This window comes from Flavobacterium sp., assembly GCF_017744675.1.
Classification (GTDB): domain Bacteria; phylum Bacteroidota; class Bacteroidia; order Flavobacteriales; family Flavobacteriaceae; genus Flavobacterium.
In genome coordinates this window covers 1,154,508-1,269,850 of sequence record NZ_JAGIAV010000001.1, presented here as the reverse complement: position 1 = coordinate 1,269,850, position 115,343 = coordinate 1,154,508, and the positions used below count along the sequence as shown (strand labels likewise).

The 115,343-nt window shown below is 34.7% G+C and carries 94 protein-coding genes, 2 tRNA genes and 1 riboswitch (2 of these 97 cut by a window edge); of the genes, 49 read left to right on the top strand and 47 right to left on the bottom strand.

The annotated features are described in order from the left end of the window. The 3 genes in view from nrfD to J7574_RS05465 are tightly spaced (at most 33 nt apart) and all read right to left on the bottom strand, a layout consistent with a single transcriptional unit that may run on beyond the window. Nucleotides 1-1,105, bottom strand: partial view of an NrfD/PsrC family molybdoenzyme membrane anchor subunit gene (gene nrfD / locus J7574_RS05475; RefSeq protein WP_035645274.1) — the 5' portion only. Its footprint begins 299 nt before the window's first position; the window shows 1,105 of its 1,404 coding nt (coding positions 1-1,105); it begins with the start codon at nucleotides 1,103-1,105; the stop codon falls past the left edge of the window. A gap of 33 nt (nucleotides 1,106-1,138) precedes the next feature. Then, complete coding sequence (locus J7574_RS05470; protein ID WP_290965364.1) at nucleotides 1,139-4,189, bottom strand: TAT-variant-translocated molybdopterin oxidoreductase; 3,051 nt, start codon at nucleotides 4,187-4,189, stop codon at nucleotides 1,139-1,141. A 32-nt stretch (nucleotides 4,190-4,221) separates the two neighbouring features. Next, entirely contained in the window at nucleotides 4,222-5,556 is a 1,335-nt protein-coding gene (locus J7574_RS05465; RefSeq protein WP_290965361.1) for a c-type cytochrome, read from the bottom strand. Between the two features lie 220 nt (nucleotides 5,557-5,776). Here J7574_RS05465 and J7574_RS05460 point away from each other — a divergent pair, with 220 nt between their 5' ends. Then, nucleotides 5,777-6,166 (top strand): SPOR domain-containing protein, encoded by a 390-nt coding sequence (locus J7574_RS05460; protein ID WP_111379241.1) that lies wholly within the window; start codon nucleotides 5,777-5,779, stop codon nucleotides 6,164-6,166. Nucleotides 6,167-6,276: 110 nt separating this feature from the next. Here the strand turns inward: J7574_RS05460 and J7574_RS05455 are convergent, their stop codons facing one another. The 4 genes from J7574_RS05455 to rimP all read right to left on the bottom strand — a co-directional run bounded on the left by J7574_RS05455 (nucleotide 6,277) and on the right by rimP (nucleotide 11,611). Next, a complete protein-coding gene (locus tag J7574_RS05455) occupies nucleotides 6,277-6,786 on the bottom strand; it encodes a DUF4920 domain-containing protein (protein ID WP_290965355.1) in 510 nt (169 codons plus the stop codon). A gap of 149 nt (nucleotides 6,787-6,935) precedes the next feature. Further along, nucleotides 6,936-9,812, bottom strand: coding sequence for a translation initiation factor IF-2 (infB, locus tag J7574_RS05450; RefSeq protein ID WP_290965352.1), 2,877 nt, complete (start codon nucleotides 9,810-9,812; stop codon nucleotides 6,936-6,938). Between the two features lie 61 nt (nucleotides 9,813-9,873). Then, entirely contained in the window at nucleotides 9,874-11,127 is a 1,254-nt protein-coding gene (gene nusA, locus J7574_RS05445) for a transcription termination factor NusA (RefSeq protein ID WP_125722262.1), read from the bottom strand. A gap of 19 nt (nucleotides 11,128-11,146) precedes the next feature. Further along, on the bottom strand, nucleotides 11,147-11,611 hold the full coding sequence (gene rimP / locus J7574_RS05440; protein ID WP_290965347.1) for a ribosome assembly cofactor RimP: 465 nt from the start codon (nucleotides 11,609-11,611) through the stop codon (nucleotides 11,147-11,149). A 174-nt stretch (nucleotides 11,612-11,785) separates the two neighbouring features. Between rimP and J7574_RS05435 the strand changes: the two genes are divergently transcribed. From J7574_RS05435 to J7574_RS05425, 3 genes are all read left to right on the top strand, one after another. Beyond that, complete coding sequence (locus J7574_RS05435) at nucleotides 11,786-12,610, top strand: universal stress protein (RefSeq protein WP_290965344.1); 825 nt, start codon at nucleotides 11,786-11,788, stop codon at nucleotides 12,608-12,610. Between the two features lie 168 nt (nucleotides 12,611-12,778). Next, nucleotides 12,779-14,200, top strand: coding sequence for an aldehyde dehydrogenase family protein (locus J7574_RS05430; RefSeq protein WP_290965341.1), 1,422 nt, complete (start codon nucleotides 12,779-12,781; stop codon nucleotides 14,198-14,200). A gap of 62 nt (nucleotides 14,201-14,262) precedes the next feature. Then, complete coding sequence (locus tag J7574_RS05425; protein ID WP_290965338.1) at nucleotides 14,263-15,069, top strand: AraC family transcriptional regulator; 807 nt, start codon at nucleotides 14,263-14,265, stop codon at nucleotides 15,067-15,069. Between the two features lie 59 nt (nucleotides 15,070-15,128). Here the strand turns inward: J7574_RS05425 and J7574_RS05420 are convergent. Next, nucleotides 15,129-15,199: transfer RNA gene (locus J7574_RS05420), tRNA-Gln, on the bottom strand. 108 nt (nucleotides 15,200-15,307) lie between these two features. Further along, nucleotides 15,308-15,378 (bottom strand) — tRNA-Gln (locus J7574_RS05415). Nucleotides 15,379-15,624: 246 nt separating this feature from the next. Here J7574_RS05415 and J7574_RS05410 point away from each other — a divergent pair. Both J7574_RS05410 and J7574_RS05405 read left to right on the top strand, forming a co-directional pair. Beyond that, nucleotides 15,625-18,903, top strand: coding sequence for a DUF2723 domain-containing protein (locus J7574_RS05410; protein WP_290965335.1), 3,279 nt, complete (start codon nucleotides 15,625-15,627; stop codon nucleotides 18,901-18,903). A gap of 100 nt (nucleotides 18,904-19,003) precedes the next feature. Continuing rightward, entirely contained in the window at nucleotides 19,004-19,645 is a 642-nt protein-coding gene (locus J7574_RS05405) for a polysaccharide deacetylase family protein (RefSeq protein ID WP_290965332.1), read from the top strand. A gap of 23 nt (nucleotides 19,646-19,668) precedes the next feature. Here the strand turns inward: J7574_RS05405 and J7574_RS05400 are convergent, their stop codons facing one another. The 6 genes from J7574_RS05400 to J7574_RS05375 form a co-directional block, all read right to left on the bottom strand. Continuing rightward, nucleotides 19,669-19,971 carry a co-chaperone YbbN gene (locus J7574_RS05400; protein WP_008466807.1) on the bottom strand — a complete coding sequence of 101 codons (303 nt, stop codon included), beginning with the start codon at nucleotides 19,969-19,971 and terminating at the stop codon, nucleotides 19,669-19,671. A gap of 73 nt (nucleotides 19,972-20,044) precedes the next feature. Continuing rightward, nucleotides 20,045-21,280, bottom strand: coding sequence for a metallophosphoesterase (locus J7574_RS05395; protein ID WP_290965330.1), 1,236 nt, complete (start codon nucleotides 21,278-21,280; stop codon nucleotides 20,045-20,047). 165 nt (nucleotides 21,281-21,445) lie between these two features. Next, complete coding sequence (locus J7574_RS05390) at nucleotides 21,446-21,631, bottom strand: hypothetical protein (RefSeq protein WP_290965327.1); 186 nt, start codon at nucleotides 21,629-21,631, stop codon at nucleotides 21,446-21,448. Between the two features lie 104 nt (nucleotides 21,632-21,735). Continuing rightward, nucleotides 21,736-23,064, bottom strand: coding sequence for a cell wall metabolism sensor histidine kinase WalK (locus J7574_RS05385; protein WP_290965324.1), 1,329 nt, complete (start codon nucleotides 23,062-23,064; stop codon nucleotides 21,736-21,738). Nucleotides 23,065-23,074: 10 nt separating this feature from the next. After that, nucleotides 23,075-23,749 carry a response regulator transcription factor gene (locus J7574_RS05380; RefSeq protein WP_290965321.1) on the bottom strand — a complete coding sequence of 225 codons (675 nt, stop codon included), beginning with the start codon at nucleotides 23,747-23,749 and terminating at the stop codon, nucleotides 23,075-23,077. Between the two features lie 188 nt (nucleotides 23,750-23,937). Beyond that, nucleotides 23,938-24,180: a hypothetical protein gene (locus J7574_RS05375; protein ID WP_290965318.1), complete on the bottom strand. Its 243-nt coding sequence runs from the start codon at nucleotides 24,178-24,180 to the stop codon at nucleotides 23,938-23,940. Between the two features lie 323 nt (nucleotides 24,181-24,503). Between J7574_RS05375 and polA the strand changes: the two genes are divergently transcribed. Further along, nucleotides 24,504-27,341, top strand: a complete 2,838-nt coding sequence (gene polA, locus J7574_RS05370; RefSeq protein WP_290965315.1) for a DNA polymerase I — start codon at nucleotides 24,504-24,506, stop codon at nucleotides 27,339-27,341. Between the two features lie 114 nt (nucleotides 27,342-27,455). On the opposite strand, the gene J7574_RS05365 is transcribed toward polA, so the two are convergent. Next, nucleotides 27,456-28,481 carry a LacI family DNA-binding transcriptional regulator gene (locus J7574_RS05365; RefSeq protein ID WP_290965312.1) on the bottom strand — a complete coding sequence of 342 codons (1,026 nt, stop codon included), beginning with the start codon at nucleotides 28,479-28,481 and terminating at the stop codon, nucleotides 27,456-27,458. 369 nt (nucleotides 28,482-28,850) lie between these two features. On the opposite strand from J7574_RS05365, the gene rplM reads away from it, so the two are divergent. The 4 genes from rplM (at nucleotide 28,851) to tsf (ending at nucleotide 31,742) form a co-directional block, all read left to right on the top strand. Continuing rightward, the gene (rplM, locus tag J7574_RS05360) at nucleotides 28,851-29,306 is read left to right on the top strand and encodes a 50S ribosomal protein L13 (protein WP_095927953.1); all 456 of its coding nucleotides are present in this window, start codon (nucleotides 28,851-28,853) and stop codon (nucleotides 29,304-29,306) included. Then, nucleotides 29,306-29,692 (top strand): 30S ribosomal protein S9, encoded by a 387-nt coding sequence (gene rpsI, locus J7574_RS05355; protein ID WP_025572268.1) that lies wholly within the window; start codon nucleotides 29,306-29,308, stop codon nucleotides 29,690-29,692. Before rplM ends, rpsI begins: the two co-directional genes overlap by 1 nt. Nucleotides 29,693-29,868: 176 nt before the next feature. Further along, nucleotides 29,869-30,639, top strand: a complete 771-nt coding sequence (gene rpsB / locus J7574_RS05350) for a 30S ribosomal protein S2 (RefSeq protein ID WP_008466790.1) — start codon at nucleotides 29,869-29,871, stop codon at nucleotides 30,637-30,639. 140 nt (nucleotides 30,640-30,779) lie between these two features. Next, complete coding sequence (gene tsf / locus J7574_RS05345; RefSeq protein ID WP_290965298.1) at nucleotides 30,780-31,742, top strand: translation elongation factor Ts; 963 nt, start codon at nucleotides 30,780-30,782, stop codon at nucleotides 31,740-31,742. A 61-nt stretch (nucleotides 31,743-31,803) separates the two neighbouring features. Here the strand turns inward: tsf and J7574_RS05340 are convergent, their stop codons facing one another. Further along, nucleotides 31,804-33,867 carry a M3 family metallopeptidase gene (locus tag J7574_RS05340; RefSeq protein ID WP_290965295.1) on the bottom strand — a complete coding sequence of 688 codons (2,064 nt, stop codon included), beginning with the start codon at nucleotides 33,865-33,867 and terminating at the stop codon, nucleotides 31,804-31,806. Between the two features lie 172 nt (nucleotides 33,868-34,039). Here J7574_RS05340 and J7574_RS05335 point away from each other — a divergent pair, with 172 nt between their 5' ends. From J7574_RS05335 to J7574_RS05280, 12 genes are all read left to right on the top strand, one after another. Next, complete coding sequence (locus tag J7574_RS05335; protein ID WP_290965292.1) at nucleotides 34,040-34,702, top strand: queuosine precursor transporter; 663 nt, start codon at nucleotides 34,040-34,042, stop codon at nucleotides 34,700-34,702. Between the two features lie 17 nt (nucleotides 34,703-34,719). Further along, nucleotides 34,720-35,400, top strand: coding sequence for a hypothetical protein (locus J7574_RS05330; protein ID WP_290965289.1), 681 nt, complete (start codon nucleotides 34,720-34,722; stop codon nucleotides 35,398-35,400). A gap of 57 nt (nucleotides 35,401-35,457) precedes the next feature. Next, nucleotides 35,458-36,018 (top strand): DNA-3-methyladenine glycosylase I, encoded by a 561-nt coding sequence (locus tag J7574_RS05325; protein ID WP_290965286.1) that lies wholly within the window; start codon nucleotides 35,458-35,460, stop codon nucleotides 36,016-36,018. A 109-nt stretch (nucleotides 36,019-36,127) separates the two neighbouring features. Next, a riboswitch (TPP riboswitch) is annotated at nucleotides 36,128-36,225 on the top strand. 66 nt (nucleotides 36,226-36,291) lie between these two features. After that, nucleotides 36,292-36,498 carry a sulfur carrier protein ThiS gene (gene thiS / locus J7574_RS05320; protein WP_207297812.1) on the top strand — a complete coding sequence of 69 codons (207 nt, stop codon included), beginning with the start codon at nucleotides 36,292-36,294 and terminating at the stop codon, nucleotides 36,496-36,498. A gap of 104 nt (nucleotides 36,499-36,602) precedes the next feature. Further along, complete coding sequence (gene thiC / locus J7574_RS05315; protein WP_290965280.1) at nucleotides 36,603-38,426, top strand: phosphomethylpyrimidine synthase ThiC; 1,824 nt, start codon at nucleotides 36,603-36,605, stop codon at nucleotides 38,424-38,426. 30 nt (nucleotides 38,427-38,456) lie between these two features. Continuing rightward, nucleotides 38,457-39,065, top strand: a complete 609-nt coding sequence (locus J7574_RS05310) for a thiamine phosphate synthase (RefSeq protein WP_290965277.1) — start codon at nucleotides 38,457-38,459, stop codon at nucleotides 39,063-39,065. Then, nucleotides 39,023-39,763 carry a hydroxymethylpyrimidine/phosphomethylpyrimidine kinase gene (locus J7574_RS05305; protein WP_290965274.1) on the top strand — a complete coding sequence of 247 codons (741 nt, stop codon included), beginning with the start codon at nucleotides 39,023-39,025 and terminating at the stop codon, nucleotides 39,761-39,763. The genes J7574_RS05310 and J7574_RS05305 overlap by 43 nt, the downstream gene beginning before the upstream one ends. Then, entirely contained in the window at nucleotides 39,756-40,394 is a 639-nt protein-coding gene (locus tag J7574_RS05300) for a thiamine phosphate synthase (protein WP_290965271.1), read from the top strand. Before J7574_RS05305 ends, J7574_RS05300 begins: the two co-directional genes overlap by 8 nt. Next, a complete protein-coding gene (locus J7574_RS05295; RefSeq protein ID WP_290965269.1) occupies nucleotides 40,375-41,151 on the top strand; it encodes a thiazole synthase in 777 nt (258 codons plus the stop codon). The genes J7574_RS05300 and J7574_RS05295 overlap by 20 nt, the downstream gene beginning before the upstream one ends. A gap of 135 nt (nucleotides 41,152-41,286) precedes the next feature. Continuing rightward, nucleotides 41,287-41,664 (top strand): GxxExxY protein, encoded by a 378-nt coding sequence (locus J7574_RS05290; RefSeq protein WP_290965266.1) that lies wholly within the window; start codon nucleotides 41,287-41,289, stop codon nucleotides 41,662-41,664. Between the two features lie 41 nt (nucleotides 41,665-41,705). Next, the gene (thiH, locus tag J7574_RS05285) at nucleotides 41,706-42,857 is read left to right on the top strand and encodes a 2-iminoacetate synthase ThiH (RefSeq protein WP_290965263.1); all 1,152 of its coding nucleotides are present in this window, start codon (nucleotides 41,706-41,708) and stop codon (nucleotides 42,855-42,857) included. 54 nt (nucleotides 42,858-42,911) lie between these two features. Continuing rightward, the gene (locus J7574_RS05280) at nucleotides 42,912-43,622 is read left to right on the top strand and encodes a HesA/MoeB/ThiF family protein (RefSeq protein ID WP_290965260.1); all 711 of its coding nucleotides are present in this window, start codon (nucleotides 42,912-42,914) and stop codon (nucleotides 43,620-43,622) included. On the opposite strand, the gene J7574_RS05275 is transcribed toward J7574_RS05280, so the two are convergent. Continuing rightward, nucleotides 43,619-44,413, bottom strand: a complete 795-nt coding sequence (locus tag J7574_RS05275; RefSeq protein WP_290965256.1) for an MOSC N-terminal beta barrel domain-containing protein — start codon at nucleotides 44,411-44,413, stop codon at nucleotides 43,619-43,621. The genes J7574_RS05280 and J7574_RS05275 overlap by 4 nt on opposite strands. 513 nt (nucleotides 44,414-44,926) lie before the next feature. On the opposite strand from J7574_RS05275, the gene J7574_RS05270 reads away from it, so the two are divergent. Continuing rightward, nucleotides 44,927-45,577: a phosphatase PAP2 family protein gene (locus J7574_RS05270; RefSeq protein WP_290965253.1), complete on the top strand. Its 651-nt coding sequence runs from the start codon at nucleotides 44,927-44,929 to the stop codon at nucleotides 45,575-45,577. 23 nt (nucleotides 45,578-45,600) lie between these two features. Here the strand turns inward: J7574_RS05270 and aat are convergent, their stop codons facing one another. The 3 genes from aat to J7574_RS05255 all read right to left on the bottom strand — a co-directional run bounded on the left by aat (nucleotide 45,601) and on the right by J7574_RS05255 (nucleotide 47,717). Further along, nucleotides 45,601-46,242, bottom strand: a complete 642-nt coding sequence (aat, locus tag J7574_RS05265; protein WP_290965246.1) for a leucyl/phenylalanyl-tRNA--protein transferase — start codon at nucleotides 46,240-46,242, stop codon at nucleotides 45,601-45,603. 194 nt (nucleotides 46,243-46,436) lie between these two features. After that, nucleotides 46,437-46,808 carry a DUF3127 domain-containing protein gene (locus J7574_RS05260; RefSeq protein WP_290965237.1) on the bottom strand — a complete coding sequence of 124 codons (372 nt, stop codon included), beginning with the start codon at nucleotides 46,806-46,808 and terminating at the stop codon, nucleotides 46,437-46,439. A 33-nt stretch (nucleotides 46,809-46,841) separates the two neighbouring features. Next, nucleotides 46,842-47,717, bottom strand: coding sequence for a flavin reductase family protein (locus tag J7574_RS05255; RefSeq protein ID WP_290965234.1), 876 nt, complete (start codon nucleotides 47,715-47,717; stop codon nucleotides 46,842-46,844). A 148-nt stretch (nucleotides 47,718-47,865) separates the two neighbouring features. Here J7574_RS05255 and J7574_RS05250 point away from each other — a divergent pair, with 148 nt between their 5' ends. Then, on the top strand, nucleotides 47,866-49,017 hold the full coding sequence (locus tag J7574_RS05250) for a PAS domain-containing sensor histidine kinase (RefSeq protein ID WP_290965230.1): 1,152 nt from the start codon (nucleotides 47,866-47,868) through the stop codon (nucleotides 49,015-49,017). Nucleotides 49,018-49,067: 50 nt separating this feature from the next. Here J7574_RS05250 and J7574_RS05245 read toward each other — a convergent pair whose 3' ends face one another. Together J7574_RS05245 and greA are read right to left on the bottom strand one after the other, a co-directional pair. Then, complete coding sequence (locus tag J7574_RS05245; RefSeq protein ID WP_290965226.1) at nucleotides 49,068-49,457, bottom strand: HIT family protein; 390 nt, start codon at nucleotides 49,455-49,457, stop codon at nucleotides 49,068-49,070. Nucleotides 49,458-49,521: 64 nt separating this feature from the next. Next, nucleotides 49,522-49,998 (bottom strand): transcription elongation factor GreA, encoded by a 477-nt coding sequence (gene greA / locus J7574_RS05240; RefSeq protein ID WP_111288069.1) that lies wholly within the window; start codon nucleotides 49,996-49,998, stop codon nucleotides 49,522-49,524. A 158-nt stretch (nucleotides 49,999-50,156) separates the two neighbouring features. Between greA and J7574_RS05235 the strand changes: the two genes are divergently transcribed. Further along, a complete protein-coding gene (locus J7574_RS05235) occupies nucleotides 50,157-50,573 on the top strand; it encodes a hypothetical protein (protein WP_290965218.1) in 417 nt (138 codons plus the stop codon). Between the two features lie 54 nt (nucleotides 50,574-50,627). On the opposite strand, the gene J7574_RS05230 is transcribed toward J7574_RS05235, so the two are convergent. The 5 genes from J7574_RS05230 to J7574_RS05210 form a co-directional block, all read right to left on the bottom strand. Then, nucleotides 50,628-52,796 (bottom strand): TonB-dependent receptor, encoded by a 2,169-nt coding sequence (locus J7574_RS05230; RefSeq protein ID WP_290965208.1) that lies wholly within the window; start codon nucleotides 52,794-52,796, stop codon nucleotides 50,628-50,630. A gap of 346 nt (nucleotides 52,797-53,142) precedes the next feature. Next, entirely contained in the window at nucleotides 53,143-53,547 is a 405-nt protein-coding gene (gene arfB, locus J7574_RS05225; protein ID WP_290965200.1) for an alternative ribosome rescue aminoacyl-tRNA hydrolase ArfB, read from the bottom strand. 1 nt (nucleotide 53,548) lies between these two features. Then, complete coding sequence (locus J7574_RS05220; RefSeq protein WP_290965195.1) at nucleotides 53,549-55,663, bottom strand: DUF4301 family protein; 2,115 nt, start codon at nucleotides 55,661-55,663, stop codon at nucleotides 53,549-53,551. Beyond that, a complete protein-coding gene (pnuC, locus tag J7574_RS05215; RefSeq protein WP_290965192.1) occupies nucleotides 55,624-56,247 on the bottom strand; it encodes a nicotinamide riboside transporter PnuC in 624 nt (207 codons plus the stop codon). The genes J7574_RS05220 and pnuC overlap by 40 nt, the downstream gene beginning before the upstream one ends. 21 nt (nucleotides 56,248-56,268) lie before the next feature. Beyond that, nucleotides 56,269-56,997: a geranylgeranylglyceryl/heptaprenylglyceryl phosphate synthase gene (locus J7574_RS05210; RefSeq protein ID WP_290965187.1), complete on the bottom strand. Its 729-nt coding sequence runs from the start codon at nucleotides 56,995-56,997 to the stop codon at nucleotides 56,269-56,271. A 94-nt stretch (nucleotides 56,998-57,091) separates the two neighbouring features. On the opposite strand from J7574_RS05210, the gene J7574_RS05205 reads away from it, so the two are divergent. The 3 genes from J7574_RS05205 to J7574_RS05195 all read left to right on the top strand — a co-directional run bounded on the left by J7574_RS05205 (nucleotide 57,092) and on the right by J7574_RS05195 (nucleotide 58,453). Further along, complete coding sequence (locus tag J7574_RS05205) at nucleotides 57,092-57,688, top strand: Crp/Fnr family transcriptional regulator (protein ID WP_290965183.1); 597 nt, start codon at nucleotides 57,092-57,094, stop codon at nucleotides 57,686-57,688. An 82-nt stretch (nucleotides 57,689-57,770) separates the two neighbouring features. After that, on the top strand, nucleotides 57,771-58,058 hold the full coding sequence (locus tag J7574_RS05200; RefSeq protein WP_290965171.1) for a hypothetical protein: 288 nt from the start codon (nucleotides 57,771-57,773) through the stop codon (nucleotides 58,056-58,058). Beyond that, entirely contained in the window at nucleotides 58,055-58,453 is a 399-nt protein-coding gene (locus tag J7574_RS05195; RefSeq protein WP_290965164.1) for a group III truncated hemoglobin, read from the top strand. Before J7574_RS05200 ends, J7574_RS05195 begins: the two co-directional genes overlap by 4 nt. Before the next feature lie 87 nt (nucleotides 58,454-58,540). On the opposite strand, the gene J7574_RS05190 is transcribed toward J7574_RS05195, so the two are convergent. Continuing rightward, a complete protein-coding gene (locus J7574_RS05190) occupies nucleotides 58,541-59,191 on the bottom strand; it encodes a 4'-phosphopantetheinyl transferase superfamily protein (protein WP_290965160.1) in 651 nt (216 codons plus the stop codon). Between the two features lie 310 nt (nucleotides 59,192-59,501). Between J7574_RS05190 and ahcY the strand changes: the two genes are divergently transcribed. The 9 genes from ahcY to J7574_RS05145 all read left to right on the top strand — a co-directional run bounded on the left by ahcY (nucleotide 59,502) and on the right by J7574_RS05145 (nucleotide 68,366). Further along, entirely contained in the window at nucleotides 59,502-60,818 is a 1,317-nt protein-coding gene (gene ahcY, locus J7574_RS05185; RefSeq protein WP_111426181.1) for an adenosylhomocysteinase, read from the top strand. Nucleotides 60,819-61,030: 212 nt separating this feature from the next. Further along, nucleotides 61,031-63,349, top strand: coding sequence for a patatin-like phospholipase family protein (locus J7574_RS05180; RefSeq protein WP_290965152.1), 2,319 nt, complete (start codon nucleotides 61,031-61,033; stop codon nucleotides 63,347-63,349). Nucleotides 63,350-63,648: 299 nt separating this feature from the next. Further along, nucleotides 63,649-63,933: a hypothetical protein gene (locus tag J7574_RS05175; protein WP_290965150.1), complete on the top strand. Its 285-nt coding sequence runs from the start codon at nucleotides 63,649-63,651 to the stop codon at nucleotides 63,931-63,933. A 10-nt stretch (nucleotides 63,934-63,943) separates the two neighbouring features. After that, nucleotides 63,944-65,023 (top strand): WG repeat-containing protein, encoded by a 1,080-nt coding sequence (locus J7574_RS05170; RefSeq protein WP_290965145.1) that lies wholly within the window; start codon nucleotides 63,944-63,946, stop codon nucleotides 65,021-65,023. Nucleotides 65,024-65,063: 40 nt separating this feature from the next. Then, nucleotides 65,064-65,396 (top strand): multidrug efflux SMR transporter, encoded by a 333-nt coding sequence (locus tag J7574_RS05165; RefSeq protein ID WP_290965135.1) that lies wholly within the window; start codon nucleotides 65,064-65,066, stop codon nucleotides 65,394-65,396. A gap of 202 nt (nucleotides 65,397-65,598) precedes the next feature. Beyond that, complete coding sequence (locus J7574_RS05160) at nucleotides 65,599-66,441, top strand: methylated-DNA--[protein]-cysteine S-methyltransferase (protein WP_290965131.1); 843 nt, start codon at nucleotides 65,599-65,601, stop codon at nucleotides 66,439-66,441. 163 nt (nucleotides 66,442-66,604) lie between these two features. Beyond that, nucleotides 66,605-67,318 carry a 2OG-Fe(II) oxygenase gene (locus tag J7574_RS05155; protein WP_290965126.1) on the top strand — a complete coding sequence of 238 codons (714 nt, stop codon included), beginning with the start codon at nucleotides 66,605-66,607 and terminating at the stop codon, nucleotides 67,316-67,318. 207 nt (nucleotides 67,319-67,525) lie between these two features. Beyond that, on the top strand, nucleotides 67,526-67,771 hold the full coding sequence (locus J7574_RS05150; protein WP_276378724.1) for an Ada metal-binding domain-containing protein: 246 nt from the start codon (nucleotides 67,526-67,528) through the stop codon (nucleotides 67,769-67,771). Further along, nucleotides 67,758-68,366, top strand: coding sequence for an alpha-ketoglutarate-dependent dioxygenase AlkB (locus tag J7574_RS05145; RefSeq protein WP_290965122.1), 609 nt, complete (start codon nucleotides 67,758-67,760; stop codon nucleotides 68,364-68,366). The genes J7574_RS05150 and J7574_RS05145 overlap by 14 nt, the downstream gene beginning before the upstream one ends. A 4-nt stretch (nucleotides 68,367-68,370) precedes the next feature. On the opposite strand, the gene J7574_RS05140 is transcribed toward J7574_RS05145, so the two are convergent. Together J7574_RS05140 and J7574_RS05135 are read right to left on the bottom strand one after the other, a co-directional pair. Then, complete coding sequence (locus J7574_RS05140) at nucleotides 68,371-68,691, bottom strand: MmcQ/YjbR family DNA-binding protein (protein WP_290965118.1); 321 nt, start codon at nucleotides 68,689-68,691, stop codon at nucleotides 68,371-68,373. A 30-nt stretch (nucleotides 68,692-68,721) separates the two neighbouring features. Continuing rightward, on the bottom strand, nucleotides 68,722-69,477 hold the full coding sequence (locus J7574_RS05135; RefSeq protein WP_290965116.1) for an NUDIX hydrolase: 756 nt from the start codon (nucleotides 69,475-69,477) through the stop codon (nucleotides 68,722-68,724). A gap of 263 nt (nucleotides 69,478-69,740) precedes the next feature. Here J7574_RS05135 and J7574_RS05130 point away from each other — a divergent pair, with 263 nt between their 5' ends. Next, entirely contained in the window at nucleotides 69,741-69,998 is a 258-nt protein-coding gene (locus J7574_RS05130; RefSeq protein WP_290965114.1) for a hypothetical protein, read from the top strand. A gap of 147 nt (nucleotides 69,999-70,145) precedes the next feature. Continuing rightward, entirely contained in the window at nucleotides 70,146-72,167 is a 2,022-nt protein-coding gene (locus J7574_RS05125; protein WP_290965109.1) for a hypothetical protein, read from the top strand. 215 nt (nucleotides 72,168-72,382) lie between these two features. Here the strand turns inward: J7574_RS05125 and J7574_RS05120 are convergent, their stop codons facing one another. The 13 genes from J7574_RS05120 to J7574_RS05060 all read right to left on the bottom strand — a co-directional run bounded on the left by J7574_RS05120 (nucleotide 72,383) and on the right by J7574_RS05060 (nucleotide 95,886). After that, nucleotides 72,383-74,611, bottom strand: a complete 2,229-nt coding sequence (locus J7574_RS05120) for a glycoside hydrolase family 3 N-terminal domain-containing protein (RefSeq protein WP_290965105.1) — start codon at nucleotides 74,609-74,611, stop codon at nucleotides 72,383-72,385. Nucleotides 74,612-74,622: 11 nt separating this feature from the next. Next, nucleotides 74,623-76,047 carry a glycoside hydrolase family 30 beta sandwich domain-containing protein gene (locus tag J7574_RS05115; RefSeq protein WP_290965101.1) on the bottom strand — a complete coding sequence of 475 codons (1,425 nt, stop codon included), beginning with the start codon at nucleotides 76,045-76,047 and terminating at the stop codon, nucleotides 74,623-74,625. 1 nt (nucleotide 76,048) lies between these two features. Continuing rightward, entirely contained in the window at nucleotides 76,049-76,888 is an 840-nt protein-coding gene (locus J7574_RS05110; RefSeq protein WP_290965096.1) for an endonuclease/exonuclease/phosphatase family protein, read from the bottom strand. 72 nt (nucleotides 76,889-76,960) lie between these two features. Next, nucleotides 76,961-78,034: a glycoside hydrolase family 16 protein gene (locus J7574_RS05105; RefSeq protein ID WP_290965091.1), complete on the bottom strand. Its 1,074-nt coding sequence runs from the start codon at nucleotides 78,032-78,034 to the stop codon at nucleotides 76,961-76,963. Nucleotides 78,035-78,093: 59 nt separating this feature from the next. Further along, nucleotides 78,094-79,839, bottom strand: coding sequence for a cellulase family glycosylhydrolase (locus J7574_RS05100; protein ID WP_290965090.1), 1,746 nt, complete (start codon nucleotides 79,837-79,839; stop codon nucleotides 78,094-78,096). An 18-nt stretch (nucleotides 79,840-79,857) separates the two neighbouring features. Further along, nucleotides 79,858-81,315: a glycoside hydrolase family 30 beta sandwich domain-containing protein gene (locus J7574_RS05095; protein ID WP_290965085.1), complete on the bottom strand. Its 1,458-nt coding sequence runs from the start codon at nucleotides 81,313-81,315 to the stop codon at nucleotides 79,858-79,860. 28 nt (nucleotides 81,316-81,343) lie between these two features. Next, complete coding sequence (locus J7574_RS05090; RefSeq protein ID WP_290965083.1) at nucleotides 81,344-82,786, bottom strand: glycoside hydrolase family 30 protein; 1,443 nt, start codon at nucleotides 82,784-82,786, stop codon at nucleotides 81,344-81,346. 91 nt (nucleotides 82,787-82,877) lie between these two features. Then, on the bottom strand, nucleotides 82,878-84,332 hold the full coding sequence (locus J7574_RS05085) for a glycoside hydrolase family 30 protein (protein WP_290965082.1): 1,455 nt from the start codon (nucleotides 84,330-84,332) through the stop codon (nucleotides 82,878-82,880). A 172-nt stretch (nucleotides 84,333-84,504) separates the two neighbouring features. Next, on the bottom strand, nucleotides 84,505-86,013 hold the full coding sequence (locus J7574_RS05080; RefSeq protein ID WP_290965081.1) for a RagB/SusD family nutrient uptake outer membrane protein: 1,509 nt from the start codon (nucleotides 86,011-86,013) through the stop codon (nucleotides 84,505-84,507). Nucleotides 86,014-86,027: 14 nt separating this feature from the next. Further along, entirely contained in the window at nucleotides 86,028-89,138 is a 3,111-nt protein-coding gene (locus J7574_RS05075; protein WP_290965079.1) for a TonB-dependent receptor, read from the bottom strand. 984 nt (nucleotides 89,139-90,122) lie between these two features. After that, the gene (locus tag J7574_RS05070; RefSeq protein ID WP_290965078.1) at nucleotides 90,123-90,911 is read right to left on the bottom strand and encodes a hypothetical protein; all 789 of its coding nucleotides are present in this window, start codon (nucleotides 90,909-90,911) and stop codon (nucleotides 90,123-90,125) included. Nucleotides 90,912-90,938: 27 nt separating this feature from the next. After that, on the bottom strand, nucleotides 90,939-92,645 hold the full coding sequence (locus tag J7574_RS05065; protein WP_290965075.1) for a RagB/SusD family nutrient uptake outer membrane protein: 1,707 nt from the start codon (nucleotides 92,643-92,645) through the stop codon (nucleotides 90,939-90,941). A gap of 16 nt (nucleotides 92,646-92,661) precedes the next feature. Beyond that, nucleotides 92,662-95,886 (bottom strand): TonB-dependent receptor, encoded by a 3,225-nt coding sequence (locus J7574_RS05060; protein WP_290965072.1) that lies wholly within the window; start codon nucleotides 95,884-95,886, stop codon nucleotides 92,662-92,664. A 344-nt stretch (nucleotides 95,887-96,230) separates the two neighbouring features. On the opposite strand from J7574_RS05060, the gene J7574_RS05055 reads away from it, so the two are divergent. Further along, nucleotides 96,231-99,110 (top strand): triple tyrosine motif-containing protein, encoded by a 2,880-nt coding sequence (locus J7574_RS05055; protein ID WP_290965070.1) that lies wholly within the window; start codon nucleotides 96,231-96,233, stop codon nucleotides 99,108-99,110. Nucleotides 99,111-99,155: 45 nt separating this feature from the next. On the opposite strand, the gene murF is transcribed toward J7574_RS05055, so the two are convergent. Both murF and gldJ read right to left on the bottom strand, forming a co-directional pair. Next, the gene (gene murF, locus J7574_RS05050) at nucleotides 99,156-100,442 is read right to left on the bottom strand and encodes a UDP-N-acetylmuramoyl-tripeptide--D-alanyl-D-alanine ligase (RefSeq protein ID WP_290965067.1); all 1,287 of its coding nucleotides are present in this window, start codon (nucleotides 100,440-100,442) and stop codon (nucleotides 99,156-99,158) included. A 118-nt stretch (nucleotides 100,443-100,560) separates the two neighbouring features. Then, a complete protein-coding gene (gene gldJ / locus J7574_RS05045; protein ID WP_290965420.1) occupies nucleotides 100,561-102,246 on the bottom strand; it encodes a gliding motility lipoprotein GldJ in 1,686 nt (561 codons plus the stop codon). Between the two features lie 212 nt (nucleotides 102,247-102,458). Here gldJ and porU point away from each other — a divergent pair, with 212 nt between their 5' ends. The 6 genes from porU to J7574_RS05015 all read left to right on the top strand — a co-directional run bounded on the left by porU (nucleotide 102,459) and on the right by J7574_RS05015 (nucleotide 112,862). Next, on the top strand, nucleotides 102,459-106,295 hold the full coding sequence (porU, locus tag J7574_RS05040) for a type IX secretion system sortase PorU (protein ID WP_290965064.1): 3,837 nt from the start codon (nucleotides 102,459-102,461) through the stop codon (nucleotides 106,293-106,295). A 40-nt stretch (nucleotides 106,296-106,335) separates the two neighbouring features. Beyond that, entirely contained in the window at nucleotides 106,336-107,541 is a 1,206-nt protein-coding gene (gene porV / locus J7574_RS05035; protein ID WP_290965061.1) for a type IX secretion system outer membrane channel protein PorV, read from the top strand. Nucleotides 107,542-107,621: 80 nt separating this feature from the next. Further along, nucleotides 107,622-108,104: a cytidine deaminase gene (gene cdd, locus J7574_RS05030; protein ID WP_091128148.1), complete on the top strand. Its 483-nt coding sequence runs from the start codon at nucleotides 107,622-107,624 to the stop codon at nucleotides 108,102-108,104. A gap of 158 nt (nucleotides 108,105-108,262) precedes the next feature. Continuing rightward, nucleotides 108,263-109,261 carry a pyruvate dehydrogenase (acetyl-transferring) E1 component subunit alpha gene (gene pdhA / locus J7574_RS05025; RefSeq protein WP_290965055.1) on the top strand — a complete coding sequence of 333 codons (999 nt, stop codon included), beginning with the start codon at nucleotides 108,263-108,265 and terminating at the stop codon, nucleotides 109,259-109,261. Nucleotides 109,262-109,266: 5 nt separating this feature from the next. After that, nucleotides 109,267-110,904 (top strand): pyruvate dehydrogenase complex dihydrolipoamide acetyltransferase, encoded by a 1,638-nt coding sequence (locus tag J7574_RS05020; protein WP_290965054.1) that lies wholly within the window; start codon nucleotides 109,267-109,269, stop codon nucleotides 110,902-110,904. A 110-nt stretch (nucleotides 110,905-111,014) separates the two neighbouring features. Further along, nucleotides 111,015-112,862 carry a hydrolase/aminopeptidase gene (locus tag J7574_RS05015; protein WP_290965052.1) on the top strand — a complete coding sequence of 616 codons (1,848 nt, stop codon included), beginning with the start codon at nucleotides 111,015-111,017 and terminating at the stop codon, nucleotides 112,860-112,862. A gap of 199 nt (nucleotides 112,863-113,061) precedes the next feature. Here J7574_RS05015 and J7574_RS05010 read toward each other — a convergent pair whose 3' ends face one another. Continuing rightward, nucleotides 113,062-114,303: a glycosyltransferase family 4 protein gene (locus tag J7574_RS05010; RefSeq protein ID WP_290965050.1), complete on the bottom strand. Its 1,242-nt coding sequence runs from the start codon at nucleotides 114,301-114,303 to the stop codon at nucleotides 113,062-113,064. A 114-nt stretch (nucleotides 114,304-114,417) separates the two neighbouring features. Between J7574_RS05010 and J7574_RS05005 the strand changes: the two genes are divergently transcribed. Together J7574_RS05005 and J7574_RS05000 are read left to right on the top strand one after the other, a co-directional pair. Then, nucleotides 114,418-114,999 (top strand): tRNA-(ms[2]io[6]A)-hydroxylase, encoded by a 582-nt coding sequence (locus J7574_RS05005; RefSeq protein ID WP_290965047.1) that lies wholly within the window; start codon nucleotides 114,418-114,420, stop codon nucleotides 114,997-114,999. Between the two features lie 52 nt (nucleotides 115,000-115,051). Continuing rightward, nucleotides 115,052-115,343: the 5' portion of an AsmA-like C-terminal region-containing protein gene (locus J7574_RS05000; protein ID WP_290965044.1), read on the top strand. 2,468 nt of this gene lie beyond the right edge of the window; 292 of the gene's 2,760 nt are visible here — the first part of the coding sequence; the start codon lies at nucleotides 115,052-115,054; the stop codon falls past the right edge of the window.

Genomic DNA, 115,343 nt, shown 5'->3' with positions numbered 1-115,343 from the left:
TACTTGTTCTTAGTTTTTTGAACCACATGAACTGAGGAGAGAACACGTTACATGTCATCATCGACCAATATGCCCACCAGTAAGGTCCAGTAGCTCTGTTTAAGAATGCATATTGCTCATACTCTACACCAGAATACCAAGCTACGAATAACTCAGTGATGTAAGCAACACCAACAATAGATCCAGTAATCATGATAATGATGTTCATTAACTCAATATGCTGTAATGTGATGTATGCTTCAAGATTAGATACTTTTCTCATAACGATCAACAATGTATTTACCATCGCGAATCCAGAGAAAACCGCTCCAGCAACGAAGTATGGAGGGAAAATTGTTGTATGCCATCCTGGAATTACAGAAGTAGCAAAGTCCATAGATACAATGGTGTGTACAGAAAGTACAAGTGGAGTAGCTAAACCAGCTAATACAAGAGATACCTCTTCAAAACGCTGCCAGTCTTTTGCTCTACCGCTCCATCCAAAACTTAAGATAGAATAAACTCTTTTATTAAATGGAGTAATAGCTCTATCACGAAGCATTGCGAAGTCAGGCAATAAACCAGTCCACCAGAATACTAATGATACTGAAAGATACGTTGAAATCGCGAATACGTCCCAAAGTAATGGTGAGTTAAAGTTTACCCATAAAGATCCAAATTGGTTTGGAATAGGTAATACCCAGTATGCTAACCATGGACGTCCCATGTGAATGATTGGGAATAAACCTGCTTGAACTACTGAGAAGATAGTCATTGCTTCAGCAGAACGGTTGATGGCCATTCTCCAACGTTGACGGAAAAGTAATAATACCGCAGAAATTAATGTTCCGGCGTGACCAATACCAACCCACCAAACGAAGTTAGTAATATCCCAAGCCCAGCCAACTGTTTTATTTAATCCCCATGTTCCGATACCGGTAGATACGGTGTAAATTATACAACCTAACCCCCAAAGGAAGGCTGTTAATGCGATTGAAAATACAATCCACCATTGCTTGTTTGCAGGCCCCTCAACAGGTGCAGCTACATCTACAGTTACATCGTGATAAGATTTATCACCTATAACTAAAGGTTTTCTAATGGGTGCTTCGTAGTGAGACGACATAATCCTTTATATTGTTTCTTAATTAATAATTTACTAAGTATTTCTAACTTTAACATGGTAAACCACATTAGGTTTTGTACCTACATGCTCTAATAAGTGGTATGATCTTTCATCAGCAGCCAATTTAGCTACTTTACTTTCTTTATCATTTACATCACCAAATATCATCGCTCCTGAAGAACAAGCACTAGAACAAGCTGTTTGGAATTCACCGTCTCTAACTGGACGACCTTCGTTTTTAGCTTTTAATTTAGTAGCTTGTGTCATTTGGATACACATAGAACATTTCTCCATAACACCACGAGAACGTACGTTAACATCAGGATTTAATACCATACGGCCTAAATCATCGTTCATGTGATAATCGAACTCGCTGTTTTTGTTGTATAAGAACCAGTTAAAACGACGTACTTTATATGGACAGTTGTTAGCACAGTAACGAGTACCAACACATCTGTTGTAAGCCATATGGTTTTGGCCTTCACGACCGTGAGAAGTTGCAGCAACTGGACAAACTGTTTCACAAGGTGCGTGGTTACAGTGTTGACACATTACAGGCTGGAATGCAACTTGAGGATTATCTCCAGGTTTTTCCATTTCATTAAATGTAGATAATGAACTAGATAAACCAGCAATTCCTTCTTTTCTTTCATTATCACCTTCAAAAGTGCTTTCAGAAGAATAGTATCTATCGATACGTAACCAGTGCATATCACGGCTTCTTCTTACCTCTGCTTTACCTACAACAGGAACGTTGTTTTCAGCGTGACAAGCGATAACGCAAGCTCCACATCCAGTACAAGCATTTAAATCAATTGAAAGGTTGAAGTGGTGACCAGTTGTACGATCAAATGATTCCCAAAGATCTACAGTAGTAGCCTCTACTTCTTGGTGATCTAAAGATACCATTGGTTTTTCATTCCAATGTTCAGCATCTTTAGTATTGAATATTTCTAAAGTAGTTTCTTTAATAATATCTCCTCTACCCATTAAAGTTTTCTGACCTTGAACACAAGCAAACTCATGTACTCCTCCAGCTTTAGCGATAGAAACAGATTGAACATTATTGAAACCTTTATATAAAGCGTAAGCATTTAAACCTACTTGCATTTCTTCTTTTAGAGCTGCTTTACGTCCGTATCCAAGAGCTAAACCTACAGTTCCAACTGCTTGTCCTGGCTGAACGATAACTGGAACATTTTCTAATTTAACTCCATCAACCGTGATAGTAGCATAACTACCATTTAAACCACCGTTTGCAACGATTTCATTTGTCAAACCTAGTTTTTTAGCATCAGCATTTGATACTGTAACGTAGTTATCCCAAGAAACTCTAGTAATTGGATCTGGAAACTCTTGCAACCAAGGGTTGTTAGCATGCTGTCCATCTCCTAATCCTGTTTTAGTATATAATACTAACTCAAAATCACCAGCAGCTTTAGAACTTGCAACAGCACTTGCAGCAGTAGCAGCGTCAATAGCGCCACCAGATAATGCTGAACCACCTACAACAGCTACACCATCGTGTAATACTTTATTCCAAGAAGCACCTGCAGTATAAGCTCCAGAATTTGCTTTTAAGTAGTCATAAAAAGTACCAGCTGTACCATTTACTGACAATAAAACATCTTGAAATTGTTTTGTATTAAAGATAGGACGGATTGTTGGCTGAGTTAAGCTATAAGTTCCGCTAGTAAGTTCAAGATCTCCCCAAGATTCTAAGTAGTGAGGAGCTGGTGCAGCAATTGAAACAATTGATGCCGTTTCGTCTTCTTTTAATGAAAAAGCAACAGACGTTTTAACTTTTTTCAATCCAGATACAAAAGAAGCTGAATCAGCTAAAGTGTAAACAGGATTAACTCCACTCATAATTAAAGTATGAACACTTCCTGCATTCAAGTCTTTAATTAACTGTGCAACTGCAGCATTAGAACCTTTTCTAATCTGTCTTGCTCCAGCAGTACTAAAAGCTTCGCTTGCCAATACTTGGTTAATAGCTAAAACTAATAATTGAGCATTTTTATCTTCAATTCCAGATACTAAAACTCCTTTTGAACCAGCAGCTTTAAGTTGTTGAGCAGCTTTAACTACTTCAGCTTTAACTTTCTCATCTAAAGCTACAGGAACAGAAGCACCTGCAATAATATTGTAAATTTGAACTAAAGCTTGCTTTTGAGCAGCTGTAGTTACTGGAACACGCTTATCAGCAGCAGCTCCAGATAATGTCATATTTGATTCGAATTGGAAGTGACGAGACATTTTTCCGTTTTGAGGAATACGTCCTTGTGCATATCCTGCATCATATCCTCCACCTTGCCAGTCTCCTAAGAAATCAGCACCAACAGATACGATTAAAGAAGCTTTTGAAAAATCGTAATCAACTAAAGCTCTTTGACCATAAACCGCTTCAAAAGCATCTAAAGCTTCAGATGATGAAACTGCATCATATACAACGTGCTTAGCAGTAGGATTTTTTGCAATAAACTCTGCAATTAATTTCTCTGTAGAAGGACTTGCTAAAGTATTAGTCAACAATACTACTTGCCCACCTTTTGCTTTAGCATCTGCTAAACTCGATTTGATTTTCAAATCAACAGCCGACCAAGAAGAATTTTTACCATCTACTTTTGGCTCTTTCAAACGAGTGCTATCATACAATCCTAAGATAGAAGCGTGAATTCTAGCATTCGCAGAAAATTTAGCTCCTGCAATTGTATTGTTTTCAATTTTAATTGGACGACCCTCACGAGTTTTCACCAAAAGATTAGCAAAATCAAATCCATCAAAAACTGTAGTTGCATAGTAATCTGCAACACCAGGAATGATTTGTTCTGGTTGTAATACATAAGGGATAGACTTGTGAACAGGACCTTCGCAAGCAGCTAATGTTACAGCCGCTGTACTAAACCCTACGTACTTTAAAAAGTCACGACGTGAAGTCCCTGATGTAGATAAAGCCTCAGCGTTACCTAAAAACTCATCAGTAGGAATTTCTTCAACAAACTCGTTATTTCTAAGCGCCTCAACAATAGAGCTATTTTCTAGCTCCTCAACACTTTTCCAGTATTTTTTGTTTGATGACATTGTATATATATATTAAAATCTTAATAAATCGATTAATAGTGGCATTTACCACACTCTAAACCTCCCATTTGCGCTGCAGTTAATTTCTCTACACCGTATTTTTTAGAAAGTTCAGCATGAATTTTGTCATAGTAAGCATTACCTTCCATCTTAACATCAGTTTTTCTATGGCAATCAATACACCATCCCATTGTTAATTTAGAGTATTGCTTCATGATTTCAAACTCTTGTACTGGTCCGTGACAAGTTTGACATTCAATACCTGCAACAGAAACGTGTTGAGAGTGGTTGAAGTAAACAAAGTCAGGTAAGTTATGAATACGAACCCATTTTACAGGCATTGTTTTTCCAGTATAAGCTTGTTTAGTCTTATCCCATCCAACAGCATCATATAATTTTTGGATTTGAGCATCGTAGAATGCTTTGCTGTACTCAGGAGTAGCAGTTGTTTCAGCAACCTCAGAGATGTTTTTATGACAGTTCATACAAACATTCAATGAAGGAATACCAGCTGTTTTACTTACACGAGCAGCAGAGTGGCAATATTTACAATTGATTTCGTTATCACCAGCGTGAATTTTGTGAGAGTAGTGAATTGGCTGAATTGGTTCATAATTCTGATCTACACCTACTTGCATTAAGTATCCGTAAACAAAATAACCACTAGCCAAAAGCAAGAAGATTGACGTTACCAAAACCAAGAATTGATTTTTAGCAAAAGCTTTCCAGATTGGTAGTCTTGCTTCTTTTGGAGCAACCTCAATACCGTTTTTGTTTGCAACTTTAGTTAAAACCTTGTTTACCATAAACAACATCACAACTAAAATAGCCATAACAAGAGCAAGAGCTCCTAATATAATGTTATTTGAAATAGCACCACTTTCTACGTTAGTCCCAGGAGGCGTAGCAGCATTTCCTGCTGCAGCAGCAGGCTCAGGCTTAGGCTCAGAAGTATAAGCTATAATATTATCAATATCTCCTTCAGACAATTGAGGAAACGAAGTCATAACAGCTTTGTTATTTTCCTCAAAAAGTTTAACAGCAACAGGATCACCTGACTTAATTACGTCAGAACTGTTATGCACCCACTTGTAAATCCAAGCCATATCATGCTTAGAAGCAACTCCCCTTAAAGCAGGACCAGTTGATTTAGCATCTAATTTGTGACATGCAGCGCAATTTGCATTAAAAAGTTCTTTCCCTTTTACTGGATCACCGCCTCCTGCAGCTGGAGCAGCCGCAGCAGCCTCAGGCGCCGCCGGAGCAGCAGCATCTTGAGCAAATGAAGTTAGGGAGAAAATTAACGTTAGCGATAAGCCAAGCAGTAATTTTCTTGAGATCGAATTATGGTTACCCACCTTTTTCATATAGTATAAATAATTGTCTACTAATTTTTGGTATGATTTTTTCTGTACTAAATACACTAAAAACCTATACCCTCTTTTAAAACTTGCACAAAAATACGACTTATGAGCTATTCTCAAAACCTTAAAATAGTCTTAATTATCAATTTATATCAATTCTAAATAATATTAAAATTTTACACTCAAACTTTAAATAGTATTTTTGCATAAAAACCATCACATTATGAGAATTTTAAGTCCTTCAAAAAGCCTTTTATTAACAATTACAACGATTGCTTTCGCACACAATATTAATGCTCAAGACCAAAATTTAACATTGAATCAAGATCCTAAATTCGAGCAGTTACTGAATGAGAAACGCAAAATTAACACGTCAATAAATACAAACGATACTTATAGAATCCAAATCTTTAGCGGTAAAAGCGACGAGGCAAAAAAAACGCTATCGGATTTTAAAAGAGAAAATTCAAACATTGACGGAACCATAATTTTCAGCACTCCGAATTACAAAGTAATTGTTGGAAATTTTAAAACCAGGATCGAAGCTGAAAGAAATTTGGCGGAAATTAAAAAGAGATACAAAAGTGTTTTTTTACTTAAACCTGGTAAATAATCCATTCAAAACAAAAAAGCGAGATTTCCATCTCGCTTTTTTGTTTATTTTAACAATTTTCACAAACAATAGACCATGATTTATCAGCATCTATTATTCCAATTTCTACTTTAGTCTACCACTTTAATTCCACTTGCTAAGAAACGTATTTCTTCTTTAGGAACTTTGATAGCATCTATTTCCGCTTTTGTTTTTTTAGCATCTTTTGCATAATGCTTCAACTCCTCAACAGACGTTATTTTTCGTTCTACACTCCCCTCCAAAACAACATTTTTACCCTTTAACGCAGTTGGAACAAAAAAAGCATAATCTTTCATTTTAACAAAGAAAGACGCCCCATCTTCAGTTTTAACACTAACCCAACAGCCTTTTTTCGGACAAACGTCTGTAACCTCACCTCTCACAGCAACTTCATCTATTTTATTAGCAGCTTTCAACTCTTTTTCTAATACTCCGACAGAAATCGCCTTACTTGCCACAACATTAGAAATATCATTTCCATAATAATCCCCAACCAAAGCATTTCCTGCTGGCGGAGCTGGTTTTTCTACTGCTTCTTGAGCAAAAGACAAAGCAGAAAAACACATAAATAAAATCATTGAGCAAAATCGTTTTTTCATATTTCATTATTTTTATTTCGACACACTAAAATTTGATTGAACTAAAATACACATTTGCGCTATAACTTTTCCCATTAATTTTAATTCATAATCACACCAATAAAAAAGTCCCAATTTGCATTGGGACTTTTAAATAATATAATCGAAAATTATTTCAATTTCTTTTTAATTGCTACTTCGTGGTAAGCCTCGATAACATCATTAATTTCGATATCATTAAATCCTTTTATCTGGATACCGCAATCGTAACCTTTAGTTACTTCTTTCACATCGTCTTTGAAACGTTTTAAAGCAACTAACTCACCTGTATGAACCACAACTCCATCTCTAATAACTCTAATTTTAGAAGTTCTTAAGATTTTACCATCAGTTACCATACATCCAGCAATTGAACCCACTTTAGAAATTTTGAATATCTCACGAATTTCAGCATTTCCTAAAACTTCTTCTTTCATTTCTGGAGCAAGCATTCCTTCCATCGCGTCTTTTAAGTCATCGATAGCAGCGTAGATAATTGAGTAATAACGGATATCGATTTCTTCTTTATCTGCAAGTTGTCTCGCATTTCCTGCAGGACGAACGTTAAATCCGATAATGATCGCATCTGATGCAGAAGCCAAGTTAACATCGGTTTCTGTAATTGCACCAACTCCTTTATGGATAATATTGATCTGAACTTCTTCTGTAGAAAGTTTAGAGAACGAATCTGATAATGCTTCAACAGAACCATCCACGTCTCCTTTAAGGATTACGTTTAATTCTTTAAACTGACCAAGAGCGATACGACGTCCTATTTCATCAAGTGTAATATGTCTTTGAGTACGAACTGACTGCTCACGCATTAATTGAGAACGTTTTGATGCAATTTGTTTTGCTTCTTTTTCGTCTTCGAATACATTGAACTTATCACCCGCAGTTGGAGCTCCATCCAAACCTAAAACAGATACTGGAGTCGAAGGACCAGCTGATAATACTGTGTGCCCTCTTTCATCATGCATTGCTTTAACTTTTCCGTGGTGTTTTCCAGCCAACATATAATCTCCAATTTTCAAAGTACCTTGCTGTACTAAAATTGTAGACACATATCCTTTTCCTTTATCTAAGTAAGCCTCAACAACAGTACCTTGAGCGGCTTTGTTTGGATTTGCTTTTAGATCTAAGATTTCAGCTTCTAATAAAACTTTCTCTAGCAATTCTTTAACACCTGTTCCAACTTTTGCAGAAATATCATGCGACTGAATTTTTCCACCCCAATCTTCAACAAGTAAATTCATACCAGCCAAACGCTCTTTAATTTTATCAACATTAGCATTTGGTTTATCAATTTTATTGATTGCAAAAATAATTGGCACTCCTGCAGCTTGTGCGTGAGAAATTGCCTCTTTTGTTTGCGGCATGATATCATCATCGGCCGCAACCACAATAATAGCAATATCTGTAACTTGAGCTCCACGTGCACGCATCGCGGTAAACGCCTCGTGACCTGGAGTATCTAAGAATGCTATTTTTTGTCCGTTATCTAAAGTAACTCCATACGCTCCAATGTGCTGTGTAATACCTCCTGACTCACCAGCGATTACATTTTCTTTACGGATATAATCCAGTAAAGATGTTTTACCGTGGTCAACGTGTCCCATTACAGTCACAATTGGCGCTCTTGTTACTAAATCTTCTTCTTTATCTTCTACAACTTCTATTGCTTCTTCAATATCTACTGTAATGAATTCAACATCATAACCAAATTCATCCGCTACAATAGTTAATGTTTCCGCATCTAGACGTTGGTTCATGGTAACCATGATACCAAGAGACATACAAGTTCCAATTACTTTGGTAATCGGCACATCCATCATGATAGCAATTTCACCCACAGTAACGAATTCTGTAACTTTAATCGTTTTACTTCCTTCGTCAAGAGCTCTTTGCTCATCATCAGATTTCTGACGGTGCGTTTCTCTCTTATCTCTTCTATATTTAGCCGCTTTAGATTTACCTCCTTTACCTTGAAGCTTTTCAAGAGTTTCTCTAATTTGGTTTTTTACTTCTTCTTCTGTCGGCTCAACTTTAGCCACAATTGCAGGACGGTTTCCTTTTACAAAACCAGGTCTTTGGCTTCGATTAGCATTAAAACCACCACCGCTATTGTTATTTTGAGCAGGCTTATTTTGATTTGGTGTTCCAGGCGCATTTCCTGTAGCAGGTTTTGGCGTACCAGGAGTACCTGGTTTTGGACCAATTCTTTTACGTTTATTTTTATTGGCATTGTTATTATTACCAACTCCTGGAGTTCCAGGTTTATTCTGAGCCGCTTTAGGATCTTCTTTCTTTTTCTTAGGCTTATTAAATTGAGATAAATCAATTGTCTGACCTGTAAGAGTTGTTCCTGTAAGCTTTTGATATTGAGTCGTAATCGTTTCCTCTGAAGTTGTTGGATCAGTAGACACTATTGGCTCCTGAGCAACTTTAGATTCTGCTTTAACTTCTTTTTTCTCCGTAATAATAGGTTCTTCTTTTTTTGTTTCAGAAACAGGAGTTAAAACAACTGGTTCAGATTTCACTGTTTCGTTTTGAACAGGTTTTTCTGGTTGCGCAGGCGCAACAACAGCTTTTGGTTCTTCAACCTTAGCTGGTTCCTCAGAAGGAGTAACGGCAGGTTTTTTAGGATTCAAGTCGATTTTACCAACTTGTACAGGACCCGAAACAACCGCTCTTGCTTTAATTATTTCTTGCTGTTTTTGACGCTCTTCTTCTTGTCTGCGTTTGTCTTCAATTTCTTTCTCACGCTCTACACGTAATGCTTCTTTTTCCTTTCTTTTTTCTTCTCCAACCTCTTTAGAAGCTTCCTTATTCCCCTTATCGCCCGCAAATTGGCTTTGTAGGATATTAAATTCACTGTCAGAAATTTTAGCATTTGGATTTGCATCAATGGCAATTCCCTTATCTTTTAGATAATCAACAGCTCTTTCTAACGAGATATTTAACTCCCTTAAAACCTTGTTTATTCTTATTACTCTCTCTTCAGACATATAACCTTTTTATTATTACCTTTTTCGTTGTGTGTTGTTAGAGCAGATGGTCAGCTATTGGCTAGCTATCAAACTCTTCTTTTAGTATCTTCATAACATCTAGAATTGTTTCCTCTTCTAAGTCTGTTCTTCTTACTAAATCTTCTACGTCGTGTTTTAAGATACTTTTTGCAGTATCCAAACCTATTTTTGCAAACTCTTCAATTACCCACTCTTCAATTTCATCTGAGAACTCTGTTAATTCAACATCGTCTTCATCTGCAACTGTTCCAGCGACATCTCCTTCACGGATAACATCCAACTCATAACCTGTCAATTGACCTGCTAATTTAATGTTATGACCACCTCTACCAATTGCTTTAGAAACCTCTTCTAATTTCAAGAATACTTCAGCTCTTTTGCTTTCTTCATCAATTTTAATAGAAGAAACTTTTGCAGGGCTTAACGCTCTTGTAATAAATAATTGAATATTGTTTGTATAGTTGATTACATCAATATTTTCATTTCCAAGCTCACGAACAATTCCGTGAATACGAGAACCTTTCATTCCCACACAAGCTCCAACTGGATCAATTCTATCATCGTAAGAATCAACAGCCACTTTTGCTTTTTCACCAGGAATACGAACTACGTTTTTTACTGTAATTAATCCGTCGAAAACTTCTGGGATTTCTTGCTCAAACAATTTCTCTAAGAACTTTTCTGAAGTTCTAGACATAATAATTTGAGGTTTGTTTCCTTTTAATTCAACGCTTTCAATAATTCCACGAACATTATCTCCTTTACGGAAAAAGTCAGATGGAATTTGTTTTTCTTTTGGAAGCACAATCTCGTTTCCTTCATCATCAACTAAGATAACTACTCTTGGACGCACGTGGTGTACTTCAGCTGTATAAATATCACCGATAATATCTTTAAATTGTTTGTAAAGATTTGTATTATCGTGTTCGTGAATTTTAGATATTAGATTCTGACGAAGCGCTAAGATAGCTCTTCTTCCTAAATCAATCAATTTTACTTCTTCAGAAACTTCTTCACCAATTTCAAAATCCGCTTCAATTTTTCTTGCTTCAGTCAATGTAATTTCTTCATTTTCAAAATCAAGATCCTCATCGGCAACAATTACTCTTCTTCTCCAGATTTCCATATCACCTTTATCAGGATTGATAATGATATCGAAATTTTCATCTGAACCGTATTTTTTCTTTAATGCATTTCTAAATACGTCCTCTAAAATTGCCATAAGCGTTACACGATCAATAAGTTTATTATCTTTAAACTCTGAGAATGAATCGATTAATGCTAAATTTTCCATGCGAATTTTTTAATTAAAATTAAAATGTTACCGTAACAACTGCCTCTTTAATTTCTGTATAAGGTATTTGTTGCTCTTTTTGAACTGTTTCTTTTCCTTTTCCTACTTTTTTCGGTTCTCTTGCTTTCCAAGACAAAATTATGAAAACATCGTTAGCTTCAACCAATTCTGCTTCGATTTTTTCAGTATTTGTGGTAACAATCAACGTTCTACCAACATTTTTTTTGTATTGTCTTACCATTTTCAGAGGTGTCCCTACTCCAACTGATGCTACTTCAAGCGAAAAATCCTGTTCTTCACGATCCAGATTATTTTCGATTGCACGACTGATGTCTATACAGTCTTGCAGCGCCACTCCATTATCCCCGTCTAAACTAACACTAATTTTAAAAGAATCTGAAACAGCCAGATCAACCAAAAAGATTGATGGTTTTTCCAGAAGAGCTTCCGTAATTAATCCGTTTACTTTTTCTTTGAATGTCATAATTTTATAAAAAGAGGGGACACTTAGTCCCCTCATTATTTAGATTTTAATAAATAACAGTGCAAATATAGTGTTTTTTTTATAAATCAAATAAATTGATTGCTCTAAAATAATTTCTTATCTTTATAATAGCATTAAAACACAGAATTATTCCTAATTTTTAACCTCAAAATCATGAAACGAATTTTAGTACCTACCGACTTCTCAGAACATGCAGAAGACGCCCTAAAAGTTGCTGCTCAGATTGCCAAAAAGAACAATTCTGAACTCATTCTTCTTCATATGCTCGAATTGCCACAGCAATCAAACGATGCCATATTAGGCGGAACAAGCATTCCTGAAACCATGCTTTTTATGAAAAAAGCAAATGAGACACTTGACGAAGTTGCTTCTAGAGAATACCTAGAAGGAATTCCGGTAACTGAAATTGTAAAAATGGATAAGCCCATACACGGAATTACGCAAATAAGCAAAGATTACGATGTAGACTTAATCATTATGGGATCTCATGGCTCTTCTGGTGGAGAAGAACTATTAATAGGATCTAACACCGAAAAAGTAGTTCGAAACTCAGAAATTCCTGTTTTAGTCATCAAGAAAAGTATTCCAAATTTTAATGCGTCTGATATTGTTTTTGCTTCTGATTTTTCAGAAGAAGCAAAAAAACCATTTGAAAAACTTTTAAATCTCACCAAGCTATTCGATTCAAAATTACACTTAGTTACTATCTGCACTCCCAACAGTTTCAAACCAACCCATGTTAGCGAAAAAGCAATGGCCGATTTTGTATCCGAATTTAACATCACCAATTATACCACTCAAATTTACAACGACACCAACATCGAAAAAGGAATTATTAATTTTTCTAACAAAATAAATGCAGATGTAATTGGAATGTGCACGCATGGCAGAACCGGTTTCGCACATTTCTTTAATGGAAGCATTAGCGAAGGACTGGTTAATCATGCCGTTAAGCCCGTTATCACTTTGAAAATTTAAAACCGATTTAAAAATACTTTCTTCAAAGCTTCTCAAATGAGAAGCTTTTTTTTGTAAAACAACAAAAAAAATGAGCCTTTCAACAAAGCGCACTTGAACTTTTCAACAAAGTCGCCAACACATATAATGCAGAAATTTGTCAAATAGAAATTCATTAAAAAAAACAACATGAAAACAATAGACAAAATTTACATTAATGGCGAATTTGTAACTCCTCAAGGAACAGAATATTTTGACCTTATTAGCCCAACAACAAATGAAAAACTAGGAAAAGTTCGTTTAGGAAATACCGAAGACACTCAAAACGCAATCAAAGTCGCTAAAAATGCTTTTAAAACTTTTTCAAAAACTACAGCTTCCGAAAGAATTCAATACCTTAAAAACATTAAATCTTCTGTTGAAAAAAGAAAAAGCGACTTTATTAATATAATGACCGAAGAATACGGAGGAACATTTCAATTTGCAAGTGTAAGCTATGATTATATGCTGAAAAGTTTTGATTCAGCCATTAACCTTCTTAATAATTATAGCTTTATCAAAACTATGGGAGAATCTGAAGTTCAAATGGCTCCAATTGGAGTTGTCGGAATTATTATTCCTTGGAACTCAAGTAACGGTTTTATTTGCAGCAAACTATCTACAGCAATTGCAGCAGGATGTACAACCGTAATCAAGCCAAGCGAGATGAGCGCACAGCAAACGCAATTGATGATGGAATGCTTACATGACGCGCAACTTCCAAAAGGCATAGTAAATATCGTAAACGGATTAGGAGAAGTTGTTGGCGCCGAAATAAGCCGAAATCCAGATATTGCAAAAATATCTTTTACCGGATCTACGAATGTTGGAAAAATCATCGCAAAAGAAGCAGTCAACACCATGAAACGAGTTACGCTAGAACTTGGTGGAAAGTCCCCAAACATCATTCTTGATGATGCCGATTTCTCAAAAGCTATTCCGCTTGCCATAGGCGCAGCATTTATGAATAGCGGACAAGCGTGTATTGCCGGAACTAGATTATTAATTCCAGAAAGCAAATTAGAGGGAACGAAACTGTTAATTAAAGAAATCGTTTCGCATATTGCAGTTGGCGATCCAAAAAACCCAAGCACTGCCGTAGGACCAATGGTAAGCACCAAACAATATAACCGTGTTCAGGATTATATCCAGATCGGAATTAACGAAGGAGCAGAAATACTGATTGGCGGATTAGGCAAACCGGAAGGGTTAGAAAATGGAAATTTCGTTAAACCAACTGTTTTCATCAATGCAACCAATCAAATGCGTATTGCAAGAGAGGAAATATTTGGTCCTGTTTTATCTGTTATCACTTATAAAACCGAAGAAGAAGCTATTGAAATCGCCAATGACACCACTTACGGACTACAAGCCTACGTAAGTTCATCAGACGAAAAAAGAGCTCATGCCGTAGCTTCACAACTTAACGCAGGACGTGTTCAGATAAACGGAATCGGTCACGATCCAATGGCTCCTTTTGGTGGATTTAAACAATCTGGAATCGGACGCGAGTTTGGAACTATTGGACTAGAAGCTTACTTAGAACCAAGAGCATTAATTCAACAAAAATAATCTTCAACAATCTGGAAATCTTCAAACACAAAGATTTCCAGATCTTTTAGTATTTTTACAATATGAGCCCAAAACCAAACACTAAGCCCAAAATTCTTTACTCATGCTATTACTCTCGTAGTCGTGAGGGCGAACATTTTATACCCGAACATGTTTTCAGCTATCAGATTTCTGGCGAAATGATAGTCTCAGACAGCAAAAACACCTTTCACTCTAAAGCTGGAGATTTTCGTTTTAGCAGAAGAAACCATCTGGCAAAGTTTACCAAAATTCCGCCAGAAGGAGGAGAATTCAAAACCATTTCGCTTTTTCTCGATCAGGAAATTTTAAGAGAAATTAGTAAAGAATACAATCTGAAATCGGATAAAAAATCAGATTCAGAAGCTATGTTTTCATTGGCTCCTAACCCACTTTACAAATCTTTCATGAAATCGTTACTTTCTTATCTCGAAGTCGAAGAAGAAAACAACGAAGCTTTATTTAATTTAAAAATCAAGGAAGCCATTCATCTTTTATTAAAAGTAAATCCAGAACTAAAAGACATTTTGTTTGACTTTAACGAACCAGGTAAAATTGATTTGGAAGCATTCATGAATAAAAACTTCCATTTTAATGTTCAAATGCATCGATTTGCCTATCTTACAGGAAGAAGTTTAGCCACATTTAAAAGAGACTTTCAAAAAATATTTCAGCAAACACCTGGAAAATGGCTTTTAAACAAACGCCTTCAGGAAGCTTATTATTTAATCAGTCAAGGAAATCCTCCATCAGAAGTCTATATTGGAGTTGGTTTTGAAGATCTTTCGCATTTTTCATTTTCATTCAAAAAGAAATTCGGAATCGTCCCTTCTTCTTTAAATCACAAATAAAAAACTCACCTTAAATTTACACCATAAAAAAAGCCTCTCATTTCTGAGAGGCTTTTCTGTTGGTCTACTAGGACTCGAACCTAGAAAGACGGCACCAAAAACCGTAGTGTTACCATTACACCATAGACCAGCAGTGCGGTTAAGCGGGTGCAAAATTAAAACTTTATTTAATTTATGCAAATTTTAAATGAAACTTTTTTAAATAAAAAAAGTCTCTCATTTCTGAGAGACTTTTCTGTTGGTCTACTAGGACTCGAACCTAGAAAGACGGCACCAAAAACCGTAGTGTTACCATTACACCATAGACCAGCAGTGCGGTTAAGCGAGTGCAAATTTAAGTCTTTATTTAGTTTGTGCAAACTTTTTGAGCAAAAAAAATCATTTTTTTTGATTTTTTTCACATTAAAATCAGCTTCCGAAACAAAAACACCTCATAGCCAATGTATTACTTTCAAGTTACAGTTTTATAGAATTTTTTGTTAATGCTCGTTTCTTTACGTAAAAAAACATTTTCTTTGTAGGATAGAAAAACATTCAAATTTTTAACACCTAAATATGGCACAATTCAATTTCAATAAATGGAATACAATTATTGGTTGGTTTGCATTTGCAATCGCTTTAATAACTTATACATTAACAGTTGAACCTACAATGAGCTTTTGGGATTGCGGAGAATATATTGCTACCGCAGCCAAACTTGAAGTAGGTCACCCACCAGGAGCTCCGCTTTTCCAGATGATGGGTGCATTTTTTGCAATGTTTGCTATAGATGCTCAGCACGTGGCTGTTATGGTTAACATGATGTCTGTTTTCTCTAGCGCCTTTACCATATTATTTATGTTCTGGTCCTCTTCTATGATTTTGAAAAAGATTGTAGCTCGTTTTACTGAAATTGACCAAAACAATTCGATTGCTATTTTAGGAAGTTCATTTGTGGGCGCTTTAGCCTATACATTTTCTGATAGTTTTTGGTTCAACGCAGTAGAAGCCGAAGTTTATGCAATGGCTTCGTTATTAATTGCTTTACTTTTCTGGCTTGGATTACGTTGGGAACAAGACATGGATAAACCAAAAGGAAACAAATGGCTTTTAATCATTTCTTTGGTTGTTGGCCTTTCGTTTGGAGTTCACTTCATGGCCCTTTTAACTATTCCATCTATCGGATTTTTATACTATTTCAAACACTACGAAAAAGTTACAATCAAAAACTTTATTATTGCTAATGTTGTAGTTGTTGGAATATTATTATTCATTTTCAAATTGCTTCTTCCTCTTACTATGGCATTTTTCGGAAAAACCGAAATTTTCATGGTAAACAGCATGGGACTTCCGTTTAACTCAGGAACTATCTTTGTTGCTTTAGTATTTGTTGCGTTTTTCTATTTCGGATTAAAATACACCAAACAAAAAGGTTTAATATTTTACAACACTATTATATTGTGTATTTTATTCATTCTGATTGGTTTCTCAACTTGGTTGATGCTGCCTGTGCGTGCTAATGCCAATACCGTTATTAACGAAAACAAACCATCAGATGCTACTGAGGTTTTGGCTTACTATAATCGTGAGCAATATGGTGTGAACCCTTTATTTTATGGTCCTCAATACACTGAACTTTTTGCTGGTCTTGATGCTAAAACACCTTATTTAGACAAAAAACCAAACTACGAAAGAGATTATAAAACTGGTAAATACATTATTACCAATAACTATAAAAATGCAGAACAAAATTCTGATGACAACCAGAAAGCGATTCTGCCAAGAATGTGGAGTACAGAAACAGCTCACATTCAAAACTATATCAACTTTACGAATCCTCCGAAATTCCGAATCAATCCTAATTATAATTATGATGATGATTTGGCAAAATACGGAATCGATGCTAGTCAATTGAGCGAAGAGGAATACAATAAAGCTACCGCTCAATTGCGTAATGAGGTTGAAAAAACAGTTTCTGAATTCAGAAAAGCTTATGCTCAAAAACAAATTGACAATGAAGGTTACGTAAAATTCTTAAGAAGTTACGGCGAGTATTTACTTATTGAAAAACCTTCTACAGCAGACAACTTTAGTTTTATGTTCGAATACCAATTTGGATATATGTACTGGAGATATTTAATGTGGAATTTTGTTGGACGCCAAAACGATGTTCAAGGTAAATACGATAATCTAGACGGAAACTGGATTAGCGGAATTAAACCTTTAGACTCTGTTCATTTAGGCTCTCAAGATAATTTACCTTCTGATGTCTTAAACAATAAAGGACGTAATGCGTATTATTTCCTTCCGTTTATTTTAGGATTGATTGGTATAATGTACCACGCCAACAAAGACTTAAAGAGCTTCTACGTTCTTTTAGCTCTATTTTTATTCACCGGAATTGCACTAAAAATATATTTGAACGAAAGACCTTTTGAGCCGCGTGAAAGAGATTATGCCCTTGTAGGTTCGTTTTATGTCTTTGCCATCTGGATCGGATTTGGAGTTTATTCGCTCTATGAAAGCTTACAGAAATACTTGGCTCCAAAAATTGCCGGACCAGTAATTATTGCCGGAAGCTTATTGGCTGCACCTGTTTTAATGGCTTCTCAAAACTGGGACGATCACGACAGATCTGGAAGATATACAGCTGTTGCAATGGCAAAAGCGTATTTAAGTTCTTGCGATAAAGATGCTATTTTGTTTACCATTGGAGATAACGACACCTTCCCGCTTTGGTATGCTCAAGAAATCGAACATTTCAGAACCGATGTCAAGATTGTAAATACGAGTTTATTTATGACAGATTGGTACATCGATCAAATGAAAGCGAAGTCTTATGAGTCTAATCCGTTGCCTATTTCTTTTGTACATAGCCAATATGTTGGAGATAATTTGGACTACACCGCTTACATCCAAAAAATCGATACACGCTGGAATATTAAAGATTTTATCGATTTCATTAAAAATCCTAAATCGACTGTTGGTTTACAAAACGGACAAACAATCCATTTCTATCCAACAAATAAGATTAGAGTCAATGTAGATAAAAATGTAATTATTCAAAACAAAGTAGTTAATCCTAAATACTACGATTCTATTGTTCCTTATTTAGATATTGATATCAAAGGAAGCGCATTATACAAAAACCGTTTAATGATGCTTGACATTTTAGCTAATAACAATTGGAAAAGACCAATTTACTTTAGTGGCGGTGCTTTTGATGATGAAGACTATTTATGGTTAAAAGATTATCTGCAGTTGGATGGAATGGTTTACAAATTGGTTCCAGTTAAAAATACTCCTTCTAAAGATGGCGGACCATTAGACATGGGACAAATTGATGCTGATAAAATGTACGACATTGTAATGAAATGGGATTGGGGAAATAGCAATGGAAATATTTACCACGATCCTGAGACTAGAAGAAACAGTATTACATACCGCACTAATCTTTCAAGATTAATGAATCAGCTTATTGAAGAGGGCAAAATTGACAAAGCTAAAAATGTAATCAATTTAGCGATGACTAAAATGCCTTTAGACCAATATGGGTATTATTCGTTGGTTGAGGCTTTTGGAGACGGCTATTACAAAGTTGGCGAAAAAGCCAAAGCACAAGATCTTTTAAACAAGTTGGTTCAGAAGTACAAAGAGAACTTAAACTATTACAGCACATTGCCTCCTTCTGATCAAACAGATTTAGCAGTAGACATCATTACTGATATTGAGCGCTATAGAAGTTTGTTGCATGTTATGGATGCTAATAAAGACACTGCTTTTTACAACCAGCACAAAACTACATTCAATACTTACGTAAATGTTTTTGAGCGTTTTGGACGTGAAAAAGAATAAATAATATACGAAAATCTTACTTATTAAAAAAATGCAGCGCTGTTTGATAAATAGCGCTGCATTTTTTAATTTTATGCATATAATACAATTTTAATTCAAAATGAGCTTCTATTGGGTAAAAACTAACGCATTTATCAAAAAGGTATTTTCTAAATATTGCTGGGACATTCCTAACAACGAGAAGAAAATATACCTCACTTTTGATGATGGCCCAACTCCAGAAATTACGGATTGGGTTTTATCTGAATTAAAAAAATTTGATGCAAAAGCAACTTTCTTTTGTATTGGAAAAAACATTAAAGCAAACCTCGCTTTGTTTGAAAAGTTAATTACCGATGGTCATTCTATTGGCAACCATACCATGAACCATGTAAACGGATGGAAAAGCCATACGAATGAATATATCGAAAATGTACAAAACTGCGCCGCCATTTTAGACGAGCAGGAAAAAGCCCCTCACCGTTTATTATTCCGTCCTCCTTACGGAAAAATCAAAAAAGCACAGTCTAAAATCTTGAGAAGTCTAGGCTATAAAATTGTTATGTGGGATGTTTTAAGTGCCGATTTTGATCAAAGCATTACACCAGAAAAATGTCTTGAAAACGTAACAAAGAATGTAAAATCAGGAAGCGTAATTGTATTTCATGACAGTATTAAGGCTTCACCAAATTTACGATTTGCCTTGCCTAGAACACTGCATTTTTTAAAAGAAAACGGATATAAGTTTGACATTATTCACTAAATAACATCAACAAAAGAAGTTATTTAGACGTTAAATTGTTCCTGAACAATTCCGATTATAGTATTGGCATCAAGCTCACCAGATTGCCTCCAGATCATTTGTCCTTCTTTATAAATCATTAAAGTTGGAAGTCCTTTAATACGAAGCGCTTCGGCTAGTTCCTGATTTTTATCTACGTCTATTTTGATTACTTTGGCTTTATCGCCAAGCGCAGCTGCTACGTCCTTAATAACAGGATGCATAGAAACTGAAGATTCATTCCAATCTGTGTAAAAGTCAATTAACACTGGAACTTGAGCATTTATTAATTCTCCAAATTTTGACATAAAACCAAAAATTTAAGTTTTTTAAATCTCTTAAAAGAAATAAATATTATACAAATGTAGCATTTTTAACGAATTAAGCGACATTACGGCCTTTTTTTAGTTCAATTACTGTTATTTCAGGCATAATTCCAACTCGTCCCGGATAAGCATGAAAACCAAATCCGCGGTTAACATAAACGTATCTTCCAACGTTTTCGTACAATCCTGCCCATTGTTTATAAATATATTGCGCCAGACTCCATTTAAAATACCCTGGAATTTCGATTCCGAACTGCATACCATGCGTATGACCCGCAAATGTCAAATGGAAATTCTTCGGGTGTTCTTTAATTTCAGCTTCCCAATGGCTTGGGTCGTGGCTCATTAAAATTTTAAAATCATCTTGATGTACATTTTCAGAAGCTTTATTTAAATCACCCGCTTTCTTAAAATTTACACCCCAATTTTCTACACCAATCAAAGCGATTTTATCATCGCCTTTCTCAATATAAGTGTGTTCATTCAGCAAAAGTTTAAAACCAATTTGATCGTAAAGCCTTTTTATCTCCTGAAAGTTTTCCTCTTTTGCTTTTTCTGATGGCCAAGTCACATATTCGCCATAATCATGATTTCCTAAAACCGAAAACTTACCATATTTATAACTCTTTATACGATTGAAAGTTTCCAGCCAAGGATGCATTTCTTTGGCGTGCGTATTTACAATATCTCCTGTAAATAAAATCAAATCGGCTTCTTGCGCATTAATCAGATCAATAGCATAATTGATTTTTTCTGGATTATCAAAACTCCCGCTATGAACATCTGAAATCTGAGTAATTTTAAATCCGTCAAAAGCATCTGGAAGATCTGGAAAAAATATGGTCTGTTTGATGACTTTGAAATTATATTTTCCTTCAAAAATTCCGTAAATAATTGAAAGAAACGGTATCGCCGCCAAACCTAAAGCAATCTGACTTACAAATTTTCTTCGATCTGGCATCATTTCCTTTCGCGGTGCGTTGTACACAAAATAATTCAGTATACTGGCACCTATCCTAATAATATCTTCTCCAAACATTATTAAGGTAAGTACAATTTTAGGCACATAAACCACCAACATTAAACCAGTAGTAAACATAAATTGCCTAGTCTGACCAACAGAACGGTCAACTTGCGAAAAAGAATAAATAATAAAGATTAAAACCAGTAAGCTAATCACTTGGTAACCAATCAAAACCCAACGAGTTTTGATTAAAGTTCGAAAAGCCTGGTAGGAATAGAACTCAATAAATAAAAAAAGAGCGCATAGTATTATGAAACGAAAGATCATTTAATTTATAGTTTTAAACAAAGTAACAAAGAATGAAAATTCTATTTCTTTTTATTATAAAAAATTTAACGCTGTAAAAAATAAAAAAGCTGAAAGAATGGCTTCTTTCAGCTTTAACCTACCAACCTTTTAAAACTATTTAATCTTAAGACTTAAAATCTCGTTTTATTTTGCTTTTGGAGCTTCTGGTTTTGCAGCTTCTGCTTTTTTATCACCTTTAGCTTTTTTGTCTGCTTTTTTATCGTGTTTTTCAGTTTTTGCTTCTTTTTTTGCTGGTGCTGGAGTTGTTTGTGCGTTTGCCATTGCAAATGTTCCTAAAACTGCTACTGCTAAAATTGCTAATTTTTTCATGATTTTAAATTTTTATGATTGTTATTTTCATTATTTACAAGTCAAAGGTATCATCGTAAAATGAAGACAAAATGAAGAAAAAGTCTTACAGCGAATTTTAACTTTTAATTGGCTTTTTGAAACCATAATTTGAAAGCAGTGCCCTCTCCTAGTTTAGATTCAACAGTAATATCTATGTGATGAAAAGAGGCAATACTTTTTGCAATTGCAAGTCCCAGCCCTTGCCCTTCTTGATCTGAACTGATTCTGGCAAAACGGCTAAATATTTTCTCAAGCTGTGATTCGTCCATTCCAATTCCCGAATCTTTTACCGAAATAAAATAATGCTGCTGGTCAAAACCATCTTCAACAACAATTCTCCCTTTCGGTTTATTATATTTTATGGCATTGGTTACCAAATTATAAATCAGGATATGAATCAAGGTTTTGTTTCCTGTAAAAACAAAGCTGTTGTACATTCTATTTTCAAACTGAATTTCTTTATCCTCAATACGATCTTGCAGATCTTCCTGCAAGTCAGAAACGATTTCTTGAAGATTAATCTCTTCATTTGCCTCATATTGATTATTATCTATTCTAGAAATCAGCAATAAGTTGTTAATGATTTTTTTTAGCATGTCCAGCGTTCTAAGCGAACCTGCAATTTTATCTACTGCATTATCATCCAAAGACTCGTTTTGGAGCAAGTTTTCAAGCTTATTTTTAAGAAGCGCAATTGGCGTTAAAAGTTCATGGGAAACATTTGAGATGAATTGTTTTTCTTTTTTGAAAACTTCAGCAATTCGATCCATCATTTGGTTTAAAACAAAATCCAATTCTCTAAAGTCTCTTGACGCTGCTTTTATAGGAGTATGATCAAATGTTTCGGGTTCGTTTACACGCCTTATTTTAGTGTCGATAATTTTGTAAAAGGGTTTTAAAAGATATTCGATATAAAAAGTATCGGCCAAAAAGGTCATAAAAAGAATCACCACAAAAACAATTATAATGAAGAGCTTAATCACAAAAGTCAAATCGTTAACCTCACTCAAACTGCTTCCAATTTCAAGCTGGTAATCTTGATGCTCATACGTAAAATGATGCTGCAAGATTCTATATTCGCTTTCTTCTCCTTCTATTTTTCGATATTCGTTACTGAAAGTTGTTTTTTTCTGATGTGGCTGTATAGGCACTCGAGACAGCACTAAAAACTCACTATGCAGGGTTGAAAACTCCGAAAAAGTTTCGGTTGAATCGCCTGGATTTTCTATAAAGTCATTTATCTCCTCTTGATTCAGATGTTCGATAAATTTCTTCTTTTTCTCTAATAAAGTATTATTGATATGATGGTAAACTACATTTTCTACCAAAATAGGAAGCATTAGCCATAAAATCAAAATGACCAGCAATCTGGTCAATGCGTTAAAAATGGCTAATTGGTGTTTTATTTTCACAAGAATCGTTTTATTCGTTTATACGATAACCTACATTTCGAACAGTTTCGAACCAATCTATAGAAGTGTGTTTGTCCAGTTTTTTTCTGAGATTGCGAACATGCACATCTATAAAATTAGAATCTGAGTTCACCTCGAGAATATCTCCCCAAATATGTTCTGTTAATTGTAATCTTGTAATGACGCGGTTTTTATTTAAAACCAAATACTGAAAGATATCAAATTCTTTCTTGGTTAGGTTAATAGGCTGATCGCTAAAACTTACTTTATAATCCTGAAGTTGCAGTAAAAAACCATGAATGCTTAAATTGTTTAAAGTAAAACCGTGAATTCTTCGAACTACAGCAAATATTCTCGCCGCCAATTCCGTCAAAGCAAAAGGTTTTGTCAAATAATCGTCTGCACCTAAATGAAGTCCGTTAATCCTGTCATCCAATTCTCCTCTGGCAGTAAGCACAATTACCGCAATTTTCGATTTTGTTTTTCTAATCGCTTGCAAAACCTCAAAACCATCACCGTCCGGCAAACCAAGATCTAGAAGCATAACATCATAATCATTGCTTATCAGCTCTTCTAGAGCATCGGCACAATTATGTGCAATTTTACAAATATAACCTGCGTTGCATAAAAAGTCATAAACTTCTACAGCAAGTTCTTTATTATCTTCAACAATTAAAACATTCATAAGCCTTAACATTTAAGCGCAATTAAAATTAGTGAATTATCAAAAATTGAGTAGCGCATTATTAAAAAATTAACTAATGAAAAAAAGCTGACAAATTTCTTCATCAGCCTTCTTCAATCGCATTCTCATAATCATTATTCCTGTTTTGCTTTCGTTACAATATTCCGAAAACAAAACAAGAGCAATTCTTATTTTTTAGCTTTTGCAGTTTCTGGTTTAGCAGCTTCCGATTTCACAGGAGCAGGTTTCGCTGCTTCTGTCTTTGGAGCTTCTGTTTTTGCTGTTTTTGCTTTTTTATCAGATTTGTGTTTAGGATGTTTAGTTGCTTTCACTTCTTTTGCTGGAGTGTCTTTTCCGTCTTTTGCTGGAAATGCGTGAACCATTGCACTTGTTCCTAAAACTGCCACTAGTAACATTAATAAATTTCTCATGATTTCTATTTTTTATGAATTAATAATTTTTAGTTTACAGATCAAAATTACCCTCACAAAATGAAGCAAAAATGAAGAAATCGCTCAATAGAAAATTTTAACTTGATATTAACGCTTTGTGGTTTTTGAACCATATAAGCTATATAAGTTCATTTAATTATTTTGTTTTTTACAGCATTATTATGGTAACGAGGAGACGCACAGCGGTGCGCCTCTACTAAAATGAACTTATATAACTTATATGGTTCAAAAAAATTAATTTTCGAAAACCAAATCGTTTTTTAAAACCCAATTGTTTATTTTTACAGACTAATATTTTTAATATGTCAACTCAAAAACGCCTTTTTCTTCTAGATGCTTATGCATTAATTTTTCGCGGTTATTATGCTTTTATTAAAAACCCGAGAATCAACTCAAAAGGAATGGATACATCTGCAATTATGGGTTTTATGAACTCACTTTTGGATGTTATTAAAAGAGAAAAACCAGATCATTTGGCCGTTGCTTTCGATAAAGAAGGAAGCCATGTAAGAACCGAAATGTTCGCAGAATATAAAGCCAATCGTGATGCAACCCCAGAAGCGATTAAAATTGCCGTTCCCTATATTCAGGAGCTGCTTAAAGCCATGCATATTCCAATTATTGAACTTGCAGGTTGTGAAGCCGATGACTTAATTGGAACAATCGCAAAACAGGCAGAAAAACAAAACTACAAAGTCTATATGGTAACTCCAGATAAGGATTTTGCGCAATTGGTTTCTGAAAACATTTTCATCTACAAACCTGCCCGTATGGGTAACGGAATCGAAATTTGGGGCGTTCCTGAAGTTTTGGCCAAATTTGAAATTGAAAGGCCAGAACAAGTAATCGATTTTCTGGGAATGATGGGTGACGCTATCGATAATATTCCGGGATTACCAGGGGTTGGAGAAGTTACCGCTAAAAAGTTCCTGAAAGAATTTGGAACAATGGAAAACCTTTTGGAAAATACCCATTTGCTAAAAGGCAAAATGAAAGAAAATATCGAAGCCAATAAAGACAAAGGAATTCTTTCTAAAAAATTAGCAGCAATCATTACAGATTGTGATGTTACTTTTAATGAAGAAGATTATGAGCTTTCTCGCCCAGATATCGAAAAAACAGATGCTATTTTTCAAGAATTAGAATTCAGAAGAATGGCAGAACAATTTGACAATTTATTTAGAACAGACGGCGCACAGTCACCAGCTCCAGAAGCCAGCCCTAAGCCAGCTAAGAAAGCTGCCGCTAAAAACGAAGACCAATTTGATCTTTTTGGAAGCGCTACATCAGATGAAGAAACAGACGCTCCTAGAACTTCTTTCTACAATACTTTAGAAAATACCGAACATTCGTATCAGACGATTCAAGGCGATTTAGGGATTAAATTATTGTTACAAAATTTACAGAAGCAGCCTGCAGTTTGTTTCGATACTGAAACCACAGGAATCGATGCGCTTCATGCAGAATTGGTCGGAATGTCTTTCTCTTACGAAAAAGGAAAAGCATTTTATGTTCCGTTTCCAGAAAATCAAGAAGAAGCAAAAGTTTTGATTGAAAAATTTGTTCCGTTTTTTGAAAATGAAAACATCGAGAAAATTGGACAAAACCTAAAATACGATTTAAAAATCCTTTCTAATTATGGCGTTACCGTAAAAGGAAAACTTTTTGATACGATGATCGCTCATTATCTGATTAATCCAGATATGCGTCACAATATGGATATTTTGGCAGAAACGTATTTAAAATATTCTCCAAAATCTATTGAAACTTTAATTGGTAAAAAAGGGAAAAATCAGCTTAATATGCGCGATGTTCCTTTGGAAGATATTAAAGAATATGCTGCCGAAGATGCCGATGTTACTTTACAGTTAAAAGAAATCTTTACAACGCAACTAGACGAAACCGGGACTAAAAAGTTATTTGACGATATCGAAATTCCATTAGTAAGCGTTTTAGCCGATATGGAAATGGAAGGTATTGGTTTAGATGTTGATTTCTTAAAAAATATGTCTAAAGAAATGGATGTTGAAATCAAATCTTTGGAACAAAAAATCTACGAAACAGCTGGAGAGAAATTCAATCTTGCTTCTCCAAAACAATTAGGCGATATTTTATTTGAAAAACTTAAAATTGGTGGAGCAAAACAAAAGAAAACCAAAACAGGCCAATATGCAACTGGCGAGGAAGTTTTGACTTATTTGGCAAATGACAACCCAATTGTAAAAGAGATTTTGGATTGGCGCCAAATGGTAAAACTCCAAAGCACTTATATTTTGGCTTTGCCAGAACAGGTTGACAAAAAGACTTTACGCGTTCATACCGATTATATGCAGGCTGTTGCCGCAACGGGCCGTTTGAGCTCTAATAATCCGAACTTGCAGAATATCCCGATTCGTACCGAAAGAGGACGCCAGATTCGTAAAGCTTTTGTGGCACGCGACGAAAACCATACTTTAATCTCTGCCGATTATTCTCAAATTGAGTTACGAATTATTGCCGCATTAAGTGGTGAGGAAAATATGATTGCTGCTTTCCAAAACGGAGAAGACATTCACAGATCTACTGCTGCAAAAGTTTTCGATGTTGCACTCGAAGAAGTTTCTAGAGAACAAAGAAGCAATGCCAAAACAGTAAACTTCGGAATTATCTATGGTGTTTCTGCTTTTGGTCTAAGCAACCAGACTTCACTTTCTAGAAGCGAAAGCGCTGCTTTGATCGATGCTTATTACAAAACATATCCACGTCTTAAATCGTACATTTCAGAACAAATTGAATTTGCTCGCGAAAAAGGTTATGTACAAACTATTTTAGGCCGTCGCCGTTATTTAAAAGATATTAACTCTGCCAATGCTGTGGTAAGAAGTGCTGCCGAACGAAATGCTGTAAATGCGCCAATTCAAGGAAGTGCTGCCGATGTGATTAAAATTGCAATGATCAACATTCATAAAAAACTTCGTGACGAAAACTGGAAATCTAAAATGCTGCTTCAAGTACATGATGAGCTTGTGTTCGATGTTCACAATGATGAACTCGAAAAAATCCAACCTATGATTAAACACGAAATGGAAAATGCATTTAAAATGTCGGTTCCTTTAGAAGTGGAACTTGGTTTAGGTAAAGATTGGCTAGAAGCACATTAATTATAATTTTAGATTTCAGATTGTTGATTTTAGATTTTCGCAAAACTTTAAACAATCTGAATATCATTCATAAAAAAAACCATCAGTTTCAGCTGATGGTTTTTTGTTTAATTATTATTTTTTTCGAGTAGATTCTCTTTCTTTCAATTTTGTTTTGATTACGATTGTTTCGTATTCTGAAATTGTTCCTTCTGGCTCTTCTAACCTTTCGATTAATCTTTTGGCAGCTACTTCTCCAATTTCAACTCCGTGCTGACTTACTGTAGTCAAACTTGGCGATAAACGTCTTGAAGCTAAAATACCGTCTGCAAAACCAATAATCGAAATATCTTCTGGAACTCTGTAGCCTTTTTTCAAACTAACTCTTAAAGCTGCAACCGAATCATTTTCGTCCAAAGCAAAAATCCCGTCAATTTTATTGTCGAAAATTGAATCAATTCTAGCTTTCATATCATCTTCAGAATCGGTGCGAAGAATAATTTTTTCGTTTACCGGAATATTATTGTCTTTTAAAGCTTTCAAATATCCATCTGCTCTCAATTTTCCAACACTTAAATTATCTACAGAAGAAATAAGCGCAATGTTTTTGCATCCTAAATTAATTAAATGCTGTGTTGAGTTTAATGCCGAATCAAAATCGTCTACCACAACTTTATCACAATCTACTTCATCTGCAATACGGTCGAACATTACAATTGGTGTACCGTCGTTAATTATTTCAGAGAAATGGTTATAATCTTGAAGTTTTTGCGCTTCTTCAGAAACCGAAAGGATAAATCCGTCGATAGTTCCGTTGCTCAGCATTTCAAGCGTGTGAATTTCTTTTTCTAAAGATTCGTTCGAGATACAAGTAATTACATTATATCCTTTTTTATCTGCAACTTTCTCAATACCGCTAAAAACTTTCGCAAAGAAAGAATTTAGAATATTAGGAATAATTACCCCGATCGTTTTTGTTTTACGATTCTTAAGATTCAAACCAATAACATTCGGCTTATAATTTTTGAGTTTGGCATACTCTTTAATCTTCACCTTGGTTTGTTCACTAATTTCTGGACTGTCATTCAACGCTTTAGACACAGTCGAAACAGAAACTCCCAGTTCCTTAGCAATTTGTTTTAGAGTTGCTTTAGCTTTCATCCAATTGAATTTTATGTAATTAATACAAATATAGTAGAATTACCTAAAATAAAACAAAAAACACCTATCAGTATTTAAAATTATCAAGCCTTTTCCAAAGAAAGCCAGCAACGATAATGTTTTTTCTGAAATCTAGTTTTTAAATTCTTCTATATGCTTTATAAACAATATTTTTGCATAAAAATTGCAGTATTTAAGAAGGCTTTTGCATCCCATAAATCAAACCTCATTTTTTAATGTTTCAATTAAAAAACTGAAACCCTGATTTTCAGCAGATAAAATATTCTTTCAGGTATTTGGTTTTAAAATAATTAATTGTACTTTTGCATCCCCTTTATTGGGGATGGAATGTTTAATTAAAATAATATTATGGACGCATTAAGCTACAAAACAGTTTCAGCAAGTAAAGCCACTGTAACTAAAGAGTGGATTGTTGTTGACGCTGAAGGTCATAACTTAGGACGTCTTGCTTCTAAGGTTGCTATGATCTTAAGAGGTAAGTACAAGCCAAGTTACACACCTCACGTTGACTGTGGAGATAACGTAATTGTTATCAACTCAGAAAAAATTAACCTTACAGGTACAAAATTGAATGACAAAATTTACATGCGTCATACAGGTTACCCAGGAGGACAAAGAACTTTAACTGCTAAAGTATTGCAAGCTAAAAACCCTGCATTATTAGTAGAAAAAGCTGTAAAAGGTATGTTACCTAAAAACAAATTAGGAGCTGAACTTTTTAGAAATCTAAATGTTGTTGTAGGATCTGAGCACACTCACGGAGCTCAAAAACCTAGAACTGTTAACCTAAATGATCTTAAGTAATGGGAGTTATTCACAAAATCGGTAGAAGAAAAACCGCTGTTGCACGTGTATATGTTTCTGAAGGAACTGGAAACATCACTGTAAACAAAAAAGAATTCGCAACTTACTTTCCAACTGCAACTTTACAATACAAAGTTTTACAACCGCTTTCTATGACAGAAAACGCTAGTAACTTTGACGTAAAAGTAAACGTTTACGGAGGTGGTACAACTGGTCAAGCAGAAGCTGTAAGAATGGCATTAGCACGCGTAATGTGTGAAGTTAACGCTGAAAACAGAGGAATCCTTAAACCAGAAGGTTTATTAACAAGAGACCCTAGAATGGTTGAACGTAAGAAATTCGGTCAGAAGAAAGCTCGTAAGAGATTCCAATTCTCTAAACGTTAATATTACCTGTCTTGTTCAGATGGGACAAGACATTATCAATTATTTATTGAAATTAAAAAACACAGTTATTGTTGCTCTCCTATCGAGGTAGGATATAGTTTAGCATCTAAATGCATGAAGCCAGAGAAATCGCCATTCATACATTGCTAATCAACAGAACGTAAACTAGTACAAAAATGGCAAACAAAATAGAAGTAAAAGAATTACTAGAAGCAGGTGTTCACTTCGGACACATGACTAGAAAATGGGATCCAAACATGGCTCCTTACATTTATATGGAGCGTAATGGTATTCACATTATCAATCTATATAAAACTGCAGCTAAAATCGAAGAAGCTAATGAAGCTTTGAAAAAAATCGCTGCATCAGGTAGAAAAATCTTATTCGTAGCTACCAAAAAACAAGCAAAAGACATCGTTGCTGATAAAGCAAAAGCTGCAAACATGCCTTACATCACTGAAAGATGGCCAGGTGGAATGTTGACTAACTTCGTAACTATCAGAAAGGCAGTTAAAAAAATGTCTTCTATAGATAAAATGAAGAAAGATGGTACTTTCAACACTTTATCTAAAAAAGAGCGTTTACAAGTTGATCGTCTACGTGCTAAATTAGAGAAAAACTTAGGTTCAATTGCTGATATGTCTAGACTACCTGCAGCATTGTTCGTAGTAGATATCAAAGCTGAACACATCGCAATAAAAGAAGCTCAAAAATTAAACATTCCAGTTTTCGCAATGGTTGATACGAATTCTGACCCAAGAGAGGTTGATTACGTGATTCCTGCAAATGATGACGCTTCTAAATCAATTGACAAAATTTTATCTTTAGTGACTACTGCAGTAATCGAAGGTCTTTCTGACAGAGGTGCTGAGAAAGAAGTTGAAGCTGCTGAAGAAGCTCCTGCTGTTGAGGCTGAAGCTGCTCCTGCAACTGAAACTGAAGAATAAATCAAATTTTAAATTCCAAATTTTAAATTCCAAAGTCCAAAATAAAATTAAAAACGTTATGTTGATAATTTATTAAAATTGGATTTTGGGATTTAAAAGATGGAATTTTTTACTTTTAACATTAAAAAATTCAAAATATTATGTCAACAATTACTGCTGCAGACGTAAATAAATTAAGACAATCTACAGGTGCCGGAATGATGGACTGTAAAAAAGCTTTAATTGAAGCTGAAGGAGATTTCGATAAAGCGATCCAAATCCTTAGAGAAAAAGGACAAAAAGTTGCTGCTAACCGTTCTGACCGTGAGTCTTCTGAAGGAGCTGCTGTTTCTTTTATCAATGCTGACCACACTAAAGGAGCTATCATCACTTTAAACTGTGAAACTGACTTCGTAGGTAAAAATGAAGCTTTCGTAACTTTAGCTAAAGATTTAGTTGAAAGAGCTATCAATTTCTCTTCTAAAGAAGAATTATTAGCTTCTGATTTCAACGGAATTACAGTTGCTGAGAAATTAATCGAGCAAACTGGAGTTATCGGTGAAAAAATCGAAATCGGTGGTTTCGAAATTTTAGAAGGTGCTTACGTTGGATCTTATGTTCACGTTAATAAAATTGCTGCTTTAACTGCAATTTCTGCTCCAGTTGCTAATGCTGAAGCTTTAACAAAAGATATCTCTATGCAAGTTGCTTCTATGGGTGCTGACACATTATCTTACAAAGATTTTGATCCAGCTTTCGTAGAATCTGAACTTGCTGCTCGTATTGCTGTAATCGAAAAAGACAATGAAGAAGCAAAACGTTTAGGAAAAACTTTAAAAAATGTTCCTAAATACATCTCTTTCTCTCAATTAACTCCAGAAGTTATCAAACAAGCAGAAGAAGATGCTAAAGCTGAATTAAAAGCTGAAGGAAAACCAGAGCAAATCTGGGACAAAATTCTTCCAGGAAAAGTTCAACGTTTCATTTCTGACAACACTACTTTAGATCAAGAAAAAGCTTTACTTGATCAAAACTTCATCAAAGATGACAGTAAAAAAGTTGGTGATTATGTTAAAGGATTCAATGTTGAAATTACAGGTTTCAAAAGAGTTACTTTAGGTTAATATATTATTTTCAATATTAAAAAGCCCGAATATTTAGTTATTCGGGCTTTTTTATTGCATCTTAGCTTTCAACAGGAAAGTTTCTCGCTCGCATCAGTGCATCCGATTGCGGAGCGTGACCTCTAAAATTCTCATACATTTCTTCGTTATCTATAGTATTTCCAACGCTTAAAACTGTTTTATAAAGACGTTCAGAAACATTTTTATCAAATGGTCCGCCAGCTTCCAGAAAAGCCTCATAAGCATCTGCATTAATCACATCTGCCCACAAATAGCTGTAATATCCCGCTGCATATCCATCACTAGAAAAAATATGAGCAAACTGCGGAATCCTGTGTCGCATTACAATTTCAGACGGCATATTAATTTCGCTTAAAACTTTCTTTTCAAAAGCATCCGGATCGATTGTGTCAGTTGTTAAATGCAATTTCATATCGACAAACGAACTTGAAATTGTTTCTACAGTTGCAAATCCCTCATTAAAATTGGCTGCTTTTCCGATTCTTTCCACTAGTGACTGAGATAAAGGTTCGTTTGTTTTATAATGAAGCGCAAACTTATTTAAAACCTCTGGAGTAGCTAGCCAATGCTCTAACAATTGCGAAGGAAATTCTACATAATCTCTAGCTACAGAAGTTCCTGAAAGGCTTGGATACGTAACATTTGAACATAATCCGTGCAGGGCGTGCCCAAATTCATGAAATAAAGTGGTCGCATCATCCCAAGAAATTAAAACGGGTTCATCGCTATTTCCTTTAATAAAATTGCAATTATTCGATACAATTGGAAGTACGTTTCCTTTTATTTTCTGCTGATCTCTATGCGAATTCATCCACGCTCCAGAACGCTTGCCAACACGCGCGTACGGGTCAAAATACCATAAACCAATTGGTTCTCCAGTATTTTTATTATTGACTTCCCAAACACGAACATCAGGATGATAAACAGGAACATCTGACAATTGCTTGAAACCTAAATTAAATAATTCGCCCGCTGTCCAGAACATTCCTTCACGTAAATTTTCCAGCTGCAGATATTGCTTGATTTCATTTTGATCTAAATCATACTTTGCTTTACGCACTTTTTCGGTATAAAAACGATAATCCCAAGGCTGTATTTTAAAGTTTCCACCTTCATTATTTACCATTTCCTGCATAGCAGCAACATCATTTTTTACTTTTTCTACAGCCGGTTTCCATACCGAATTCATTAATTCGAGTGTTTTCTGCGGATCTTTAGCCATTTTATTAGATAAACTCCATTCCGCAAAATTAGTAAAACCTAAAATTTTCGCTTTTTCTGCTCTTAATTTCAAAATAGAAACAAGAGTTTCATTGGTATCATTTTCATTTTTATTATCGCCTCGTTTTACAAAAAGATCAAAAGCTTTTTCTCTTAAATCTCTTTGATTAGAAAAGGTTAAAAATGGCTCGATTGAAGATCTTGTATTTCCGATGCATCCCAAAACATTTAGATTTCTTTCTTTAGCTTCGGCAATAGCAGCATTTTTGAACTCCTCAGGCAAACCGTCAAAATCAGTTTCTATTTTTAATTCTATATACTGACTATTTTCTTCTGCCAGTAATTTTTGGCTAAAAGCAGTAAAAAGTCCAGCCAGTTCCTGGTTTATCTCCGCAACTCTAACTTTGTCTTTTTCATTGAGCTCTGCTCCTTCTCTCACAAAATCGGTATAATACAACCAAAGCAAACGCTGCTGTTCTTTAGTCAAATTCTTTTTTTCTTCCGATTTGTATAAAGCTTCAATTCTAGAAAACAATTTCTCATTTTGATATAACTTATCATTGATCTCAGCTAATTTTGGTGACATTTCGGTATCAACTACATTAAACTCAGGAGTACTCAGATTTGATCTATAAATACCATAAACTGCATGAATTCGATCTAATTTTTCGCCAGAAAGTTCCAAAGCTTTAATGGTGTTTTCAAAAGTCGGTTTTTCTGAATTATTTGATATTGCTTCTATCTCCTCTAATTTTTCCTGAATAGCAAATTCTATTGCAGGCTTAAAATCTGAAACTTTATATGCCGTAAAATCCGGAACGCCTCCATAAGGTCCTGTCCACTCTTTTAACAACGGATTATCTAATTCTATTGGTGTTTTCATAACAAATACATTAATTAATTCTGCACAAAATCTGACTAACAAAAAATGCAACAGAATCTCAAAATTAACCAATAGAAAGCAAACTTCATATTCAAACAGATTATAAAAATTAATCCGCTTATAACAATTAAAAGAAATAGTTTATTTTTGAAATACCAATACCAAAAATCAAATGTTTAGAACCAGAAGAGAAATTGTTTTTGTAATTTTATCAGGAATATTTATCACCAATGCCGTTGTGGCTGAATTAATTGGAGGAAAGTTAATTCAAATTGGCCCCTTTGTAATGAGTATTGGTATTTTGCCTTGGCCAATTGTATTTCTAACTACTGATTTGATTAATGATCATTTTGGTGAAAAAGGTGTAAAAAAGCTTTCTTTTATAACGGCATGTTTGATTGCTTATGCTTTTTTAATACTTTTTATGGCCATTACAATTCCTGCTGCAAAAGGAATAAGTCCTGTAAACGACGATCAGTTTCAGGCCGTATTTGGACAGAGTATGTGGATTATTGTGGGAAGCTTAATTGCCTTTATGGCTTCTCAGCTCATTGATGTTTGGATATTTTGGTTTTTTAAAAACAGGACTGGCGAAAAGAAAATATGGTTAAGAGCAACTGGTTCTACTGTGATTTCGCAATTGTTTGATTCCTTTATTGTTTTAGGAATTGCATTTTGGCTGCCAGGAAAAATTGATTTTGAAACCTTTATATCTTCAGGTTTAATAGGATATACTTTTAAGTTAGCTATAGCTATTTTATTAACGCCAGCGATTTATTTAGGCCATTATCTAATTAAAAAATATTTAGACGAAGACCCTGCACATAAAGAGTAAAAACAAAATTTTAGGTCATGAAAAAAAATTATTTACTTATTTTATTCTCTGTTACCTATTTCTTTTTCAGTTGTGGCAATGAAGAAAAAAAAGAGCCAAAAAAAATCATTCAGTCTGTCAACAAACTGATACCAGCTGCTGTGAAGATACCTCGCAAAGTTTCTTCAAAAAGCATTACCGCCTCAAAGGAATTTGAGTCACCAAAAACCGTTGCTCAAAAAAATCCATTTGCTGTTAAAAATCCGATAGCAATACCTGCATTAAGTCCTCAAATACCAACCCATACGCCGAGTCCGACCACGTCTATAAAAAAAGAAGTCAACGAGGAATTATTGAATTTTGTTAATGTTCGTAAAATATTAGCAAAATGCAAAATGGGCCAGACCATGACTCAAAAACAATTAACCGAACATTTTGAAATTCCAGAAGAAGCTGTAAAACTAGTAAAAAGTGTAACCAAAACAGCAGAGAATGAATTGGCTGTAAAATGGCAATCTACTTGGCTTGTTGAAAGGGTTTCTGACGCAGAATTAGAAGACGGTAAAATGAAAGTCGTTTTTAAAGCCAATAAAATGTACACTTCTGGAAACGCAATTGGCATTAAATACAATCGAAAAATCTATAATAATTTAGTCATCGTTGGACGTTCTGCCTATATTCCGAGCGTGAAGGGATATAGCTGGCAGATTGGAAGATAACAACGACAATAATCTATAAAACCTCAAAGCCAAGAGGTTTTCTTTTGAAATAAAAAAATGGAACAAATAAGATGCGGTTGGTGTTCGGCCAGCGATTTATATAAAAAATATCATGATGAAGAATGGGGAACTCCCGTTTATGATGACCCAACAATTTTTGAGTTTTTAATTCTAGAAACCTTTCAGGCTGGATTAAGCTGGATCACGATTTTAAATAAAAGAGAAAATTTTAAAACTGCTTTTGACCATTTCGATTATAAAAAAATGGCGAACTACTCTGAAGATAAAATCGAAGAATTGATGCAGAACACTGGAATTATCAGAAACAAGTTAAAAATCAAAGCAGCAGTTTCTAATGCTCAAGCTTTTATGAAAGTTCAAGAAGAATTTGGAACCTTTTCTGAATATATTTGGAAATTCGTTAATGGAAAACCAATTGATAACAAACCGAAAACATTAAAAGATGTTCCAGCGACAACTTCCATTTCTGATGCTATAAGTAAAGATTTAAAAAAACGCGGCTTCAAATTTGTCGGCTCAACTGTTATTTACGCACATATGCAGGCAACTGGAATGGTCAATGATCATGTGGAAGACTGCTGGACGAGAAAGAAATAGTTTTGTTTCATGTTTCAAGTTTCACGTTATAACTGCACTCAAAAAAACAACTTGAAACCTGAAACTTGAAAGTTTTTTAAAGTTCCAAACAAAATTTTATTACATTTGCTTCACACTTTAGGGGTGTCTACAAAGTTGTAGGCTGAGATTTTACCCTCTGAACCTGATCTAGTTCATACTAGCGTAGGGAAAAGTAAGATGACTTCTGCACGCATTTTTATGCGTTCTTGTAGCCATTCCTAAGGTGTATCTATACACTAAACTCAAAAAGGAATGGAACTAAAAATCAATCAACAAACTAAAAAATTCAATGCTGAATCGCTAAGCGTTCAATCATTGCTCGATCTCGAAATTCCGCACAAACAAAACGGAATCGCTGTTGCTGTCAATAATACCGTTGTTCCAAAAACCAAATGGAACGAATTCTTCGTACGCGAAACTGACGATATTTTGATTATTTCTGCTACCCAAGGTGGATAATTTTTTAAAAATTTCAAAATAGAAAATTCCAAATTCCAATTTATCGTTGCGAATAGACACAATCAGAATCAAACTTGAAACCTGAAACTTGAAACAAAAACATTATGACAAACGAAGAACAAATATCCAGAACCCCTTTTACGAATTCTAAAAAAGTATACATCGACGGAGAAATTCATCCGATAAAAGTAGCGATGCGCGAAATTACTTTGAGCGACACTAAACTTTCAAATGGCGGAATTGAGAAAAACCCACCTGTAACGGTTTATGATACTTCAGGTGCATATACAGATCCAAATATTGAAATTGACATTAGAAAAGGACTTCCGCGTTTAAGAGAGCAATGGATTTTAGACCGAAATGACGTTGAAATCTTAGACGAAATTACCTCAGATTATGGACAAAGCCGATTAAAAGATGAAAGCTTAAATCACCTTCGTTTCGAATATTTGCATCAGCCAAAACGTGCTAAAAAAGGCGCGAACGTAACACAATTGTATTACGCCAAACAAGGAATCATTACTCCAGAGATGGAATATATTGCCATTCGCGAAAACCAACGCATCGAACTTTTAAATGAGCAAACCAAAGCCATGCAATGCCAGCACGGCGGAAACAGCTTTGGCGCAAATACTCCAAAAAACAAGATTACTCCAGAATTCGTTCGTTCTGAAGTCGCTTGCGGAAGAGCCATTATCCCGAATAACATTAACCATCCAGAGAGTGAGCCTATGATTGTAGGACGTAATTTCCTCGTAAAAATCAACGCCAATATCGGAAACAGCGCTGTAACTTCGAGCATTGAAGAAGAAGTTGAAAAAGCGGTTTGGGCTTGCCGTTGGGGAGCTGACACGATTATGGATTTGTCTACGGGAAAAAACATTCACGAAACCAGAGAATGGATTATTCGCAACTCTCCCGTTCCAATCGGAACTGTTCCGATTTATCAAGCATTAGAAAAAGTAAAAGGAATTGCCGAAGATTTAACTTGGGAAATTTTCCGCGATACTTTGATTGAGCAAGCAGAACAAGGGGTTTCGTATTTTACAATTCACGCTGGGGTTTTACTTCGTTATATTCATTTAACTGCCAATCGTGTAACGGGAATCGTTTCTCGAGGCGGATCGATTATGGCAAAATGGTGTTTGTTCCATCATAAAGAAAATTTCTTATACACGCATTTTGAGGAAATCTGTGAAATCATGAAGCAATACGATGTAGCTTTTTCTCTTGGAGATGGTTTACGTCCGGGTTCAATTGCAGATGCAAATGACGCCGCACAATTTGCCGAATTGGAAACTTTAGGCGAATTGACAAAAATTGCTTGGAAACATGATGTTCAAGTTTTTATTGAAGGTCCAGGTCACGTTCCGATGCACATGATTAAAGAAAACATGGACAAACAATTAGAACATTGCCATGAAGCTCCTTTTTATACTTTAGGCCCATTAACCACAGATATTGCACCAGGTTATGATCATATTACATCAGCAATTGGCGCTGCTATGATTGGCTGGTACGGTTGCGCAATGCTGTGTTATGTAACACCAAAAGAACATTTAGGTTTGCCAAATAAAAAAGATGTAAAAGATGGTGTAATAACTTATAAGATTTCTGCTCATGCTGCCGACTTGGCAAAAGGTCATCCAGGCGCGCAATATCGTGATAATGCGTTGAGTAAAGCCCGTTTTGAATTCCGTTGGGAAGATCAGTTTAATTTGGCTTTAGATCCAGATACCGCAAGAGAATTCCATGACGAAACACTTCCTGCCGATGGCGCAAAAGTAGCGCATTTCTGTTCGATGTGCGGTCCAAAATTCTGCTCTATGAAAATATCTCAGGAAATTCGAGACGTTGCTGCAGCAGAAAAAGGAATGCAGGAGAAATCAGAAGAATTTATTGAACAGGGGAAAGAGATTTATATTTAGAAAATAGAGAAAAGAAGCTAGAAGAAAGATATGATTTTGATTACGAATCCTTTTTTTATTGAAGATGAAATAGACATCCTTCATTCTTTGCTAGAGGAAGGATTGTCTTTGCTTCATATTAGAAAACCTGATTTTTCTGAATTGGAAATGGCACAGTTTATTCATCAGATAAAACTAGACTTCCGGGCTAATTTGGTTTTGCATCATCATCATCAATTAGCAGAAGATTTTGGCATTGAACGGTTTCATTTTTCTGAAAAAGAAAGAAATAATCTGAACGATTCTCCTGCGAGATTTTCAAAACCTTGCAGGTCTCTATCAACATCAACACATTCAATAGAAGATTTTAATGCTCTTGAAAATTTTGATTATGCTTTTCTCAGTCCAGTTTTCACAAGTATTTCCAAAGAGAATTATCATCCAGACAAAAATCTTTTTGAAGAACTAAAATCAAGAACAAATCAACAAACAAAAATGATCGCTTTGGGCGGAATTGATTCCCAAAACATTCAAAAAGTCTTAGAAAAAGGTTTTAACGATGTCGCACTTTTAGGAAGTATTTGGAAAAATGAAAATCCATTAAAACAATTTAAATTATGTCAGCAGATCGTCCTTTCGCACTCACAATCGCAGGCTTAGATCCTTCAGGAAGCGCTGGAATTTTGGCCGATATCAAAACATTTGAACAGCATAAAGTCACTGGTTTTGCTATTTCGACAGCGAATACCATTCAGACTGAAAATCAATTTTATGAAATTCAGTGGACAGATTTGAGTTTTGTTATCCGTTCGATTGAAACGCTTTTTTTGAATTATAAAATCAGCGTGGCAAAAATTGGAATTGTATCTTCTTTACACGATTTAAACCGAATTGTTTCGACTATAAAACTGCTTTCTCCTTCAACCAAAATTGTTTGGGATCCTGTTTTGAAATCGACTACTAAATTTGAATTTATGAATATTGAAAATCGTTTAGATCTAAACAAAATACTTTCAAAAATCGATTTGATTACGCCCAATCATCTTGAAATGGAAATTCTTTTTCCCGACTTTATCTTGAAGGAATATCAATTTTCTACGAATGTTCTTTTGAAAGGCGGACATAATAAAAAAGCTTTAGGAAGAGATCATTTGTTTCTAAAAGATGAAATTCTAGAACTGCTGCCGTCAGGAAAAAATTGCTTCGAAAAACACGGTTCGGGCTGTGTGCTTTCTTCTGCAATTGCTTCCAATTTGGCTTTAAATCTAACGATAAAAGAAGCTTGTAAAAACGCTAAAATCTATATCGAAAATTACTTGAGTTCAACAACAACTTTAATCGGTTATCATTATGTATAGCAAACTTCAATATATCTCTCAGGGCGAAACGATCGAAAAACAATTGTACAACATTCATCAGGCACTTGATGCAGGATGCAATTGGGTACAAATGCGTTTTAAAAACCAGACAGAAAAAGACGCCTTTACTTTAGCGGAAGCGGTAAAACCTTTATGCGAAAAATACAACGCTAATTTTATTGTAAATGACAATTTACAACTTACCAAAGAAGTTGATGCAGACGGCGTTCATTTGGGTTTAACCGACACCAAAATCGACGAAGCGAGAGCCTTTTTAGGAACCTCAAAAATAATCGGAGGAACTGCCAATACTTTTGAAGACATCGAAAATCACGTTAAAAATGGCTGTGATTATATCGGATTAGGCCCTTTTCGATTTACTGCTACAAAAGAAAAATTAAGTCCGATTTTGGGTTTATGCGGCTATCATGAAATTCTCCACAAACTCAAAAAAAACAAAATCACAATTCCAGTTTATGCTATTGGAGGTATTACGTTACGAGATGTGAGTCCGTTAATAGAAACTGGAATTCATGGAATTGCCGTTTCTGGAATCATTACCGAAAATGATGAGAAAGAAAAATTGATTCAACAATTAAACGAAAAATTATATGCAAACATCATTCTTTAATATAGGAGATAAAAGCTTTAAATCCCGCTTGTTTTTGGGAACAGGAAAATTTGGTTCGAACGAGGAAATGGAGCAAGCGATTTTAGCTTCTGAAAGCGAATTGGTTACCGTTGCCTTAAAACGCATTGATCTTGAAACTGATACAGATGCTATTTTATCGCATTTAAAACATCCAAATATCAATTTATTGCCTAATACTTCTGGCGTGCGAAATGCCAAAGAAGCTGTTTTTGCAGCTCAATTAGCACGCGAAGCTCTGGAAACTAATTGGGTAAAACTAGAAATCCACCCTGATCCAAAATATTTAATGCCCGATCCAATTGAAACTTTAAAAGCGACTGAAGAGTTGGCAAAATTGGGTTTTATTGTGCTCCCATACATTCACGCCGATCCTGTTTTGTGCAAACATTTGGAGAGCGCTGGAACTTCAGCCGTAATGCCTTTGGGTTCGCCAATTGGAAGTAATAAAGGTTTAAAAACGATCGATTTCTTAGAGATTATAATTGAACAAAGCACCGTTCCCGTTATTGTTGACGCGGGAATTGGAGCTCCATCTGATGCTGCAAAAGCAATGGAGATTGGTGCTGATGCTGTTTTGGTAAATACTGCGATTGCTGTTGCTGGAAACCCTAGTTTAATGGCCGAGGCTTTTAAGGAAGCAGTTATTGCTGGTAGAAAAGCTTTTGAGGCTAAAGTTGCAAACCAGCAAAATTATGCTTCGGCTTCTAGTCCGTTGACTTCTTTTCTTTATGAATAAAATTGATTTTCTCTCGCAGATCTCACAGATTTGGCAGATGATTTTTATGTTGAAGCTGCTGAATCTAATTTTATTATGATTTTTCTAATCATCAAAAAAAGAAAGAATTTTCTTTAATTTTGAATTAAAAAAATTATGTTAGAAAATGAAATTTCATATAAAGTTAGAGGAGCAATTTTTAAAGTATACAACTCTCTTGGACCTGGACTATTAGAATCTGTGTATGAGAGTGCTCTTTACTATCAATTGGATAAAGATGGATTACAAGTAGTTAAACAAATTGATTTACCAGTTAAATATGATGATGTTTATTTAGACATAACTTTTAGGCTAGATATTTTAGTGGAGAATAAAGTAATTATAGAATTAAAATCAGTAGACGAGATAAAGCCAATTCACTTTAAACAATTGAATACTTATTTAAAATTAACCAATAAAAAACTTGGAATATTAGTCAATTTCAACTGCTCTAATATCCTTGAAAATATTCATCGCGTTGCTAATAAAATTTAATCTGCGCAATCTGCAAAATCTGCGAGAGGCAAAATAAAAATATGAAAACATTCAAATCTATTTTCGAGCAATATAATTGGGATGAAATCCAATCTAGAATATATAAAACCACATCAAAAGATGTCGAACGAACTCTGGCTAAAACCAAGTACAATCTAGATGATTTTTTGATTCTAATTTCTCCTGTTGCTCAAAATTATTTAGAGCAAATGGCACAGAAATGCCATGAAATCACAAAAAAACGTTTTGGAAAGACCATTCAAATGTATGCGCCACTTTATCTAAGCAACGAATGCCAAAACATTTGTACCTATTGCGGATTTAGTTTAGACAATAAAATCAAAAGAAAAACGCTGACAGATGCCGAAATAAAACTTGAAGTCGAAGCTTTAAAAAATACTGGTTTCGATCATGTTTTATTGGTCACAGGCGAAGCAAATTATACCGTAAACATCAACTATTTCCTAAATGCAATTGCTTTAATCAAAGAAGACTTCTCGATAATGTCTGTTGAAGTACAACCTCTTTCTACAGAAGATTACGAGCGTTTGCACGATGCTGGAGTATATTCGGTTTTGGTTTATCAGGAAACGTATCATCAAGAAGTTTACAAAAAGTATCATACAAAAGGCAAAAAATCAAATTTCGATTATCGATTGGAAACCCCCGACCGAATTGGAACTGCTGGAATTCATAAAATCGGATTGGGCGTTTTATTAGGTTTGGAAGATTGGCGAACGGATAGTTTTTTCAATGCGCTTCATTTAGATTATTTGCAGAAGAAATATTGGCAGACAAAATATTCGGTTTCCTTCCCTCGTCTTCGCCCTGCTGAAGGCATTATCGAACCGAATTTTATTATGGATGATAAAGATTTAACCCAATTGATTTGTGCTTACCGACTATGGAATGAAGATCTGGAAATTTCAATTTCAACTCGAGAAAATGAAAAATTCAGAAACAACATTATCCCGATTGGCGTTACGAGCATGAGCGCTGGCTCTAAAACAAATCCAGGCGGTTATGTGGTCGATCCGCAATCTTTGGAACAATTCGAAATCAGCGATGAACGCTCAGCAGAAGAAATTTCAAAAATCATAAAAAATGCTGGCTATGAACCCGTTTGGAAAGATTGGGACAGATCATTTAGTCATAAAGTTGGAAAGACCAAAGTCATAAAGTCTTTTACTTAGACAATTTTTTGACTTTCGACTTTTGACTTTAAAAACTTCAAGACTTAATAAAAAATGAGCATCATAAAAGAATTTCTTCGCTACAACAGACAAACCATTCTTCCTGAAATTGGCGATGAAGGCCAGGAAAAATTAAAAAAAGCTAGAGTTTTAGTAATTGGAGCGGGCGGATTAGGCTGTCCGATTTTACAATATATCGCAACTGCTGGAGTTGGTTTTATTGGAATTATGGATTTTGATACTATTGAAATTCATAACCTGCACAGACAGATTTTATATACTGAAAATGAAATTGGTCAGCACAAAACAATTGTCGCAAAAGATGTGGTTTCTAAATTAAATCCGTTGATTGAAGCTGTTGCGATTAATGAAAAATTAACTGCTGAAAATGCATCAAAAATCATTCAGCAATATGATATTGTGGTGGATGGTTCTGATAATTTTTCGACTCGTTATTTGGTTAATGATACTTGCGTTGAATTGAAAAAACCTTTGGTTTATGGCAGTATTTTAAAGTTTGAAGGACAAATTGCTGTTTTTAACCATAACGGAAGTAAAAATCTTCGTGATTTATTTCCAGAAATGCCTGATCCAAAAGATGTTCCGAATTGCAATTTAAACGGCGTTTTAGGAACATTGCCAGGAATCATTGGCAATATGATGGCGCATGAAACACTCAAATTGATTTTAGAACTTCCCACTTTAAACAATGAATTAATACTTCTTAATACTTTAAACTGGAACTTTACCAAATTGGATTTTTAAAAAACAACCTCATCACCAACACTAATAATTCCCGAATTCAGACTCACAATATTGGTTCCGAATAAAACAGAATTATCTACATTTCTGTATTTGCTCAAGGTTTTTAGCGGTTCTTTTTTTACAATTCCTTTCTGCGGATCATTATTTACCATAATACATCTTCCGCACGGCTTTATGTTTTTAAATTGAACTTCACCAATTGTAAAAGTCTTAAAATCATCTTCTTCGTGAGCATTTTTGGTAGATACAACAATATTGGGACGGAATCTTTTAATCGTGATTTTTTCTTCTAATTTTTCATTTAAAAAATCAAGGCTTTCAGTTCCAATTAATAAATACGGATACCCATCGGCCAAACTAACATTGTAGGTTTCATTTGTTCTCGAACTTTCATGTTTACGGGCACCAACTTTATTGATTTTTACCAATCTGCAATCGATACCTAATTTATCGCTAAACCATTTTGAAGAATTTTTATTGACTTCAAAAACCTCACTTTTATCATCCCACACTTGCGATTGTATAGGGCTTTCTAAATGTTCATTAATAGAAAATTCATGCGTTTCTCCTTCAAAAGTAATTTGAATTTTATCTCCTAAAATCTGAGGATAAAACTGACTCATTATTGGATATTCTCTCTGAGTAACGTGAACATTTTCATCATTAATCAGCATCCATCTTCTGTCATTTTCGAATCCCATTTCTTCAGCAATGGCACTTTTAAGACTAATGCCGGCTAAGCTTTTTATTGGATAAATATAAATTTCTTTTACGCTATAAACTGCACTCATTTTATTTCAATTTTCTAAATAGTATTAAGCGATTACTATCGCAAAATTAATTTTAATTTTTTTTAAATTTTTAAAAAACCACTTCATCAAGATTTTAAAACACAAACAAGCTTTCTAGTCTTATTATGACAAAAAAAAAGCTGTAAGAGCCGTTTACACATAGTCCTATTCTTACATTTGTAGCCGTTTATTATTTTTTATGAAAAAGTTATTTATTGCATTCCTATTTTTATTGGGCCACCAATACATAAATTCACAAGTCAAAGATACTCTAATTGATGGTTCAAAACATCAAGTATATCAACTTTCTAATGGCGAGATTTATACTTACGACAGACCACGATTTTTCGATTTTGTAACGAAATTGCCAAAAGATTTTACTGGAACAATAAAAGGCATTGGAGAAAGGAAAATCTTATTGCTCTTGGAGCAGCCTCTGTAGCAACTGTTGCTTTACTTCCTGCAGATCAATATTTAGTAGATCAATCTCGTGAAATAGGTGAAAAACTAGGAATGGCTCCAGTTGCCCGATATAAAACTTTCGGTCCTTTAAGCAATATTCCTCCCGATATTCCCTCTGCAATTTATTTAATCGGAAACGGTACTACTCCAATTTTATTAAGTATGGGTTTTGCTACTTACGGATTAATCAATACCGACTACAGATCATTGCACACCGCTTCGGGTCTAATAGAAAGTATTGCAATATCGGGTATTTTCAGCCAGACCATAAAAAGAATTTCCGGAAGACAAAGCCCTTCTGATGTTGAGGGTGGAGTTCCAGGAGGAGAATGGCATCCTTTTCCTAGCTTTAAGGCTTATGGTTCTAATACTCCCAATTATGACGCTTTCCCTTCGGGGCATTTAATGACCGCAACTTCAGCGTTATATGTCATTTTAGGAAATTATCCAGAAGTAAAATGGATTAAGCCTGTAGGTTTTGGTCTAATTGGAATTTTAGGTTTTCAGATGGCGCAGAGTAATGTACATTGGGTATCTGACTATCCAGTAGCTCTTGTAATGGGATATATTATTGGTAAAAATATTGCCAAAAGAAAAATGAAAAAAAGTGCCCTTCAAACTGAAGATAAAAAATACAGTTACGATTTTAATGCTTCTAGAAGTTATGGGTTTAATATGTTGAAATTGACTGTGACTTTTTAAATTTTAAAATACAAAATCCTCAATTAATGGCTTTTTTTCAAAATTGCCATAAACTCTTCGCGATCAATTTCGCGACAGCCTAAACTTTCTAAATGCGGATTATAAACCTGACAATCGAGCAATTTGTATTTTTCTTTCTTCAAATATAAAGCTAAAGCAATAAAAGCTGTTTTTGAGGCATTTGAAACTTTAGAAAACATACTTTCACCACAAAAGATATGACCTAAATCAATTCCGTACAAACCGCCAACTAAGACATCGTCCTGCCAAACTTCAACAGATTTAGCAACTCCTTCTTCATTTAGTTTGCAGTATGCTTCAATCATTTCGTCTGAAATCCAAGTTCCGTTCTGTCCTTCTCGTTTTATTTGCTGGCAATTGGAAATTACTTCTCTAAAATTCTTGTTGTAGGTAACTTTAAAGATTTTTTTATTGAGAATCTTTTTCATGCTTTTGGATATCACCAATTCATCAAAAAACAAAACCATTCTCGGATCTGGCGCCCACCAAAGTATGGGTTCTCCCTCGTTAAACCAAGGAAAAATACCGCTTTTGTAAGCCAATAGCAAACGTTCTGAACTTAGATCGCCTCCTATTGCCAAAACACCTTCTTCATCAGCTTCTGTAACCGGTGGAAAAAATAAATCGTTGAATAAATAATACATTTTTTAATAGTCAAATTTTAAATCCCAATCTTAAAATTCCAATATTGAAATTCCAAATTCCAAATTTCTGTAATTTTATCATTTCTTCTTTCAATCAAAATGATAAAAAACTAAATCAAAAAATAAAATTCCAAACTCCAAATTCAGTCGAATGAATTGGAATTTGGAATTTCAATATTGGAATTTCTAAACTCTTAGAACGGTAAATCGTCTGGTTCGTCTTCGTTTATACTTGTTGCTGGCGCGAAAGTTTCTGCTGCTGGCATTGGCGCACCTTGTGCAGTTCCTTCTGGAGCTAATCTTTCGATTCTCCAACCTTGAATACTATTGAAATATCTAGTTTCTCCTTGTGGGTTAACCCACTCTCTTCCTCTTAAATTGATAGAAACTTTTACTGCATCTCCTTGTTTATAGCTACTCAACAAATCGCATTTATCTTGTGTAAATTCGATTAAAATATGTTGTGGATACTGCTCCTCAGTAGTAACAACTAATTCTCTTTTTTTGAATGAGGCACTAACTTGCTGCTCTGGGTTAACCACTTTTACTTTTCCTGTAACTTCCATCTTCGTCTATATTAATTATTGTTTCTATTTCTTTTATTTCTTAGCTAAAAGCACTTTCCAAGCCGATTCTACATCACCATTATCCAGATATTTTTTGGCTTCTAGGTGTACTTTTTTCTGGTCGTCTGAGCTTAGAACTCCTTTGACTGCGAAATTTTCTTTCACAAATATAGTAACTTCTTCTGTTGTAGGCAAGGATTCTATGTTGCCTAATTTGCCTAAATCATTTCCGTCAAAAACACTGCTTTCTTTTACAAAAGCTGGTATCGCATCTACTCCTACTCCCAGTGTTGTCAAGGGTTTTGCTACTTCAAAAAGTCCTTGGTTGGATCTTGAATACCAGTTATTTCCAAGCCTCGAAACCAAATCAATTTTGTGCTGATCTATTGCTCCGTTCTCATCCAAAATAGATTCAGCAATATGAATTTTTACTACTTCACACAAGATCAAATTCCCCGCTCCGCCTTCTGTTCCTAACGGAATAATCTGCGTAATCTTGCATTCAAACTGAACTGGGGACTCTTTTACGCGATATGGTTTTACCAAATCTGAAGGAATTTGTGTCAATCCCGCTTTGATAAATTCGTTTACTCCATCTCCATATTCTGTACTTGCTAAAGAAGTTTGCTGTACGATATCATAATTTACAACATTAATTACAACTTCTTTAGTTGCTTCTGCATTAATTAAAGTATGTTTAATCGTATTATCTCGCACGCGTCTTGATGGCGAAAAAACCAAAATTGGCGGATTGGCACTAAACACATTAAAGAAACTAAACGGAGACAAATTCGGAATCCCGCTTTCGCTTATTGTACTGGCAAAAGCTATAGGCCTCGGACCTATCGAACTCTGCAGATAGCCTTGCAATTTGGCCGTTGGAATCTCTTTTGGGTTAATGCTGATCATACTTTAAAACTCATTTTTACTGCTACAAAAGTATTGAAATGGTTTAATTAGAAGAAATAGTTTTGAAGATAAAAACGAAAAATCTTTCGGCATTAGCAAAATATAAAATGTGTATATTTCGTTATATTTATACCTCAAAAAAACTGATATGTCTTTTTCTGAAAGAACAAATACAACCCGCTGGATTATTATTTCTGTTTGTTTTATAATCATTTCTCTAATTCTTTGGAATACTTATTCTTTCTTCCAAATTTTTAAAAATGAGGAACGCTTAAAAATGAACCTTTTTGTAAATGCGCAAATTACATTGGTGAATGCAAATGAAAATACCGATGTAGAACTGCCTCTCCAGATTTTTAGCAACAATACTTCCATTCCGGGAATCATAATGCTTTATGATAATGTAGTGAGTTCTGTAAATGTCCCTGATGAAATTCTTAATGATAAGAAAAAGAGAACGGCTTTTTTAAATAAACTAAAAAACGAAAATGAGCCCATCACTTTTGAATATGCTCCAGGAAAATATCAGACTTTATATTATGGCAATTCTGCTCTGCTAAACAAACTTAAATATTACCCGATTGCCCTACTTCTGATTATTTTTCTTTGCATAGCTTTGATTTATAATTTTTACAAAAGCACCAAAATGGCGACCCAAAACAAACTTTGGGCAGGAATGGCAAAAGAAACGGCACATCAAATTGGCACTCCGCTTTCTTCTTTAATTGGTTGGGTTGAAATTTTAAAAACCGAAAATATAGATTCGTCGATTAGTACAGAAATCGAAAAGGATATAGAACGTCTGCAGACTATTACGGATCGTTTTTCTAAAATTGGTTCAATTCCTGTTTTAGAACTTCATGATATTGTTGAAGAAACCAAAACAGCTTATGAGTATTTACAATCTCGTTTTTCTAAACAAGTTGCCTTTTCGTTTCAAGCGCCAAACGAACCCATTTTAGGAATGATAAACCCAACCTTACATAGCTGGACTATTGAAAATTTGGTTAAGAATGCGATTGATGCCATGAAAGGAAAAGGAACTCTGGATCTTCAGATTGAGCAAGATGCGCATCAGGTAAAAATCAATATTAAAGATTCGGGAACTGGAATTCCTAAAAAACAATTCAAAACTATTTTCGAAACAGGATACACTACCAAAAAACGTGGTTGGGGACTTGGCCTTTCTTTAACTAAAAGAATTGTAGAAGAATACCACAACGGAAAAATTAAAGTGTTACATTCTGAAATCGGAAAAGGAACTACTTTTCAGATTGTGTTAAATAAAAAAGTGCAGTAAAAAATATTTTACTGCACTTTGCATTGTCAGGTTGAGCGAAATCGAAACCCTTATAAATTTGCTTGAATCTCTTGTGCAAGAGCTTCGAATTCTTCTTTAGAAAGCGAAACTTTATTAATGAAACGCATTTCGTCCATTTCGTTTAAAGGAATCAAATGTACGTGTGCGTGAGGCACTTCAAGTCCAACAACAGCCATTCCGATTCTTTTGCATGGAACTGTTTTTTCTAAAGTTGCAGCAATTCTTTTAGAGAATTTCATTAGCCCTAAATACAACTCTTCATCCATATCAAAAATCTTATCGATTTCTTGTTTCGGAATACAAAGCGTGTGTCCTTTTGCATTTGGATTTACATCCAAAAAAGCTAAATAGTTTTCGTCTTCAGCGATTTTGTATGCAGGAATTTCTCCGTTTACTATTTTGGTGAATATTGATGCCATTTTGTTTATTTGTTTAATCGTTTATTCGTTTAACCGATTTAACGATTAAACGGTTAAACTAGAATTAGTCTCTTGAAATTTCAAGGATTTCAAATTTTAAAACTCCGTTTGGAACTGTAATTTCAGCTACTTCTCCAACAGATTTTCCTAGTAAACCTTTTCCAATAGGAGAAGTTACAGATATTTTTCCTGTTTTTAAATCGGCTTCGCTTTCAGCTACAAGCGTATATTTCATCTCCATTCCGTTGCTTTGGTTTTTGATTTTTACATTCGATAAAACCAAAACTTTAGAAACATCTAATTGAGATTCGTCAATTAATCTTGCATTTGCATATACTTCTTCAAGTTTAGAAATTCTCATTTCTAACAGACCTTGCGCTTCTTTTGCTGCATCATATTCTGCATTTTCAGACAAATCGCCTTTATCTCTTGCATCTGCAATATCTTGAGATGCCTTTGGACGCATTACACTTTTCAGGTGCTCCAATTCATCTTTTAATTTTTTTAATCCTTCAGCTGTATAATAAGATACTTTACTCATAACTTCATCGTTTATATAAATACAAAAAATCCCATCGCGACGGGATTTTCTTACCACAAATATACTATAATTTTTAATAGTACATAATTATATGTTAATCATATAGATTTCAAATCTAAATAATTTATTTTTGTTTTAACTAATTCTTTATTCAAATAATGAAAAAAATCTGGTTCTTTATCGCATTTACGGCTATTTTATTTTCTTGCAGCAACAATAACAAGAGCAATAACAATCCGTATATTCCCAATTATTCTGTAAACGCCTACTTGGACACGAATTTGCCTACATACAACAAATTGCTGTATCCGAGTAATCCTGTTTATGTAGCCAATTATGGTGCAAAAGGAATTATTGTTATGAAAACAGGTGAAGGAACTTATACCGCTTTTGATGCTGCGTGTCCAAATCAAGCCTTAACTTCTTGTACAGCTATGACAATAGACGGAATTTATGCTGTCTGTTCTTGCGATAAAACTCAATATAATTTATTTACAGGACTTGGAGGAAAAGAATATCCGATGAAACAATATCGAGTAGAATCTTCTGGAACTGTTATTCATGTATACAATTAAAGACAAAAAAGCCTGAAAGTGAAATTTCAGGCTTTTTTGTTTCTCTTAACTTAATTAGAATTTCAAATTCAAACCAATTAAGAAATTGGTTCCAGCTTGCGGGTAATAATAAGGGTAAACATCGTACATGTATCCGTTTGAAACATATTTTTTGTCGAAGATATTGTTAACCAAAGCCGTAATGGTAATCGATTTGAAAATCGATCTTGGTTTTATTTCGTAAGAAGCGTTAAAATCATTTACAAAGTAATCTGCCAATTTTGCTGCCGGAAGTTCAATATTGTTCATGTATTGTTCGCCAACATATTTCTGCAATAATGAAAGATACAATCCTGAAATTGGCTTATAAACAATAACGTTTCCTGCAATAACCTCTGGCGAATAAGCAATTTTAGTTGTTCCGTAATATTCACCATCAACTGCCAAATCAACATTTTTATTGCTGCTTAAAGTAAAATTTGGTCTTAACGTAAATTTCTCTGAAAGCGCGATTGTGGCATCAAATTCAAAACCTAAACGGTAGCTTTTCTCTGTATTGGCACGAATTGGGTTTCCAACATCGTCTAATCTTCCGGTTAAAATTAATTGATCTTTGTAAGCCATATAATATACATTCGAATTCAATTGAAATTTCTCTGTATTAAATCTCCAGCCTAGTTCATAATCATTTAATTTTTCTGGTTTTACATTTCCTCCTTCGTAATCGGTTCTGTTTGGCTCACGATTCGCTCTTGCATAAGAAAAATATAAAGTGCTGTTTTGAGTAAAAGCATAATTTAAACCAGCTTTCGGATTAAAGAAATTGAAATTATCATCTACCAAACCAGTTTCTGCACTATTAGCTTTATACGTTACATTTCGATATTGTAAATCTCCATAGAAACTTAATTTTTCTGTAATTTGATAATTTGCTTTCGCGAAAATATTGCCATCTGTTTTTGCTGAATAATCATCGTAATAATGATCTCCTAATTCGGATTGAGAAGCATATCTTGCCCAAATTACTTTTCCGAAATGATCTCCTTCGTATTTATTCCAGCCACCTCCTAAAATAACGTCTAATTTGTCTGTTACATATTTAGCCGAGAAAGTCGTACCATAGAAATCATTATCCAACCATTTCTGACGTACTAGATCTGTTGTTGTAACAGTTCCAACAGGATTTAGTCCATAGTCGGCCATGTCGGCATCTTCTTTGTAATTTTCGTAATATCCTTTTCCTTTTGTATAATGCAAAGCAAAGTTAGTACTCCATTTATCAGAAATCGATTCGCTCCAATGCAACTGGTAGTGATCCTGATTGTAATTATCGGTTTCGTTATCATAAAAACGAACGTTTCCTGCTTCGTCAGTATACATTCCCGCAGAATTGAATGTTCTGTTTTCATTTAATGTTTCAGCATCAACTCCGTTCCAAGATTGATATGTCTTTTCGGTTCCACCAAAAACCAAAGCTTTGATCAAAGTTGTTTTGCCAACATAGGTTCCCTGCAAGAAATATGATTTTAAATCTGAACTTGCGCGATCAATATAGCCATGCGATTTTATGGCAGATAAACGTCCCGCAATTTCAAAATGATCATTTAATAATCCAGTGCTGAATTTTACTGTGTTTTTTATAGTATTGAAAGATCCCGCAGAACTCGAGATTTCGCCAGTGGCTTTATTAGCATAACTGTCTGTCAGTAAATTCAAACTAGCTCCAAAAGCACCAGCTCCGTTGGTAGAAGTTCCTACTCCACGCTGCAATTGAAGACTTTCTACAGAAGAGGCAAAATCGGGCATATTTACCCAAAACGTTCCCTGACTTTCTGCATCGTTGTACGGAATTCCGTTGATTGTTACATTTACACGTGTAGCATCGCTTCCACGCACTCGAATTCCGGTATAACCAACACCATTTCCAGCATCTGAAGTCGTTACAACCGAAGGCATATAATTCATCAGAACAGGAATGTCCTGACCTAAATTTCTATACTTAATTTCTTTTTTATCCATATTACTAAAACTCACCGGAGTCTTTGAAGTAACACGAACTGCCGAAACCAAAACCTCATCGAGAGAATTTACTTTTATAGAATCTTTCTGTTGCTGTTGTGCTAAAGAAAATAAAGTAAAGAAGAAAGAAGAAAGAAATAAAATAGACGACTTTTGGGTCAGCTTTGAACCTTTGCGCCTTTGCGTCTTTGTACCTTTAGAAGTACCTTCAAAAATAGTTTTCATTCGTAAAGAATTACGAATAAAAGGGGGAATTATTCTTTTGTTAAATTAATAAATGTGTTTCACGACAAAATAAAGTGTGCACGCTTGATCCTGTCGTTTTTTCCCTTAGCAACATTACTCGCTCAGGTTCTTTGGGTATGATCTCAGCTCGTTATTTAGAGCACCCCTTTGAGACATTACAAAGGTAATGTTAAAAATTCCAAAAATCAAATTCCAAATTCCAAGAAAATACCCTGTCTTTAAAATCTAAAAACAAAAAATTCCAAAAACAATCTTTCAGTATTGCTATTGGAATTTGGACCCGAGCGCTAGCGAACTGGCGAAGCAATTTTTAAAAATTGGGTATTTACTCCAAGTTAGGCTTCCTTCGAGATTGTTTCAAATCAGAAACATTCTTTTTATCTTTAATTCTCTTCTTAATTACTGCTTTCGGGATTTTTGTAGCCTTTCTAACCTTCGGGACATACAATCCTTTTTTGATGATATCTAGAAATCGTTTTATTACAATTTCTTTGTTTTTAAGCTGGCTCCTGTCTTCGTCACAGTTTAAAATTAGGATATTTTCAGAAGTTAATCTTGCGGCTATATTTTCTTGCAAAAGCAATTTTTCGTCATCAGACAAAGCTTGAGAAGCATTCAAATCAAAACTCAAAACAACTTTTGATGAAACCTTATTCACGTTTTGCCCACCAGAACCACTGCTGCGAACGGCCTTAAAATTTAATTCTGATACGATTTTTTCTGCATCCATATTATTGTGGCTGATGCGCCGCTTTTAGTAGATCGTTTACCGTTTTTACTGGATTAAAAGTAATCAATGGAACCGCAACAAAAATAGTAAGCCAATTCGCCATCGAACCATTCCATAAGCCTGGTAATTCGTAACTTCTCACGGTTTTTCCATCAACACTTTTCTCTACGATAAAGCCTGCTTTCTGATCTACAAATTGTAATAAATCAAACTTTTCGTCTTTATAATTTTTAATACCGCAAACCAGATCTACTGGATTAAAATGTGTTGATTCAGCCAAAATAGTTTGTTGCTTTTTATTAGCCAAATCTACCTGAGAAGTTTCAACAATTTGCAGAGAAGCCACTCCTTTATCATTCATTACCCAAAACGGACCACCTCCAGGTTCTCCCTCATTTTTAACCATTCCGCAAACGCGAATAGGCCTGTCTAAAAGCTCCCTAATCTTACTTATCTTATTTTCGAAAGTAAATTTATTGAAATCATTGCCCATCTCTACATTTAATTCTTCTTTTAAAAATAAAACAATATCTTCTAAATGATTTTCTTTGATTTCATTTCTGTCAATTGCTTTTAAATAAGAAAAGACTTTTTGTTGCACCTCAATCAAAACACCTGCCAATGATTTCTTATACAATGTGATCTTATCGATATGATTCTGAATTACATTGTCTATGTTTTTAATAAAGATTACGTCGGCATCGAGATCATTCAAATTTTCAATTAAAGCTCCATGTCCACCTGGTCTAAAAATTAAATTATCATTTTTATCTTTTACCAATTTATTATTTTCGTCTATGGTGATAGAGTCGGTACTTTTATTTTGATAAGAGTATCCAATATTGATTTTCACACCAGATGGTTCTTCAATCTTTCCTATAACCTCATCAACTCCTTTGTAGAATAAATTTTGATGTATTTCTGAAACTGTAAAATGCAAATTCGAAACCTTATTTGAAGTAGCATAATGTACACATTCATTTAAATGTTCTTCGATTGGGTTTGCGATATGTGTGCCATACCAATGAAACGGCAATACCGCTTTAGGCTTATTGGCAAAATCAAAATGGTCAGGAGACAATAGTAATTTTATAAAATAGTAATTCTTATAATCTCTCTCAAGAGCTTCAAAATCAGGGTAAATCTGTCTTAATTTCTGATCCAGCTCCTTGAAGAATGGAAACTTGTCCATTCCGATAATAAAAATGGCAAGCTCCTTATCTTTTTTTCTGTTTATATAAGCATTGATGGTTTCTTTCTGAATATCAAAATCATTCAAGAAAGCGGTCAAAAACTTAAACATTCTTGTAGCCGCACCAGAAGCGGGAACAAACTTTTTAATCTTTAGTTTTTCTTTTTCATTATCAAAAAAAAGAGCTTTTTCTTCAAAATCTTTTTCTGACAAACTTAAAATTCCATTACCAATTGTGGCAGGATTAACCAAATTGCTCTTTGCTATTCCGTTTTCAAGAAATTCCAACTGTTTTAAAATAGCATCAAAAGAAATTCCTCTATTGTAGATCTGTACAAAATCGTTTGGCGAGAAACCATGCTCTTTAGCAATAGTCAAATTATCAATAATAGCGGTTGCTTTTGCTAATCTGGTTTCTTTATTACCAGATAAAATGATATAAGGCTTTTTGGTATCTATTAAAGTTTGTTTAAAAACAGAGAAAACAGTTTCTCTTCCTTCGGGAGTATCACGGATATCGTCTTTTTCCCAAGGAACATCAATATCAGTCAAGAAGAACAAATCGTATTCATGTTTTAAGGCTGCTTCATTCAAAAGCGGATCACAAAAACCATAATACATTTCAGAAAACACTTTGGTTACCATCAAGTTGGTATCGCAAAACAAATATTTATTTGCACTTGCCAATTTTTCGTTTTCCAATGCAGTCTGCCCATAAGCAATAGGCATCATATCATCTGCTACACAAATATGCTTATTTTCTTCCCATTTTTCCTGCAAATAATCACGTGCAAACTCAGGAACCCATTCGGTTTCGTAGTAATCTGCAAGCTGTTTTGCCAAAGTTGTTTTGCCCGTACTTTCTGGACCAAACAAAGCAATTTTTATAATGTTTGTTTTTTGCTGTCTAAGATCTTTCTCCATTCTAAATAAGCTGAAATAGCTAAAATTGTAAAAATTATATATTGTAGTGAAAGCATCCCTAAGCCACGATAAGCGTAAAGAGGCACAACAATAATGTCACCAATAATCCAAAGTGTCCAGTTTTCTATTTTCTTTCTGGCCATATACCACATACCAGCAAAAAATATCCCTGACGAAATCATATCAACATAATTGTCTTTATGAATTTCATAATCGAAATATTTATAAATCCCGAAAACTACAAAAACAGTCACAATAAACAGTAAGATTCCGATTATTTTTTCATTAAAATTGGTACGGGTAATCGGCAGATTATCATCAGCCGTTGCTCCTTTTGCCCAAACATACCAACCGTAAATACTCATTATAGAAAAATATGCATTGATAATCATATCTCCCATATAGCCCGCAATGTATAAAAGATATGTTGAAATTACGGTTGCAATTAAACCTGTAGGATAAACCCATATATTTTCTTTTTTAGCAAACCATACACTTAAAATTCCGCATACAAATGCCAGAAACTCTAAAGCAATATGCCATAGCGGAGCATTTTTATAACTGTCTAGAAAAAAATCTATCATCGAGAATGTGGTATTTGGCATTTATAGCTCAAAAAAATGACTGTTGTTTTCAAAAGCAGTTCCAATAACAACCAAATCTGCACCAGCTTTATATGCTTTCTGAATTCCCTGCAAATCTACAATTCCTCCACCAACAATAACAGGAATTTCAATATTTTGAGAAACCAGCTCGATCATTTCTGTCGGAACAGGCTGTTTTGCACCGCTTCCCGCTTCTAAATAAATCAATTGATTTCCTAACATTTCGCCAGCTTGCGCTGTAGCCAAAACCAAATCAAGATTTTCTCTGCTTAATGGTTTTGTTTTACTTACACGAGCAACAGCTGTTTCATTACCGCTTTCAATCAAAATGTAACCTGTAGAAATGACTTCCAGATTTGTTTTTTTTAAAATTGGAGCAGCCTGAACCTGATACTCAATCAAATAATCTGGATTTCGACCAGACAATAGAGACAGAAACAAAATACCATCGGCTTTTCGTGAAATCTGAGAAGGATGTCCAGGAAACAAAATAACGGGCAGATCCGTTTTTTGTTTTAATGCTGCTATTAATTCCTCTAAAATATTATTCTGAACAACACTTCCTCCCACAAAAATATGAGTTGCAGGCGACTGATTAATTTTCTCAATTAAATGATTTAAATTTTCCAGTACAATTTTATCTGGATCCAAAAGTACTGCCATCAGTTTCTGACCGTTACTTTTAGCCTCCAAAATCTGTTGCCTAATTGTGTGTATTTGTTCTTGCATAGAGGATGTAAAAGTAAAAGTTTTTTAATGCAGAAGAACTATTTTGAATGAATTATATTTGTTCAACTCCTTTTGATAACGTAAATAATACATTATGATTACAGTTGAATTACTAGAAAAGTACGGTGTTATAAAAAAAACATATGATAGAAATGATATTATTTTCGAAGAGGGAAATTTGCCACTTCACTATTATCAGATTATTTCTGGCGAAGTAAAAATGAGCAATTATAATGATGACGGCCGCGAATTTATTCAAGGCATATTTTATAACGGCCAATCTTTTGGTGAACCTCCACTATTCTTAAACCAAAAATACCCTGCCAATGCAATTGCTGTCGAAAATGCGGAAATTTTTATTTTACCAAAAGATAGCTTCCTGAAGCTTTTAGAGGAAAATCCAAAAGTTAGCCTTAAAGTAATAGAAAATCTAGCACAGCGATTGTATTATAAATCGGTTATGGCGGCAGAAATATCTACCCATGAGCCCGAGCATCGCGTATTGAAACTGATCGATCACGGAATTGCTTATTTTAATTTTCAGAAAGATAAAAATGGATATCTAATTAATTTTACCAGACAGCAAATTGGAGATTTGACTGGTTTACGAGTTGAAACGGTTATCAGAGCTATAAAAGCTTTGGAGAAAAAAGGCGAATTGAAGATTATAAACCGAAAAGTATACAGATAAAAAAATTCCTGTTTTATGATTAAAGTCATAAAACGCAGCACTATTGTAGTTGTAATTTTGTTGATATAAAAAACTGAATATCATGACACTATATCAAACAACATTCGACATTTTCAATAGAAATTATATGGGTTCTGCTGCAATGGCAGTAATTGGACAAAGCTGTTTAGGAGGCGCTGCAGCTATGTATGTTTTGGCCAACGGAACTTCAATTCCGCAAATGATTCAGCTAGGAATTATTGTATTAGCTTGTGTTTTTGCAAACACTTCTATATTGGCACAAATGAAACATAAAGTAGTTTTCAACCTAATTATGCTAAGTGCATCTTTAAGTTTGTTCTTTATACTGTTAAACAGTTTGATTCTATGAAAAAACAAATAGAAAATAGAGCTGATGTTTCCTTTTTGGTTCATCAGTTTTATGCTAAAATAAGAGCCGACGAAGAAATCGGCTTTTATTTTAATGAAATGATTTCTGATTGGGATGCTCATCTCGAAAAACTGGCTGATTTTTGGGAAACGAACCTATTCGGCGTTCGCAAGTACAAAGGAAATCCTCATGCTGTACACAATGAAGTTGATGCTCATTTTGACGAAAAAATCACAGCGAATGAATTCGGAATTTGGCTCAATCATTGGTTTCAAACCATAGACGAACATTTTGAAGGTGAAAATGCCGACACATTAAAAAGACGTGCAAGAAAAATGAGCACTTTTTTATATATGAGTATGTTTCAGCATAGAAATAAGGAAAGTGAAGTTTAAATATCATTACGAAGAACGAAGCAATCACACTTACTAAATCAATTCTAGTGAAATTGCTTCGTTCCTCGTAATGACTACGCTTTGTGTTTATTTCTCAAAAGCATAAACCAAAGTAAACGTTCCTTCAAAATTATCTGATTTAACTTCCTGATAATGCACATCAAAATCTTTTCTAAGATTGTCAAAATGAAGGCTTGATATCGTTTGGCTTTCGTTTAAAGAAAAATCATCTACGTTGATGTGATCTTTAAAACTAATGCCTTTTTCATTTCTGATTTTAAAGATCGCTTCTTTGGCTCCCCAGATTACGGTAAGTTTTTTAATGTATGCTTCTGTAGATGATGGATCTAAATAATCACATTCATAATCTGTAAATTTATCTGCGATCCTTTGGATTTTTTCACGCTGCAATTCCATATCAATTCCCACTTTTTCATGGCTTATAATAATCGCTGCAAAATGGTACGAATGCGTAATTGAAATATGATTATGACAATTAAAATATGGTTTTCCAAATTCGTCATAATGCAGATCTTTATCAGTAAATCCCATTTCCTGAATCAGCATGCGAACACTTAGAAAAGCCCGCTGATGCATTTGAGACTTCATTCCATCCAATCTCATTTGAGTTTTTTCTTTCAATACAACTTTACTCAACAATTCTTCTAGGGATTCTGTGATTTCCCAAATTAAAATTTTAGTGTTTTCGTCAAATTGTATGGTCTGAAATAAAGGCATTTCTTTTTAATTGTAAATTTATGAATGGTGAATTGTAAATTATTTTCGTTTGAATTTTAAACCATATAAGATAATATAACTCTTGGCTAAAAAACAAGCTAAGTAAATTTAAGTAATTCTTTATAAAAGCGAATAGTTAATAAACCATTTTAAATGAACTTATATCACTTATATGGTCTAAAAACAATTTCTAAACTAACTTTCTATAGATTAAGAAATTAAAGATTTCACAAATCTTACAGAAATTAGTAAAATTAAAAACCTATTACGTAAATTTGCAAAAATTTTACAATATACAAATATACTATAAATGAGTACTACAACTACGCCTTATGTGGCTTATAAAGTAAAAGACATCTCTCTAGCGGCTTGGGGAAGAAAAGAAATTGAATTAGCTGAAGCTGAAATGCCAGGTTTAATGGCACTTCGCGCTGAATATAAAGACGAACAACCATTAAAAGGTGCTCGTATTGCTGGATGTTTACACATGACGATTCAAACTGCTGTTTTGATCGAAACTTTAATTGCTCTTGGTGCAGAAGTTACTTGGTCTTCTTGTAACATTTTCTCTACTCAAGATCAGGCTGCTGCTGCAATTGCTGCTGCTGGAATCTCTGTTTATGCTTGGAAAGGCTTAAACGAAGAAGAATTTGACTGGTGTATTGAGCAAACTTTATTCTTTGGTGAAGATAGAAAACCATTGAACATGATCCTTGATGACGGTGGAGATTTAACTAACATGGTTATTGATCGTTACCCAGAATTGGTTCCTGGAATTAAAGGTCTTTCTGAAGAAACTACAACTGGTGTTCACAGACTTTACGAAAGAGTAAAAGCGGGAACTCTTCCAATGCCTGCAATCAATATTAACGATTCTGTTACTAAATCTAAATTTGATAACAAATACGGATGTAAAGAATCTGCAGTAGACGCTATTCGTCGTGCAACTGACTTAATGTTAGCTGGAAAAAGAGTGATTGTTTGCGGATACGGAGACGTAGGAAAAGGAACTGCAGCTTCTTTTAGAGGTGCTGGTTCTATTGTAACAGTTACAGAAATCGACCCAATTTGTGCTTTACAAGCTGCAATGGACGGTTACGAAGTTAAAAAATTAGATACTGTAATTGCTAATGCTGATATCATCATTACAACTACAGGAAATAAAGATATCGTTGTTGGAAGTCATTTTGAGAAAATGAAAGACAAAACTGTTGTTTGTAACATCGGACACTTTGATAACGAAATCGACATGGCTTGGTTAAACAAAAACCACGGTGCTTCTAAAATCGAAATCAAACCTCAGGTTGATAAATATACTATCGCAGGAAAAGACATCATCATCTTAGCTGAAGGTCGTTTAGTAAACTTAGGTTGTGCTACAGGTCATCCAAGTTTTGTAATGAGTAACTCATTTACAAACCAAACTTTAGCTCAAATCGAATTATGGAAAAACAGTGCAGCTTACAAAAACGAAGTTTACATGTTACCAAAACATTTAGATGAAAAAGTTGCTGCTTTACACTTAGCTAAATTAGGCGTTGAATTGGAAACTTTACGTGAAGATCAAGCAGCTTATATTGGTGTTGAAGTTCAAGGACCTTTTAAACCAGAATACTACAGATACTAATCTATTTTAGATTTAAGATTTCTGATTTTAGACTTTAGATTTCTTCAAATCATATATCAAACCCGACAAGTTTTTAAAACCTGTCGGGTTTTGTTTTTTTCAAGTCTTTTCTAAAAAACATTTCTGACAAAAAATTGCACGTTTACAAATATCTATTTACTTTTAAGTATTAAAATAAGAATCTATTTATCAAATACTTAAACAGTAGAAACTTGAAAAAATCAACTTATTTAATCGTCTTCTTATTTTTACTAAGTCTCCCGCAAATTATTTTTTCTCAGGAAAAAAAACCTAAAGTCGTATTAGTCTTAAGCGGCGGTGGAGCAAAAGGAATTGCACATATTCCGCTTTTGCAGAAACTTGATTCTTTACATATTGTACCAGATCTTATCGTTGGAAATAGTATGGGGAGTATCATTGGCGGTTTGTATGCCATGGGCTATTCTGGAGATAGTATTGAAAAAATGACCAAAAATATAAATTGGAACAAACTCCTTGGCGGAGGCCAATCGCTTCGTGCCGTAAGTGCCGAAGAAAAAAGAGAATTTCAAAGATATCTTGTCGGAATAGGAATTAAAGATGGAAAACTTAATAGCATTGGTTCTCTTTTAAATGATCAAAATCTGAGAGAATATCTATCTGAATTAACCTTCCCTGTTTACAATGTGAAAGACTTTGACAGTCTGTCGATACCTTTTAGAGCAATGGCCACCGATCTGGCTGAAGGAAAAGAGGTTATTTTAAGCAAAGGAAGTTTGGCTTATGCCATGAGAGCCAGTATGTCTTTGCCCGCTATTTTTAAACCAATGCCTTACGAAAAATCAGTATTGGTAGATGGCGGAGTGCTAAATAATTTCCCAACTGATGTTGCCAAACAAATGGGCGCCGACATTATTATAGGCAGTGACGTGGGTGGCGGAATGGAGCCTGTAGATAAACTAAATAATATTATGACCGTATTAATGCAAACCAGCATGTTTCCGAGTAATATTAAGAACCCCGCAAATCGTGATTTATGCACCATATTAGTAGATCATTTACCCAACTTGCGTTTCTCAACAGCCGATTTTGCCGATAGCGACGAAATCTACAAAGACGGAAAAATAGCAACAAACCAAAATCTTCCTGCTTTAATTGCGCTGTCCGAAAAACTAAAAAGATTTCCGCAGCGAAGCCATAAATTGCCCGATATGCTTAAAGAATTTGTTCTTGACACTATCGTCTACAAAAAAATAAGTCCAGAAAACCTTCCTTTAGTAATTGGAAGAGCAAACCTTAAAACTCATGTAAAATACACTACAAAAGACTTAATAGCGGGAGTTAACAGAGCAATGGGCACCAATCTTTTTGAAGAAATCACATACAGTTATTTCATAAAAGACGGAGACAAACTCGGAATTACTTTATTTGGACTTGAACGAGCAAAAAATCAGCTGAATACCTCAGTCCATTACGATACCTATAGAGGAGTTGGAATTATTTTTAATTACACCGGAAGAAACGTGCTGGCAGATGCTTCTCGCCTTCTCATTACTGCCGATATTGCAGAACAGCCCAAAGCCAGAATCAATTATCAGAAGAATTTTGGCGGACATAGAGAATGGTGGTGGATGACTGAAGCTTATGGCGCCTTTTTAAGGCAAGAACTTTATATCAACGGAAACGCATCAGACAACATGCTTTATAATGCTTTTGAATTCAACAATGAAATCAACAGAAATTTAAACTCTCTCAGAAGCTATTTCGGTTTTGGTCTAAACTATCATTTCACTAATATAAAACCAAAGTATGATCGAGAATACAATCCTAACTCTATTTCCATAAACGATTACAATTTCAACAACATCGAGTTCAATATGCATTATTCTTATAATAATATGGATAAAGTATATTTTGCAACAAACGGAACAATTATAAAATCAAATCTAGCACGATCATTCCTTGCCGATATGAACGCTACTTTCTCCGATCCAGCTTTAACACATATTTCTGGCTCAACAAATAATTACACTAAATTTGGTTTTACTTTTGAAAAAAGATTAACTATAAAAAAGAAAATCACAGGAATCGTTGGGTTCGATTCTTATTTTATTTTCCAGGATAAACTTAAAGAAGATCAAATTTCATTTTCAGAATTTGGTTATGCCTCAAAGTATTTCTTGGGCGGAATAATTCCAAGCTCCGGCAGTAATCGCTTTTCATTTGCCGGCCTGCACGAAGACGAACTGAATGTTACACAATACATGGGACTAAAACTTGGATCTCAAGTAAATCTTATCGGAAAAATTTATATAACGCCCCATTTTAATATTGCAACTGTTGGCTTCGGCACTTTTAATAATTATATCGATCATGCATTTAATCCAAAAGGAAATTGGGATGAAAACATCGAATCAAGCCTAGTAATATCAGGCGGAGCTGCAGTTTCTTATGAATCTATTTTAGGACCAATTCATTTTGATGCTTCATGGATAAACAACATCGACAAAGTAAGGCTCTTTTTTAGCGTCGGATTATCACTTAATCCTTAAATATATAGTTTCAGGTTTCAGGTTTCAAGTTTAACTCATAGTTGTTAAACAAATTAAACCTGAAACTTGAAACAAAAAAAATCATTTGGGCGTGCCACCATCTCGATAAGAGGGCAAAAATACTTTGCGTTTATTCGCCCTCTTATCGAGATGCTGTCGGGCTATCCAGGCTACTTCGGTAGCTTCTTCCTATCCCTCACGCTCACGTAGAGCAAAAACAATTTAATTTAACAAGACATTTACAGTTTTTTTGGTTTATAGCTTTAAATTTGAACTTAAAGCCTTTTAAAATTCAAAAAATGATCGAAAAAATTTCCTGTGACATACACGGTTCAAAAGAAATGTCTTTCGCCTGTATCCATATCGCAACGGCAATAGATTCAAAAAATCAGGTTGGTTTCTTTTATTCAGAAGCCGAAGAAGATCTTCCTCAAATTGCTTGGTGCGGCTCATGTGAACAATATCTTTTGGATAATGGCGAAGAATGGACAGAAACTTTTCAGTCTCTAGCCGATTTTAAAATGTTATGCTCTGACTGTTTTGAAGAAGCAAAAAATAACGAAACAGAAATTCATCTCCGATAAATGCATTTTCATGAAAAAGATTTTCACTATTTATATATTCTTCCTTTTTAACTGTTTGACATTTGCTCAAAGCAATGATCTTTGGACTTCATTTCCCAATAAAGACACCACTCTAATCGGATTTAAAGATAAAAATGGAACAATTAAAATTGAACCTAAGTTTACAGGTTATACCATTGCGCGCAAATTCGAAAATATAATCGCTGTCACCGAAGAAGAAAAAGGCAATTGGAAAAGCTATTATTTAACCAAACAAGGAAAAATTGTAGGGCGAGACAGCTTATATGTTTTTGATAATGGCCCAGACTGCGAAAACGAAGGTTTCATCAGATTTACAGATCGTAAAACAGATAAAATGGGAATCTTTGACAGCAGGGGAAAAATTGCAATTCCAGCACAATACAACGCTTTAACCAAAGTAAGAAATGGAATGATTACAGTTTTAAAAGACGCAGAAAAACAACAAGATGGAGAGCACTTTTTCTGGAAAGGCGGAAAAGAATTTTTAATCGACATCAACAATAAAATTCTGATTGAAAATTTCACCCAAAATGACGATTTGAATTTTTATTCTTTAGAAAAATCAAAAACACCTAGCCAAGATCCAACAAGAGACAGTTTCCTTGGAGTTGACGGAGAGTATTATTCATTCCTAAATTTTGATAAAGAATTTAAACATTGGCTGCAAAATAGCTTGCTTAAAGATTTATCCAAAACCAATTTAGAAAAACACTCTTTTGATAAAATCATTTATTGGAAAGAACCGGATGGCTGGAGCGATGCACCAAAAACGAAATTCATCAATCAAAATTATACTTATTTAAAACTAAAACTTCAGGAACTGAAAAATCCAAAGACAGATTACTTTATTTCTTCTGACGGATTAAATCAATTTATTTTTGAATCGGAGGAATACGACATTTATTTCAACAATTGCAACGAATCGAAAGATTGGATTTATCCAACAATGGATATTGTAATCAACCCGAAAAACAAAACAGATCGCGGACAAGATCATTTTGAGTTTTTAAGAACCGAAAACGGCTATAAATTGATCAGTGTTTCTTCTCGAGTAAACAATCTTAAATAATTCTTTTTGGTTTAAAGTTTACCTTTGCAAAAAGTGAACTATGAAAAATTTTCTGTTTTTAGGTCTTGCCATAATCTTCGAAATCATTGCTACTTCAGCGCTAAAAAAGTCTGAAGAATTTACCAAATTATTGCCAAGCATTATTACCGTTATTGGCTATTGCGGTGCGTTTTATTGTTTGAGTTTTGCCATTAGAACCATTCCTGTTGGCTTTGCCTACGCCATTTGGTCTGGAGTCGGCATTGTTTTAATTACAATTGTTGGCGCTATTTTCTTTAAAGAAATTCCAGATTTGCCCGCTATTATCGGTTTGGCATTAATTATTATTGGCGTTATTGTGATTAATGTTTTTTCTAAGACTACGGCGCATTAAGAAATAATGCCACAAAGTCACTAAGACACAAAGCTTTAATTTTTTAATTTTACTAATATTTGAAATTTTCAACTTCGCTCAGGATGACCATAAAATAAAACTTTGCGCCTTTGTGCCTTTGCGGCAGAAAAAAACAAAGCAAGTTTCAGATTTTATACCTTTAAAAACCAATCGATATTTGTATTATAAAAATGGAAAGAAAATGAACATACAAGAAACCATCAATTATAATCGTATCGCTGAAGCTATAGATTATATCAAAGCTAATTTTAAAGATCAGCCCAATCTGGATGAAGTGGCAGAAAAAGTACATTTAAGTCCGTTTCACTTTCAGAGGCTTTTTAGTGAATGGGCAGGAACGAGTCCGAAGAAGTTTCTGCAATACACCAGCATCGAACATGCCAAAAAATTACTCAAAGAAAATCAGGCCACTATTTCTGAAACTGCTTTTGAAACTGGTCTTTCAGGAACAAGCCGTCTTCATGATTTATTTGTAAATATCGAAGGAATGACGCCTGCCGAATATAAAAACGGCGGAAAAAATCTTGAAATCAATTACAGTTTTGCGGAAAGTCCGTTTGGGAATATTGTTGTGGCATCTACTTCAAAAGGCGTATGTTTTATGGCTTTTGCCGAAGATGAAATCACTGGATTTATTGCCCTAAAAGATAAATTCCCGAATGCGCAATTTTCTAGAAAACTAGATTTATCACAGCAAAATGCGTTATTCATTTTCCAAAATGATTGGAGCAAATTATCTGAAATAAAACTGCATTTAAAAGGAACTGATTTCCAGCTGAAAGTTTGGGAAGCCTTGCTGAAAATCCCAATGGGACAATTGTCTACTTACGGTTCTATTGCAAATCAAATCCAGAAACCAAATGCATCTCGAGCAGTTGGAACAGCGATTGGCAGCAATCCTGTTGCGTTTTTAATTCCGTGTCATCGTGTTATTCAATCTTCGGGAACATTTGGCGGTTATATGTGGGGAAAAACCCGAAAAACAGCCATTATCGGCTGGGAAGGCGCACAAATCAATCTTTAAGTTTTTCTGCCACGACTCGAGCGATAGTGAACAGGCGAAGCAATTCACGAATTATTTTTTTTTAATCTATGCGATTATATATTCGAATTATTCGAATAATATTTTGATAAAGTGTTTAAAAAGAAAATTCGTGAATTCGTGGCGAAAAAAAAATCTAAATCTTATGCAAAATATACAATCAAAAATTGCTTCTCAAAATTGGGAAAGCATCACCGAATCTATGCACCAAAATGGCTTTGCTATTATTCCAAATATCCTAAATAATGAGCAATGCGAAGATTTAAAATTCGATTATGATAATCCGAATTTATATCGAAAGACGGTTATCATGGAGCGCCATCGTTTTGGTTTGGGCGAATACAAATATTTCAATTATCCGTTGCCTGATTTAATTCAGAATATTCGATCTTCAATTTATCCTAAATTGGCTCCAATTGCCAATGCGTGGATGAAAGCTCTCAATATTAATACTGTTTTTCCAATAAATCATTCCGAATTATTAAAACAATGTCACGACAATAATCAATTGAAAGCGACAGTTTTAATTTTAAAATATGGAAAAAGCGGATTCAATACTTTACATCAGGATTTGTATGGAGACGTTTATTTCCCTATTCAAATTGTGCTTTTTCTAAATGAACCTGATGAGGATTTTACTGGAGGAGAATTCGTTTTGACACAACAAACGCCCAGAGCACAATCGAAAGCTATTGTTCTAAAACCTAAAAAGGGAGATATTCTAGTTTTTACAACCAATTTCAGACCTGTAAAAGGCTCAAAAGGCTATTATCGCGTGAATATGAAGCATGGCGTGAGCGAGATTCATTCTGGCGAACGACATACGTTGGGAATTATTTTCCATGATGCTATTTCGTAAATATTTTTTTTCGCCACGACTCGAGCGATAGCGAACAGGCGAAGCAATTCACGAATTATTCTTTTACATACTCAATCTTATATTATTCGAATTAATTCGAATAAATAATCGCAAAGATTTTAAAATAATAATTCGTGAATTCGTGGCGAAAAAACAAAACGTTAGATGCACTGCAGTGCGTCTCTACATCACAAAACGTATACTTTTATGATTAATCATCAAAAAATAACCGATTCTGAATTGTTTCGTAAAATTAAAAAAGGCGAAATTTGTTTCGGTGGCAACCAAAAGTTAAAAATCTACGGAACTTTGAAATGTTCTTCTGGAAAAAGAATGAAACGTGAGAATCGCGTTTTCTTTTTATCTGAAAATGAAGCAAGAAAAAATGGCTTCAGACCTTGTGGACATTGTATGAAATTGGAATATCAAAAATGGAAAAATGGACTTATTTAATCCTCAAATAGACGAAACAACTAATCTGCTTCCGAAAGACGGAACGGTAAATTATTATGGAAAATTATTCTCTAGACAAGAAGCCGATTTCTATCGTGATGTTTTATTAAACACTATAGATTGGAAAAATGATGAGGCTGTTATCTTCGGAAAATTAATTTTAACCAAACGAAAAGTAGCTTGGTATGGCGATCAGGAATTTGAATATACGTATTCTAATACAACTAAAAAAGCACTGCCTTGGACTCCCGAACTTTTAGAATTAAAGAAAATCATTGAAGAAAAAACAGGTGAAACTTTCAATTCCTGTCTGTTGAATTTATACCATACTGGTGAAGAAGGAATGGCATGGCATAGTGATGCCGAAAAAGATTTAAGGAAAAATGGAGCAATTGGATCGGTAAGTTTTGGTGCGGAACGCAAATTTGCTTTTAAGCATAAAGAATCTAAAGAAACTGTCTCTATAATTCTAGAACATGGTAGTTTATTGGTTATGAAAGATGAAACACAAACGTTTTGGTTGCATCGTTTACCTCCAACTAAAACGACTCAAAAACCGAGAGTAAATTTGACTTTTAGAACTATTGTGAGATAAAATGCTATTTCTTTTTTGTAGCTACGTTTTCGTACGAACGTATTAAAGCATCTTCAAACATTTCGGGTCTTACTCTCGAAAGTTCAACAATGGTCCAGCCTTGTTTTCCCCATTTGTTTGGAATTTCATAGAAAATCTTTTCGCTTGACGCACAAAAAACCGACTGATCTATTTCGTTTAATTTTAAAACTGCACGATTATTTTTTTCGTCAAAAGTGGCAAAAATCTTCTTTTTGATTCTAAAAGAGGTTTTCTCAAAATGTGGCTCTTCAGTCGCATCTGGAAATGACATTGCTAATTTTCTAAATTCTTCAATTGAAACCATAATTGTCATTTTTTAAGATTAAAGTACTTTTTACCAACCTTGATTCAATCCGTTTTTAAGCACCTCATCGTATTTTTCTTTGTCAAAAGAATATAGGTTTGGAGCTTTGTGTGCTACGTTGCTTTTCTTTTCGTTTAGTTTGGTAAGAATTCCAATGTTAGTGATTTTGCGTAAAAAATTTCGGCGATCGAGCTTTTTATCTAAAATCGTTTCGTATAATTTCTGCAGTTCTGGAATTGTAAATTTTTCTGGAAGCAAACTGTAACCAACTGGCATTAAATTCAATTCTGTTCTTAAAGTGTCTAATGCTTTGTCTAGAATTTCTTTATGATCTAAGATAAGTTCGGGAACTTCTTTATGATCGATCCATTCTACCACTTCATAACCGCTTGCTGGATTTGGAAGAATTTTCGAAAAATCTACCAAGGCATAATATCCAATAGTAACAAAGCGGCGGGTTAGCCATTTTCCTTGCTCTTCTTCAATCTGAAGGTATTCTAGCGTTGTTTTGTCAAAATGCTGATCGTTACGATTTACTTTCCCAAAGGTTGCAAACTGCCTTAAAAAAATCCCATCAACTCCCGTTCTGCTATTCAGTACGGTAATCGCTGCCGTGTCAATATCCTGATCTACCGGAATAAATCCGCCTGGCAAGGACCATTTATCGGCTCGATCGACCTTAATCAATAAAACTTTTAACTGATTGTCGTGAAAACCAAAAATGACACAGTCAATGGAAAGTCCCGGCTGATAATTTTCGCTATTATCTAAAATGTCTTTTAACATCAAATCTTTATAAATGCTTCTTTTAAGAACCCTGCAATTTACTCCATTTTTACAAAACTAAAATGATTTTCAATTAAAATAGAAGTGTTGAATTTACAATTTTAACGAAAATTTAAAATCAAATTTAAAAAAAATAATTACATTGCGTCATAATAACACATTAACAGTTTTAATTGTTAAATATCGAATCTGATACAAAGAAAAATAATGCAACCTGTTTCCATTTTTCTTCAAGTGAGCGTAGAAATTTAAACACAGAAGTTATGATTGCCAATCCTTTAAAAGACATCAATAAGAAAATTAGAACCAAAATATGGTCTTCATTCGGATTTGTTTCGAAAACCTATCTTCTGGAAGAATCTCTAAAGTATAGTGAAGAACAAGAAAGAATTTTCAACGAAATGATTGTTGAAACCGATGTAAAAGACAAAAAAGCAAAGAAAGAAGCTTATGAAAAAGCTTTATATGCCTCTTACAAGGGAATTGGCGCAATGGATTTTATAAATACCGTTTTAAAATAATACCTACACATTTTTGTAATTTATAATGCTTACCTCACTTCGGTGGGGTTTTTTATTATAAATTTTATACTGATGCTACAGAAAATGATTAATTATTAGTTATTTTAGCTGTTTTAAAAGTAAGAATATACCCCTATAGAAAGAATCATGGAAAATATCATCGAACAAGAAAGCTACAAAATTCAAAAACCAGAAAACTGGGCGCCAATAATTACCGACGATCAGCTTATTGACTATATAAAGGAGTCTGATTTTTCTAATAAACAAGTTGAAGAAGGACGTGATTTCTGTTACTTCCTAGATAAAATCTACTATACAAGCGATACAGAAAACAGCGAATATGCGTGTGTTGCATATACGCTTAACGAACCAGCGAATCTAGAAAGCGCTTCTGCAAAAGATGTGATTGTAGAAGAAAATGAAACTTATTTGATACACAGAATCAGTGTCTTGAGAGACGGCGTTTTGATTGATAAAATTAAAGACACAAAAATTAAAGTTCTAGACAATGAAAACCAAAGTGAAGGCGGCGTTTTAAGCAGCAGTAAAAAAGTAAACATTACAATTAAGGATTTGCGCCTATATGATGTTTTAATTACAGAGGATTCTCGCACAAAGGTTTTTACAGATCGTGATTTTATGCGAAAAGAATTCCTGAAATATGTATATGTAACACCAAGCACTTATTGGTCTTACGGCAAGTACAAGTTTTCTTTTATTAATGACAGGAAAGAACCAATTGCATACAAAAAAACATTTTACAGAGATGAAGAAGGAAATGTTCTGGAACCAGAAATCAATCACTTGAAAAAAGGAGAAAGATTTGTAATTGAACAAGAAGACTACATTAACTCTTTTGATTCTAACCGAGAAATTGCTCCTTTCATTGATTTTGCAACAGATCGTAACTGGGTTGATTTGTCTAATTATATTTCTCCTCTTTACGAAGAAATATACAGCAAAGCTTCTTTAACTGAGTTTGCTCCAAAATTGGTAGAAAAATTAGACGCCATTGCAGATCAAGACGAGAAATTACAGTTTGCGATCGATTATGTGCAAAATCACATCTATTATATTTATAATGCTGATGAAATGAATGGGCATAAACCGCAAGAACCATCAGTGACTTATGAAAATAAACAGGGAGACTGCAAAGCAAAATCGGTTTTGCTGAAAGTGGTTTTAGATTATATCAATGTTGATTCTTCTGTCGTTTTGGTTAACTTCAATTCAGATCATTACATTAAATATTACCTTCCGTCGCTATTGACTTTCAATCACGTTATTGTAAAAATCAATTACAAAGGCGAAACGTATTTTGTTGATGCCACTTCGAGAGATGAATTTGGATTGATTGAAAATCGCGGTTACATCTATTTTATGCATTATTTGGAAGTAAAACCAAATCAGGAATTACAGATTAAGCAACCTTATAAATTTCCGTATTACGGCATAAATGAAAAAGCAGATTTTAGCGCTCAAAATAATAAAGGAACATTAAAATTGGTGACGACCTACAAAGGAAATCGCGCCAATTATATGCGTAAATATTTTAAAAACACGAATAAAAGAGAAATAATCGACAGCTGGAATAATTTCTTATTCTATACTTTAAATTATTCGAATGATAGAAATGGAACGGATATTAGAACTATTTTTAAAGATGCAGCGATCGAAATTGTGAGCGATGACAAAAAGCTGAATGAGTTTACCATTCAATACAATGCTTCAATTGAGAATCCGTACTTTACTGATGCTGAAAAAAACCGCTTTTTAATGTATTTTGATCGCAATGTGGTGAAAAATGGTGCACGTGATTTTATGCACACTGACCTTTTATTCTGGCATAATTTTGACAACGAGAAATACGAAATCAACTTATCTACAGATCTAAAGATAGATACTCAGGAGAAATATACAATTCAAGAAAGTACTATTACAAATCCGTATTTTGATTTTACTAGCCGCAAAAAAGTAACTAAAAATAGTGCTTCTATAGTTGTTGATTTTAAACCATTAATCAATTTAGAAATTCCAAGCGAAGATTTTGAAGATTTTAGAAATGCGCATCATGAAATTGCCGACAGTAATTTCGGAGTCGGAATAGATATTATCGAAGAGGGTTTATTGAATATGCTGAAATACAGTTTCAAGAAACGTCTTAAATAAAATTTGACATAAAAAAAACGGGGCTCTTGTAAACTGCCCCGTTTTTTATTTTTAACCCGTTGGGTAAATTTTTTAACACATAGAAACATAGTTTGAAAACTTAAAAAAGGCGTTTCACTAATTTCAATACACATAGACTATGTGTTAAAGCTTGCTTTTTTTGCAATCTTAAACAGAAGCACTAAAATCTATGTTTCTATGTGTTTAAGAATAATTTAATTTACTAATTCAAAATCAGATTTTAATTTAATATCTGCTGATGAGGTTCCGATCATTACTTCGAAGTCTCCTGGTTCAGTAACCCATTCTAATTTATTATTGTAGAATGAAAGTTTTTCTTTGTCGATTGTAAATTCGATTGTTTTAGACTCTCCAGCATTTAATTTCACTTTTTGGAAATCTCTTAATTCTAAAACTGGTCTTACAACAGATCCAAACTTGTCTTTTAGATACAGCTGCACCACTTCTTCTCCCGCAACTTTTCCAGTATTTTTCAATTGGAAAGAAACTTTGATTGTTTCGTTGCTTTTTATTTTCGTTGAAGACAATTTCAAACCAGAATAATCAAACGTTGTATAACTCAAACCATATCCAAAAGGATATTTTGGAGAGTTTTTCAAGTCGATATAAGCCGAAACATAGTTTATTGAATTTTCATCTTTAGCAGGTCTTCCTGTGCTAAAGTGATTGTAATAAATTGGCACTTGCCCCACTTCTCTTGGAAAAGTCATAGGCAGTTTTCCAGATGGATTGTAGTCTCCAAACAAAACATTTGCAATTGCATTTCCAGCTTCAGTTCCTAACCACCAAGTGTATAAAATTGCAGGAACATTATCTGCAGTATAATTAAAAACTAAAGGTCTTCCTGCATTTATTAAAACTACAACAGGTTTTCCTGTCGCCATAACTGCTTTTACCAAATCTTCCTGAACTCCTGGCAAATGAATATCGCTTCGGCTTTTTGCCTCACCGCTCATATCGTGTCTTTCGCCAATACTCAAAATTACAACGTCAGCTTGTTTTGCTGTTTCAACTGCTTCTGCAAAACCGTCTTTATTGTCGCCAGTAACATCACAGCCTTTTGCGTACAATAATTTCGTGTTTTTACCTACTTTATTTTGTAAACCATCCCATTGCGAAACCACCCATTGATCGTATTTTACATCTGGAAGTTCAACAGCCCAAAATCCCATATTGGCTTTGTACTCTTTTACCATTGGTCCGATAAACGCAATTGTTTTTACGCTTTTAGAAATTGGTAAAGTTTGGTTTTCATTCTTCAATAAAACGATGCTTTTCTCTGCCATTTCGCGAGCTGCTTTTCTGTGCTCTGGATTGTTTAAGGCTTTTTCTTCGCGTTTTCCATCACAATATTTGTAAGGATCGTCAAATAATCCTAATTCGAATTTCTTGCGAAGAATACGTCTTACCGCATCATCAACTAAATCAATAGAAACTCTTCCTTCTTTTACTAACTGAGCTAAATTGTAACGATACGCATTGCTTTCCATATCCATATCGCTTCCAGCAGTAATGGCAGAATAAGCCGCTTCTTTAAGATCTTTAGAATAACCGTGAGCTACCATTTCTCCAATCGATCCCCAATCTGAAACTACGAAACCTTGAAAGTTCCATTTTCCTTTTAAGATATCTCTTTGCAAATGCGCATTTCCTGTTGCTGGAATTCCGTTGATATCATTAAATGAATTCATAAATGTTGCTGCGCCAGCATCTAAAGCCGCTTTAAACGGAGGCAAATACGTCTCCAAAAGCATTCTTTCGCTCATATCTACAGAGTTGTAATCTCTTCCTCCCACTCCTGCTCCATACGCTGCAAAGTGTTTTACGCAGGCCATAACCGAGTTTAAATCTCCTAGTTTACTTCCTTGAAAGCCTTTTACTCTTGCGTAAGCAATTTTAGAACCTAAGTAAGTATCTTCTCCTGCACCTTCCATTACACGTCCCCAACGCGGATCACGACCAATATCTACCATTGGGGCAAATGTCCAGTGAATTCCACTTGCGGCAGCTTCTGTCGCGGCAACTCTTGCGCCTAATTCGATTGCCGCCAAATCCCAACTTGCCGCTTCTGCTAAAGGAAGGGGAAAAGTAGTTTTGAATCCATGAATAACGTCTTGCCCGAACAGCAACGGAATTTTAAGTCTTGACTGCATTGCCAATTCCTGATATCCTCTAGTATATTTTGTTCCGATAACATTTAGCATCGAACCAATTAAACCTTGCTTGATCTCGGCTTGTTTGTTTGGATTAATTGTAATTGGCCCTGTTGCCTGATTGTCGCCAGTGTATTGAGTGAGCTGACCGACTTTTTCTTCAATTGTCATTTTCTTCAACAGATCGTTGACTTTCTGATCTATTGACTGCTGCTGCGCCGACGCCATAAGTGAAAGCATAAACAGCGTAATTGTGGTTACTTTTTTCATATTTTAAGTTTTTACCAAACGTAAGTAGCTACTGCTCCAGCGTTTAGTGTGGTTGTGGTTTGTTTCTGGTTGTATTTGATATTAAATGTCTCTGCCGAAGCTCCGTCATTTTCTACAATTAAAACAGTTTGTCCTGATGGAGTTTTGAAAGCCACATTATATAAGTTTCCAGCGATATTACTTGCAATTCTTACTGAACCTTCTGGAACAAATTTAGAAGCATGTCCGATAATGTAATATCCTACCTCTCTTTTGATGTTCTGGTTTTGATCAATCATCAAAGCGCCTTTACAAGTCGAACATCCTCCTGGCGTAAAAGGTTTATAAAACTCATCATTTGCCAATCCCCAAGAAAGTGCATTTTTACTCCAGTTTCTCATAGAACCGATTACTACATTTTTCACGCTCCATTTCAAATCGGTTTCAAAATTGGTTCCTGTTCCTGTATATTGTTCGGTAAAGTACAAATCTTTATTCGGAAATTCATTATGAACAGTTGTCAAAGCGCTAATGTCTCCTTCATACAAGTGAAAAGCTGATCCTGCCACAAACGGATTTGCTTTTGGATCTCTTAAAATCGTTAAAGGATATTCTGGTTTGTTGCAGTTGTGATCGTAAACAATGATTTTGGTTTTAATTCCTGCTTTCGCGAAAGCGGGACCTAAATGATTCCCGACAAAATCTGCCTGCTGTTCTGCCAGCATCAATAAACTCGGATTGTTTCCTGGATGCAACGGTTCGTTTTGAGGTGTAATGGCGTCAATAACAATTCCATGAGATTTCATTGCTTGAATGTATTTAACAAAATATTGCGCGTATACTTCATAATATTTTGGCTGTAAACTACCGCCTTTTGAGCTTCCGTTGTCTTTCATCCAAACTGGCGGAGACCATGGAGAGCCCATAATTTTTATTTTAGGATTTATGGCTAAAATCTCTTTTAAAACCGGAATTACATCGTCTAAATCTGGTCCAAGATTAAAGTGTTCCAGTTTCAAATCGGTTTGTCCTTCTGGCATATCATCATACGAAAAAACTTTTTCATTCAAATCAGATGCTCCAATACTTATTCTTAAATAACTTAACCCAATTGCGTCGTCTTTTCTTGAAAATAATTCCTGAAGTAAAGCTTCTCTTTTTGCCTTATCTAATTTTTTAATAGCTTGAGCGCTTCCTCCTGTTAGCGAAAATCCGAAACCTTCTACGGTTTGAAATTTCTCTGCTGGATTTATTTCAATAGTTTGGTTTGAATTTGTTTCTGAACCAAAAGCCAAATCAGTTTGTTTTTTAAGTTTTGAAGTTTCATCTGTGGTCGTAATCCAAGAAGAAACTTTTCCAGTACTTTTTACAGCATTTGTTGAAGATCCACAGTTAAACTGCATTGCAATTAAAGGCAGCAAAACCAGGATCTGAAGTTTTTTGTTGATGTTTTTCATTTTAATCTATTTCTATTAAGACAGGCAAATGATCTGATGGATATTTTAAATCTTTAGAATCACTTAGCACTGCGTGTTTTTGAATTTTTAGACCGCTATTTTTTGAAATAAAAATATAGTCTAACAATAATGTTACAGGTTCGTTATGCTTGAAATCGTTGAAAGTTCCTGAGGGCCCGAAAGGTTTTTCTATTGAAACATCTTTGGTATCATCCATCACTTTTTTTATTTCTCCAATTTGCGTTGTATTGGGTTCCGAATTGAAATCGCCCATTAAAAATGCTGGATATTTTTTTGTGTTTAATGCCTTTATTTTAGAAAGAACAAGCTGTACGCCTTTTACTCGCGCCTCTTCACCCATGTGATCTAAATGCAAATTGAAAACCCAAAATGTTTTTTTAGTTTTTAAATCTTTAAATAGTCCGTAAGTGCAAACTCTGTTGCATGCTGCATCCCAACCTCTTGAAACTACGTTTGGAGTTTCAGACAACCAGAAAGTATTTGATTGCTCGACTTTGAAACGGTCTTTTTTATAGTAAATCGTACAGGCTTCTCCCAAACCTCCTTCTTCTCTTCCAATCCCGAATCTGTTATAATTAGGCAAAGCCGATGCAATGTCAAGCACTTGATTTGGCGTTGCTTCCTGAACTCCGAAAATATCCGGACTGTAAAAACCGATTTGAGATGTAAAATAATCCTTTCGGTTTGGCCATGCATTTTCTCCATCTGACGCTACATCGAGACGAATATTATATGTCATAATTTTTAAATTCTGACCATAAAATAAGTTCACGGCTAAAAGCAGGAATACTGCAGAAACAAGTTTGTTTATCTTTTTCATGTTAAAAAATTTTAATCTTGTAAAGCTAGTGTTTGCGAGGCTTTAAAGAAAAAAATCTATTTAAAAGTTATGTTAATTATATACTCTTACGTAATCAATTTCATAAGTTGCACTTTTGAAATTTGGATCTACTGCTCCGCCAAAATTTCCTCCCATGGCTAAATTTAAAATCACAAAGAATTTTTGATTGAAAGGAGTTGTGCTTGAGTTTTTGTACGTGTAAAACAAATTATCGTCAACGTAGAATTTGATGTTTTCGGCATCCCATTCGGCAGCATAAATATGGAATTCTGATGTCGAATTTGAAACTGTTGTTGTTTTAGTATCTGGCGTATTTCCTGAACGGCCTGGCGAGTGCAGTGACGAATGAATCACGTTTGGATTGTTTCCAACTGATTCTAAAATGTCTATTTCACCACACAAAGGCCAACCCGCAGTGTCAATATTGTCTCCCAACAACCAGAAAGCTGGCCAAGTTCCGCCACCAGCTGGTAATTTTGCGCGCACTTCGGCTCTACCATACTTAAATGAAAATTTGCCTTTTGTTAGCATTCTTGTAGAAGTATATTGGCTTCCTTGGTAATTTTCTTTGATTGCCGTGATTTTCAAAAGACCACCTTCGATTTTTACATTTTCAGAGCGATTGGTGTAATATTCCAATTCGTTATTTCCCCAACCGTTTCCAGTGCCTAAATCGTAACCCCATTTTGAAGAATCTGGCGCTCCATCTTTATTAAACTCATCTGACCAGATTAATTTTCTTGCTACAAAAATGTTTACCGTTGTAGAAGCATACGTATATTTTACTCCATTGTATGCCGTAACATCAATAGTATAGGTTTTGGTTCCTGGTTGTGTAAACTCATAGGTAAAATTGCTGGTTGTAAACTCTTTTGTTTCATTGTTCACCACAATTTTATAGGACTTTGCATTAGGAGCTTCAATTTTCAAATTAATTTTTCCGCTTCCATCTCCATTTGGCATTTCGGCAGTTTTACCCACTACATCAACTTGTACTGCAATCTTATCTGGAGTTATTGCTCCTGCCGTATCGCTTGAATCATTGTTACTGCTGCAAGATTGAAACACAAACAATAGAATTAAGGTAAAAACTCCTGCTCTATTTACGAGATTAATCATTTTCATCTTTTTATTATTTAAATGGTTTAGTTAATAAATTGAATATCAAGATAAATATTATTTCTCTACTTTTTTGTTTTGCTGCTAACAAAGTCAAAATAGTTCAGATTGAAACCGCCTTTTTCAAATACAGCTTTTACTTTGTTTGAACCCGATTTCAATTGCACATTAGATACTACAACGGTTTTCCATTTATCATTTCCTCCTGTTGCAGGAAGCGAAACTACGGCTGATTTTGCTCCTCCATCAATTTCTAAATACAATTTCCCATTTGCTTTTTCGCTTGAGTAACGAATGGCAACATTGTAAATTCCTTGTTTTGCATCAACGGTGTACTGAATCCATTCTCCATCTTCGATAAATGAGACTTGATAGCCGTTTGAATCTTTTTCTTTACAAGGCAAAATATCAACTCCGTCATTTCTCATGCTGTTTCCGCGATTCCATTTGTCATCCTTTGCTGTTACCGATCTATAATTAACAAAATCAATGTCTGAATAGGCTTTCTCGTTGGTTCCTAAATCGTAATGTGTTGCCGCAATTTTACCTGGAACTGCATTTTTTTTGTAAGGTTTGGTATCGTCTGTCTGCACTTGTCTGAACATTGCATCTATTACATCTGGTTTAACGGCAACGTTTTCCATTTTGTAATTGTCTGCCATTTTCATCAACGTTTTTTTGGCAAGTTCTGGAGTTGGTTTTTGACCGCCATCTCTCCAATATTTCAATAAAACATCGTATTCAGGAATTTTAGTAACCGAAGCCACTCCTGCAATGTTGTCTATTTTTTTCATTGGCCAGAACGCCCAACCAATATTGTGTGATTCAACTAAAGTCAAAACATCTTTAAACCAGACATTAGAGTTTTCTCCGCTTTCTCCCATCCAAATCGGCACATTGTATTTTTCTCTGTACTCTAACATTTTTTCGATGGAAGCTTTGTCGTTGTAATTCCAATATTTGTGAAAACTTAAAGCTAGATTATCATCCCATAGAGGAAAAATTCCGTTGTAGTTGTTTCCCCAGCAGTTTCCTTCAATAAAAATCAAATGGTTGGTATCGACTTCGCGAATGGCTTTTGTAACGGCAACCATTAAATCTCTTATCGGACCGTTTGAATTTTCGTCGCAACCATTTTTATTCGATCCGGTAAAATTCCAATTGGGTTCGTTGATAATATCATATGCTCCAATCCACGGATTATCTCTGTAGCGGGCAGCCAATTTTTTCCATAAAGCAATCATTTTTTTCTGATTGGCTTCACTTTGCCAAAGCGCTGGTTTTGTCGTATCAAAATCTGAAATCGCGGCATCATTTCCTTGTCCGCCTGGAGCGGCGTGCAAATCCAGAATCAAGTGCATTTTATTTTCTGCACACCATTTCAGCAAATTATCTGTCATGGTAAAACCTTCTTGTATCCAAGTGATTTCTCCATTTTTTTCCTGCTCGATTGGTGGCGTATATAGATTATAATGCATGGGAAGGCGAATCGAATTGAATCCCCATTTTGCCAAAGAATCGACATCGCGTTTTGTAATTCCGTTGGCTTTGTAAGCTGCGTAGAATTCTTTTGTTCCTTCTTCGCCAATAACGTCTTGTATTTTTTGTCTAATTTGATATTGCGGACTAGCAAATGGCTGAGTATGCAACATATATCCTTCCTGCACCATCCATCCGCCAAGGCCTAAACCTCTTAAAAGAACATTTTTTCCATTTCCATCCACAATTTTTTGTCCGTCTCTATGCAAGAAACCTTGTCCAAAAGAAGCGATGGAAACGAGAAGCTGTAGCGTTACAATTATTTTTTTCATATCAAAAGGCCTTTAAATTTATTTCCAAGTATAAGTTCCAACTGATCCCGCTTCTAGCGAAGTTGTTACCCATTTTCCGTTAAATTTAATATTGAAAGTTTCTGTTGCAGAACCGTCATTTTCGACAATCAATACTTTAGAACCCGAAGGCGTAATAAAAGCAACATTCTGCAAATTGCCTCCAGAATTACTTTCAATTCTTGTAGATCCCATTGGAACAAATTTTGAAGCATGTGCAATGATGTAATATGCTACATTACGCTGAAAACTATCGCTTGAAGTTATCGTTATCGCACCTTTGCACATGGTACAGCCACCATCTGTATTTGGTCCAAAATTTTGGTTATTAGCTAAGTTCCATTCTAATGCATTTTTACTGTAATTTCTCATTGAGCCTATGATTACATTTCGAAGATGCCATTTTAAATCACCATCAAAATGCCCATCAGATGAAGTCCATTGTTCTGTAAAATATACATTTTTGGTCGGATAAGAATTGTAAACGTTTGTTAGAGCACTAATATCTCCTGCATACAAATGGAAAGCCGATCCGTCTACGAATGGAAAGGCATCTACATCTGCCAAAATTGCTTTTGGGTAATTCGGATTATCACAATTATGATCGTATGCAATAATTTTTACACTCAAGTTTGCCGCTTTAAAAGCTGGCCCTAAACTATTTTTAATGAAACTCGCTTGATCTGCAGCAGACATGTACATGCTTGGATTATTTCCGTCATGCAAAGGTTCGTTTTGAGGTGTTATAGCATCAATTGTAATTCCTTGTGCTTTCATCTGCTGAATGTATTTCACAAAATATTTAGCATATGCATCATAATATTCTGCCTTCAGTTTTCCGCCTTTAAAACTAGCGTTGTCTTTCATCCAAACAGGTGCAGACCAAGGTGTGGCTAAGATTAAAATTTTAGGGTTAATTGCCAGAATTTCTTTTAGCATGGCAATTAGATTTTTGTCTTTTTCTAAGTTAAATTTATCCAGATTTAAATCTGTTTCTCCAACTGCAAGATCATTATATGTATAAGTTGTTGCGCTTAAATCTGAAGCTCCGATACTGATTCTAAGGTAGCTTACTCCAATTGAATTTTCTCCCGAACCAAATAATTCCTGTAACAAAGCAGTTCTTTTGGCAGCATTTAATTGGTTGATAACATCTACGCTTCCTCCTGTCAAAGTATATCCGAAACCGTCAATGGTCTGATATTTTTGAGCGGCATTAATTTCGATATTAGCATAAGCATTTGCTCTAGTATCAAATCCTAGCACTTCGGTTTGTTTTGCCAATAAAACGCTTTGATTGCCTTTTGTAAGCCAAAAATCAACGTCGTTTGTAACCGTTACGGGAGGCGTTACAGGTGGATTTTCTACAGGATCACTAGACGAAGAGCATTTTACTTGAGCCATTACAGCCGCTATGAAGCAAATTGCTTTTATGGTATTCTTTACATTAAATTTCATTTTCTGTGGTTTTTTAGTTAGCTGACAATTATTTTACAATCGTTTGGATAGCATGTGCTGGAATTGTAATTGTCGTTTTTTGTGTTTGACTTTCTAAAGAATAAACAATCTCTTTTTCAGATTGATTCATTACTACAGTAATCAATTGTCCGTCAGAATTTTTAAAAGAAGTGCTTAATAATGACTTGTCGCTTATGGTTTCTAACACTCTTTTTGCATTTGGTCTAATGAATTTTGAGAAATGTCCAATATAATAATACATTGGCGTATAGATTAATTCATCTTTTGTGGTATCGGCATGGATAGGTGCAAAGCAGAAATTTCCAACATGATTTGGCCCACCTTTTTGGTCTAAAAGAATATTCCAATCTGTCCAACCAACTGTTCCATTATTAAAATCATTAGTCATATTGATTCCATAACGCTCTGCATTTCCCCAAAACTGATATTTTGAAGCATCAAATTTTTCGTTACAGCCTTCGGTAAAAAGCAGATTTTTGTTTGGAAATGCTTTATGAACTTCTGCTACAGACTCAAATTGAGGCGGACCTCCGTTCCAAGTTTCATACCAGTGAAATCCAATTCCCCAAGCATACTTCGAAACCGTAGGATCTGAGAAAACAAGATTGGCTCTTTTAGTTAGCATATCTCCGCGATTGTGATCCCAGATAATAACATTTTTAGAACCTAATCCTTCTTTTTCTAAAGTTGGCCCAAGATGATTTTTAAGAAAATCTCTTTCTGCTTCTGGCGTGTAAATACAAGATTCCCAGCTTTGTTTGGCCATTGGTTCGTTTTGAACCGTCAAACCCCAAATTGGAATTCCTTCTTTTTCGTATTCTTTTATAAACTTGGTATAATATAACGCCCAAGCTGGAGCAAATTCAGGCAATAAAACGCCGCCGTGCAAAATATCATTATTGTCTTTCATGAAAGCTGGGGGACTCCATGGGCTAACAAATAAGGTTAGTTTCCCGCCGGCTGTTTCAATTGCTTTTTTGATTAATGGAATTCTATATTTACGATCGTGGTCTATATTAAAAGTTTTTAATTCTTTGTCTCCTTCAGAAACATAAGTATAGCTGTCACTGCTGAAATCACAGCTGTGAATATTTGTTCTAGCCAAAGTATATCCAATACCTTTATTTTTATCGTAATAGGCATTTAGAAATTCCTGCTGTTTTTTTGGCGATAATTTTGCAAAAACTTCTGCGCTTGCATCAGTAATTGCTCCTCCAATTCCGAGGAAAGTTTGATCTGTTTTTTCAGCATCTATAACAATAGATACTGTTGCTTTTTTTTGTGTGTTGTTTGAAATTAAATCATTTGATAATGACAATTTCCAATTTGTGTTTTCGGCAGTAGTAAAAACCTTTATTTTGTTATTTTTTTGAGCTATTATTTCTGTATTAAAACAGCTTACTAGAATAAAGGCAAAGGTTGATAAAAATAGTTGAGAAGTAATTTTCATATTGCTTAAAAAATCGTTTTAAAATTAAAAGCAAGAGAAGACTAAAATGGATGATTCCTATTAGTCTCCTTCATTACTTTATAACAAAATATTAATAAACAAGTGTTTGTATAGCATGTGGCGGAATTTTCACTTCTGCCTTTTTATCACCAATAATTAAATTGTATGTAAGATCATTAGCTGATTGGTTCATGACAATAGTTGCCATTGTTCCGTCAGTATTTAAAAAAGAGGTACTTAATAAAGCGCTTTTGCTTGCAGCTGTGCTTACGCGAACAGCATTTAAATGGATAAACTTTGAAAAATGTCCAATGTAATAGTAAGACGGCGTATAAATTAATTCTCCTGTTGTAGTGTCTGCATGAATTGGCGCAAAACAGAAATTACCAACATGATTTGGGCCTCCGTTCTGGTCTAGAAGAATATTCCAGTCTGTCCAAGCCACGGTTCCGTTATTAAAATCATGAATCATATTGATTCCGTAACGTTCTGCATTCCCCCAAAATTGATATTTCGATGCATCAAATTTTTCGATACAACCTTCTGTAAACATTAGTTTTTTGTCTGGATAAGCTTCATTGACTTTGCCTACATTATCAAACATTGGCGCACCGCCAGACCAAGTTTCGTACCAGTGAAATCCCATTCCCCAAACATATTTAGATGCTTCAGGATCGGAGTAAATTACGTTGGCGCGGTAATTCATCAAATCACGGTTATGATCCCAAACGATGATTTTTTTATTGCCAAGGTTTTCTTTTTTCAAAGTTGGCCCAAGATAATTTTTAATAAAATCTCTTTCTGCTTCGGCTGTATAAACGCAAGATTCCCAAGTCTGCACTGCCATTGGCTCATTTTGAGTAGAAGTTCCCCAAATCGGAATACCTTCTTTCTCGTAGGCTTTAATAAATTTTACATAAAAATTAGCCCAAGTCTGATAGTATTCAGGAAGTAAAGTTCCTCCTTTTAGCACACTGTTGTTGCTTTTCATAAAAGCATTTGGTGACCATGGCGCTGCATAAGTTGTAAGCTTTCCGCCTGCTTTCTGAATGGCTTGTTTGATTAAAGGAATTCTATATTGCCTGTCATGATCAATAGAAAAGGTTTTCAGCTCTTTATCTCCTTCTTCGATGTAAGAATAGCTTCCACTGCTAAAATCAGAACTTTGAATTGTGGTTCTTAGCAAAGAATAGCCGATTCCTTTTTGTTTATCGTAGTAAGCATTTAAAAATTCTGCTTGTTTTTCTTTTGAAAGTTTGGCAAATATTTCGGCGCTGGCATCTGTAATAGCCCCACCAATTCCCATAAAAGTCTGAAACTTTTTAGACGGTTCTACAAAAATAGAAGTTTCAGTTTCTAGAGGTTGTTTTGCGGCAGAAAAAGTCAAATTATCTGTAGTCGTTAATCGTAACTTAGAGTTTTCTGCAGTCGTGTAAACGGTTATTTTTTTGCCGTTGGTTGTAAACTCTTTTTTTGTTTTTGGCTGCTGCGCAAAAGCTGTTGCAGCAAACAAAAGGCATAAAATTTTTAGGCTATTTTTTTTCATTCGCTTCCAATTATTATGTTTTTAAATTGAAGTTTAGAAGAAATCAAAAAAATGAGTTCTACCCTTTTGAAGGATTTAAAAAATAGCCCATACTCTTAATGATTATGGGCTATTTACAACCAAACTTAAACTTAAACTTAACTTAACTTTTTATTTTCCTCTGAATTGAATCTTATTGGTAGTTAGGATTTTGTTTCAATTTAGTACCGTTAAGTTCTGTGTACGGAATTGGGAAAATCTCATCTGTTCCAGCGTCAAAGCCTCTGTCAGATAATGCTGCAGCAGCATCTCCCCATCTTACTAAATCGAAAAATCTATGTCCTTCACCTGCTAATTCCATTCTTCTTTCATGCTTGATAGCAGCTAATGTTACAGGAACTGGAGCTAATCCAGCTCTTTTTCTAACTGCATCAAGTAATGCCTGTGCTCTTGCCCCAGATCCTAAAGCTTCTGCTTCCATCAAGTACGTATCTGCAAGTCTGATTACATAAGAGTTTTGTTTGTAGTTCAATTCTGAATTACCACCACCTGTACTAACATCTGACTGTCTTGGAAGATATTTGTTTAAGAAATATCCAGTATCTTGATAAGCTGGAATATAATTTGCTTTACCTGCTGCTTTTAATGCTTTTAAATCAAGGATTGTAGCATCCTTACGCGGGTCACCTTGCATTGCGTCATACAATTTTTGAGTTGCAACGTTGAAAGCCCATCCTGAAGGAAGATTTGGCGCATCAGAACCTACTGGTCTAGAATATCCTCTAGGTCCAACCATAATATTTAACGAGTTTCCTTCGTCTTTACCTTGCCCCCAGAATGACCATTCAGAGTTTCCTGCACTACTGTGAGATACTTCGATTAATGATTCTGCGTTGAATTTGTTTGATGTAATCCATAGGTCGCTAAAGTTATCTAGCAATTTATTACCGTATTGGTTCACTTCCCCTGGAGTACCATTTACTTCTGCTAGTACTGCGGCTGCTTCAGTCTTTTTACCTTCAAACAAGTATACTTTTCCTAAAAGTGCTTGAGCCGCTCCTTTATTGAATCTTCCAGCTTCAGTATCCTTAATCACATTATTTGGTAAAACTGCAATAGCCTCATTTAAATCTTTCTCGATTTGAGCATAAATTACTTCTGGGGCAACTTGGTCAGGAGAATAAATAGTTTCTGTAGTTAATGGCTGTAAAACTAAGGCAAGGTTTTTAAACATTCTTACTAAATTGAAGTAGTAAAGTGCGCGTAAAGCTTTTGCCTCTGCAGCAAATCTGTTTCTAACAGCATCATTCATTGAAGCCCCTGGTAATTTAACTAACAACAAATTTGCTCTAGAAATACCTTGGTAATGATCGCTCCAATAGCTTCCTGGAATAGTAACTGAAGATAGTGAATGTGTAGAGAAATTCTGAATTCCTGTTCCGTCTGTAGAACTACCTCCTCCGGCATAAAAATCATCAGAACCAGCGTTTAGCATAGCAACCATATTTTCAAAGCCTCCTGTATTTTTTCTCAAAGGATCGTACACTCCAATCAAGGCTGCATAACACTGTTGCTCATTAGAAAAGTACGTGCTTGTATCAAATTTTCCTTTTGGGTCAATGGTCACAAAATCTTCAGAACAAGATCCTAGAACTGCCAATGCCACAGCTACATATATATATTTAAATTTTATCGTTTTCATGATTCTTTAATTTTTTAAAATTGAACGTTAGCTCCAAACAGAATAGATCTTGCTTGCGGATAAACTCCTTTATCTACACCATAAACCTGACCTCCAATTTCTGGATCAAATCCAGTGTATTTTGTAAAAGTGATTAAGTTTTCTCCTGTTAGGTAAAAACGAACTTTATCTGCTCCAATTTTAGATGATAAGTTGGTTGGCATTGTGTATCCAAGAGTTACAATTTTTAAACGAAGATAATTTCCGTTTTCAAGATAAAAATCAGACATGTTTGTGTAATTTTTATTCGGATCGTTATTTGTTAATCTTGGGTAATCATTTGAAGTTCCTTCTCCATTCCAACGATCTAAAGCTTTCGTTTGATAGTTTGCATTCAATACATCTAATCTTCTTAAACCTTGGAAAATTTTGCTTCCAGCAGATCCTTGAGTAAATGCCATAAAGTCGAAGTTTTTGTAATCCAAGTTAATTGTTAAACCAAAAGTATATTTAGGCAAGTTTGTTCCTAAGAATTGTTTATCATCATCCGTAATTTTTCCATCACCATTAGAATCTACCCAACGGAAATCTCCAGGTTTAGCATTTGGCTGAATTAAACCTCCTGATGCATTTTTGTATGCTGCCACTTCTGCATCATTTTGGAAAATTCCAGCTGTTTTATAACCATAAAACTCGTTAAATGAATGCCCAACTTGTGTTCTTGTTACAGGCCCCATAGATTGGAAAGTAGCATCACCAACAATGAAATTAGTAGAAGAACCTACGTAAGTAATTTCGTTTTTCAAGTAAGCAACGTTTGCATTAACACCTAAGTTAAATTCTCCAAGTCTTTTCTTGTAACCTAATTCAACCTCAAAACCACTGTTGTCCATATCTGCGATATTAGCAGAAGGAGCGTCAACTACTCCAACGTATCCTGGAATTACAACATTTCTTAAGATTCCTTTTGTTGTTTTCTTGTAGTAATCAAGTGTAAGAGAAAAATCATTAAATAGTTTTGCATCAAGACCAACAGTTGTTTGAGATGTTTCTTCCCATCCTAAATTTGCATTTGGAAGAGTAGAGTTTCCATATCCTGTTGTAATGCCTCCTGTAGTTCCAACTGCGTAGTTGTAACCACCAACCACTGTTGCTCTATACTTAAAATCATCAATGTTATCGTTACCTACAACTCCATAACCTCCACGTAGTTTTAAAGTATTAACTACATTGTTTTCTTTCCAGAAACCTTCTTTAGAAAGTACCCATCCTAAAGAGAATGAAGGGAAAACTCCCCATTTTTTGTTTTCTCCAAAACGAGTTGATCCATCACGACGTACGATACCTGTGAAAAGATATTTCTCCATGTAATCGTAGTTAGCACGTAAGAACAATGAAGCCAATTTATGCTCTGTAAAATCACTTGCTCTATTAACTCTGTCTGATTGAGGAATATCAAAGTTGAAAGAAGCATCTTTGTAGCTTTGAATAGGCAATCCGAACATTGTTACACCAATAGAACCACCAATGTTTTCAACATAAGCTCCTTGACCAGCTAAAACGCTTACGTTATGATCTCCAAATTTATTAGCATAGCTTAAAGTATTCTCAAGAGTCCAAGCTAAAGATCTGTTATTATTTTGGCTGTAGTTATTTCTATCAGCTTTCATGTTTGGGTTTAAGAAGAAAACTGGAGTGAACATTTGGTCTCCCCAATATGCTAATTTACCACCAAGTGTAGTTCTAAATTTTAAATGATCTGTAATATTAGCCTCTAAGTAAGCATTACCAACAAAATCATCTGACCAGCTGTAACCTCCTAATCTTGTTTGTACATATCCTAGAGGGTTTGTCATCTCTTGTTGTACTAAAGAAGAAATTCCGTAAGGATTTCCATTTGCATCTCTAACAACGTTTGGATTAGTATAAAAACCTGAATTCGCTTCAGTAGGATCAGTAACAACTAGTGGGGTAAGCGGATCCAAGTTGATTGCAGAGCTTAAAGGTCCACCAAACTCACTGTTTGTATTACCAATCCCTTTTGTTTTTTGGTGTGTATATCCAAAAGTTTGTCCAAAAGTGAAGTATTTAGAAATCTTGTGTGTAGAGTTTAAACGGAAGTTTTTCTTAGTATAATTAGAAATATCTGTAACAACGATACCTTCTTGATCTTGAATTCCGAAAGAAGCATAGAAAGTAGATTTTTCACCACCTCCACTAATACTTAACTCATGTGTATATCTGAAAGCAGAGTCATTAAAAATTGCATCTTGCCAATCTGTTCCTTTACCAAAAGCCGCTGGATTTGCGTATTTAATAGCTCCTCCATCGTTTAAAGATTTTTCATTCATAAGAGTTGCATACTGAGTAGCATTCAACATATCTAATCTTTTAGCTGGAGACGAAACACCTGCAAAACCATTATAGTTTACAGAAATTTTTCCTGATTTACCTTTTTTAGTAGTAACTAAAATAACCCCTGTAGCAGCACGAGTACCATAGATTGCAGCAGAAGCAGCATCTTTAAGCACCTCGATAGACTCAATATCAGATTGATTGATGAAACCAATAGCATTTGCGTCTACAGCGATACCGTCAACAACCCATAAAGGATCATTACCACCTTCTCTGAAGGTTGTGATACCTCTTACACGAACTTTTGATGCTGCACCAGGCTGTCCAGAAGTAGCCGCAACAGAAACCCCTGCTACTCTACCTTGTAAAGTCTGCTCAACTCTTCCGTTTGGCACTTTTTCAAGATCTGCAGCTTTTACGCTAGAAATAGCACCTGTTACAACAGATTTCTTTTGAGTACCGTATCCAACAACTACAACCTCATTTAAAGATTGTGATTCTGGTTTTAATTGAACTGTAATTTTTGTTCTTCCATTTATCGCTTCTGTTACTGTAGCGTAACCAATAAACGTAATTGTTAATAATCCGTTTGAAGGTGCTTGCATCTGGAATTTTCCGTCAAAATCTGATGCAGTAGATTTAGTCGTACCTTTTAATAAAATTGTTGCACCTGGAACAGGTAAACCACTTTCATCTTTTATTATTCCATTTACTGTGACATCCTGAGCCACAGCTATAACCGAGAATAATAAAGATGAAATACAAAAAACAAGTAATTTTGTTAATTTCATTTTTCTAAAAATTTTGGTTAATTAATTAGTAATTTGATGCAATACTAAAATTAAATTTTCACTTTTCACATCTAAAAGTCACTACAAAAACACATCAAAAACAAAAAAATAATATTATAAAAACACATCAAAAAAAAATTAATTATTTGATTTTTAAAGTTTTAATAAAACAAAAAATAGTACTAAAGAAAAGTTAATTTCAAAAAATAACACTACATGATATTTATATATAAAATTTATATTTAAAATTATTAAAACTACAACGTGATAGTACCTGTAATGACCTTGTAAACACCTATTTTATAAATAATTAGATCAACTCAAAGCACTTTTTATGCAAAATTTAAAAAATAGAGAATATGATATTTTTACCCTACTTTTTTTACATTATTGACAACTGTTTAAAACGAAAGAAAAAACTTATTTTTGCTAATTTTAGAAGAATTTACCTTCTTTTTGACGATAAAAAAGTGGGCTATTATCAAAGTTACACTTCCTCAAAATTGAAAAAAACGGCAATTTTGAGGCAAAATGACAAATGACACGAATATTTGAATTGAATGTTTAACTTATACACTTATTAAAACGATAATCATTTTGGGTGTTAAAAAGGAATCTCCTGAAGTATAAAGCTTCTTTACATTTTTAAGCTAGAGGGTTTGATTTATTAAACGGAAAAGAAGTTTTTCTGAATAGCTCTAAAAAATTAGGCAACAAGAGATTTTTATTCAATTTAAGCTTGTAAACGCTATTTAGATTTCAAGACCATTAGTTTCGATAATAAATAGTCTTTTGCTGGTACAGAGCAAAAAAATAGCCCGCAATCGAAATTACGGGCTAACCAGGCAATAAACTTAACTTAAACTAACCATAGTTTAACTCTTAAAATACACTTCCTTTTTTATAGCAAAGCATATGAGATTTTAAAATTCGAAAAAGGAATTTTTCAATCTTCCTTTTTCGAAATAACTAACACAAAATATATTATTCGGGCTTGAAAACAAATGTCCATCCTGTTCCATATGTTTCACTATTATTTAAATAAAGAACCATTTTATTTTCTTCAAGTGTAACGATAGTATATACTCCATCAGCATTTCCAGCTGCATAACCTAACATTTTTGAATTTATGATAGTCAATTGTTTATTTTTAATATCTAGTTTAAAGTTCCCTTTTGTTGGCGTAGCGCTTGCTGTTTCATAATGATTATAATTGGCCGCTCCATTTAAATCAAAATGCATTTTTCCTAGCGCATCACTTGGAGGGCAGCAATCTCCAGCATTCCACCAAGAGGTCATAGCACTATCGGCACTTCCATTTGGAGACATAAACCACCAAAATCTACCTGAACCTTGCGTGCCATCAAAAACCCAAGTTTTGCCAGCTGCTGTATTGGTTCCAACTAAATCATACCAATCCTGATCCAAAGGAGTATCCAACTTATCAATCTGAACATCAATAGTTTTAGTAAAAAACTCAGCTCCCAGAGTACCAACATAAGTAAATGTGGCTTTCCCAGGAATAGGATAAACGAATGTTACTTCATTTGTTAGTGCTTTATCTAAGCCATAATCCCAATATCCTGTAATACCTGGACTTGTCATATTAAGCGTGATCTTATTTCCTCCTGGTGTACTTTGAGTAGCTACTAATTTAACTCCAGCAACATCAGTAGAATTCGTTAAATGCTGTTCATCAACTATTGGATCGCATGCTGAAAAAGTCAACGTAAAAAGAGCCAAAAGGAGATATAATATTTTATTTATTTTCATATTTATCTATATTAAGATTGTTAAATTTTACCACCCTGGATTTTGCGTATAGACTCCATTTGATAGTCTAAGTTCTGTTTCAGGCATAGAAACCAAACCTTTAGTCTCTGGTCTATATTTTACGCTGTAATTTGCGGCAGTACCCGAGTTTCTAACTGGAATAACGCTATTATATGCGTCATTTACATCTCCCCAACGAATTAAATCAAACCAGTGCAATCCTTCGAAAGCAAATTCATGCAAACGTTCTGCTTTAATATTATCAAGAGAATAACCAACTGGGTCTAATTTTGCTCTCGCTCTAACAGCATTTAAGCCTCCTGCTGTTTTAGTAATCTCAGAATGCATTAATAACACATCGGCATAACGCATATAGATAAAATCCTGAGCATGCATTAATTGCATATCGGTATTAGACCAGTTATACAATTGAACAAACATTCCGACCGTAGATCCTGTAGCATTAGGGTATTGTAGAGAAATATATTTTTTATTAAAATATCCTGTTTCATGATCTCCTTTGTCAGGTGCATAACCAGCTGTTCCTTGGTCTGCTTTACCAACTTCAAGTATAGAACCTCTTTTTCTTACGTCACGTTCTTCCCAATTACTATATAAACTTGGATTTACTGTACACCAACCCCATCCTTCTCCAAAAGGAACTAATGAGTTACCACGTAATGCAGAAAACAGGCATAATCTATTGGTATAAATGTTACCATTTGTCCAAGACCAATCTCCAAAAGAGAAACGCTGAACGAACATTGTCTCATAATTTCCAGTTCCAAATGTTGGACTAGCACCGTCTTGCCCCACCCATGACAAACCTTCTGTTGCGGCCCATGGCAAAACATTGTTTCCAGAAGCTTTATTAACATAAGAATAAGGCCAAAGATTTCTAAAATCAGAAACAAGAGCGTGACCACTATTAGTCATACAGTCGGTTAAATAACTTGCCACTTGTGTTGCATTTAAAGATCCTCCTTCTGCCAAAGGCAATTCCTCAGTAGTTTGCTTCTCAATATTAGTCATATAGCCTGTATAAAATAAAAATACACGTCCTATATAAGCTTCCGCAACCCATTTATTAGCATGTCCATATCTTGATGTTGGAATACTTGGAAAAGGAGTTGCCGGCATTGTTTCGATTGCCTTTTTTAAATCTGATGCAATCTGCGCAAATGTTTCAGTATAAGTATTTCTTGGCCCGTCTTTTTTTCCATCAATAGTTGTTATTAATGGAACTCCACCAAAAAATTTAGCCAATCTGAAGTAGAAAAACGCTCTCATGAAATACGCTTCACCAATTGCCTGTTGCTTAAACTGCTCAGCTTCAGCGGGAGTATTAAAATAAGTCTTAAAGTCTGCTGCAGGTGTTTTTTCTATAATTGCATTTGTTCGAGCGATACCTCTATACGATTGAACCCACAAATCTAAATAGGTATCATCTACAGGATCTTCAAAATTATCAACCCATTTAGCAGTTTTATCATCAGGACCACCTCCTCCTAGCATCATATTATCCATCAGGTTAGCCGCAATCTGCTCTTCACTATGCACATTATTGGTATAAATAGCGTTGTAAACTCCAGCAGTTGCTTCTTCAATATCTTGAGGTGTCTTGTAAAAATTCTCTAAACTCTTTTCTGTCAAATTATCAGTATCAAGATAATCATCACAGCTTGTTACCATAAATACAGCCGAAATTGCTACTAAATATTTTATTTTTTTCATTGTAATTGTATTTATATTAAAAATCAGCACTTATACCAAACATCACCGTTCTAGCTTGTGGATACAAACCTAAATCAATTCCTGAAGCCCATGGAGCATTTGTGTTATCTCCTGACCAACGAACTTCTGGATCCATACCATCATATTTAGTAAATGTATATAGGTTGTTTACTGCAACATAAAATTTAAGATTAGTGATAAATTTGAAATCTTTTAATATTTCATTGAAGTTATAACCTACCGTTAAGTTATTTATTCTTAAATAATCTGCATTTTGCATGTAGATATCAGACAAAAACTGTGTATTTCTGTTTGAAGTTGAACTTAATCTAGGCATTTTAGTAGATGTGCCTTCTCCATGCCAACGATCAAAAACATCAGAAGTATAATTCTGAGCAGGACTATCTGCAAAAGATCTGTATGACTGCATAACCTGCATACCAAATTTACCAGCCATAGTAGTATTCACATAAACATTTTTATATTCAAAATTTAATTGAATCCCCAATTCAAAATCAGGGTTTGGATTTCCTAAGTAACCTTTGTCTTTCTCATCAATAACACCATCATTATTTTGGTCAACAAAACGAACATCTCCAGGACGCTGATCACTAAAGTAAGGCTGTCCATTTGGACCTACGTATTCGTCAACTTCTTTTTGATTCTGTAAAATGCCTGCAGTCTTAAAGCCGTAGAAATACCCTAATGGCAGTCCTACTTGTCCTCTTGAAATCTCCCCAGTTCCTTGCGATAATACGTTAGAAGGACCATGTAATATTCCGTCAGCATTTGCAATTTTAGTAACTTTGTTTTTATTGAAAGCTCCACTTACAGTAGCTCCATATTTAAAGCCTCCAACTTTATCACTCCAATTTACAGAAAACTCAAAACCTTTGTTTTCGATATCTCCTCCATTAATATACGCTGGCGCTGCTCCATCCGTTCCTCTACCTGCTGCTAAAACCAGCCAGTCTTTAGTTGTTTTATTATACCAATCAAGAGTTACGTTCAATCTTGAATCGAACATACTTGCATCAAGACCAAAATCTAATTGCTCTGATGTTTCCCAAGTTAAATTAGGATTGGTAACTCTAGCTGGATAAGCTGTTGTTCCTGAAACTGGCTTTGTATCTCCGAAGAAGTATCCTGGAAAAACATACGCGATATTTGAAGAATAATAAAAATTAGGAATATCTTGGTTACCGTTTTGCCCCCAGCTTCCTCTTAATTTTAATGAATTTAGCCACTTAGAAGAGCTTTCCATAAAATCCTCTTTTGTAATTACCCAACCTGCAGAAACAGAAGGAAAATACCCCCATCGTTTTCCTTCAGCGAAGTTAGAAGAGCCATCGGCACGTATTGTAGCCGAAAGAAGGTATTTTTCTTTATAATCATATTGTGCTCTAGCAAAATACGACATAATACCGCCACCTCCAGCTGAAGTATCCATTCCATTAGTCGAAAGATCATTAATTGTTTTTGGAGCTGTATTGTTTAAGTACGCATATTTTGGATCTTCTCCAAATGTTAAATTGTTTCGTGAACCACTAACATTGTTATTCACCAAATATTGAATTAATTCAGTTCCTGCAACAGCAGATATATTATGATTCCCAAATTGCTTTTTATATGAGACAGTATTTGTCCAAGTTGAATTTGCTCCAATGTATGAATATTGAGATGCTCCATTATTTAACTTTGAATAAAGTACCCCCAACCCATATGATGGGCTCATAGATCTACCATACCCAAACCATGAATCAATTCCATAAACCGTTTTAAATTTCAGATCCTTAATCGGTTCGATTTCTAAAAATGCATTCCCAGTAATTCTATTATCTTTTGGATAATTATAATTACTTCTGTAATACATCACCGCTAATGGATTTGTCTGTCCTGTAGAAATTCCTTCTAAAGTTGGAGTAAATCCGAATTTGTCAATATTTCTATCAATAGAAGTTTGCCAATAAGCTGGCTGCAGAGGATTTGCCGTTAATGCATTATGCAAATCATTCCCATAGATATTACCATTAGAAACTCCTCTGTTCTGAGAATTAGTATACGTAACATTTTCTCCTACTGTAATAATGCTATGGCTTTCATTCTTTTTTAAGACCATTTGAGTATTTAATCTAGTAGTCAGCCTTTTAAAACCAGCATCTACAAGATTTCCTCCTATAATACCATCTTGATCAAAATACGAAACCCCTAATGCATAAGTTATGTCTTCACTACCTCCTGTAATATTAAGAGAATGATTCATGACCGGAGCATCTTTTTTACTCATTTCATCAATCCAGTTTGTTCCTGTCCACCCATTTTGCAGCATTCCCCAGACGTCATTTCCTAATTGCGTATCGGCACCTGGATATTGGGTTCTCAACCATGAATTATTGCTTAAAACAGCTTTCCAATCCTGACGAGGCAGTCCGTCATTTACCCTTCCTTCATCCATAATATACATATACTCCTGAGCATTCAAAGGATCTAAATTTTTATAGATATTCTGGATACCGTAGTAACTATCATAACTAATTCTCGCCGCTCTCCCTTTTTTTCCTTTTACCGTTGTAACCAATACAACACCGTTAGCTGCCCTAGATCCGTAAATTGCTGCAGAAGCCGCATCTTTTAACACATCAATAGATTCTATATCTGAAGGGCTCAAATAATCAATATTACCAACAGAAATACCATCAACGATATACAAAGGATTTGAATTTCCATTTGTACCCAATCCACGAATAGTTACTTTAGTACCAGCACCAGGCGAGCCATTTGTTCTTGTAATGCTAATACCGGGAGCTATACCTTGAAGCGCTTCCATCGCAGATCCTGTATTTAGCTCCTTAATCGTTTCTCCTTTAAGATTTGTCGAAGCACCAGTAATCAGACCTTTTTTCTGAGTACCATAACCTACTACAACAACCTCGTTCAGGTTTTGAGATGTTGCTGTAAGAAGCACATTAATCTTTGTCCTTCCATTAACAGCCTCGTTTAGTGTCTTAAAACCAACAAAACTAATTGTCAAAGTTCCGTTAGAGGGAGCACTAATCTGAAATTTCCCATCAAAGTCAGATGCAGTAGCTTTATTGGTTCCTTTTACCAAAACCGTCGCACCTGGGACGGGTAATCCACTTTCGTCACTAATGATTCCATTTATAGTCACATCCTGAGCTAATGCGACAACAGAAAACAGTAAAGACGAAACACAAAAAATAAATAATTTTGTCAATTTCATTTTTCTAAAAATTTTGGTTAATTAATTAGTAATTTAATGCAATGATAATGTTAAATCCGAAAAAATTACTATTAAAATTCTTTACAAAAACACTTCAACCTAAAACTTAATGCACTACAAAAACACAACATTTATTTTTTAATTAATTAATTTACTGTATTTTAGATTTTAGAAAAAATTGTTATAAAAATGTTAATTAAAAAAAACGTATATTACAGTAGCGTAATAGCAACTATTACGTTATATTTTAGAAAAAAATCAAAAAATAAGATTTATTGCAATTGAATAATCAACAATTTAAAATCAAAATAACGCATTTCTAACAAAAATATATTTAAAATTTTATGAAATCCACAGTTAGGTATTTTACACTAATTTTATTATTTTTCTTACAATTAAAAGGTTTTACACAGGTAAAAAACATAGGAATTCCCGATATAAAAAACTACAAAAGATCAGAATATAAAGGCGGAACTCAAAACTGGAGTATCGATCAGGATAAAAACGGAAACATGTATTTTGCAAACAACAGCGGTTTGATTCAATTTGATGGTTCAAACTGGCATAAATACTCTTTGCCAAACAAATCTGAGATTAGAAGCTTAAAAATTGATGCATTAGGAAGAATATTTGTTGGAGGAAATAACGAATTTGGATATTTTAAGAATGACGAGAAAGGAATTTTAAAATATCATTCTCTCTATAATCTTTTGAGTCCAATAGATAAAGAAAACATCAACTTAATCTGGAGAATCCATATATTTAACGGAGAAGTTATTTTTCAGTCTTTTAGTAAAGTGTTTTTTCTAAAAAATGAAAAAGTGACAACCCTTACCGCTCCGCACAAATTTCAATTTTCATTTTTAGTCAACAACCGTCTTTATTTTCAAGATAAAACGCTTGGTGTACTCGAATACAAAAACAGAAAGCTTACTGCACTAAAAGGTACCACTGTATTTAATGATAAAGAGATATGGTCTATTTTTCCTTTATCAAACAATAGACTATTGTATGCCACTTTAGAAAAAGGTCTTTTTGTATCTGAAAACGGTATTATTAAGTCGTGGACTACTGAAGCCAACGAATTTATCAAGAAAAACACTTCGCTTGGCGGATCCATCATCAAAAACAAGTATATAATACTCAATTCTGTATTAGATGGCGCTATTATTTGCGACTTAAACGGAAAAATAATCCAGCATTTAAATCGCCAAAAAGGAATTCAAAACAATACTATTCTAGCTTCTTTTGTAGATAACAAAAGCAACATTTGGCTTGGTCTTGATAATGGTATCACTTTTATAAACGAAAACTCACCCTTTTCATACTTTGACTATAGTTATAATATAGGTACAGTATATGCATCAACGATGTACAACGGAAATCTGTATGTTGCCACAAACCAAGGCTTATTTTATCATCCATGGGGAAGCTCTTTTAAAGACAGTCCGTTTACACGAGTGGAAGGAACAATATCGCAAGTTTGGAATATTCAGGTTCTCAACGATGTTCTGATATGTGCTAGCAATAGCGGGGCATTGATTATTGAGAATAATAGAGTCTCTAAAATTCTTGATAACAAAGGGTATTTCGGATTCAAAAAAATACCTGACCATGATAATTATATAATCGGCGAAAGTTATAACGGATTTTCTATTTTTAAACGATCGGCTTCGGGCTACGATTATCTGCATCAGGTAAAAGGATTTGATGAAACAACCAATAATTTTTCTGTTGAAATAGATGCAAATTATCTATGGCTCAAGAAAAATCCTTTTCTATATCAGGTAAAGTTATCCGAAGATTTACAGCGATTTGATTTTATAAAAAAGCATGTTAATATATCTGAGAAATACAAAGGAATAAACAGCCTTCAGAATATAAACGGTAAAGTTTATTTTCAAGTAAAAAATCATTTTTACAGGTATTCTGTAGAGCAGGAAGCGTTTTTTGAAGATAAAAAACTAACGAATTTATTCAACGGAATTCCAACTATCAATACCTTAATTGAAGATCCTGCTGGAAATCTGTGGTATGCATTTAATGAATCTCTTGGTGTATTAGTGAAAAACAAAAACGGCACTTTTACCAAAAAACAAGGGATTTTCTCGAACTTAACCGGCAATCTGGTAAACAACTATATCTCTGTAAATGCGATAGATCCTCAGAATATTTTTATAGGATTAACAGATCGTTTGGCGCATTATAATTCGACTATTCCAAACACTTTTATGACAAAACCAAAAGCTTTTATCGAAAGCTTTTCGAATCCTGGCGACACAATTTTAACGGGCAATTTGACCACTAAACTAGAATCGTACAGTATTCCATACAAATACAATCGTATTAAATTTACTTTCGCATCGCCAACGTACGAAAATCAAGAAAATGTAATGTATTCGTATAAATTAGAGCCTTTTGAGGAAAACTGGCGTGGCTGGTCTTCTACGGCGATAAAAGAATATACCAATTTAAGAGAAGGAAATTATGTAATGAAACTAAGGGCCCGAAACAGCTATGGTATAGAATCGAATATCACCGAGGTTGAATTTACGGTATCGCCACCTTGGTACAGACATTTCTTAGCTTATTTATTTTATCTTGTTCTAATTTTGCTTGGCGCATATCTAATTTCCGTTCGTATCAAACTGAAGATCAGAAAAAACAGGTATTACGAAACCATCGAACAAAGAAGATTATATCTTGAAAAGGAGGCCAAAATCAGGCACGAGCAACATGATTTGGAAAAAGAAATTGAAAAACTAAAAAATGACAAACTTCAAATCAAAATCCTAGCAAAAGATAAAGAACTAGTAAACAATTCTTTACAAGTTGTAAAAAAGAACAAAGTTTTAAACGGAATCATTCATAAACTGAAAGATATCGACACTGGAATTTTGGATGAGACCACCAAATCCGAGTTTAGCAAACTGCATAAAAGCATTGTAAAAGAAGTAAATACAGACAAGAGCTGGAAAGACTTGGAAAAACACATTAAAAACGTGCATTTTGAATTCTTGAAGCGATTAAAAGGTCAATACCCAACTATTTCTCCTAGAGAGCTAGATCTGTCAACTTATCTTCTTATGAATATGTCGACTAAAGAAATAGCTGAAATTATGAATATTTCAACAGGCGGGGTTGAATTAGCTCGTTATCGTTTACGAAAGAAATTAGGACTTAACAAAAAGGAGAATCTAATTGGATTTTTAATGACCATATAATAATAATAAAAAAAGCCATTCTAATCAGAATGGCTTTCCTTTCTTTTATTTAATATAATCTAAAGTTCGTTCTAAGGCCATACCTCTCGAACCTTTTATTAATATCATATTAGAATCAAATTTGAAAGTTTTTAAGAACTCGGCAAAAGCATCGAATGTTTCAAAAAACTGAATCTGTTCATTTGAAATTTTATTAGCAAAAAAAGACTTTCCAATCATAAAACACAAAGCCTCTTTTTGGTTTGCTAACGAATCAATTATAACTTTATGTTCGTGAAGACTTTCATCTCCCAGTTCGAACATATCTCCAAGAATCATAATTTTATTTTTCTTGTCTAACTGCAAGAAATTGGCAATTGCCACTGCCATACTGCTCGGATTAGCATTATAAGCATCTAAAATGATCTCATTTAAACCTTTTTGCATCATCTGAGATCTATTGTTTGCCGGAATATAATTCTCAATAGCGCTCTTTATATCGCTTTCTTTTACATCAAAGTATTTTCCGATTGCTACCGCCGCATTTATGTTATTAGCATTGTAAAGTCCTATTAAATGCGATTCTATCGAAAAATCATTGTATTCAATAGCAACAAAAGGATTGGCTACAATGTTCTGGATATTTAAATTGGCGTTGTCTTTTTTTACTCCAAAAGTAAAAGACTTTATACCTTTTGATTTCTCAATTTGAATCGGATCTTCCAAGTTCACAAAAACAGTTTTCTGATTGGCCGCAAGATATTGATACATTTCACTCTTACCAGCAATCACGCCTTCAACTCCGCCAAAACCTTCCAAATGCGCTTTTCCAAAATTGGTTATATATCCAAAATCTGGCTGTGCAATTTGGCATAAAAATTCGATTTCTTTTTGATGATTGGCTCCCATTTCCACAATTCCGATTTGTATTTCTTTTGTAAAAGAAAGCAATGTCAGCGGCACACCGATATGATTATTTAAATTACCAATTGTCGCTTTGGTCTTAAACTTTTTAGACAAAACCACATTGATTAACTCTTTTGTGGTAGTTTTTCCGTTACTCCCTGTTAAGGCAACTATTGGAAGCGCTAAATAAGTTCGGTGAAATTTTGCCAATTCCTGAAGCGTTTGCAAACTGTTTTCTACCAAAATAGTTCTGTGGTCGATAAAGTAAGATTCGTTGTCAATTACAACATATAAAGCTCCTAGATCTAACGCTTCTTTAGCAAATGTATTAGCATCAAAATTCTCTCCTTTAATAGCAAAAAACATCGAATTCTTCTCGATTTTTCTTGTATCAATAGATAGAGAACTGCACTGCAAAAACAAGTTATGAATGTCTTGAATATTCATTTAATATATTTTTTAATAGGTAATAAAAGTAGAAAAAAAACCATAAAAAAATTCCAAATTCCAGACTGAATATTCAGCTTTTGGAATTTGGAATTTTTGATATTATAATTCCTAAATCTTAGTTTCTAGGAGATTTTCTTCTTTCAGATTTTGAACCTACTCTAGACATTGCACATCTGAAACCAATGTAGTCAGTTGCCATATCTTGAGGGAAGTATCTTCTTTGAGCTGGATCTAACCAGTAAGCTCTATCTCTCCAAGAACCTCCTTTGTAAACTCTTACTTTGTCATCGATTAAAGTTGTACGTTTACTAGAGTTATCATATTTTCTGATCATTTTTCCTAAACTGTCTGTTGTAACGTTGTGTTTAGGAGAGTTGTACATTGCCTGATCTGCTTTAGAACCAGACTCTGAATCACCAAAATCAAAAAATCTAGAAGATTGCTTATCACCATCTCTGTAGTTGATATTGTCACTTGTGCTAAAGTTTTGTCTCAAGTAAGTTTCTTGTTCGTCAACTGGCACTTGAGCAATTTCTCCTGGAAGATTTCTTGCAATAACTTTACCGTTGCTTAAAGTATCGTACTTAATAGTAGCTGTTGTAACAATTTCAATTTTACCGTCTTTACCGATTTTGTTTTTAGCGTATTGGTTACCTCTGTAGTAGTTGAAATCATTCGCTTCGTTATCGATAATAGGTCTGTAAACGTCAGCAACCCATTCTGCAACGTTTCCTGCCATATCATAAAGACCGAAATCGTTTGGTGCATAACTTTTCACAGCATTTGTAATATCTGCTCCGTCATCTGACCAACCTGCAATTCCACCGTAATCACCGTTTCCTTGCTTAAAGTTAGCCAATTGATCACCTTTGTTCTTACGTTTATTAGAACGTGTGTAATCTCCAGACCAAGGATATTTCTTTTGTCCTTTGTAGATATTGTATTCTCTTTGTCCAACGTCAGCAGCTGCAGCATATTCCCATTCTGCTTCTGTAGGAAGTCTATATTCTGGTAAAATAATTCCAGATGAACGTTGTGCGTAAACATTTTTTTCTTCTGGCACAACACCATCTTTACCTGCTTTAGGTCTTCTTCCGTCAGGATTTTTCTTTAATACGATTTCTTCGCTTGCACCACGTGATGTACTTGGAGACATTAAATATCCTTCAGTATTAAATGCATTCTCAGCATTTACATCATTTGTTTTAGCTCCTTTTTTAAGATATCCGTTTTTCTCTAAAACAGCCTCGTTTACACGGTCTGTTCTCCATTTACTAAATTCAACTGCTTGAATCCAGTTAACACCAACTACAGGATAGTTAGCATAAGAAGGGTGTCTTAAATAGTTATTAGTCATCGTTTCGTTGTATCCTAAACGATTTCTCCATACTAATGTATCAGGAGATGCTCCTTCATAAATATTTTTGTAATTTTCTTCTGTTGGTGGAAAAACTTTCTTTAACCACTCTAGGTATTCTAAGTACATACCGTTCGTAACTTCGGTTTCATCCATATAGAATGATTGAACGTGTTGTTGAGTTGGCGTGTTATTCCAATCGTGCATAACATCATCCTGTACTTTACCCATAGTAAACGTACCTCCTTCAACAAAAACCAAACCAGGACCAGCCTGTTGTTTTTTACCTGCATTTCTGGCAGCAGTTCCATTCTGACTATCTACATCCCAGCCAGTAGCTCTAGAAGCGTGAGTGGAACTCGATTTTTTGCTACAACTAGCCGTGCCCAACATCAATACCATTGACATCATTAACTGCAAGACTACAATTTTGTTTACTTTCATACTCATTCTTAGGTGATAAATTTAGGTGGTGCAATATAATAATTAACATTTAATTGGCAACATCTGTTCTAATAATTTTATTTAGCTGTTTTTTCCAGAAAATAACCTTTAGTTACGAACGCAAAAATATACTTTTTATTATTTACTGTAACATGAAATAGTATATTTTTACTTACTAATTATTATTTAATTAAATTTTGCTTTTTAAACTCATGAAACAAGTAATACTTATCTCTCTTTTTCTGATTCCAATTCTTTCGTTTTCCCAGATAAATGGGGCTATCGCGATCGATTGGCAGAATAAAAAAGAGATAAATTACGGCGAAAATAAAATTACAATTCCACACTTCTCAGGAAGCAGTTTTCGCTTCGACATTACAAAAAAAAGCATAATGTTGCTTCAAAATCTAAACCAATCGAACGTTTCAAACGGGAGTTCTGTACAAATTAGCAATGTCATTTACGAATCGGTTTCAAGAGTAGATTTAGGAGATTTAGCAGTCGAAAATATCCCTGAAAAACCAAATGAATCCATAATAGTTACCAATGCAAGAGACATTCGATATTCTTTCCTTTCTTTATCTCCTATAATTAAGGAAGAAAATAGCTACAAACGCATAAAATCCTTTTCTTACTATATTAACACTACAACAGCAAGGACCGCAGCCACTTCTTCGTTTCAAAAATCGGCTGCGATTTCCAATTCTGTTTTAGCTTCTGGAGATTGGTATCGCTTTTACATTGAGAAATCTGGAGTTTACAGAATAAACAAATCATTTCTTCAGAGTTTAGGATTTGATCCTTCTAAAACCGATCCGAGAAAAATAAAAGTATATGGAAACGGCGGAAGAATGCTTCCTCTTCCTAATAACACTTATTATCCAGATGATTTAACAGAAAATACTATACAGATAATAGGTGAAAATGACGGCATTTTCAATAATGAAGATTACATTCTTTTTTATGCCGAAGGAACAGATACTTGGAGCTCTGAAAGCCAAACCAATTTAAATTTATACGACAATAAATCCTATTATTACATTACAACTTCTGGAGGCGACGGAAAGAGAATTCAAAACCTAAATCAGCCAACAGGAAACAGCACTTTAGAGTTAAACACGTTTGATGACTATCAGTATCACGAAATTGACCAAACCAACATTGTGCATCTTGGCCGCCAATGGCTCGGAGAATCATTTGACATTAATCAAGAACAGGAATTTTCATTTAGCTTTCCAAATCTTGACACCTCTGTACCTGTAAAAATAGAAGTAAGTGCCGCATCTGCCTCTTTAACCACCACTTCTTTTGCTATAACAGCAAATTCACAAACTGTAGGATCTATAAACTTTCCGCCTTTAATTGCCAACTCCGATACCAAATACACTACAGGAAAATTGCCATCAAACACTCAATTTACTGGAACAGACAATATTAAAATAAAACTTACCTATAATAATAATGGTGTTCCTGGATCGAAAGGATATTTAGATTACATCAACCTTACTGCAAAACGAAAACTACTAGGAACGGGCAAACAATTCCCTTTTCAATACAACGCCGCTGGTTCTACTGCAGGAATTGCCAATTATACAATCGGTAATGCATCGGGCATAACTCAAATTTGGGATGTTACAGACCTATATAATGTATCTAAAATAGAAAATGCCAATCAGGCTACTTTTAGCTTTAAAGCCAATTTGGGCGAAGTTCGAAAATATATTGCAATCGATCCTTCCGATTATTATGTTCCCCTAAAAGAAAATCAGTCGAAAATTGCCAATCAGAATTTAAAAGGAACCATTTTCAGAAATAACCAAAGTACTTTTCAAGATATTGATTATGTCATAATAACACCAAAATCTTTAGCTTCTCAAGCCGACAGACTAGCCAGTTTTCATCGAACAAATTCCAATTTAAATGTCAAAGTGATTGCTTTGGAAAATATCTATCAGGAGTTTTCATCTGGCAAACAAGATATTGCTGCCATTAGAAACTGCATTAGATATATTTACAACAATGCTTCTTCACCAGAAAAAAGAGTGCGTTTCGTAAATTTATTTGGCGATGCTTCGTTTGACTACAAAGACCGAATTTCGAACAACTCTAATATTGTACCTATATATCAATCCTTAATAAGCAATACCGTAGGAGAAGCTTCATTTGCTTCTGATGATTTTTATGGGTTGATGGATGCAAACGAAGGCGTTATCATTCCGTCTCTTGCAGGGATTGATATAGCCGTAGGAAGAATGCTAGTTTCAGATAATGCCCAAGCACAAGATATGGTCAACAAAGTTTTTGAATATTACGACACAAAATCATACGGAAATTGGAGAAACAATATGGTTTTAATCAGTGATGATTCCGACAAACCGGGCGATCAGACTTTACAAGCTAATCAAAATGCGCTGGCAGATCAAATTGCAACCGAAAAACCTTTTTTAAATATCGATAAGATATTTCTAGACGCTTATACACAAGAAGCCTCAGCTGGAGGATCGCGATATCCTAAAGCAAGAACCGATTTTTTTAATGCATTTGAAAAAGGCGCTCTAATATTTAATTATTTAGGACATGGCGGAGAAGACGGGTTAGCCAGCGAAAGAATTTGGGAGAAATCAGACGGGCAAAACCTAACCAACCAATACAAATACCCTTTATTTATTACCATTACCTGCGAATTTTCACGTTTTGATGATCCTACAAGACCAACTGCAGGTGAATATGTGTTCTGGAACCCAAAAGGAGGCGCTATTTCGATGTTAACGACAATTCGAGAAATCGGACAAACAAATGCCGAAGATTTCAATAAAACACTTAGCAAAAACCTTCTTTCTTATGGATCAAACCAATATAATAGCATCGCAGAGTCTTTAAGAATATCCAAAAATGAAAATCCGAGTTCTGCCAGCAATGTTGTTTTTTATTTAGGTGATCCTGCCTTAATGCTCGCCATCCCGAAACCACGAATTAATTTAACAAAAGTAAACGACATTGTGATTTCGCAAGCAATACCTGATTTAAAATCATTATCAAAAATTAAAATTTCAGGAGAAATCACAGACGAAAACAACAATCTTTTAAGCAATTACAACGGAGAATTAGCTACAGCTATTTTTGATAAATTAATCACGAATACCACATTAAATAATGACGGATTTAGTCCGCCGATGCAATTTAAAACCCTTGGAGAAACTATTTTTAGAGGAAATGCATCGGTTACCAACGGGCAATTCGAATTTAGCTTTGTAGTTCCTAGAGACATCAGAATTCCTGTAGACAATGGCAGAATTAGTTTTTATGCGAAGAAAAATGAAGCATTAGAAAACCAAACTGGCTACAACAACACCATAAAAATAGGAGGAATTAACGAAAATGCACCTCAGGACAATATAAGTCCAAAAGTTAAGTTATATATGAACGACGAAACTTTTGTATCTGGCGGAATTACAAATGAATCCCCATTTCTTTTGGCGTTTTTAGAAGACGAAAACGGAATTAATACAGCAAGCGGAATCGGGCATGATATTGTTGCTATTTTAGACGGAGATGTAAGCAATCCTTATATTTTGAATGATTATTACCAGACAAAATTAGACGATTACACCAATGGAAATTTACGTTTTCCATTTCGAAATTTGGCTCCTGGATTGCACACCATAAGTTTTACCGCTTGGGATGTTTACAATAATCCTGTTACGAGTGAAATTCAATTTACAGTTGTAGGAGACGATTCCTTGACTTTATCACACGTTCTTAATTATCCAAATCCATTTTCAACTTATACACAATTTTGGTTTTCGCACAACAGGCCTTATGAACCATTAGACGTACAAGTTCAGGTAATGACCATTACAGGAAAAGTAGTCTGGACAAAAAATCAAACTGTTACAACAGAAGGATTTTTATCTAGAGAAATAACATGGGACGGAAGAGATGATTTTGGTGACAGAATCGGAAAAGGAGTGTATATTTACAAACTGACTGTAAAATCTAATTTAACAAATAAAAAAGCAGAAAAATACGAAAAGCTTGTCATCCTATAATATTATATATATTTGCACTACCAAAACACTAATCCCATAAATGAAAAAACTATCACTCTTATTAATTTGTATTGTTAGCATTTACAATTCAAGGGCTCAGGAATCAAGACCCATTGTTACTGGAGTACCTTTTTTATTAGTCGCTGCTGATGCTAGAGCAGCAGGTTTGGCCGATCAAGGCGTAGCCACTTCTGCCGACGTTTTCTCACAACAATGGAATCCTGCAAAATATGCATTTTCTGAAGATGCACAGGGTCTTTCTATTAGTTACACTCCTTATTTAACAGATCTTGCCAATGATATTTCATTAGGTCAGATTACGTATTACAACAAAATAAACGAACGAAGCGCCTTTGCAGGAAGTTTCCGTTATTTTGGTTTTGGAGGAATCGAGTTGAGATATACTGGAGATCCAAATGAGGCTGTGCGAGAGGTAAATCCGAACGAATTTGCTTTAGACGGATCGTATTCTCTTAAATTAAGTGAGAAATTCTCTATGGCAGTCGCCGCAAGATTTATTAACTCCAATTTAAAAGTCGCTTCAGAAGAAGTTGATGCTACTTCGGCAAGTTCATTTGCTGTAGATGTAGCTGCTTTTTACCAATCGGAAGAAATTGCTTATCAAAATTTCAACGGAAGATGGAGAGCAGGTGTCAACTTTCAGAACATGGGACCAAAAATTAGTTACGATCATGATAATGTAAGTTCAAACTTCTTACCTGCCAATTTGAGATTAGGAGGTGGATTTGATTTCATTTTTGACGATTACAACAAACTTACTTTAAGCGCCGAGCTTACTAAACTTTTAGTTCCAACTCCTCCAGGCGTTCAAGCTCCAGTTGATGGAAACGGTGATGGAGACTATAACGATCCTGAAGATATTACACAACAGCAAGCTACAGATGCTGCTTATAGAAATTATAACGACATTGGGTGGTTTCAAGGAATGTTTAAATCTTTTGGAGATGCGCCAGGCGGATTTAAAGAAGAAATGAAAGAAGTAACATATAGTGTTGCTGGAGAATACATGTATCAAGACGCTTTTGCTTTCCGTCTAGGTTACTATCACGAAAGCCCAGAGAAAGGAGCTAAACAATTTTTCTCTTTAGGAGCAGGATTTAAATACAACATCATGAAAATTGATGTTTCGTACCTATTCTCAGCATCAAAAATAAAAAATCCGTTAGAAAACACGCTTCGTTTCTCTTTAACGTTTAACTTTGGCGACAAATACGAAACTTATTAAAGAGAAAAGATCAAAATAAAAACAATTCAATCCAAATTCCAGCATTTTAGGAATTTGGATTTTTTTTCCCTTAAAAACAGATGAAAGAAATTAACATAACCTCTTCATTTACAATATTTGACAATTTAAATGAGCTTCCTGCAGAAATTCAGGATTTAATGAATCAAGCTGTAGAAATTAGAAAAAAAGCCTACGCACCCTATTCAAAGTTTAAAGTTGGCGCCGCTTTACTTTTAGATAACGGAAAAGTTATCTTAGGCTCCAACCAAGAAAATGCAGCTTATCCGTCTGGGCTTTGTGCAGAAAGAACAGCAATTTTTTATGCCGGAAGCGCCTATCCAGAAGCCAAAATCTTAAAAATGGCAATCACAGCAGCTTCAGACACTAATCAGACTACTGCTCCTATTCCGCCTTGCGGATCTTGCCGACAATCTATAGCAGAATATGAGATAAAACAAGACACGCCGATAGAAATCTATTTTATGGGAGAAATTGGCGAAGTTTACAAATCGTCTTCATTAAAAAATCTGCTCCCATTGATGTTTGATAAAAAGTTCTTGTAAAAAAAAGCCAAAAAGTAGCGTTTAAATTTTAGTTCTTAAATGTAATGTCTTATTTTTGCATCCCGACCTTTCGGGCGCAAATTTGTGGGAGGAAACTATTTTGCGTTACAGGCAACAATGATCATAACACAAACAACTTTAGCAAAAGAAAGATTCAGATGAAAGAAGTTACAAAAGAGGTATATTTAAAGTGGTATGAAGACATGCTACTTTGGAGAAAGTTTGAAGACAAACTTGCAGCGTTATACATCCAACAAAAAGTTAGAGGTTTTCTACACCTATATAATGGTCAAGAAGCTGTATTAGCGGGTGCTCTACACGCTATGGATTTGACCAAAGATAAAATGATTACTGCTTACAGAAACCACGTTCAACCAATCGGTATGGGAGTTGATCCTAGAAACGTAATGGCAGAACTTTTAGGAAAAGCAACAGGAACTTCAAAAGGTATGGGAGGTTCTATGCACATTTTCTCTAAAGAACATGGCTTTTACGGAGGACACGGAATTGTAGGTGCTCAAATTCCTGTGGGAGCTGGTATTGCTTTCGCAGACAAATATTTCAACACTGGTGGTGTTACCTTAACTTATTTTGGTGACGGAGCTGCTAGACAAGGTTCTTTACACGAAGCTTTCAACATGGCTATGTTATGGAAACTTCCAGTTGTATTTATCGTTGAAAACAACGGTTATGCAATGGGAACTTCTGTAGAAAGAACTGCAAACCACACTGACATTTGGAAATTAGGTTTAGGTTATGAAATGCCTTGCGGACCTGTTGACGGAATGAATCCTGTAAAAGTTGCTGAAGCAATGCACGAAGCTATCGAAAGAGCACGTCGCGGAGATGGACCAACTTTCTTAGAAATGAAAACGTACCGTTACAGAGGACACTCTATGTCTGATGCACAATTATACCGTTCTAAAGAAGAGGTTGAAGAGTACAAAAAAATTGACCCTATTACGCAGGTATTAGATGTAATCTTGGATCAAAAATTTGCTACTGAAGAAGAAATTGAAGTAATCGATCAAAGAGTTAAAGACTTAGTTGAAGAGTGTGCGAAATTTGCTGAAGAATCTCCATACCCAGACTTACAACAATTATACGATGTAGTATACGCACAAGAAGACTATCCATTTACACCTCATAAATTATAAGAATTATGGCAATTAAAGTAACAATGCCTCGTTTGAGCGATACAATGACGGAAGGAACGGTAGCAACTTGGCTTAAAAAAGTAGGCGACAAAGTTAGCGAAGGAGATATCCTTGCTGAAATTGAAACAGACAAAGCAACAATGGAGTTCGAATCTTTTAACGAAGGAACTCTTTTACATATCGGAATTCAAGCTGGAGAAACTGCTCCTGTTGATTCATTATTAGCTATCATCGGTAATGAAGGAGAAGATATTTCTGCTCTTTTAGCTGGTGGTGACGCTCCTGCTGCAGCTCCAAAAGCAGAGGCTCCTGCTGCTGAAGCAAAAACAGAAACTGCTGCTCCTGCAAAAGCTGCAGCTGAATTACCAAAAGGTGTTGTAGTGGTAACTATGCCTCGTTTGAGCGACACTATGACTGAAGGAACAGTAGCTACTTGGTTGAAAAAAGTTGGTGATGCTGTTGCTGAAGGCGATATCTTAGCAGAAATTGAAACAGACAAAGCAACTATGGAGTTTGAGTCTTTCAATGCTGGTACATTATTATACATCGGAATTCAAGAAGGAAACACTGCTCCTGTTGACAGCTTACTGGCTATCATCGGACCTGCAGGAACTGATATTTCTGGAATTGCTGAAAATTATACTGCTGGAGGTGCTGCAACTGCAAGCGCTCCTGCTGCTGAAGAAACCAAAGCTGCTCCAGCTGCTGAAAAAGCACCAGAAGCTGCTGCTGAAACTTCAAACGGAAGAATTTTAGCTTCACCATTAGCTAAGAAAATTGCTTCTGATAAAGGAATCCAATTATCTCAAGTTAAAGGATCTGGAGAAAACGGACGTATTGTGAAAAGCGATATCGAGAACTTTACTCCATCTGCTCAAGCACAAACTGCTGCTTCTGCACCTGTTGCTAAACAAGAAGCATCTGCTCCTGCGGCTCCAAAAGTATTTGTTCCTGCTGGAGAAGTTTACACAGAAGAGATCAAAAACTCTCAAATGCGTAAAATTATTGCAAAACGTTTATCTGAATCATTATTCACTGCGCCTCACTACAACTTAGTGATCGAAGTAAGCATGGACGAAGCAATGCAAGCAAGAGCTGCTATCAATAGCGTTCCAGATACAAAAGTATCTTTCAACGATATGGTAATCAAAGCTTGTGCATTAGCATTGAAAAAACACCCAAAAATCAACTCTACTTGGAAAGAAGATGCTATTATCATCAACCACCACGTAAACATTGGTGTTGCTGTAGCTGTTGAAGACGGATTAGTAGTTCCTGTATTGAAATTTACAGATGCTATGAGTTTATCTCAAATTGGCGGAAGCGTAAGAGATCTTGCTGGAAGAGCTAAAAACAAAAAATTAGGACCACAAGAAATGGAAGGAAGCACATTTACAGTTTCTAACCTAGGAATGTTTGGTATTACTGAATTCAATTCAATCATTAACCAACCAAACTCTGCAATTCTTTCTGTAGGTGCAATTGTTGAGAAACCAGTAGTTAAAAACGGTCAAATCGTAGTTGGAAACACGATGATGTTATCATTAGCTTGTGATCACAGAACTATTGACGGTGCAACTGGAGCTCAGTTCTTACAAACATTAAAACAATACATCGAAAGCCCAGTGACAATGTTGGCGTAATCCAATATGTCAGTCTGAGCGAAGTCGAAGACTATAATTAAATCCCGTTTTGTTTATTCAAAACGGGATTTTTTGTTTAATTTTCATCTCCTAATTCAACACCTCATAAAATGAAGAAACTAATCCTTGTAACTTTATTTCTTACAGCAATTGCCTGCCAGAAAAAAGAACAAACCGAAAAAACAGCAGCCGTTGTTGATGAACACAGTTATTCGAAACCAGAACTTGCTGTTGTAAAACACCTTGATCTAGATATTAAAGTCGATTTTGACAGCCAAACGATTTCAGGAAAAGCTTCTTGGACAATTGACAATGTCAGCAAAGGAAACGAAATTATTTTCGACGAAAACACTTTAAATATTACAAAAGTCACTTTGGGCGATGAAGAAAAAGAAACGAAATTTGAACTTGGAAAAGACACTGAATTTCACGGAAAACCACTTCACATCACAATTGAACCCAATACAACTAAAGTAAACATTTACTACAACACAACTAAAGACGGAGTTGCTTTGCAATGGTTGAAACCCGAACAAACAACAGACAAAAAGAAACCTTTTGTTTTCTCTCAAGGCGAAAGCATTTGGTCTCGCACTTGGATTCCGTGTCAAGATTCGCCAGGAATTCGTTTTACTTATAATGCAAAAGTTACGGTTCCTAAAGATTTACTAGCCGTTATGAGCGCTGTAAATCCGCAGAAGAAAAATGATACTGGAGTTTATACTTTTAAACAAGATAAAGCGATCCCGTCTTATTTAATGGCAATTGCAGTTGGTGATATTGAATTTCAAGCCATCGACAACAGAACTGGAGTATATGCAGAACCATCCATGCTGAAAAAATCGGCTTGGGAATTTGCCGAACTTGGAAAAATGGTTGTGGCTGCCGAAAAATTATACGGCCCTTACCGCTGGGGACGTTATGACGTTTTGGTTTTACCTCCAAGTTTTCCTTATGGCGGAATGGAAAATCCAAACTTAACTTTCTTAACTCCGGGAGTAATCGCTGGAGATCGTTCTCTAACCAGTTTATTGGCACACGAATTAGGGCATAGCTGGAGCGGAAACTTAGTTACCAATGCCACTTGGGACGATATTTGGTTAAACGAAGGTTTCACCACTTATGTAGAACACAGAATTGGAGAAGCTATTTTTGGCAAAAAAGAATTTGAAATGCAAAACGTTATCACCAACAAAGAATTGACCGATAATGTTGCAGAATACGGAGACACAAGTCCAGACACAAGATTAAAAGTTAGTTTGACAGGAAGAAATCCTGACGACGGAATAAGCATGATTCCTTATGTAAAAGGATATGCTTTCTTAAGAGTTATTGAAAATGCTGTTGGAAGAGAAAAATTTGATTCGTTTATCAAAAACTATTTCGATTCGCATGCTTTCCAATCTATTACGACAGAAGATTTTGTAAAATATTTAAATGAAAATTTAATTAAAGGCGATAAGGCTTTGGCAGACAAAATTAAATTAGACGATTGGATTTACAAACCAGGAATTCCGTCAAACATTGTTCCTGTAAGCTCCCCTGATTTTGATGCGATTGACGCTATCCAAAAAAGCTGGAGAAAAACCGGTGTTGCCAGATTAAGTAAAAAAATCACGACTACAGCAGAAAAACAGCATTTTATAGACCATCTTCCAGCTGATATTACAGTTGCAGAAATGGACGCAATTGACAAAGAATTCAACTTTACAAAAGGCGGCAATTTCATCATCAAACGTCAATGGTTTGTTCAGGCATTAATTCACCAATACAAACCTGCTTATCCTGCAATTGAGCAATTCTTGATCGGAATCAGCAGAACAGGATCTATAATGATGCTTTATAAAGAAATGGTAAAAACACCAGAAGGAAAAGCTTGGGCAAAACAGGTTTTTGAAAAAGCAAAATCTGGTTATCATGCTACAACAATCCAAGCCGTTGAAGGCATTTTAAAATAAAAAATCCCGAAGGGACTGTATATCGGCAGAAAAAAATCGATCGTTTTTTTATTGTCCCGTCAGGGACTACACATTCCAAAGAATTGATGTAGTCCCTGACGGGACAAATGATTTTATGCAACCGTTTTTTCTACCAATATCTAATCCCTACGGGATAAAATCATATCCAAAATCTTGATTGCAATGTAATCGTGATTTTTTATTTATTTTTCGCTTCAATCCATTTAGACATGTACATCGTACTTTTAAATGCATGATGCTGCAATAAATTCCCCATAAAATTATGAAGACGATGATTTTCAGAATCTGCCAAAAGTGAATTCGTTAATTCAATCAACTTTTCTGAATAATTCTTTTGCTGATAGCATTTATTTATGATTGCGATTCCATTTTTTTGAGATTGTTTCCAAAGATTTTCGTCTTGATAAAGTGCAATCGCTTTTTTAGCAAATTCTGTTGGATTATCTTCAATAAAACCATTCCAAGGCAAACCTTCATGCATCGCTTCAGAACCAACCGAAGTGGTCGCGCTAGGCGTTCCGCATTGCATTGCTTCCAATAATTTACCTTTCAAACCTGCTCCGAAGCGAATTGGTGCCAAAACAATTCTAGCTTTTTTCACAATTTCATTTGCATCTTCTGCCCTTCCCATGATATAAAAACCATTTTTAGGCTGATGCAATTGCAGTACTTTTTGCGAAGGATAGGCACCGTAAACTTCCAAAACCGCTTCTGGAAAATCTTTTCTTATAGAAGGCCAAATCAATTCTTTCAAATATTGAACAGTATTCCAATTGGGTTCATGAAGAAAATTACCAATGAAAACAAAATTCTTGCGATCATTAAAAGAAGGGAACTTTAAAAGATCTTCTTCTTTCATTTCATCAACCAAAAACGGAAGATAAAAAAGTAAATCTTGATTAATTTTGAAAACTTCTTTAAGAAGATTCATTTCAAATTCAGAAATAATTAGAGACAAATCACATCTTAAAATACTGGCAATTTCTCGTTTTGCCACTTCTTCAGACAATAAATTTTGTGCTTCAAAAATTCTATTTTCTTTGAAAGCTTTTTGTCGTGCTGTTCTCAAACAATGCAAATCTTCAGTATCCAAAATTCGAATTGCTTTTGGGCATTTTTCAATCACACGCCACCCAAATTGTTCTTCGATCATAAAACGATCAAATAAAACCACATCTGGATTCAATTCTAAAATAAAATCATCAAAAGTAGAAGAATTAAGTTCGATTTTCTTTTTTACAACTCCAAACTCAGACAAATCAACCATAAAATCACTATCCTGAGCTGCACTTGCAAAAGTAATTTCGAATCCGTTTTGTTTAAAAATCGAAATTAGCTGCATCATCCTTCCACCTGCCGCAGAAGACTTTGGCTCAGGCCATACAAACCCTATAATTAAAAGTTTTTTTAGCTGTTGCATTTTATTTGGTTTCATTTTACAAAATAATGCTTTTTTCCGCGGATTTGCACCCAATTTCCAGATATTCGGTCGTAAAAAATCACTAATTTTGCAAAATCTAAATGCTGGGAAATTATGTTAGGATTAAAATTAGCCACAGATCCGCGCTGGGTCAATATCGTGGAATCAAATATCGAAGAAATTTTAACGGATCACGCATGGTGCGAACAAAAGGCAGCTTCAAACGCCATTAGCATCGTGACATATAATTCTGAAATCGAAGAGTTAGTAACCGAAATGCTTGAAATTGCCAGAGAAGAACTCGAACATTTTCAAATGGTTCACAACATCATCAAACAACGCGGACTCACATTAGGCCGTGAAAGAAAAGATCATTATGTAAATGAACTTTTTAAATTCATGAAAAAAGACGGCAGCCGAAGAGATGCACTTTGCGATCGATTATTGTTTTCTGCAATGATAGAAGCCAGAAGCTGTGAGCGTTTTAAAGTGCTTTCAGAAAACATCCAAGACGAAGAATTAGCAAAGTTCTATCGCGACTTAATGATTTCTGAAGCTGGACATTATACTACTTTTTTGGGTTTTGCCAGGAAATACCAAGACAATATCGACATCGATAAGCGTTGGAAAGAATGGATTGAATATGAAGGTTCTATCATTACCAATTATGGTAAAAAAGAAACCGTTCACGGATAAATTACGCTCTTTTTTTTACTTTTTTTTATTAGATTAAACACTACAACTCGTTATGCAGAAAAATAAATCCAGATCAATCGTTTTTAAAATTGCGAAGTATTTCGGAATAACTCTCGCGGTTATTATAGGATTATTATTTTTAACGCCTATCGTTTTTGAGGATCAGATAAAAGAGCAGATAAAGAAAACTGCCAACGAAAGATTAAGCGCAGAATTGAATTATTCTGATGTCTCGGTTTCATTTTTCCACCATTTCCCTTCCCTTACTTTAACTCTAGATAATTTAAGTTTGAATGGTTCGGCGCCATATACAAACGAAAAATTCATCACTGCAAAAGAGGTTT

Excerpts from the sequence above, each read along its gene's own strand:
- J7574_RS05235 (WP_290965218.1), top strand. The coding sequence starts at position 50,157 with ATGAAAAAAATCTGGTTCTTTATCGCATTTACGGCTATTTTATTTTCT.
- J7574_RS05095 (WP_290965085.1), bottom strand. The coding sequence starts at position 81,315 with ATGAAATTTAATGTAAAGAATACCATAAAAGCAATTTGCTTCATAGCG.
- nusA (WP_125722262.1), bottom strand. The coding sequence starts at position 11,127 with ATGGAAAATTTAGCATTAATCGATTCATTCTCAGAGTTTAAAGATAAT.
- J7574_RS05455 (WP_290965355.1), bottom strand. The coding sequence starts at position 6,786 with ATGAAAAAACGATTTTGCTCAATGATTTTATTTATGTGTTTTTCTGCT.
- J7574_RS05195 (WP_290965164.1), top strand. The coding sequence starts at position 58,055 with ATGAAAAAACAAATAGAAAATAGAGCTGATGTTTCCTTTTTGGTTCAT.
- J7574_RS05135 (WP_290965116.1), bottom strand. The coding sequence starts at position 69,477 with ATGTTAAAAGACATTTTAGATAATAGCGAAAATTATCAGCCGGGACTT.
- J7574_RS05165 (WP_290965135.1), top strand. The coding sequence starts at position 65,064 with ATGAAAAATTTTCTGTTTTTAGGTCTTGCCATAATCTTCGAAATCATT.
- ahcY (WP_111426181.1), top strand. The coding sequence starts at position 59,502 with ATGAGTACTACAACTACGCCTTATGTGGCTTATAAAGTAAAAGACATC.
- tsf (WP_290965298.1), top strand. The coding sequence starts at position 30,780 with ATGTCAACAATTACTGCTGCAGACGTAAATAAATTAAGACAATCTACA.
- J7574_RS05400 (WP_008466807.1), bottom strand. The coding sequence starts at position 19,971 with ATGTCAAAATTTGGAGAATTAATAAATGCTCAAGTTCCAGTGTTAATT.
- J7574_RS05280 (WP_290965260.1), top strand. The coding sequence starts at position 42,912 with ATGAGCATCATAAAAGAATTTCTTCGCTACAACAGACAAACCATTCTT.
- J7574_RS05065 (WP_290965075.1), bottom strand. The coding sequence starts at position 92,645 with ATGAAAAAAATAAAATATTTAGTAGCAATTTCGGCTGTATTTATGGTA.
- J7574_RS05250 (WP_290965230.1), top strand. The coding sequence starts at position 47,866 with ATGTCTTTTTCTGAAAGAACAAATACAACCCGCTGGATTATTATTTCT.
- J7574_RS05175 (WP_290965150.1), top strand. The coding sequence starts at position 63,649 with ATGATCGAAAAAATTTCCTGTGACATACACGGTTCAAAAGAAATGTCT.
- J7574_RS05365 (WP_290965312.1), bottom strand. The coding sequence starts at position 28,481 with ATGAAAGCTAAAGCAACTCTAAAACAAATTGCTAAGGAACTGGGAGTT.
- porU (WP_290965064.1), top strand. The coding sequence starts at position 102,459 with ATGAAACAAGTAATACTTATCTCTCTTTTTCTGATTCCAATTCTTTCG.
- J7574_RS05230 (WP_290965208.1), bottom strand. The coding sequence starts at position 52,796 with ATGAAAACTATTTTTGAAGGTACTTCTAAAGGTACAAAGACGCAAAGG.
- J7574_RS05005 (WP_290965047.1), top strand. The coding sequence starts at position 114,418 with ATGTTAGGATTAAAATTAGCCACAGATCCGCGCTGGGTCAATATCGTG.
- rplM (WP_095927953.1), top strand. The coding sequence starts at position 28,851 with ATGGACGCATTAAGCTACAAAACAGTTTCAGCAAGTAAAGCCACTGTA.
- J7574_RS05015 (WP_290965052.1), top strand. The coding sequence starts at position 111,015 with ATGAAGAAACTAATCCTTGTAACTTTATTTCTTACAGCAATTGCCTGC.
- J7574_RS05080 (WP_290965081.1), bottom strand. The coding sequence starts at position 86,013 with ATGAAAACGATAAAATTTAAATATATATATGTAGCTGTGGCATTGGCA.
- infB (WP_290965352.1), bottom strand. The coding sequence starts at position 9,812 with ATGTCTGAAGAGAGAGTAATAAGAATAAACAAGGTTTTAAGGGAGTTA.
- J7574_RS05210 (WP_290965187.1), bottom strand. The coding sequence starts at position 56,997 with ATGCAAGAACAAATACACACAATTAGGCAACAGATTTTGGAGGCTAAA.
- J7574_RS05110 (WP_290965096.1), bottom strand. The coding sequence starts at position 76,888 with ATGAAAAAGATAAACAAACTTGTTTCTGCAGTATTCCTGCTTTTAGCC.
- pdhA (WP_290965055.1), top strand. The coding sequence starts at position 108,263 with ATGAAAGAAGTTACAAAAGAGGTATATTTAAAGTGGTATGAAGACATG.
- murF (WP_290965067.1), bottom strand. The coding sequence starts at position 100,442 with ATGAATATTCAAGACATTCATAACTTGTTTTTGCAGTGCAGTTCTCTA.
- J7574_RS05305 (WP_290965274.1), top strand. The coding sequence starts at position 39,023 with ATGTCAGCAGATCGTCCTTTCGCACTCACAATCGCAGGCTTAGATCCT.
- J7574_RS05120 (WP_290965105.1), bottom strand. The coding sequence starts at position 74,611 with ATGAAAAAAGTAACCACAATTACGCTGTTTATGCTTTCACTTATGGCG.
- J7574_RS05200 (WP_290965171.1), top strand. The coding sequence starts at position 57,771 with ATGACACTATATCAAACAACATTCGACATTTTCAATAGAAATTATATG.
- gldJ (WP_290965420.1), bottom strand. The coding sequence starts at position 102,246 with ATGAAAGTAAACAAAATTGTAGTCTTGCAGTTAATGATGTCAATGGTA.
- thiH (WP_290965263.1), top strand. The coding sequence starts at position 41,706 with ATGAAAACATTCAAATCTATTTTCGAGCAATATAATTGGGATGAAATC.
- J7574_RS05060 (WP_290965072.1), bottom strand. The coding sequence starts at position 95,886 with ATGAAATTGACAAAATTATTTATTTTTTGTGTTTCGTCTTTACTGTTT.
- J7574_RS05190 (WP_290965160.1), bottom strand. The coding sequence starts at position 59,191 with ATGCCTTTATTTCAGACCATACAATTTGACGAAAACACTAAAATTTTA.
- rpsB (WP_008466790.1), top strand. The coding sequence starts at position 29,869 with ATGGCAAACAAAATAGAAGTAAAAGAATTACTAGAAGCAGGTGTTCAC.
- greA (WP_111288069.1), bottom strand. The coding sequence starts at position 49,998 with ATGAGTAAAGTATCTTATTATACAGCTGAAGGATTAAAAAAATTAAAA.
- pnuC (WP_290965192.1), bottom strand. The coding sequence starts at position 56,247 with ATGATAGATTTTTTTCTAGACAGTTATAAAAATGCTCCGCTATGGCAT.
- J7574_RS05430 (WP_290965341.1), top strand. The coding sequence starts at position 12,779 with ATGAAAACAATAGACAAAATTTACATTAATGGCGAATTTGTAACTCCT.
- J7574_RS05125 (WP_290965109.1), top strand. The coding sequence starts at position 70,146 with ATGGAAAATATCATCGAACAAGAAAGCTACAAAATTCAAAAACCAGAA.
- J7574_RS05470 (WP_290965364.1), bottom strand. The coding sequence starts at position 4,189 with ATGTCATCAAACAAAAAATACTGGAAAAGTGTTGAGGAGCTAGAAAAT.
- J7574_RS05170 (WP_290965145.1), top strand. The coding sequence starts at position 63,944 with ATGAAAAAGATTTTCACTATTTATATATTCTTCCTTTTTAACTGTTTG.
- J7574_RS05020 (WP_290965054.1), top strand. The coding sequence starts at position 109,267 with ATGGCAATTAAAGTAACAATGCCTCGTTTGAGCGATACAATGACGGAA.
- J7574_RS05290 (WP_290965266.1), top strand. The coding sequence starts at position 41,287 with ATGTTAGAAAATGAAATTTCATATAAAGTTAGAGGAGCAATTTTTAAA.
- J7574_RS05390 (WP_290965327.1), bottom strand. The coding sequence starts at position 21,631 with ATGAAAAAATTAGCAATTTTAGCAGTAGCAGTTTTAGGAACATTTGCA.
- rimP (WP_290965347.1), bottom strand. The coding sequence starts at position 11,611 with ATGACATTCAAAGAAAAAGTAAACGGATTAATTACGGAAGCTCTTCTG.
- J7574_RS05130 (WP_290965114.1), top strand. The coding sequence starts at position 69,741 with ATGATTGCCAATCCTTTAAAAGACATCAATAAGAAAATTAGAACCAAA.
- J7574_RS05460 (WP_111379241.1), top strand. The coding sequence starts at position 5,777 with ATGAGAATTTTAAGTCCTTCAAAAAGCCTTTTATTAACAATTACAACG.
- J7574_RS05100 (WP_290965090.1), bottom strand. The coding sequence starts at position 79,839 with ATGAAAAAAATAATTGTAACGCTACAGCTTCTCGTTTCCATCGCTTCT.
- J7574_RS05075 (WP_290965079.1), bottom strand. The coding sequence starts at position 89,138 with ATGAAATTAACAAAATTACTTGTTTTTTGTATTTCATCTTTATTATTC.
- cdd (WP_091128148.1), top strand. The coding sequence starts at position 107,622 with ATGAAAGAAATTAACATAACCTCTTCATTTACAATATTTGACAATTTA.
- J7574_RS05310 (WP_290965277.1), top strand. The coding sequence starts at position 38,457 with ATGATTTTGATTACGAATCCTTTTTTTATTGAAGATGAAATAGACATC.
- J7574_RS05155 (WP_290965126.1), top strand. The coding sequence starts at position 66,605 with ATGCAAAATATACAATCAAAAATTGCTTCTCAAAATTGGGAAAGCATC.
- J7574_RS05340 (WP_290965295.1), bottom strand. The coding sequence starts at position 33,867 with ATGAAAACACCAATAGAATTAGATAATCCGTTGTTAAAAGAGTGGACA.
- J7574_RS05300 (WP_290965271.1), top strand. The coding sequence starts at position 39,756 with ATGTATAGCAAACTTCAATATATCTCTCAGGGCGAAACGATCGAAAAA.
- J7574_RS05270 (WP_290965253.1), top strand. The coding sequence starts at position 44,927 with ATGGCTCCAGTTGCCCGATATAAAACTTTCGGTCCTTTAAGCAATATT.
- J7574_RS05425 (WP_290965338.1), top strand. The coding sequence starts at position 14,263 with ATGAGCCCAAAACCAAACACTAAGCCCAAAATTCTTTACTCATGCTAT.
- rpsI (WP_025572268.1), top strand. The coding sequence starts at position 29,306 with ATGGGAGTTATTCACAAAATCGGTAGAAGAAAAACCGCTGTTGCACGT.
- J7574_RS05260 (WP_290965237.1), bottom strand. The coding sequence starts at position 46,808 with ATGGAAGTTACAGGAAAAGTAAAAGTGGTTAACCCAGAGCAGCAAGTT.
- J7574_RS05245 (WP_290965226.1), bottom strand. The coding sequence starts at position 49,457 with ATGGCATCAATATTCACCAAAATAGTAAACGGAGAAATTCCTGCATAC.
- J7574_RS05375 (WP_290965318.1), bottom strand. The coding sequence starts at position 24,180 with ATGAGAAATTTATTAATGTTACTAGTGGCAGTTTTAGGAACAAGTGCA.
- J7574_RS05090 (WP_290965083.1), bottom strand. The coding sequence starts at position 82,786 with ATGAAAATTACTTCTCAACTATTTTTATCAACCTTTGCCTTTATTCTA.
- J7574_RS05335 (WP_290965292.1), top strand. The coding sequence starts at position 34,040 with ATGTTTAGAACCAGAAGAGAAATTGTTTTTGTAATTTTATCAGGAATA.
- J7574_RS05145 (WP_290965122.1), top strand. The coding sequence starts at position 67,758 with ATGGACTTATTTAATCCTCAAATAGACGAAACAACTAATCTGCTTCCG.
- J7574_RS05105 (WP_290965091.1), bottom strand. The coding sequence starts at position 78,034 with ATGAAAATGATTAATCTCGTAAATAGAGCAGGAGTTTTTACCTTAATT.
- polA (WP_290965315.1), top strand. The coding sequence starts at position 24,504 with ATGTCAACTCAAAAACGCCTTTTTCTTCTAGATGCTTATGCATTAATT.
- J7574_RS05205 (WP_290965183.1), top strand. The coding sequence starts at position 57,092 with ATGATTACAGTTGAATTACTAGAAAAGTACGGTGTTATAAAAAAAACA.
- J7574_RS05380 (WP_290965321.1), bottom strand. The coding sequence starts at position 23,749 with ATGAATGTTTTAATTGTTGAAGATAATAAAGAACTTGCTGTAGAAGTT.
- J7574_RS05150 (WP_276378724.1), top strand. The coding sequence starts at position 67,526 with ATGATTAATCATCAAAAAATAACCGATTCTGAATTGTTTCGTAAAATT.
- J7574_RS05405 (WP_290965332.1), top strand. The coding sequence starts at position 19,004 with ATGAGCTTCTATTGGGTAAAAACTAACGCATTTATCAAAAAGGTATTT.
- J7574_RS05220 (WP_290965195.1), bottom strand. The coding sequence starts at position 55,663 with ATGGAGAAAGATCTTAGACAGCAAAAAACAAACATTATAAAAATTGCT.
- J7574_RS05410 (WP_290965335.1), top strand. The coding sequence starts at position 15,625 with ATGGCACAATTCAATTTCAATAAATGGAATACAATTATTGGTTGGTTT.
- J7574_RS05255 (WP_290965234.1), bottom strand. The coding sequence starts at position 47,717 with ATGATCAGCATTAACCCAAAAGAGATTCCAACGGCCAAATTGCAAGGC.
- J7574_RS05085 (WP_290965082.1), bottom strand. The coding sequence starts at position 84,332 with ATGAAAAAAAATAGCCTAAAAATTTTATGCCTTTTGTTTGCTGCAACA.
- J7574_RS05070 (WP_290965078.1), bottom strand. The coding sequence starts at position 90,911 with ATGAAAATAAATAAAATATTATATCTCCTTTTGGCTCTTTTTACGTTG.
- J7574_RS05275 (WP_290965256.1), bottom strand. The coding sequence starts at position 44,413 with ATGAGTGCAGTTTATAGCGTAAAAGAAATTTATATTTATCCAATAAAA.
- J7574_RS05115 (WP_290965101.1), bottom strand. The coding sequence starts at position 76,047 with ATGAAAAACATCAACAAAAAACTTCAGATCCTGGTTTTGCTGCCTTTA.
- thiS (WP_207297812.1), top strand. The coding sequence starts at position 36,292 with ATGGAACTAAAAATCAATCAACAAACTAAAAAATTCAATGCTGAATCG.
- porV (WP_290965061.1), top strand. The coding sequence starts at position 106,336 with ATGAAAAAACTATCACTCTTATTAATTTGTATTGTTAGCATTTACAAT.
- J7574_RS05010 (WP_290965050.1), bottom strand. The coding sequence starts at position 114,303 with ATGCAACAGCTAAAAAAACTTTTAATTATAGGGTTTGTATGGCCTGAG.
- J7574_RS05435 (WP_290965344.1), top strand. The coding sequence starts at position 11,786 with ATGAAACGAATTTTAGTACCTACCGACTTCTCAGAACATGCAGAAGAC.
- J7574_RS05330 (WP_290965289.1), top strand. The coding sequence starts at position 34,720 with ATGAAAAAAAATTATTTACTTATTTTATTCTCTGTTACCTATTTCTTT.
- J7574_RS05325 (WP_290965286.1), top strand. The coding sequence starts at position 35,458 with ATGGAACAAATAAGATGCGGTTGGTGTTCGGCCAGCGATTTATATAAA.
- thiC (WP_290965280.1), top strand. The coding sequence starts at position 36,603 with ATGACAAACGAAGAACAAATATCCAGAACCCCTTTTACGAATTCTAAA.
- J7574_RS05140 (WP_290965118.1), bottom strand. The coding sequence starts at position 68,691 with ATGGTTTCAATTGAAGAATTTAGAAAATTAGCAATGTCATTTCCAGAT.
- aat (WP_290965246.1), bottom strand. The coding sequence starts at position 46,242 with ATGTATTATTTATTCAACGATTTATTTTTTCCACCGGTTACAGAAGCT.
- J7574_RS05465 (WP_290965361.1), bottom strand. The coding sequence starts at position 5,556 with ATGAAAAAGGTGGGTAACCATAATTCGATCTCAAGAAAATTACTGCTT.
- J7574_RS05295 (WP_290965269.1), top strand. The coding sequence starts at position 40,375 with ATGCAAACATCATTCTTTAATATAGGAGATAAAAGCTTTAAATCCCGC.
- J7574_RS05395 (WP_290965330.1), bottom strand. The coding sequence starts at position 21,280 with ATGATCTTTCGTTTCATAATACTATGCGCTCTTTTTTTATTTATTGAG.
- J7574_RS05160 (WP_290965131.1), top strand. The coding sequence starts at position 65,599 with ATGAACATACAAGAAACCATCAATTATAATCGTATCGCTGAAGCTATA.
- arfB (WP_290965200.1), bottom strand. The coding sequence starts at position 53,547 with ATGGATGCAGAAAAAATCGTATCAGAATTAAATTTTAAGGCCGTTCGC.
- J7574_RS05055 (WP_290965070.1), top strand. The coding sequence starts at position 96,231 with ATGAAATCCACAGTTAGGTATTTTACACTAATTTTATTATTTTTCTTA.